At 71.1% G+C, this 115,343-nt stretch carries 91 protein-coding genes, 13 pseudogenes and 1 riboswitch (2 of these 105 running past the window's edge); of the genes and pseudogenes, 46 read left to right on the top strand and 58 right to left on the bottom strand.

From position 1 onward, the window contains the following. The 4 genes and pseudogenes from AQJ67_RS07245 to narH form a co-directional block, all read left to right on the top strand. On the top strand, positions 1–1,060 hold the 3' portion of the coding sequence (locus AQJ67_RS07245) for a SpoIIE family protein phosphatase (RefSeq protein WP_167366191.1). It extends 1,016 nt beyond the left edge of the window; only the last 1,060 of its 2,076 coding nucleotides appear in the window; its start codon lies beyond the left edge, outside the window; the stop codon is at positions 1,058–1,060. 132 nt (positions 1,061–1,192) lie between these two features. Then, the gene (locus AQJ67_RS07250; RefSeq protein WP_062717209.1) at positions 1,193–3,637 is read left to right on the top strand and encodes a SpoIIE family protein phosphatase; all 2,445 of its coding nucleotides are present in this window, start codon (positions 1,193–1,195) and stop codon (positions 3,635–3,637) included. 153 nt (positions 3,638–3,790) lie between these two features. After that, positions 3,791–4,240: pseudogene (locus AQJ67_RS44835) on the top strand (molybdopterin dinucleotide binding domain-containing protein); the annotation flags it as partial. Next, positions 4,149–5,349: pseudogene (narH, locus tag AQJ67_RS07260) on the top strand (nitrate reductase subunit beta); the annotation flags it as partial. The pseudogenes AQJ67_RS44835 and narH, both read left to right, overlap by 92 nt. Before the next feature lie 136 nt (positions 5,350–5,485). Here the strand turns inward: narH and AQJ67_RS07265 are convergent. Together AQJ67_RS07265 and AQJ67_RS07270 are read right to left on the bottom strand one after the other, a co-directional pair. Further along, positions 5,486–5,818: a hypothetical protein gene (locus AQJ67_RS07265; protein ID WP_062717211.1), complete on the bottom strand. Its 333-nt coding sequence runs from the start codon at positions 5,816–5,818 to the stop codon at positions 5,486–5,488. Continuing rightward, entirely contained in the window at positions 5,808–7,730 is a 1,923-nt protein-coding gene (locus AQJ67_RS07270; RefSeq protein WP_107122803.1) for a polymorphic toxin-type HINT domain-containing protein, read from the bottom strand. The genes AQJ67_RS07265 and AQJ67_RS07270 overlap by 11 nt, the downstream gene beginning before the upstream one ends. Before the next feature lie 416 nt (positions 7,731–8,146). Between AQJ67_RS07270 and AQJ67_RS07275 the strand changes: the two genes are divergently transcribed. Both AQJ67_RS07275 and AQJ67_RS07280 read left to right on the top strand, forming a co-directional pair. After that, positions 8,147–9,538 (top strand): family 2B encapsulin nanocompartment shell protein, encoded by a 1,392-nt coding sequence (locus tag AQJ67_RS07275; protein ID WP_062717213.1) that lies wholly within the window; start codon positions 8,147–8,149, stop codon positions 9,536–9,538. Next, positions 9,525–10,889, top strand: a complete 1,365-nt coding sequence (locus AQJ67_RS07280; RefSeq protein ID WP_062717214.1) for a cysteine desulfurase — start codon at positions 9,525–9,527, stop codon at positions 10,887–10,889. Before AQJ67_RS07275 ends, AQJ67_RS07280 begins: the two co-directional genes overlap by 14 nt. A gap of 139 nt (positions 10,890–11,028) precedes the next feature. On the opposite strand, the gene AQJ67_RS07285 is transcribed toward AQJ67_RS07280, so the two are convergent. Then, a complete protein-coding gene (locus tag AQJ67_RS07285; protein ID WP_062717215.1) occupies positions 11,029–12,669 on the bottom strand; it encodes a B12-binding domain-containing radical SAM protein in 1,641 nt (546 codons plus the stop codon). 294 nt (positions 12,670–12,963) lie between these two features. Between AQJ67_RS07285 and AQJ67_RS07290 the strand changes: the two genes are divergently transcribed. After that, entirely contained in the window at positions 12,964–13,146 is a 183-nt protein-coding gene (locus tag AQJ67_RS07290) for a hypothetical protein (RefSeq protein WP_062717216.1), read from the top strand. A gap of 40 nt (positions 13,147–13,186) precedes the next feature. On the opposite strand, the gene AQJ67_RS07295 is transcribed toward AQJ67_RS07290, so the two are convergent. From AQJ67_RS07295 to AQJ67_RS07305, 3 genes are all read right to left on the bottom strand, one after another. Then, positions 13,187–13,900: a VOC family protein gene (locus AQJ67_RS07295; RefSeq protein ID WP_062717217.1), complete on the bottom strand. Its 714-nt coding sequence runs from the start codon at positions 13,898–13,900 to the stop codon at positions 13,187–13,189. 348 nt (positions 13,901–14,248) lie between these two features. Further along, positions 14,249–15,187, bottom strand: coding sequence for a 3-carboxyethylcatechol 2,3-dioxygenase (locus AQJ67_RS07300; RefSeq protein ID WP_062717218.1), 939 nt, complete (start codon positions 15,185–15,187; stop codon positions 14,249–14,251). Between the two features lie 11 nt (positions 15,188–15,198). After that, positions 15,199–16,182, bottom strand: a complete 984-nt coding sequence (locus tag AQJ67_RS07305) for a zinc-binding dehydrogenase (RefSeq protein WP_062717219.1) — start codon at positions 16,180–16,182, stop codon at positions 15,199–15,201. 142 nt (positions 16,183–16,324) lie between these two features. On the opposite strand from AQJ67_RS07305, the gene AQJ67_RS07310 reads away from it, so the two are divergent. Continuing rightward, entirely contained in the window at positions 16,325–16,936 is a 612-nt protein-coding gene (locus AQJ67_RS07310) for a helix-turn-helix domain-containing protein (protein WP_063807290.1), read from the top strand. A 56-nt stretch (positions 16,937–16,992) separates the two neighbouring features. Here the strand turns inward: AQJ67_RS07310 and AQJ67_RS07315 are convergent, their stop codons facing one another. After that, positions 16,993–17,838, bottom strand: a complete 846-nt coding sequence (locus AQJ67_RS07315; protein WP_062717221.1) for an IclR family transcriptional regulator — start codon at positions 17,836–17,838, stop codon at positions 16,993–16,995. Positions 17,839–18,083: 245 nt separating this feature from the next. After that, a complete protein-coding gene (locus tag AQJ67_RS07320; RefSeq protein ID WP_062717506.1) occupies positions 18,084–19,445 on the bottom strand; it encodes an MFS transporter in 1,362 nt (453 codons plus the stop codon). A 273-nt stretch (positions 19,446–19,718) separates the two neighbouring features. Between AQJ67_RS07320 and AQJ67_RS07325 the strand changes: the two genes are divergently transcribed. The 8 genes from AQJ67_RS07325 (at position 19,719) to AQJ67_RS07360 (ending at position 27,215) form a co-directional block, all read left to right on the top strand. Then, positions 19,719–21,047, top strand: a complete 1,329-nt coding sequence (locus AQJ67_RS07325; protein WP_062717222.1) for an aromatic ring-hydroxylating dioxygenase subunit alpha — start codon at positions 19,719–19,721, stop codon at positions 21,045–21,047. Continuing rightward, positions 21,044–21,388, top strand: a complete 345-nt coding sequence (locus AQJ67_RS07330) for a bifunctional 3-phenylpropionate/cinnamic acid dioxygenase ferredoxin subunit (protein WP_062717223.1) — start codon at positions 21,044–21,046, stop codon at positions 21,386–21,388. Before AQJ67_RS07325 ends, AQJ67_RS07330 begins: the two co-directional genes overlap by 4 nt. Next, positions 21,385–22,599 carry an NAD(P)/FAD-dependent oxidoreductase gene (locus tag AQJ67_RS07335; protein ID WP_062717224.1) on the top strand — a complete coding sequence of 405 codons (1,215 nt, stop codon included), beginning with the start codon at positions 21,385–21,387 and terminating at the stop codon, positions 22,597–22,599. The genes AQJ67_RS07330 and AQJ67_RS07335 overlap by 4 nt, the downstream gene beginning before the upstream one ends. Before the next feature lie 216 nt (positions 22,600–22,815). Next, a complete protein-coding gene (locus AQJ67_RS07340; RefSeq protein WP_062717225.1) occupies positions 22,816–23,373 on the top strand; it encodes a 3-phenylpropionate/cinnamic acid dioxygenase subunit beta in 558 nt (185 codons plus the stop codon). A gap of 14 nt (positions 23,374–23,387) precedes the next feature. Beyond that, a complete protein-coding gene (locus tag AQJ67_RS07345) occupies positions 23,388–24,254 on the top strand; it encodes an alpha/beta fold hydrolase (RefSeq protein WP_062717226.1) in 867 nt (288 codons plus the stop codon). 3 nt (positions 24,255–24,257) lie between these two features. After that, positions 24,258–25,076 (top strand): 3-(cis-5,6-dihydroxycyclohexa-1,3-dien-1-yl)propanoate dehydrogenase, encoded by an 819-nt coding sequence (gene hcaB, locus AQJ67_RS07350; RefSeq protein ID WP_062717227.1) that lies wholly within the window; start codon positions 24,258–24,260, stop codon positions 25,074–25,076. Between the two features lie 45 nt (positions 25,077–25,121). Next, positions 25,122–26,696, top strand: a complete 1,575-nt coding sequence (locus AQJ67_RS07355) for an acyl-CoA synthetase (RefSeq protein ID WP_062717228.1) — start codon at positions 25,122–25,124, stop codon at positions 26,694–26,696. A gap of 33 nt (positions 26,697–26,729) precedes the next feature. After that, on the top strand, positions 26,730–27,215 hold the full coding sequence (locus tag AQJ67_RS07360) for a GNAT family protein (protein WP_062717229.1): 486 nt from the start codon (positions 26,730–26,732) through the stop codon (positions 27,213–27,215). Between the two features lie 63 nt (positions 27,216–27,278). On the opposite strand, the gene AQJ67_RS07365 is transcribed toward AQJ67_RS07360, so the two are convergent. From AQJ67_RS07365 to AQJ67_RS07385, 5 genes are all read right to left on the bottom strand, one after another. Continuing rightward, the gene (locus AQJ67_RS07365; RefSeq protein ID WP_062717230.1) at positions 27,279–28,664 is read right to left on the bottom strand and encodes an aldehyde dehydrogenase family protein; all 1,386 of its coding nucleotides are present in this window, start codon (positions 28,662–28,664) and stop codon (positions 27,279–27,281) included. Next, on the bottom strand, positions 28,661–29,098 hold the full coding sequence (locus AQJ67_RS07370) for a cupin domain-containing protein (protein WP_079055819.1): 438 nt from the start codon (positions 29,096–29,098) through the stop codon (positions 28,661–28,663). Before AQJ67_RS07370 ends, AQJ67_RS07365 begins: the two co-directional genes overlap by 4 nt. Before the next feature lie 14 nt (positions 29,099–29,112). Next, on the bottom strand, positions 29,113–29,415 hold the full coding sequence (locus AQJ67_RS07375) for a putative quinol monooxygenase (RefSeq protein ID WP_062717231.1): 303 nt from the start codon (positions 29,413–29,415) through the stop codon (positions 29,113–29,115). Continuing rightward, entirely contained in the window at positions 29,412–30,482 is a 1,071-nt protein-coding gene (locus AQJ67_RS07380; RefSeq protein WP_062717232.1) for an Ldh family oxidoreductase, read from the bottom strand. Before AQJ67_RS07380 ends, AQJ67_RS07375 begins: the two co-directional genes overlap by 4 nt. Positions 30,483–30,614: 132 nt before the next feature. Continuing rightward, positions 30,615–31,340 (bottom strand): GntR family transcriptional regulator, encoded by a 726-nt coding sequence (locus tag AQJ67_RS07385; RefSeq protein WP_062717233.1) that lies wholly within the window; start codon positions 31,338–31,340, stop codon positions 30,615–30,617. 178 nt (positions 31,341–31,518) lie between these two features. Here AQJ67_RS07385 and AQJ67_RS07390 point away from each other — a divergent pair, with 178 nt between their 5' ends. Further along, a complete protein-coding gene (locus tag AQJ67_RS07390) occupies positions 31,519–31,764 on the top strand; it encodes a hypothetical protein (RefSeq protein WP_062717234.1) in 246 nt (81 codons plus the stop codon). Positions 31,765–31,861: 97 nt separating this feature from the next. Here the strand turns inward: AQJ67_RS07390 and AQJ67_RS07395 are convergent, their stop codons facing one another. Together AQJ67_RS07395 and AQJ67_RS07400 are read right to left on the bottom strand one after the other, a co-directional pair. Then, entirely contained in the window at positions 31,862–32,224 is a 363-nt protein-coding gene (locus AQJ67_RS07395) for an ArsR/SmtB family transcription factor (RefSeq protein ID WP_062717235.1), read from the bottom strand. 136 nt (positions 32,225–32,360) lie between these two features. Next, positions 32,361–32,771 carry an ATP-binding protein gene (locus AQJ67_RS07400; RefSeq protein ID WP_062717236.1) on the bottom strand — a complete coding sequence of 137 codons (411 nt, stop codon included), beginning with the start codon at positions 32,769–32,771 and terminating at the stop codon, positions 32,361–32,363. Between the two features lie 332 nt (positions 32,772–33,103). On the opposite strand from AQJ67_RS07400, the pseudogene AQJ67_RS07405 reads away from it, so the two are divergent. Next, positions 33,104–33,914, top strand: a pseudogene (locus tag AQJ67_RS07405) (universal stress protein). Positions 33,915–33,946: 32 nt separating this feature from the next. Here the strand turns inward: AQJ67_RS07405 and AQJ67_RS07410 are convergent. From AQJ67_RS07410 to AQJ67_RS07480, 16 genes and pseudogenes are all read right to left on the bottom strand, one after another. After that, complete coding sequence (locus AQJ67_RS07410; protein ID WP_062717237.1) at positions 33,947–34,426, bottom strand: SpoIIE family protein phosphatase; 480 nt, start codon at positions 34,424–34,426, stop codon at positions 33,947–33,949. Positions 34,427–34,568: 142 nt separating this feature from the next. After that, positions 34,569–35,501 (bottom strand): SDR family oxidoreductase, encoded by a 933-nt coding sequence (locus AQJ67_RS07415; RefSeq protein ID WP_062717238.1) that lies wholly within the window; start codon positions 35,499–35,501, stop codon positions 34,569–34,571. Beyond that, positions 35,498–36,553: an ROK family protein gene (locus AQJ67_RS07420; RefSeq protein WP_062717239.1), complete on the bottom strand. Its 1,056-nt coding sequence runs from the start codon at positions 36,551–36,553 to the stop codon at positions 35,498–35,500. Before AQJ67_RS07420 ends, AQJ67_RS07415 begins: the two co-directional genes overlap by 4 nt. After that, complete coding sequence (locus tag AQJ67_RS07425; RefSeq protein WP_062717240.1) at positions 36,534–36,908, bottom strand: cupin domain-containing protein; 375 nt, start codon at positions 36,906–36,908, stop codon at positions 36,534–36,536. Before AQJ67_RS07425 ends, AQJ67_RS07420 begins: the two co-directional genes overlap by 20 nt. Further along, a complete protein-coding gene (locus tag AQJ67_RS07430) occupies positions 36,905–38,086 on the bottom strand; it encodes a sedoheptulose 7-phosphate cyclase (RefSeq protein ID WP_062717241.1) in 1,182 nt (393 codons plus the stop codon). Before AQJ67_RS07430 ends, AQJ67_RS07425 begins: the two co-directional genes overlap by 4 nt. Next, positions 38,058–40,172: a 4-alpha-glucanotransferase gene (malQ, locus tag AQJ67_RS07435; protein WP_062717242.1), complete on the bottom strand. Its 2,115-nt coding sequence runs from the start codon at positions 40,170–40,172 to the stop codon at positions 38,058–38,060. The genes AQJ67_RS07430 and malQ overlap by 29 nt, the downstream gene beginning before the upstream one ends. Then, entirely contained in the window at positions 40,169–41,032 is an 864-nt protein-coding gene (locus tag AQJ67_RS49060) for an HAD family hydrolase (protein WP_062717508.1), read from the bottom strand. Before AQJ67_RS49060 ends, malQ begins: the two co-directional genes overlap by 4 nt. Positions 41,033–41,824: 792 nt before the next feature. Next, positions 41,825–43,363: pseudogene (locus AQJ67_RS49065) on the bottom strand (glycosyltransferase); the annotation flags it as partial. Next, complete coding sequence (locus AQJ67_RS07445) at positions 43,281–44,201, bottom strand: carbohydrate kinase family protein (RefSeq protein WP_062717243.1); 921 nt, start codon at positions 44,199–44,201, stop codon at positions 43,281–43,283. The gene AQJ67_RS07445 and the pseudogene AQJ67_RS49065, both read right to left, overlap by 83 nt. Continuing rightward, positions 44,198–45,343, bottom strand: a complete 1,146-nt coding sequence (locus AQJ67_RS07450) for a sugar phosphate nucleotidyltransferase (RefSeq protein WP_062717244.1) — start codon at positions 45,341–45,343, stop codon at positions 44,198–44,200. The genes AQJ67_RS07445 and AQJ67_RS07450 overlap by 4 nt, the downstream gene beginning before the upstream one ends. Beyond that, positions 45,336–47,432, bottom strand: coding sequence for a glycosyltransferase (locus AQJ67_RS07455; RefSeq protein WP_244190378.1), 2,097 nt, complete (start codon positions 47,430–47,432; stop codon positions 45,336–45,338). The genes AQJ67_RS07450 and AQJ67_RS07455 overlap by 8 nt, the downstream gene beginning before the upstream one ends. Positions 47,433–47,434: 2 nt before the next feature. Beyond that, on the bottom strand, positions 47,435–48,904 hold the full coding sequence (locus tag AQJ67_RS07460; RefSeq protein ID WP_062717245.1) for a hypothetical protein: 1,470 nt from the start codon (positions 48,902–48,904) through the stop codon (positions 47,435–47,437). A gap of 7 nt (positions 48,905–48,911) precedes the next feature. Beyond that, a complete protein-coding gene (locus AQJ67_RS07465; RefSeq protein WP_062717246.1) occupies positions 48,912–49,712 on the bottom strand; it encodes an ABC transporter permease in 801 nt (266 codons plus the stop codon). Beyond that, positions 49,709–50,518: an ABC transporter permease gene (locus AQJ67_RS07470; protein WP_062717247.1), complete on the bottom strand. Its 810-nt coding sequence runs from the start codon at positions 50,516–50,518 to the stop codon at positions 49,709–49,711. The genes AQJ67_RS07465 and AQJ67_RS07470 overlap by 4 nt, the downstream gene beginning before the upstream one ends. Next, positions 50,515–51,540 (bottom strand): ABC transporter ATP-binding protein, encoded by a 1,026-nt coding sequence (locus tag AQJ67_RS07475; protein WP_062717248.1) that lies wholly within the window; start codon positions 51,538–51,540, stop codon positions 50,515–50,517. The genes AQJ67_RS07470 and AQJ67_RS07475 overlap by 4 nt, the downstream gene beginning before the upstream one ends. Then, a complete protein-coding gene (locus AQJ67_RS07480) occupies positions 51,537–52,904 on the bottom strand; it encodes an aspartate aminotransferase family protein (RefSeq protein ID WP_244190379.1) in 1,368 nt (455 codons plus the stop codon). The genes AQJ67_RS07475 and AQJ67_RS07480 overlap by 4 nt, the downstream gene beginning before the upstream one ends. A 273-nt stretch (positions 52,905–53,177) precedes the next feature. Here AQJ67_RS07480 and AQJ67_RS07485 point away from each other — a divergent pair, with 273 nt between their 5' ends. Next, the gene (locus AQJ67_RS07485; RefSeq protein ID WP_062717249.1) at positions 53,178–54,245 is read left to right on the top strand and encodes a glucose-1-phosphate thymidylyltransferase; all 1,068 of its coding nucleotides are present in this window, start codon (positions 53,178–53,180) and stop codon (positions 54,243–54,245) included. Continuing rightward, positions 54,242–55,219: a dTDP-glucose 4,6-dehydratase gene (rfbB, locus tag AQJ67_RS07490; protein WP_062717250.1), complete on the top strand. Its 978-nt coding sequence runs from the start codon at positions 54,242–54,244 to the stop codon at positions 55,217–55,219. The genes AQJ67_RS07485 and rfbB overlap by 4 nt, the downstream gene beginning before the upstream one ends. An 11-nt stretch (positions 55,220–55,230) precedes the next feature. Here the strand turns inward: rfbB and AQJ67_RS07495 are convergent, their stop codons facing one another. Further along, on the bottom strand, positions 55,231–56,274 hold the full coding sequence (locus AQJ67_RS07495; RefSeq protein ID WP_062717251.1) for a LacI family DNA-binding transcriptional regulator: 1,044 nt from the start codon (positions 56,272–56,274) through the stop codon (positions 55,231–55,233). A 389-nt stretch (positions 56,275–56,663) separates the two neighbouring features. Here AQJ67_RS07495 and AQJ67_RS07500 point away from each other — a divergent pair. From AQJ67_RS07500 to AQJ67_RS07515, 4 genes and pseudogenes are all read left to right on the top strand, one after another. Further along, a pseudogene (locus tag AQJ67_RS07500) lies at positions 56,664–58,043 on the top strand (alpha-amylase); the annotation flags it as partial. 233 nt (positions 58,044–58,276) lie between these two features. Further along, positions 58,277–61,387, top strand: a pseudogene (locus AQJ67_RS07505) (alpha-amylase family glycosyl hydrolase); the annotation flags it as partial. Positions 61,388–61,506: 119 nt separating this feature from the next. Next, a pseudogene (locus AQJ67_RS07510) lies at positions 61,507–64,572 on the top strand (alpha-amylase family glycosyl hydrolase); the annotation flags it as partial. A gap of 348 nt (positions 64,573–64,920) precedes the next feature. After that, complete coding sequence (locus AQJ67_RS07515) at positions 64,921–65,262, top strand: alpha-amylase (RefSeq protein ID WP_244190380.1); 342 nt, start codon at positions 64,921–64,923, stop codon at positions 65,260–65,262. Between the two features lie 110 nt (positions 65,263–65,372). Here the strand turns inward: AQJ67_RS07515 and AQJ67_RS07520 are convergent. After that, a pseudogene (locus AQJ67_RS07520) lies at positions 65,373–66,136 on the bottom strand (SDR family oxidoreductase). A 144-nt stretch (positions 66,137–66,280) separates the two neighbouring features. Here AQJ67_RS07520 and AQJ67_RS07525 point away from each other — a divergent pair. The 3 genes from AQJ67_RS07525 (at position 66,281) to AQJ67_RS07535 (ending at position 69,802) form a co-directional block, all read left to right on the top strand. Next, complete coding sequence (locus AQJ67_RS07525; RefSeq protein ID WP_062717254.1) at positions 66,281–66,943, top strand: TetR/AcrR family transcriptional regulator; 663 nt, start codon at positions 66,281–66,283, stop codon at positions 66,941–66,943. A 403-nt stretch (positions 66,944–67,346) separates the two neighbouring features. Beyond that, a complete protein-coding gene (locus AQJ67_RS07530) occupies positions 67,347–67,919 on the top strand; it encodes a PadR family transcriptional regulator (RefSeq protein ID WP_062717255.1) in 573 nt (190 codons plus the stop codon). A gap of 158 nt (positions 67,920–68,077) precedes the next feature. After that, the gene (locus tag AQJ67_RS07535; protein WP_062717256.1) at positions 68,078–69,802 is read left to right on the top strand and encodes an acyl-CoA dehydrogenase family protein; all 1,725 of its coding nucleotides are present in this window, start codon (positions 68,078–68,080) and stop codon (positions 69,800–69,802) included. Between the two features lie 62 nt (positions 69,803–69,864). On the opposite strand, the pseudogene AQJ67_RS07540 reads toward AQJ67_RS07535, so the two are convergent. The 12 genes and pseudogenes from AQJ67_RS07540 to AQJ67_RS50390 form a co-directional block, all read right to left on the bottom strand. Beyond that, positions 69,865–70,449: pseudogene (locus AQJ67_RS07540) on the bottom strand (RICIN domain-containing protein); the annotation flags it as partial. A gap of 33 nt (positions 70,450–70,482) precedes the next feature. Continuing rightward, on the bottom strand, positions 70,483–71,631 hold the full coding sequence (locus AQJ67_RS07545; RefSeq protein WP_062717257.1) for an LLM class flavin-dependent oxidoreductase: 1,149 nt from the start codon (positions 71,629–71,631) through the stop codon (positions 70,483–70,485). Then, a complete protein-coding gene (locus tag AQJ67_RS07550) occupies positions 71,624–72,715 on the bottom strand; it encodes an LLM class flavin-dependent oxidoreductase (protein ID WP_062717258.1) in 1,092 nt (363 codons plus the stop codon). The genes AQJ67_RS07545 and AQJ67_RS07550 overlap by 8 nt, the downstream gene beginning before the upstream one ends. Continuing rightward, complete coding sequence (locus AQJ67_RS07555; RefSeq protein ID WP_062717259.1) at positions 72,712–74,085, bottom strand: NtaA/DmoA family FMN-dependent monooxygenase; 1,374 nt, start codon at positions 74,083–74,085, stop codon at positions 72,712–72,714. The genes AQJ67_RS07550 and AQJ67_RS07555 overlap by 4 nt, the downstream gene beginning before the upstream one ends. 21 nt (positions 74,086–74,106) lie before the next feature. Continuing rightward, a complete protein-coding gene (locus AQJ67_RS07560; protein ID WP_062717260.1) occupies positions 74,107–75,327 on the bottom strand; it encodes an LLM class flavin-dependent oxidoreductase in 1,221 nt (406 codons plus the stop codon). Positions 75,328–75,403: 76 nt separating this feature from the next. Next, positions 75,404–75,547, bottom strand: a complete 144-nt coding sequence (locus AQJ67_RS50630; RefSeq protein ID WP_425264137.1) for a putative leader peptide — start codon at positions 75,545–75,547, stop codon at positions 75,404–75,406. A gap of 2 nt (positions 75,548–75,549) precedes the next feature. After that, positions 75,550–76,275, bottom strand: coding sequence for a GNAT family N-acetyltransferase (locus AQJ67_RS07565; RefSeq protein WP_062717261.1), 726 nt, complete (start codon positions 76,273–76,275; stop codon positions 75,550–75,552). Positions 76,276–76,365: 90 nt separating this feature from the next. Next, positions 76,366–77,388 carry a transporter substrate-binding domain-containing protein gene (locus tag AQJ67_RS07570; protein ID WP_062717262.1) on the bottom strand — a complete coding sequence of 341 codons (1,023 nt, stop codon included), beginning with the start codon at positions 77,386–77,388 and terminating at the stop codon, positions 76,366–76,368. A gap of 75 nt (positions 77,389–77,463) precedes the next feature. Beyond that, entirely contained in the window at positions 77,464–78,261 is a 798-nt protein-coding gene (locus AQJ67_RS07575; protein WP_062717263.1) for an amino acid ABC transporter ATP-binding protein, read from the bottom strand. After that, on the bottom strand, positions 78,258–79,238 hold the full coding sequence (locus tag AQJ67_RS07580; protein WP_062717264.1) for an amino acid ABC transporter permease: 981 nt from the start codon (positions 79,236–79,238) through the stop codon (positions 78,258–78,260). Before AQJ67_RS07580 ends, AQJ67_RS07575 begins: the two co-directional genes overlap by 4 nt. A 324-nt stretch (positions 79,239–79,562) precedes the next feature. Next, a riboswitch (SAM riboswitch) is annotated at positions 79,563–79,670 on the bottom strand. Positions 79,671–79,735: 65 nt separating this feature from the next. Beyond that, complete coding sequence (locus tag AQJ67_RS07585; protein ID WP_062717265.1) at positions 79,736–80,602, bottom strand: glutathione S-transferase C-terminal domain-containing protein; 867 nt, start codon at positions 80,600–80,602, stop codon at positions 79,736–79,738. Between the two features lie 168 nt (positions 80,603–80,770). Further along, on the bottom strand, positions 80,771–80,881 hold the full coding sequence (locus AQJ67_RS50390) for a putative leader peptide (RefSeq protein ID WP_341846142.1): 111 nt from the start codon (positions 80,879–80,881) through the stop codon (positions 80,771–80,773). Positions 80,882–81,224: 343 nt separating this feature from the next. On the opposite strand from AQJ67_RS50390, the gene AQJ67_RS07590 reads away from it, so the two are divergent. The 3 genes from AQJ67_RS07590 to AQJ67_RS07600 all read left to right on the top strand — a co-directional run bounded on the left by AQJ67_RS07590 (position 81,225) and on the right by AQJ67_RS07600 (position 84,299). Next, on the top strand, positions 81,225–82,820 hold the full coding sequence (locus AQJ67_RS07590; protein ID WP_062717512.1) for an ISL3 family transposase: 1,596 nt from the start codon (positions 81,225–81,227) through the stop codon (positions 82,818–82,820). 41 nt (positions 82,821–82,861) lie between these two features. Further along, positions 82,862–83,257, top strand: coding sequence for a GNAT family N-acetyltransferase (locus AQJ67_RS07595; protein WP_062717266.1), 396 nt, complete (start codon positions 82,862–82,864; stop codon positions 83,255–83,257). A 97-nt stretch (positions 83,258–83,354) separates the two neighbouring features. After that, complete coding sequence (locus AQJ67_RS07600) at positions 83,355–84,299, top strand: LLM class F420-dependent oxidoreductase (RefSeq protein ID WP_062717267.1); 945 nt, start codon at positions 83,355–83,357, stop codon at positions 84,297–84,299. A gap of 11 nt (positions 84,300–84,310) precedes the next feature. On the opposite strand, the gene AQJ67_RS07605 is transcribed toward AQJ67_RS07600, so the two are convergent. Both AQJ67_RS07605 and AQJ67_RS07610 read right to left on the bottom strand, forming a co-directional pair. Continuing rightward, entirely contained in the window at positions 84,311–85,429 is a 1,119-nt protein-coding gene (locus AQJ67_RS07605; protein ID WP_062717268.1) for a fatty acid desaturase family protein, read from the bottom strand. A gap of 7 nt (positions 85,430–85,436) precedes the next feature. After that, complete coding sequence (locus AQJ67_RS07610; protein ID WP_062717269.1) at positions 85,437–86,492, bottom strand: ferredoxin reductase; 1,056 nt, start codon at positions 86,490–86,492, stop codon at positions 85,437–85,439. Between the two features lie 87 nt (positions 86,493–86,579). Between AQJ67_RS07610 and AQJ67_RS07615 the strand changes: the two genes are divergently transcribed. After that, the gene (locus tag AQJ67_RS07615) at positions 86,580–87,719 is read left to right on the top strand and encodes a PucR family transcriptional regulator (RefSeq protein ID WP_062717270.1); all 1,140 of its coding nucleotides are present in this window, start codon (positions 86,580–86,582) and stop codon (positions 87,717–87,719) included. 253 nt (positions 87,720–87,972) lie between these two features. Further along, positions 87,973–89,244 (top strand): MFS transporter, encoded by a 1,272-nt coding sequence (locus AQJ67_RS07620; protein ID WP_208614914.1) that lies wholly within the window; start codon positions 87,973–87,975, stop codon positions 89,242–89,244. 15 nt (positions 89,245–89,259) lie between these two features. Here the strand turns inward: AQJ67_RS07620 and AQJ67_RS07625 are convergent, their stop codons facing one another. Then, positions 89,260–91,347 carry an ATP-binding SpoIIE family protein phosphatase gene (locus AQJ67_RS07625; protein ID WP_062717271.1) on the bottom strand — a complete coding sequence of 696 codons (2,088 nt, stop codon included), beginning with the start codon at positions 91,345–91,347 and terminating at the stop codon, positions 89,260–89,262. Positions 91,348–91,495: 148 nt separating this feature from the next. After that, a complete protein-coding gene (locus AQJ67_RS44840) occupies positions 91,496–91,714 on the bottom strand; it encodes a hypothetical protein (protein WP_208614915.1) in 219 nt (72 codons plus the stop codon). Here AQJ67_RS44840 and AQJ67_RS50635 point away from each other — a divergent pair. Then, positions 91,613–91,918 carry a hypothetical protein gene (locus AQJ67_RS50635; RefSeq protein WP_425264138.1) on the top strand — a complete coding sequence of 102 codons (306 nt, stop codon included), beginning with the start codon at positions 91,613–91,615 and terminating at the stop codon, positions 91,916–91,918. The genes AQJ67_RS44840 and AQJ67_RS50635 overlap by 102 nt on opposite strands. A 42-nt stretch (positions 91,919–91,960) precedes the next feature. Further along, a complete protein-coding gene (locus AQJ67_RS07635) occupies positions 91,961–92,551 on the top strand; it encodes an alpha/beta hydrolase (RefSeq protein WP_062717273.1) in 591 nt (196 codons plus the stop codon). Here the strand turns inward: AQJ67_RS07635 and AQJ67_RS50950 are convergent. Then, positions 92,529–92,895: pseudogene (locus AQJ67_RS50950) on the bottom strand (ATP-binding protein); the annotation flags it as partial. The gene AQJ67_RS07635 and the pseudogene AQJ67_RS50950 sit on opposite strands and share 23 nt — an antisense overlap. A 562-nt stretch (positions 92,896–93,457) precedes the next feature. Here AQJ67_RS50950 and AQJ67_RS07640 point away from each other — a divergent pair. Further along, positions 93,458–94,459: a LacI family DNA-binding transcriptional regulator gene (locus AQJ67_RS07640; protein WP_279616878.1), complete on the top strand. Its 1,002-nt coding sequence runs from the start codon at positions 93,458–93,460 to the stop codon at positions 94,457–94,459. A gap of 82 nt (positions 94,460–94,541) precedes the next feature. On the opposite strand, the gene AQJ67_RS07645 is transcribed toward AQJ67_RS07640, so the two are convergent. After that, complete coding sequence (locus tag AQJ67_RS07645) at positions 94,542–95,399, bottom strand: helix-turn-helix transcriptional regulator (protein ID WP_062717275.1); 858 nt, start codon at positions 95,397–95,399, stop codon at positions 94,542–94,544. Positions 95,400–95,527: 128 nt separating this feature from the next. Between AQJ67_RS07645 and AQJ67_RS07650 the strand changes: the two genes are divergently transcribed. From AQJ67_RS07650 to AQJ67_RS07680, 9 genes and pseudogenes are all read left to right on the top strand, one after another. Continuing rightward, positions 95,528–97,222, top strand: coding sequence for an AMP-binding protein (locus AQJ67_RS07650; RefSeq protein WP_208614917.1), 1,695 nt, complete (start codon positions 95,528–95,530; stop codon positions 97,220–97,222). A 65-nt stretch (positions 97,223–97,287) separates the two neighbouring features. After that, positions 97,288–98,484, top strand: a complete 1,197-nt coding sequence (locus tag AQJ67_RS07655) for an acyl-CoA dehydrogenase family protein (protein WP_062717276.1) — start codon at positions 97,288–97,290, stop codon at positions 98,482–98,484. Positions 98,485–98,486: 2 nt separating this feature from the next. Continuing rightward, a complete protein-coding gene (locus AQJ67_RS07660; RefSeq protein WP_062717277.1) occupies positions 98,487–99,257 on the top strand; it encodes an SDR family NAD(P)-dependent oxidoreductase in 771 nt (256 codons plus the stop codon). Between the two features lie 67 nt (positions 99,258–99,324). Continuing rightward, positions 99,325–99,696: pseudogene (locus tag AQJ67_RS50640) on the top strand (CocE/NonD family hydrolase C-terminal non-catalytic domain-containing protein); the annotation flags it as partial. A 28-nt stretch (positions 99,697–99,724) separates the two neighbouring features. Further along, the gene (locus AQJ67_RS49070; RefSeq protein WP_244190382.1) at positions 99,725–99,880 is read left to right on the top strand and encodes a hypothetical protein; all 156 of its coding nucleotides are present in this window, start codon (positions 99,725–99,727) and stop codon (positions 99,878–99,880) included. A gap of 969 nt (positions 99,881–100,849) precedes the next feature. Further along, positions 100,850–101,592, top strand: a pseudogene (locus AQJ67_RS07665) (AMP-binding protein); the annotation flags it as partial. Between the two features lie 371 nt (positions 101,593–101,963). After that, positions 101,964–102,544: pseudogene (locus tag AQJ67_RS07670) on the top strand (alpha/beta hydrolase); the annotation flags it as partial. Next, the gene (locus AQJ67_RS07675) at positions 102,537–103,583 is read left to right on the top strand and encodes a helix-turn-helix domain-containing protein (RefSeq protein WP_425264139.1); all 1,047 of its coding nucleotides are present in this window, start codon (positions 102,537–102,539) and stop codon (positions 103,581–103,583) included. The pseudogene AQJ67_RS07670 and the gene AQJ67_RS07675, both read left to right, overlap by 8 nt. Positions 103,584–104,018: 435 nt before the next feature. Then, entirely contained in the window at positions 104,019–105,404 is a 1,386-nt protein-coding gene (locus AQJ67_RS07680) for an MFS transporter (RefSeq protein WP_062717278.1), read from the top strand. 98 nt (positions 105,405–105,502) lie between these two features. On the opposite strand, the gene AQJ67_RS07685 is transcribed toward AQJ67_RS07680, so the two are convergent. From AQJ67_RS07685 to lnt, 4 genes are all read right to left on the bottom strand, one after another. Next, complete coding sequence (locus AQJ67_RS07685) at positions 105,503–107,449, bottom strand: helix-turn-helix domain-containing protein (protein WP_062717279.1); 1,947 nt, start codon at positions 107,447–107,449, stop codon at positions 105,503–105,505. Between the two features lie 76 nt (positions 107,450–107,525). Continuing rightward, entirely contained in the window at positions 107,526–108,335 is an 810-nt protein-coding gene (locus AQJ67_RS07690) for a 3-hydroxybutyrate dehydrogenase (protein ID WP_062717280.1), read from the bottom strand. Between the two features lie 54 nt (positions 108,336–108,389). Then, the gene (locus AQJ67_RS07695; RefSeq protein ID WP_062717281.1) at positions 108,390–108,869 is read right to left on the bottom strand and encodes an NUDIX hydrolase; all 480 of its coding nucleotides are present in this window, start codon (positions 108,867–108,869) and stop codon (positions 108,390–108,392) included. 68 nt (positions 108,870–108,937) lie between these two features. Next, positions 108,938–110,548 carry an apolipoprotein N-acyltransferase gene (lnt, locus tag AQJ67_RS07700; RefSeq protein ID WP_062717282.1) on the bottom strand — a complete coding sequence of 537 codons (1,611 nt, stop codon included), beginning with the start codon at positions 110,546–110,548 and terminating at the stop codon, positions 108,938–108,940. Positions 110,549–110,884: 336 nt separating this feature from the next. On the opposite strand from lnt, the gene AQJ67_RS07705 reads away from it, so the two are divergent. Next, on the top strand, positions 110,885–111,958 hold the full coding sequence (locus AQJ67_RS07705) for an O-antigen ligase family protein (protein WP_062717283.1): 1,074 nt from the start codon (positions 110,885–110,887) through the stop codon (positions 111,956–111,958). Between the two features lie 3 nt (positions 111,959–111,961). Here AQJ67_RS07705 and AQJ67_RS07710 read toward each other — a convergent pair whose 3' ends face one another. Both AQJ67_RS07710 and AQJ67_RS07715 read right to left on the bottom strand, forming a co-directional pair. Then, positions 111,962–112,507: a hypothetical protein gene (locus tag AQJ67_RS07710; RefSeq protein WP_062717284.1), complete on the bottom strand. Its 546-nt coding sequence runs from the start codon at positions 112,505–112,507 to the stop codon at positions 111,962–111,964. A gap of 105 nt (positions 112,508–112,612) precedes the next feature. Beyond that, positions 112,613–113,398: a glutamate racemase gene (locus AQJ67_RS07715; protein WP_107122805.1), complete on the bottom strand. Its 786-nt coding sequence runs from the start codon at positions 113,396–113,398 to the stop codon at positions 112,613–112,615. 39 nt (positions 113,399–113,437) lie between these two features. Between AQJ67_RS07715 and AQJ67_RS07720 the strand changes: the two genes are divergently transcribed. Then, positions 113,438–114,631 (top strand): glycosyltransferase, encoded by a 1,194-nt coding sequence (locus AQJ67_RS07720; RefSeq protein WP_062717285.1) that lies wholly within the window; start codon positions 113,438–113,440, stop codon positions 114,629–114,631. Here the strand turns inward: AQJ67_RS07720 and AQJ67_RS07725 are convergent, their stop codons facing one another. Next, on the bottom strand, positions 114,632–115,343 hold the 3' portion of the coding sequence (locus tag AQJ67_RS07725; RefSeq protein ID WP_062717286.1) for a TerD family protein. It continues 584 nt past the right edge of the window; only the last 712 of its 1,296 coding nucleotides appear in the window; the start codon falls outside the window, past its right edge; it ends in the stop codon at positions 114,632–114,634. It lies immediately after the preceding gene.

Below are 115,343 nucleotides of genomic sequence, written 5' to 3' on the forward strand. Positions count from 1 at the left end.
CTTCACGGATCCGGCAGCGCCGGCCGACCTCCTCGCGGTCGGCATGACCCTGCAGATCCCGCCCGGCTCGATGTACGAACGGCTCATCGGTGCCGGGCGCCCGATGAACCTCTACCTGAGAGACATCGGCCCGCTGGTCACCACCCCCGCCACCGGTCGGCTGCACGAGTACCTGCGGGCCCGCGTCGGGTCGGCGCGCCTGATCCCGCTGGTCGCGCGGGGCACCGTGCTCGGCGCGGTCACGGTCACCCGGACCCGCGATCGGGAGCCGTTCGACGACCAGGACACACTACTGATCGACGAGCTCGTCGCCCGGGCGGCGCTGAACATCGACAACGCGCGTATGTACAGCCGCGAGCGCGACGCCGCGCTCACCCTCCAGCGCAGCCTGATGAACCCCGCCCTGCCGACGGTCAGCGGACTGGAGCTCACCGGGCGCTATCTTCCGGCCGGCGATCACGAGGTCGGCGGCGACTGGTTCGACGCCGTCGCCCTGTCGGGCGGCCGGACCGCCCTGGTGATCGGGGATGTGATGGGGCACGGAATCCACGCGGCGGCGGTGATGGGCCAGCTGCGCACCGCCGTACGGACCCTGGCACGCCGGGACACGCCGCCGGACCAGCTGCTGCGTGCCCTGGACGCCGCGGTGGCGGACCTGGGCGACAACGAGATGGCCACCTGCCTGTACGCCGTTCACGATCCGGCCACCGGCCACTGCGTGATCGCGAGGGCCGGCCATCCGCCGCCCGTGATCGCCGACGCCCGGGGAGAGGTCGCCTTCCTGGACGGTGCCGCGGGGCCGCCGCTGGGCGTGGGCCGGCAGGACGGCGAGGTCCAGCGCGTGATCCTCGCGCCGGGCAGCCTCCTGGTGACCTACACCGACGGTCTGATCGAGACCCGGGGCACCGATCTCGACCAGGGCATGCGCCGTCTGGCGCAGGCGCTGCGGCACCCGGGCCGTCCGCTGGACCAGATCTGCGACGGCCTCCTCGCCCATGTCATGCCCGAGGTGGCGGACGACGACGTGGCGGTGCTCCTCGCCCGGACCCTGCCCCGGTGAAACTGGCGAAGCGCGCTGTGCCCACCCGACCGATACTGGGAGGGAGTCACCGCGAAGGCAGGCATGCGGGACGCGGGAGCGCCCCAGGGCGCCGCACGACGAGCCCCGCGCACGGCGCGAGATGGGTGGGCGATGCACGACACATCCCCTACGTCGCTCAGCGAGAGCCCGGAGGATCCGTTCTCGATCCTGCGCTCCGCGTCGGCCGTGCTGGACGGCCGCGGCCGGATCGTCGCATGGAGCGAACAGGCCACCGCACTGCTCGGGCACCGCGCCGAGGAGGTGCTGGGCCGGCCCGTGCGTGAGGTCCTGGTCGACAGCGAGGACGTGGACAGGATCGCCGAGGCGACCGCCACGTGTCTGCGGGAGGGCGGATGGTTCGGGCTGCTGCCGGTCCGGCACGGCGCGGGCCACCGCGTGTACGTGGGGTTCCGGGCCCGGCGGGTGCAGCGGCTGGACTCCACCGTCGAGTGGCTCCTCGTCGGCTCGCTCGCCGAGGACATCGCCCAGTGGGAGATCGACCGGGCCGTGCTCGACGGCCTGTTCCGGCGGTCCCCGGTCGGTGTCGTGGTGCTCGGCCCGGACCTGCGCATCCTGCGGGTGAACCAGGCCGTCGCGCGGTTCGGCGGACTGCCTCCCGAGGCGTACCGCGGGCGGCGTGCCCCCGAGTTCCTGTTCGGTCCCGACGCGGCTCTGGCGGAGGCGAAGCTCCGGTCGGTTCTTGAGACGGGCCGCCCCGTGATCTTCGCCGAGCAGCAGAGCCGGCTGCTGCACGACCCCCACCGGGAGCTGGCCATCTCCATCTCCGCGTTCCGTATGCAGGACCCGTCCGGCAGGGTGCTGGGCGTCACCGAGATCGTCGAGGACGTCACCGACCGCCATCGCGCCCGTCGCCGCCTCGCGCTGCTCAACGAGGTGGGCGCACGGATCGGCAGCACCCTGGACGTGGCCAGGACGGCGCGCGAACTGGCCGAGGCGGCGGTTCCCGCACTCGCCGACGCGCTCTCGGTGGACCTGCTGGAACCCGTGCCGCGCGGGGAGGAGCCGGCCCCCGACGCCAGGGGCCCGTTGCGCAGGATGGCGCTGCGCAGCGTCCTGCCCGACGCGCTGGAGGTGATGCATCCCGAGGGCCATCTGTTCTTCTTCCCCGACGAGACCGCGCCGGCCCGCTGTCTGGCCGAGCGGCGTCCGGTCCTCGACCCCCTTCTGGAGGACACCCACGGATGGTTCGTCGCCGAACCGCAACGGGCCGCGGCGGCGCGCGCCATAGGCGTCCACTCCCTGATGGTGGTGCCGCTGGCCGCGCGCGGTCTGGTCCTCGGCCTGGTCTGTCTGTGGCGTTCGCAGCGGCAGGAGCCGTTCGAGGAGGACGACCTCACGCTGGCGGAGGAGTTCGCCGCGAGGGCCGCGGTCTGCATCGACAACGCCCGGCGCTACACCCAGCAGCACAACGCCGCTGAGGCCCTGCAGCGCAGCCTGTTGCCGAGCGAGGTGCCCGAGCACCCGGCGGTGGAGACGGCGCACCGCTATCTGCCCGCGCATGCCTCCACCGGCGTCGGCGGCGACTGGTTCGACGTGATCCCGCTGTCGGGCCTGCGGGTCGCCCTGGTCGTCGGCGACGTGGTCGGCCACGGCATGCACGCATCGGCGACCATGGGCCGGCTGCGCGCCGCCGTACGCACCCTGGCCCATCTCGACCTGGCCCCGGACGAGGTCCTCGCCCGGCTCGACGACCTGGTGGACCAGCTGGCCACCGAGCAACGGCAGACCGACGCGAACACTCCCCAGATCGTGGGCGCCACCTGCCTGTACGCCATCTACGACCCGGTCTCCCGGCACTGCGCCATGGCACGCGCGGGCCATCCGCCGCCGACCGTGCTGGGCCCGGACGGCCAGGTCCGCCTCATCGACCTCCCGGCCGGACCGCCGCTCGGCGTGGGCGGGCTGCCGTTCGAGACGGCTGAGCTGGAACTGGCCGAGGGCAGCCTGATCGCCCTGTACAGCGACGGCCTCCTCGTGGCCGGCCACGGCGACATCGACGAGGGCCTGGCCCTGCTGCGCTCCACTCTGACCGGCCCCTTCCACTCGCTGGAGGACACCTGCAAGGCGGTGGAGGACGCGCTGATGCCGGACCGTCCCGCCGACGACGTCACGCTGCTGCTGGGCCGGACCCAGGTGCTGGCGGCACAGAACGTGGCCACCTGGCAGCTGCCGGCCGAACCGACCGCGGCCGGCCGGGCCCGCACGCTGGTCCGGGACCGGCTGGCCGAGTGGGGGCTGGAGGAGCTGTCCTTCACCACCGAACTGATCGTGAGCGAACTGGTCACGAACGCCTACCGGTACGCGGGCGGCCCGGTCCTGCTCCGTCTGATCCGCGACGGCCAACTCATCTGCGAGGTCGCCGACACCAGCAGCACCTCCCCGCACCTGCGCCAGGCCCGCGGCACCGACGAGGGCGGCCGCGGCCTGTTCCTGGTGGCCCAGCTCTCCGAACGCTGGGGCACCCGCTACGGCCGCAACCGGAAGACCATCTGGGCCGAGCAGTCACTGTCGGCTCAGGAGGAGCCGGGTATCTGATCCCTCGGGCCCCCATCTGGCTGAGATTGCCAGGCCCCATCGCAAAAGAAAAGAAAAACAAATTCTAGATACACCCAACTGGCCAGAATGAGATCTGCCCGAAAGACCCCGGAGGAGCACCCTGACCCTTGCCGGTCGACAGGAGCGTGCTCGATCGCCGAGTACGGCGAGCAACTCCCGGTCTACCGGCCGCCGTTGAACCTCACGACGGACGTGAAGGAGGAGGGCGGCCGCTCGGTCACCGTCCGCTATCTCACCCCGCACTCGAAGGTCATCTGGCTGGGCGTGGCCGACGCCGAGGCGATCGGGGTGGCCGACAACGACTGGGTCGAGGCGCGGAACGTCAACGGCGTCGTCGTGGCGCGCGCGGTCGTCTCGCACCGGATGCCGCAGGGCACGGTGTTCATGTACCACGTGCAGGAACGCCTGGTGAACGTCCCCAGGTCCGAGGCCACCAGCCGGCGCGGCGGTGTGCACAACGCCCTCACCCGGCTCCTGATCAAGCCGACCCATCTCATCGGCGGCTACGCCCAGTTGTCGTTCGCCCCCAACTACGTGGACCAACCGGTCGGGCACCGAGTACGTGTGGTTCAACAACGTCGAGACCCGCCCCGGCCAGGGCTATCCCCGCACCTACGAGGACCAGGACCGGTGGCGCGGCGGCTGGCAGCTCAGGCGCGGGCGGCTGGTGCCGCGCGGCGGCGGCCGGGCGCGTCGCCTGGCCCGGCTGTTCGCCAACCCCGACCTGCCCTCGCTCGACGACTACTACGAGCCGTGGACGTACGACTACGAGAACCTGATCGGCGCGCCGCTCGGCGACGACGTCCCCACGGCACCGCCGCGCTCCCTGGTGGACGGCCGGCCCACCCAGGTGACCTGGGGCCCCAACTGGGACGACGACCTGGGCGGCGGGCCCGGACACCTCGCGGGTGACCCGGTGTTGCGGCGGATGAGCGAGCGGGTGCGGCTGGAGTACGAGCAGGCGTTCATGTTCTACCTGCCGCGTATCTGCGAGCACTGCCTCAACCCGTCGTGCGTGGCGGTGTGTCCGTCCGGGGCGCTGTACAAGCGGATCGAGGACGGCATCGTCCTGGTCGACCAGGACCGCTGCCGCGGCTGGCGGATGTGCGTGAGCGGATGCCCGTACAAGAAGGTGTACTTCAACCACGCGTCCGGCAAGGCCGAGAAGTGCACGCTGTGCTATCCGCGGATCGAGGCCGGACAGCCCACGGTCTGCTCCGAGACCTGCGTGGGCCGGCTGCGCTATCTCGGTGTCGTCCTCTACGACGCCGACCAGGTGGGTGAGGCCGCCGCGACGGAAGACGAACAGGACCTGTACGAGGCACAGTTGGGCTGCTTCCTCGACCCCGAGGACCCCGGCGGTGCGGCGGGCCGCCGAGGACTTCGGCATCCCGCACGACTGGATCACCGCGGCCCGGCGCTCTCCCGTGCACGCGCTGATCAGCCGTTACAAGGTGGCCCTGCCGCTGCACCCGGAGTACCGGACGATGCCCATGGTCTGGTACGTGCCGCCGCTGTCGCCGGTCGTGGAGTCCCTGACGGCCTCCGGGCACGACGGGGAGGACCCCGCGAAGCTGTTCGCGGCGATCGACTCCCTGCGCATTCCGCTGGAGTACCTCGCCGGGCTGTTCACGGCGGGGGACGTGGCCCCGGTGGAGGCGGCGCTGTGCCGGCTGGCGGCGATGCGCTCGTCCACGCCTTCAACGCGCCGTTCGGCTATGACCCGGCCCTACGTCGTCTACCGCTCGCGCGGCGCCGCGCCGCCCGGGGTGTCCGGGGGCGCGGCGCGTGGTCGGTACCGGTAGTCGGTGCAGGCGGGAGCCCGGGTCACCGGGTTGCCGTGCGGTCCCCCTCGGGGGTGTTCGCGAGCCAGCAGACGCCGCCCGCAGGCCTCCAGTCGACCTGGTCGAGCGCGGCCACGATCCGGGCCAGGACGGTGTCGGTGTCACCGGTCCAGGGCTCGAAGCCGGTGTCGCCGAGCTCGCCGACGTCCATCAGGCCGTCCTTCACGAGGTCGCCGAGCAGCCGTACCGCCAGGGAGCGGAAGTCGGTGCCCGACCGCTCGCTCTCCTCGCGCGCGAGTCCGACCAGCCGGTCGACCGGCACCCAGTCGTCGAGCCCCTCCACGAGGAGCTCACGGACGATAGCCTCACTGTCCATCGGGCAGATGCACCTTCATTCCCTTGCCGGTGACGGGGAAGATGTCGATCGTCTCGCCGCCGGACCGGGACGACGTGCGCCACTGGATGACGGTGCCGTCCGCAAGCTTGTAGACCTCCGGGATCTTCGGCCCGCGGGCCGGCAGCCGCTCGGCGCCCGCGGTCCACTTCTCGAAGGCCCGGCGCATGTCCGCGATGCTGGACATCTCCCTGACGTGTGACTGCTTCCCCTTCGGAAGGCGGTCGAACTCGGACTTCCATACGCCGCACCCGTTCGCGTTGTGCACCAGGACGGGCGTGCCGCCGGCCAGCACGAAGAAGGTGTGGAGGTCGCCGACCGTGAGGTTGTGGACGGTCCGGTCCTGGGCCGTCCAAGCCTTGACGGCGCTGACCTGGACGCGCGTGCCCGCACTGGTGCGCAGCCAGGCACCCGGCTCCAGCTGCCCGGCCGTGGCCCACGCCCCCAGGTCGTCGATCCAGAACGGGTGTCCCTCGGTCGCGGTGACGGTGGCGGTGCCGTCGTCGGTGCGTACGGTGACGTCGACGAGGCTCTTCTGTCCCTGGCCGGTGATCAGGGCGGTGACGGGCTCGGCGCTGGTGCCACCGGACGCCGGATCGCCCGCCAGGACCCGGTCGCCGACCCGTACCTGCTCGATGGGCAGCGTCGAGCCGTCCGCCATCAGCACCGCGGTGCCGGTGGGGAAGCTGTTGCAGCTGACGGCCTGTTCGCCCTTGCGGGACTTCCTGACGTCGTCGGCGCTCAGCAGCCGGTCGCCGGCCCGCAGCCAGTGCAGGACCGACAGGCCGCCGAGGACCCGCTCCTTGGTGCCGAGCTTCTGCCCGGTCACCACGTCCTTGCCGACGATCGCCTCGACGACGCCCTTGCCGTCGCCTACACCCGGCAGCAGGTCCAGCAGCAGTGACATCCGGCGCTGCTGCGCGGCGTCGTCGAGCAGCGAGGAGCCGCTGCCCCACGTCTCCCCGATGCCGGAGAAGTCGAAGTCGAGACCCGACATGTCGCGGAGCTTCTCCGCGCCCTTCTTGATGCCGGGTACGTGCTTGTTGGCCTCCTTGACGCCCTTGTTGGCCTGGGCGATGCCGTCGTTCATCTCCTTCATGCCCTTGTTGGCCTTGGAGATGCCCTTGTTGGCCTGGGCCAGCCCCTTGTTGACCTCGGCGACGCCCGCGTTCATCTCCCGCAGACCGCGGTCCATCTCCGCGAAGCCCTCGTTCATCTGGTCGAACGCGGCGTTGAGCTCGGCGAGGTCCTTCTCGAAGTCGAAGATCGGCTTCGCGTCGGGGTACTTCGGGGGCGTGTAGTCCGGGAAGTAGTCGCCGAGTGCGACGGTCAGGATGGTGAGCGCGAGCAGCGAGTCGTTCTGGTCGCCGAGCAGGTCGTCCGCCCGGGCCAGGTTGGTCCCCAGCTTGTCGAGGTGGGGCCTGGCACTCTTGAACGTTTTCACTGCCTGCTCCAGCAGCTTCACCTGCTGGGCGGGATCAGGGGTGGAGTCGGGATCCACCAACTCCAGCGGCTTGAGGTCGTGCAGTGCCTTGAGGTTCTTGTCGAGCTCCTTGAAGCTCGCGCCGTGGTCCCTCATGGCGTCCTGCGAGATGAACAGGAAGACGCCGACCCCGGCCCCGAGTTTGACGGCCTTCCCGGCGAACTCCTTCAGACACCGGGGCCGCTGGAGCAACGGCAGACGGTCGCAGTTCGCGTACTGCGACACCTTCCGCACGACTTCCGCGAGCCGCTCCACCCTGCTCTGCTCCGTGGCCGTGGCCGTGGCTGTGGCCGTGGCTGTGGCCGTCGCCGTGACGGCGGCGGAGCGGTCGGCCGATCCCACACCCGTGGTGAAGAGGATGGCCAGTGCGACGACGAACGTCGCCATTCTTGCTGTGAACTTGTCGTACATGCATTCCTTGACCGGCCCGTGTCGGTGTCGGTGTCCTCCGACGGGTCCGGCCTTCGTTCCCCGTGACAGATCGACTGTCTTGTTACTGGCGCGTAGCCATTGGTCGGATGCACCTTAACTCATCCCATGTCAAGTAATTGCGGATTCATACAAGTGCGCCCCAAACAGGCGTTGCATAAGCGCTCCTTTAAGACCCTAAAAGGAGCGATACGGGGCCAGATCAAGTCGTCCATGGACGGCGAACGGAGCCACGGGGCTGCTGACCACCACCACGCGCTCCCCGGAGCAGAGTCTTTTCAGCCCGAGCCCTGCCGAGCGGTGGCCCACGCATCTTGTGAGGCCCTGTCGTCAGGCGCACGATCGGGCTCGCTCCCAGGCAAGTCCGCTCCCGGAGCAGTCCACTTGAGGAGGCCCCCGTGACGACCGACCGCATCAGCCTCAGCCCCGAGGCCGCCCGGCAGCTCGCGACGACCACGAAGACGACCCCGCAGATGCGCGGAATCACCCCGCGCTACCTGCTGCGTGCCCTGCCGTGGGTCGATGTCGCATCCGGCGTGTACCGCGTCAACCGGCGCCGCACCTACGTCCTGGGCGACGACCGCATCAGCAGCCACAGCGACGGCGGAAGTCCCCGCGTCGTGCAGGGCGAGTTACGCGAGATCCCGTATCTGCGCGAGTCCGATGACGCGCTGCTGGGCCAACTGGCCGACGCCTTCACCGAGATGAGCTTCGAGGCCGGGCAGGTGCTCGTCCAGGAGGGCGACCTCGCCGAGCACCTGTGGGTGATCGTCCGGGGCCGCGCCGAGAAGCGCGCAGCCGGGCGGTACGGCGACGAGGCGCTGATCCAGGTCGTCGGCGACGGCCAGTATTTCGACCTGGCGGCGTGGACCCGGGACGAGCCCATGCCGTACGCGGTCAAGGCCGTCACTCCCGGTGTCGCCCTGCGCGTCGAGCGTTCCGCGCTGGCCCGGCTCATGGAGCGCGACGAGGCGCTGCGCGGCTCGGTGCGGTCCTACACCGCGGGCGGCATGCCCGCACCCGGCACCGAGGCACCCATCGACCTGAGCGGCGGTCATGTGGGCGAGGTCGACCTGCCGAGCACCTACGTCGACTACGAGGACGCGCCGCGCGAGTACCACATGACGCTGGCCCAGACCCGGATGATGGTGCACTCCCGGGTCGCCGACCTCTACAACGGGCCGATGGACCAGACACGGACCCAGGCCAACCTGACCGTCCAGGCCCTGCGCGAGCGCCAGGAGAACCTGATGCTCAACCACCCCGACTCCGGTCTGCTCCACAACGTCCCGGCAGGCCAGCGCGTGCAGCCCCGGACCGGCGCCCCCACCCCGGACGACCTGGACGAGTTGCTCGCGAGGGTGTGGAAGCAGCCCGCCTACTTCATCGCGCACCCGCGGGCCATCGCCGCGTTCGGCCGGGAGTGTACGCGGCGCGGGGTGCCCCCGGTGACGGACAGCCGGTTCGGCAGCCCGCTGCTGACCTGGCGGGGCGTGCCGCTCCTGCCCTCCGACAAGGTGCCGTGCCCGAACGGCTCGGGCGAGGCCGCCGGTACGACGAAGATCCTGCTGATCCGGACCGGTGAGGCCGAGCAGGGGGTCGTGGGACTGCGGCCGGCCGCCGTGCCGGACGAGATCGAACCCGGTCTGTCCATGCGGAACATGGGCATGGACCGGAAGGGCATCACGTCCTACCTGATGACGGCCTACTTCAACACCGCCGTGCTGGTGGACGACGCCATCGCCGTACTCCAGAACGTCGAGGTGGCCAAGTACCATGACTACGCCTGACGTCGCGCGGCCCGTGCCGGGCATCGACCCCCCGGACGTACCCCGGACGCCGCCCGTCCCCGGTCTCACCCCGCCCGCACCACCGCCGGCCGCGCGCTCCACGGACACCGCCGCCGCGCTTCCCCGCCAACCGGGCGGCTTCACCGCCGAGTTCGTCCGCCACGACTTCCCGATCCTGCACCGGACCGTCAACGGACACCCCCTCGTCTGGCTCGACAACGCGGCCACCACCCAGAAGCCCCGCCAGGTCATCGAGGCGCTGACCGCGTACTACGGCGCGGCCAACTCCAACATCCACCGCGGGGCGCACACCATGGCCCGCGAGGCCACCGAGGCGTACGAGGCCGGGCGGGCGGCGGTCGCCGACTTCCTCGGCGCGCCGGGCCCGGACAGCATCGTCTTCGTGCGCGGCACCACGGAGGCCGTCAACCTCGTCGCACAGAGCTGGGGCCGGGCCGACCTCGGGCCCGGGGACGACATCCTCGTCCCCGTCCTCGAACACCACTCGGACATCGTCCCGTGGCAGATGCTCGCCAAGGAGACCCGGGCCCGGCTCGTGCCGGTCCCGCTCACACCCGACGGAGAGATCGACCAGCACGCATACGCCGGTCTGCTCTCCTCCCGCACCCGACTCGTCGCCATCAGCCACGCGTCGAACGTCCTCGGCACCGTCCCACCCGTCAAGGAGATGACGGCGCTCGCCCACCGCTACGGCGCCAAGGTCCTGGTGGACGGCGCCCAGGCCGTCGCCCACTTCCCCGTGGACGTACAGGACTTGGACGCCGACTTCTACGCGTTCTCCGGCCACAAACTGTTCGCGCCGACCGGCATCGGCGCCCTGTACGTGAGGCCGGACCTCGTCTCCGGTCTGGCGCCTTGGCAGGGCGGCGGCAACATGATCGAGTCCGTGGACTTCGGGCACACCACCTTCGCGCCCGCCCCGCACCGGTTGGAGGCCGGCACCGGTCACATCTCCGGAGTCATCGGCCTGCTCGCCGCCGTGAACTGGCTGACGTCCCTGGACCGGGAGTCCGTGGCCGCCTACGAGGAAGGCCTCATGACGTACGCGCTCCAGGCCCTCGCCACGGTCCCCGGCCTCGACCTGATCGGCTCGGCCCCCGACCGCATCGCCGTCCTCACCTTCACCCTCGCGGGACACGACCCCACCACCGTCGCCGACTGGCTCGACCACGACGGCATCGCCATCCGCGCCGGCCACCACTGCGCCCAGCCGGCCCTCGCCCACTACGGACTGACCTCGGCGGCCCGCGCCTCCCTGGCCCTCTACAACACCTCCGCCGAAGTCGACCAACTGGTCGCGTCCTTGCGCAGACTGCAGCAGAGCACCTGACGACGGGAGGACCTGTCCTAACGGGGTCCGCACGGCCGACGGCGGCCGGGCGGACCCCGCTCCCCGCGTTGGGCCTGGCACCGGGCAACCCGTGCGGCGAGCACCCCGCCCCCGCTGCCGACGTCGCCCCCCCCGGGCGTCACGCCCCCATCGACGTCACCCCGTGGGGTGCCAGTTGGCCGAGGAGGTCGGCTCGGTGGGTGGCCGCTGTGGTTTGGGTCGGGAAGTCGGCGGTTGCCATGCCGAGGCGGTCGACGAGTTTTTCGATGGCGGAGTTCTCGGCGGCGGAGCGGTCCGGCAGCAGGGGTAGTTCGTAGTCGCGCTGCCAGGTGCGCTGGATGGCGCGGTCGTTCTTCCAGCGGACCTCGCGCAGGGTCTCCAGCTGGAGCCGGCGGGCGGTGGCGCTGTCCATGCCCGTGTGCGACCAGTGCTCGGCGTCGCCGTCCGCGTCGTGGACCTTCAGGTCGAAGCGCTCGGCGTCCTGCCACACCGGCATCGTCTCGTCGTTGAGCATGAAGACGTAGAGGGCGAACGGGCCGGAGTACTCGTTGACCAGGAAGGACTTCGTGTCCTCGAAGAGGTCGGGGCTCTCGCCGGGGTAGCCGACGATGAAGGACACGAAGTAGTGGAGGGAACTGCGGGAGAGCAGTTCGAACGCGGTGCGGTTGGCGTGCGCCTTCACCTTCTTGTTCATGTACGTCAGCGTGGTGTCGTTCATCGACTCGAAGCCGAGGGCCAGCGCCCGGCAGTGGGCCTCCTCCAGTGCGTCGACGACCGCCTGGTCGCGGAGGGAGTTGGCGCGTGTGTACGCCTCCCAGGCGACGCCGGTGTTCCTCAGCAGGGGTAACAGGGCCCGCAGGCGGGTGGGCGGCACGGTGAAGGTGGAGTCCAGTGCCTTGATGTACTGCGCCCCGTGCTCGTCGCGGTAGCGGGCGAAGTCGCCGGCGATCTTCTCCGCCGACTTGTAGCGCCACTTCGGGGACGCGGCGGGGAACGAGCAGTACTTGCAGGTGAAGGGGCAGCCGCGCATCGACTCGTACGGGATGACGGGGAATCTTCCCGACGGGGCGGGCGAAGGCAGCGCTTCCAGGTCGGCGTAGTGGATGCCGGTCAGGCGGATCCGGCCGGTGTCCGCGTCGCGCCAGACCAGGTTGGGTATGCCGGCCACCGGCTCGCCCCGGCGCAGGGCGTCGAGGAGGGGTGTCAGGGCCGGCTCGGCGTCGCCGCGGACGACGTACCGGACGAAGGGGTGGGCGTCGAGGATCTGCTGGAACTTCAGGTTGCTGTACTGGCCGCCGAGGACGAGGATCGCCGTCGGGAACCGTTCCTCGATCCACGCGACGGCCTTGGCCATCGTGGCCCGGTCCCAGATGAACGTCGTCGACAGCAGGACGACGTCGTAGGAACCGGACGACGGGTCGGCGGGGGAACCGTTCCAGATGCCCTCGGCCGGGAAGTGGTCGTGGTCGACGCCCGCGGCCTCCAGGATGGCGCGGACGGTGAACGTCGTGAGATGCGGCGCGGTCGCCGTCTCGTCGTCCTTCTCGACGTGCTGGAGCCGGACCGAGGAGACCGCGCGGATCCCGCTGGCGCCCGTGCGCGGCCGCAACAGGGGCAGACGCACGCCGTTCACGTCGGCGTGGAGTGAGGTGAGGTCGGAGATCTCCCTGGCACGGTCGGGGAATCGGCCGGGGTCCGTCATGGCCTCGAAGGTGGAGCCTGCCAGGAGGGAGTGGTTGGGGTACTCGGGTCCGAGTCCTGAGATCAGGAGTACGTTCATGCGGCTTTCCTCGATGCGGTCGCGTGGGAAAGAGCAGGAGAGGAGAGGTGAACGGGCGCCCGTACTACCTTGCGCTCAGGGGGAGTTGGACTGAAGCGAGGGGTGGCAAAACAACGGCAACCGTCTCCCCAAGATATTTAACGCTCATCAAAAAGGAGGGGACCGGACGTTCGATTCCGGGGCCGCGGGTTTCTGAACGCGGCGGGCGGGGACTCGGCTGTCATCACTCATGTGGGCGAGAGCAGTCGCACGAACCGAACCATGGGTACCGGATCAGAAGGAAGATGAAACGCCATGACTACGCAGGTCAGGAAGGCGAGCGCGAACACCGTACGTCGGCCCGAGACGGGGTGGGCGAGGGCCCGCCGGCTGCGCGGACGCGAGATCCGGACCTGGGTACGGGCCATGGCGGCGGACGGGGACGGCGGTCAGCCGAGGGGCGCGACGCAGGACAACATCGTCAGGGGCGACGACTGAACGGCCGTCACCAGCACGGACGGCACAAGGCGCACGTGCCTCAACGGCGCCCGAGCACACGGAACTCGTTGCCGTCGGGGTCGGCCAGCAGCACCGCGCCGTCCCCTCCGTGAGCGGAGTCGAGGCGCTTGGCCCCGAGCGAGACGAGGCGCTCGACCTCCGCCTGCTGGTCGTCGTCCGGCACGAGGTCGAAGTGCAGGTCCTTGCCGGGATCCGGCATCAGCGGCGGACCGCCCCACGTGATCTTCGTACCGGCGTTCGGGGACTGGATCGCGGTCTCCTCGTCCTGGTCCCAGACCAGCGGCCAGCCCAGCGCCTCGCTCCAGAAGTACCCGACGGCCTGGGAGCCGTCGCAGGCGAGCGCTCCGATGAAGCCGCAGCCGGAGAGGAAGTTGTTCCCCGACTCGATGACGCAGAACTCGTTGCCCTCGGGGTCGGCGAGCACCACATGGGAGGCGTCCGGTCCCTGGCCGACGTCTGCGTGCCGCGCGCCGAGGCCGAGCGCCCTGGCCACGGTCTCCCGCTGGTCCTCCGCGGAGGAGCTGGTCAGGTCGAAGTGCAGCCGGTTCTGGGCGACTTTCCGCGCCGGGGAGGTGCGGAAGCCGAGGCGGTAGCCGGCGTCGTTCCCGGACAGCAGGGTGGCGCCGTCGTCGGACTTCTCGGCCTGCTCCAGGCCCAGGACACCTGACCAGAACCGCGCCAGGCGCTCGGGGTGGTGCGCGTCGAAGGAGATTGCGAAGAGTCGGCTGCTCATTGCGCCACGCGTCCTCGGTCGTCGAGTGCCGGCCATCGGCAGGGCGCCGGGTCAGCGCCTCGAACGAGAATCCTATGAGTGGGTCGCCCTCGATCGCAGCCGAGTATTTCCGCGGCCGGGCCATGCTGCACGCCAGCGCGCGCGTCGGCGTCGCCGTGGAGGTGCCACAGAGCGGCACGGCGCCGAAGCCCCGCTGTTAGACGCCGAGTTGGCGCCGCACGACCGGCCCGACCGGCGTCCGTGCCTACGCCCTGTAGTCAAATTCCCGCCTGCCGCACGACGCCATGCACGCACTCTCGGCGTGCCGGGCGCAGACCCACGTACAACCAGTACGAGGGTCCGCGCCGGTCACCTCTCCCGCGCCGTCGCCACGGCGAACCCGGCGATCCACGCGGGGATCGGCTCGTAGAAGCGGGACGTCATCGCGTACGGGCCGGTGGCGGCGAGGGAGGCGAACGCGGCGATCCAGCTGCGGACCTCGTGCGCGGAGCCGCCGCCCTCCCGCGCCATCCCGGCCACCGTCCAGGAGTCGAACTCGGCCAGCTCGCCGTTCTCCAGATGGTCGAGGAGACGGTTGTCCCAGGCGGGGTTGACGGGGATCATCGCGGTCGATCCTGCGGCGTAGTCGCGGCCCGCCTGGACGACCCGCTGCTCGCCCTTCGCGCGCTGCTCGGGGGTCGGGGGGCGGCCCTCGATGAGCGCGTCGGCGACCCGGGGCGGCGCGCCGTCCAGCACGGGTACGGGCGGGTCGTGCGAGAGCCCGCCGGAGGCGAGGAACAGCACGCGTCGATCGAGGGCGGCGGCGGCCTCCCCGACCGCCGTGCCGAGCGCCCGGATACGGCTGACCGGGCCCAGCGGGGTGGCGACGCCGTTGACGAAGACAGGCACGACGGGGACGCGGTCGATGCCGCCGAAGAGCACTTCGAGGGGCTGCGCGAAGCCGTGGTCGACGGTCATCCGGGCCGAGACGGTGAGGTCGACGCCACGGTCGAGGACACCCTGGGCCAGGGCTCTGGCGGCGTCGGTGTCGACCGAGAGCGGGCCGGCCTGCGAGCCGAAGTCGCCGACCGCGTGTGCCTCGGTGGCCAGGCAGAACGGTGGCATCTCCTTGTAGAAGAAGCCGTTGTAGTGGTCGGGCGCGTACAGCACCACCAGCTCAGGGTCGAAGTCGCGGACGAAGGCCTTCGCGCCGTCGACGGCCTTGCCGACCCGGGCCAGTACGTCGGCTTCCGGGTCGTTTTTGCCGATGAGCGGTGAGTGGGACAGCCCTACGGCGGCTGCGGTCATGGTGGTGGTCCTTAACTCCGGGGAGCCGGCGGGTGGATGACGAGCTTGCCGGTGAGGCCGCCGTCGATCATGAGCTGGAAGCCCTTGTGGATGTCCGTGAGGGGCAGCGTGCGGTCGATCACGGGGCGGGCGCCGGTCGCGTCGAGCATGCGGAGCATCGCGACCAGTTCGGCGCGGGTGCAGCCGGTGGAGCCGAGGATGCGCTGCTGGAGGTAGAAGATCCGGCCCAGGTCGGCGGGCGGGTTGGTGCCGCTGGTGGCGCCGGCGATCACGAGCGTGCCGCCGGGGCGCAGGGACTTCAGGGAGTGCGACCAGGTCGCCTCGCCGACGGTCTCGACGACGACGTCGACACGTTCCGGCAGCCGCTCCCCCGTGGGCAGCGCCGCTCGCGCGCCCCAGGAGAGGGCCTCGGCGCGCTTGGACTCGCTGCGGCTGGTGGCGTAGACGACGGCGCCCGCGGCCACCGCGAGCAGAATCGCGGCGGAGGCGACGCCGCCGCCGGCGCCCTGCACCAGTACCCGGTCGCCCGCGGTGATCCGGGCCTGCGTGAACAGCATGCGGTAGGCCGTCGTCCAGGCCACGGGCAGACAGGCGGCCTCCTCGAACGACAGCCACGACGGTTTGGGGACCAGGTTGCGGGTCGGAACGGTGAGGTACTCGGCGAAGGCACCGTCGTGCCGCTCGGACAGCAGCGCCCGGCCCGGGTCCAGCGTCTCGTCGCCCCGGCCGGCGTCCGGGTCACCGAGCACCGGGTGGACGATGACCTCGTTGCCGTCGTCGTCGTATCCGGCCGCGTCGCAGCCGAGGACGATCGGGAGGCGCTCCGGCGGATGGCCGACGCCCCGCAGCGTCCACAGGTCGTGCATGTTGAGCGAGGAGGCCACGACGCGGACCCGGGACCACCCGGGCTTCGGAAGGGGCTCCGGGACGTCGCGCAGCACCAGCCCCGACAGCGGGTCGGTGGCGCTCTGGGAGATGGCGGTTGCAGCTAGCACGTGTGCACGTTCGCCCCGACCGGGCACCGGGCCATAGCCCGTGTGCCGCTGTGCAGCACACCCGGTGCGGTGCACGGTGTCGCAGGGGTGCGAGGGACGGGCCGGGGCCGGGCCCGCGGCACGGCGTGCTTAAAGTGGTCCCGTGTCCTCAGGAAACGTCGTGGTGGCGCGCAACATCCGCCTTCTCAGAGAGCAGCGTGGCCTGTCCCTGGCCGAGTTGGCCCGCCAGGCGGGGCTGGCGAAGCAGACACTGTCGAAACTGGAGCAGGGTACGGGCAACCCCACGGTGGACACGCTGTTCTCCATCGCGGCGGCGCTCGGCGTGCCGGTCACCAGGCTGGTGGCCGAACGGGAGCAGGTCATGACCGTGCAGCGGGCCGACGACGTGGTCTGGGAGCAGAACGGCGGATACGAGTCACGCACGCTCGACCACGTGTACGGCTCCGGTGTCATCGAGAACTACCTGGTGCGCGTCGGCCGCGCTCCGCAAGGCGCGAGCCGGCCGTCCGAGCCGCATCCGGTGGGCACCCTGGAGCATCTGTACGTGATCAGCGGACGGGTGCGGGTCGGCCCCGCCGACAGTCCGGTGGAACTGTCGGCGGGTGACTTCGTGCGCTACCCGGGCGACCGGCCGCATGTGTACGAGTCACTGGAGGGGGAGAGCCTGGTGCACATCGTGGTGAGTGTGCCGCGCGTGCAACCCGGTACCGGCGGCACGAACGTCGCACGGACCCATGGCGGCGGACAGCACTGACGGCCGCACGGGCCGCCGAGCCGGTGCCCTTCCGGGCCACGGCCTCCCGCCCGGGGTCAGGCGGCGGGCAGTCCGTCGAGGCCGGACGGCGCCGAGTGCCGCGCCTTGGCGGCGGTGACGACCCGGGTCGCCGCGTAGGCCACGCGGCGCAGGGCCGGGGCGAAGCGTGCCGGGTCGAAGCGATGGTCGGCGCCCGCGACGGAGAGCGCGGCCACCGGCCGCCCCGCCGGTCCGAGGATCGGCACGGCGACACAGGTGAGACCGAGAACGGCCTCCTGACGGTCGTAGGCGATGCCGTCCTGGCGGATGCGTCCGAGGTCGGCGCGGAAGCTGCCGGGATCGGTGAGGGTGTACTCGGTGCGCGCCGACAGGCCCGCCGCGACGGCCGCCTCGGTGGCGTCGTGGTCGAAGGCGAGCAGGGCCTTGCCGACACCCGTGCAGTACGCGGGCAGCCGGGCGCCGATCCGGGACGGTGAGCGAGCCGCCCGGTGGCCGTGGATCTTGTTGACGTAGACGATCTCGGTGCCGCGCAGCACGGCCAGGTGCACCGTTTCATGCGTCAGTTCGTACAGATCCGCGAGGTAGGGCAGCAGTCGCTCCTGGAGCAGCATCGGCGTCGGGCCGCAGACGCGGTTGCCGATGTCGATGAGCTGGGTGCCCAGCCGGTAGTTGCTCCCCACCCGTTCCACCAGGTCGTTGCGCCGAAGGATGCCGAGCAGGCGGAAGGCGGTGGACTTGGTGAGCCCGGCCCGGCGGGCCAGTTCGCTGACGCCGATCTCGCGGTCCTCCTCGGCGAGCGACTTCAGCAGGACCAGCGCCTTGTCGACCGCGGTCTGCTGGTCGGGGGCGGCCGTCCCGCAGGGGGGTTCGGCAGGCTCGGACAGGGAGGCGGGAAGAGACATGAGGGCTCCGAGGAGTGAGGCACCTGGCGACCATTGAAGTGGACGCGTGTCCAACATAGGAGACAGGCAATGCAGTTGTAAACCGCCTCGTCAGCTCCACATCGGGGCTCGTTCGTGGGGCCCGGCACGGATGCCCGCCGCGCCCTGCCGGATCCCCTCCGCGCGGGACGACAGCGCCGCCCGTCATGCCGGCAGCGGCACGACGGGCGGCGAGGGGATTCGCGGGCGTTGCGGTGACCGCCGCCTCAGCGGTCGAACTCCCCGTCCCGGGTCTCCGGCAGGGCCAGGACACAGCCCAGGCTGACCAGGCACAGCCCGCCGGCGTAGATCCCGAGGACGTACGGCGACGGCCAGTGGGCGGTCAGCCAGGTGGCGACGAGCGGGGCGAAGCCGCCGCCGAGGGTGTTGGCGAGGATGAAGGTCGCCGAGGCTCCCGTGTAGCGCAGCCGGGCCGGGAACAGCTCCGGCAGGAAGGCCGCGACGGGCGCGAACATCAGGGTGAACAGCACCAGCCCCACGGTGAAGGCCCCGCTGATCAGCACCCCGCTCCCGGTCTTCAGGGAGCCGAACATGGGCAGGGCCCACAGCGCGCACCCGACGGCACCGGCCAGGATCACCGGTCGTCTGCCCACCCGGTCGGCCAGCCGCGCCACCGGCACGGTGGCCGCCGCTCCGGCAGCGGCGGCGATGCTCGCGGCGGTCAGCACGGTGTTCTGCGGGATGCCGAGGGCCTTCGGACCGTAGGAGAGGCTGTAGACGATCGTCAGGTAGTAGACCGCCGAGCCGCCGATCGCCGTGCCGATACCGAGCAGCAGCCGGCCGGGGTACTCCTTGACCAGGGCGCCGAGCGGGAAGCGCGGGGCCGGTGCGGCGGCGGCCCTGTCCTTGCCGCCTTCCGCGACCCGCTCGCGGAACACCGGGGACTCCGTGACCCGGCTGCGGACCCACAGGCCGATGACGACCAGGAAGGTGCTCAGCAGGAACGGCACGCGCCAGGCCCATTCGGCGAAGCCGTCCTTGCCCGCGACGGCCAGCGTCGGCAGGATCACGGCGCTGGACAGCAGGAAGCCGAGCGGCGGGCCGGCCTGCGGAATCGACGCGAACAGCGCCCTGCGCCCCGGCGGCGCGTGCTCGGCCGCCAGCAGCACCGCCCCGCCCCACTCGCCGCCCATGCTCACGCCCTGGAGCAACCGCAGGACGATCAGCAGCACGGGCGCGACGAAGCCCGCGGTCTCGTATGTCGGGAGGAGGCCCACGCCGACCGTGGCCACGCCCATCACCACCAGGGAGAGGACCAGGGCCCGCTTGCGGCCGACGCGGTCGCCGATGGTGCCGAAGAGCACCACGCCGACCGGGCGGGCCAGGAACGCGGCGGCGAAGGTGAGGAAGGCGGCCAGGGTGGAGAGCGTGGCGTTGCCGGAGGGGAAGAAGGCCGGGCCGAGCACCAGCGCGGCCGCGGTGCCGTACACGGCGAAGTCGTAGTACTCGATCATGGTGCCGACCAGGCTCGCCACGGCGACCCGGGACACATCGGATTTCCGCGCGGCGGGCGCGGCGGCGGGGCTGGCAGCGTCCGCTTGTGCGGCGCTGCTGGTGGTCTCGGACATGGAGCGGCTCTTTCCGATCAGGTCCTGATCCGGCGTGATCCAGGACACAACTGGGGACTGCGCCGGGACTGTAGGGACCCCCTGACCGGTTGGCGGAGGCATGTGCCGCTGTGCGGCACGAGGCAAACGGAGCCACCGACACCGTTGTGCCGCACCACGGAACAGTGGCTGGCCCGGCCGTCCCCGGGTGCCGTCTGCTGGGCTCATGCAGCGACAAGACACCACCGCTCCGGTGCGCGGCACCGCGGCCGGGGTGTCCGAGGAGATCCAGCGATGACATCCACCCCCGTCCGCCGACCGGTGGACCGCCTCGCCCGCGTCCCCGAGCCGGCCGTCGACGTCGGCCCGTACTTCGACCTCGACCACGGGCTCGTCGACCGCACGATCTTCGGTGACCCCGCCCTGTACCGGCAGGAGCTGCGCCGCGTCTTCGCACCGAGCTGGCTGTTCCTCGCGCACGAGAGCCAGTTCGTCAAGCCCGGTGACTTCTTCACCACGTACATGGGCGAGGACCCGGTCATCGTCACCATGGGCAAGGACCGCAGGCTGCGCGCGTTCCTCAACGCCTGCCGTCACCGGGGCATGCGGGTGTGCCGCGCCGACGCGGGGGCGACGAAGGCGTTCACGTGCAGCTACCACGGCTGGTCGTACGACACCTCGGGCAGGCTGGTCAACGTCCCCAACGGCGAGGACTATCCGGCCCACTTCGACCGGGACCAGTGGGGTCTGACCGAGGTCGCGCAGCTCGACACGTACAAGGGGCTGGTCTTCGCGACCTGGAACCCGCAGGCGCCCCCGCTGGTCGAGGCGCTGGGCGGGATGACCTGGTACATGGACGCGATGCTCGACCGCGACCCGGAGGGCACCGAGGTGGTCGGCGGGGTGCACAAGTGGGTGCTGGAGGGCAACTGGAAGCTCGCCGCCGAGCAGTTCGCCTCCGACTGGTACCACGTCAACATCTCGCACGCCTCCGCGCTGATGGTCATGTCGCCCACCGGCAAGGGGCCGAAGACGGAGATCGTGCAGACGCCGGGCCGCCAGTACACCGACCCGCTCGGCCACGGCCACGGCTTCCCGACCCACCCGAAGAGCCGCTTCGACGACCGCGTCGTCCACGGCCACTACGACTACGAGGCGTTGCGCGAACGGCTCGGCGACGCCCGGGTCGAGGGCCCGATGACCACCGGCCACGCCACCGTCTTCCCCAACTTCTCCTACCTCCCCGTCAACGGCTCCATCCGGGTCTGGCACCCCAAGGGCCCGGACCGGATGGAGGTCTGGGCGTGGACGCTCGTCGACAGGTCGATGCCGGACGAGGTGAAGGACGCCCAACGCGTCTACAACCTGCGGACGTTCGGGCCGACCGGCATCTTCGAGCAGGACGACGGCGAGAACTGGAGCGAGGTCCAGGCCACCGCGCACGGCTTCGTCTCCGGCTCGATGACCCTCAACTACCAGATGGGGCTGGGTCTTGAGGCCGAGGACGGCGTCCACCCCGGCACCACCGGCCGCCTCTACAGCGACGGCGCCGCCCGCGGCTTCTACGCCCGCTGGCGCGACCTGATGAACACGCCCGCCTGGCACGAGAAGGACACCCGATGACAACCAACAGCGCTGTTCGCGTCGCCGCCGTCGGCGACATCGAGGAGGGCGAGGCGCTGAAGGTGCCCGCCGAGACCACCGGCCGGGCCGACGCCATCGCCGTGTTCCACGACGGCGGCGCCTACTACGCCCTCGACGACACCTGCAGCCACGGCCAGGCCTCCCTCTCCGACGGCTGGATCGAGGGCGGCGAGGTCGAGTGCCCGCTGCACAGCGCCCGCTTCTGCCTGAAGTCAGGCGAACCGCAGTGCATGCCCGCCACCCTCGCCCAGCGCACCCACCGGGTCGAGGTACGGGACGGAGAGGTCTGGCTGCACCCCGGCGAGGAGTCCGCCGGATGAGCGCCCCCCGCGGTATCGCCGTCGTCGGCGCGGGCCTGGCCGCCGTCTCCACCTGCGACGCCCTGCGCGCCCGGGGCTACGACGGCGAACTCGTCCTGTACTCCGCCGAGCACGGGCTGCCGTACGACCGGCCGCCGCTCAGCAAGGACGTCCTGCTCGGCAAGTCCCGCCGCGAGGACGTCCTGCTGCGGCCCGCGCAGTGGTACGACGAGAAGGGCATCGAACTCCGCGACGGCACCCCGGTCCGGGCGATCCGTCCGCGCGAGGGCGGTCTGGAGCTGGCGGACGGGACACGTGCCACCGCCGACCGGATCGTGCTGGCAACGGGCGGGACTCCGCGCGCGCTGCCGGTGCCCGGCGGCGACGACCCCGGCGTCCATGCGCTGCGCACCTGGGAGGACGCCGAACGCCTCCGTGAACGGCTGCTGCCCGGGGCCCGGGTCGCGGTGGTCGGGGCGGGGCTGATCGGGGCGGAGACCGCGGCCGTCGCGCACGCTCTGGGCTGCCGCGTCACGCTGATCGACCCGGTACCGGTCCCGCTGGCCGCGGTGGTCGGGGACGAGATCGCGAGCGCGCTGCACTCCAGGCACTCGGCCGAGGGCATTGAGGTCCTGACAGCCGGCGTCGAACGCATCGAGCGCCGCCCCGGTGGCCTCCTGGTGCGCCTTTCTGGATACGGCGGTTCCGTGGCCGTCGACACGGTCGTGGCCGGCATCGGCATCCGGCCGGCCATCGAACTCGCCGAGTCCGCCGGGCTGATCGTGGACAACGGCATCGTCGTCCGCCCGGGGCAGCGGACCTCCCACCCGAACGTCTTCGCCGTCGGCGACGTGGCCCGTCGTGACGGGCACCGCGTACGCCACGAGCACTGGGAGGCCGCACAGCGGGACGGCGAGGCGGTCGCACACGGCGTTCTCGGGCTTGCGGTGCCCGAGGCGGGCGCTTCCTGGTTCTGGTCCGACCGGCATGGTTCACGGCTGGAGGCGGTCGGGAGCATGGCGGACGCCGAGCGCAGAGTGTTGCGCGGGGCTGTGGACACCGGTGCGTTCACCGTGTTCGGGCTGCGGGGTGACCGGGTGGTGGCCGCCGCTGCCGTGGACCGGCCTCGGGACATCAAGGCCGCGCGGCGAATCGTCGATCGAGGTGTCGTCGTGGACGAGGGCGTGCTGTCCGACGAGAGCGCGGATCTGCGCACGCTGTTGAAACGCTGACTCGTCTGCCGAGTGCGGTGTCTTCAGCGTCTGCGGACCGTCTGGGGCTGGTCGCGCCGCGCCCACGCGGCGGAAGCCGCAAGATCCAACACTGCCCCGCGCCCCTCAGGGCGTCACCGCCCCCCGCTGTGCCGTTCAGCGGCACATCCGCTCCCGCATTCACCCCCTTCCGCGCTGGACTGTCACCACCCGGCGCGGCCGCAGGAGGACCCACCGATGAGCATTCACCCGACCGACGAGGTCACCGACACGGTGACCGGAGCCGACATCCGGCTTCACTTCGAGGTGCAGCGGCTCTACGCCGTCGAGGCGCAGCTCCTCGACCAGCACCGCTACGCCGACTGGCTGGAGCTCTTCGCCGAGGACCTGCACTACTGGGCGCCGGTGCGTACCAACCGGCTGCGACGGCAGCAGGCCCTGGCCGACGGCGCGCCCGGCGAGGTCGCGATCTTCGACGAAACCAAGGCGAGCCTGGCCTGGCGGATCCGACGCTTCGACTCCGGCATGGCCTGGGCCGAGGACCCGCCGTCCCGCACCCGGCATCTGATCACCAACATCACCGTGCGAGCGGGCGAGGAAGCGGGCGAGTACGTCGCCGAGTCCGCCTTCCTCTGCTACCGCAACCGCCTGGAACGCGAGGTCGACCTCTACGCCGGCGGACGCACCGACGTCCTGCGCCGCGAGCCGGACGACGGCCGGCTGCTGATCGCCCGCCGCACGATCCTGCTCGACCAGAACGTCCTGCTCGCCAAGAACATCAGTACCTTCCTGTGAACCGGAGCTCGCTCGTGACCACTGAAGAGACCACAGAGGTGAAGCTCGTCGAGCACACCGTGCAGACCACGCTCGGAACCATCGCGGTCAGCGAGGCCGGCGAGGGACCGGTGCTGGTGATGCTGCACGGCGGCGGCCCCGGCGCCGGCGCGGTGGCCAACTACCACCAGAACCTCGCCGCGTTGACCCCGCACTTCCGGGTCGTGCTTCCCGACCAGCCCGGTTTCGGCGGCAGCTACCGACCCACCGAGGCCGACCTCGACGCCCGCAGCATCACCGAGATCACAGTCGACGCCCTCGTACAGACCCTCGACGCCCTCGGCATCGAACGCTGCCACCTGCTCGGCAACAGCCTCGGCGGCGCCGCCGCGATCGCCCTCGCGCTCGAAGTCCCGCAGCGCGTCGAGAAGTTGGTGCTCATGGCGCCCGGCGGCGGCTGGCTACCCTTCGGGCCGACCCCGACCGAGGGCCAGAAGGCCATGTTCCGCTACTACAACGGTGAGGGCCCGACCCTGAAGAAGATGCGGGACTTCATCGGGGTGATGACCGCCGAGCCCAAGCGCTGGGCGGACACCGCGCAGGCCCGCTACGAGGCGTCCCTCGACGAGTCCCACATCGCCTTCTACCACGCCTACAACGCCGCCTTCGCCAAGCGGCACGGCATGGACCCGCTCTGGCAGCGCGTCCACGAGATCAAGGCGCCCACCCTCCTGCTCTGGGGCCGCGACGACCGCACCATCACCCTCGACGGCGCCCAGCTCATGCTCAAGCAGATCCGTGACGTCCAGCTGCACGTCTTCGGCGGCTGCGGGCACTGGGTGCAGCTGGAGCGGCAGGCTGAGTTCGAGCGCCTGGTCACCGACTTCCTCAAGGAGCACTGACCCATGGGCTGGCTGACGGACGAGGTCGCCCTGATCACCGGCGGCGGTTCCGGCATCGGCCGCGCGGTCGCCCTGCGCTACCTCGCCGAGGGCGCACAGGTCGCCGTACTGGACCGGGACGCGGAACACCTGGGCGACCTCCCGAACGGCGTCCTCGCCATCCCCGGGGACGTGCGCTCCCCCGAGGATCTCCACGATGCCGTACACGCCACCGTCGAACGGTTCGGCAAGCTGGACGTCCTCGTCCCGAACGCCGGGATCTGGGACTACCACCGCAGCATCACCCGGCTCACCGGCAAGGAGCTCTCCGAGGCGTTCGACGAGATCTTCGCCGTCAACGTCAAGGGCTACGTCCTGGCCGTCGAGGCCGCCTGGCGGGAGCTGGTCGACACGCGCGGGAGCATCGTCATGACGCTGTCCAACGCCTCCTTCCACACCGACGGCGGCGGCTCGCTCTACACCGCCAGCAAGCACGCCTGTCTCGGCCTGCTCCGCCAGTTCGCCTACGAGCTGGCACCCAGGGTCCGCGTCAACGGCGTCGCCGTCGGCGGCATGCGCACGCAGCTGCGCGGACCGGAGAGCCTCGGCCTCCAGGACCGTACGCTGGCCGCGTCCTTCGCCAGAAACGAGGCGTCGGGCCGGCGGCAGCCACCGCTCATCCCCCTGTACGACTCCGGGGTGGAGCCGGAGGACTTCACCGGCCCGTACGTCCTGCTCGCCTCCCGCACCGACAGCGGCACCGTCACCGGAGCCGTCATCCCCGCCGACGGCGGCATCGCCGTCCGCGGTTTCCGTACGCCCGCCGGCGGCGCCGGCCTCTGACCCGCCCCTGTCCGTCCGCTCGACAGCCATCGAAGGAGCCGCCGTATGGCCGCCGTCGACATCAGTCCCGCCACGGCGCTGCACCGCAGAGCCCGGTCGCGTACCGCCAGCGCCCTGGTCTACGAGGGGCGGGAGATATCCGCCGCCCAGCTCGACGACACCGCGGCCGCCTTCGCCGCCGCACTCGCCGAGCAGGGGCTGCGCCGTGGTGACCGGATCGCCTACCTCGGCTTCAACAGCGTGACGTTCTTCGAGACGTTCCTCGCGGCGGCCCACCTCGGAGCGGTCTTCGTCCCGGTCAACTTCCGGCTCGCGGCCGACGAGGTGCAGCACATCCTGGTCGACAGCGGCGCCCACACGCTGGTGGTGGAGGAGGGCCATCGTGAACTCGTCGAGTCGGTCCTGGGCGAGGTGCCGGCCCGCCGGCACCTGCTGGTCGACACCGACCCGTCATGCCCGGCGACGCAGGCGCCCCCGGCCCCCTGGATCCCGCTGTCGGAGCTGCTGGGCGCGGGCCGGGCCGCGCGGGAGCGGGCCGCCCTGCACGACGCCGACCTCGCGATGCTCATGTACACCTCCGGCACCACCGGGCGGCCCAAGGGTGTGATGCTGACCCACGGCAACATCTGGTGGAACGCGGTCAACGTCGACAGCGTCGTCGACACCCGGGCCGACGACGTGAACCTGGCCGTCGCCCCGCTCTTCCACATCGGCGGCCTCAACGCCCTCACCCTGCGCACCCTGCTGCGCGGCGGCACGGTCGTGCTGCGCCGCGGCTTCAACCCCGAGCAGTGCCTCGACGACCTGGTCCGGTACCGCGCGACCAGCTTCTTCGCCGTCCCGGCCATGTACGCCGCCCTGGCCCGTGTGCCCGGCTTCGGCACGGCCGACCTCTCCGCCCTGCGGTCGGCCATCGTGGCGGGTGCCCCGGTGCCGCCGCAGCTGATCAGGGACTACGGCGAGCGGGGCGTCCTGCTCCAGCAGGCGTGGGGGCTGACCGAGACGGCGCCGTTCGCGACCTACCTGCCGGCCGGGCTCACCCTGGAGAAGACCGGCTCGGCCGGCACCGCCATGCCGTACACCGAGGTCTGTCTGACCCACCCGGGCACGGGCGCCAGGATCCATGACGTCGACGCCCGGGGCGAGATCTGTGTACGCGGTCCCAACGTCACCCCCGGCTACTGGAACAACCCGGACGCCACCCGCGCCGCCTTCGACGACGCCGGCTGGTTCCACACCGGCGACATCGCCCATCGGGACAAGGACGGTCTCTACTACATCGTCGACCGCCTCAAGGACATGATCATCAGCGGCGGGGAGAACGTCTATCCGGCCGAGGTGGAACGGGTCCTCGACGCCTACCCCGGCGTTCTGGAGGCGGCGGTCATCGGTGTCCCCGACCCCAAGTGGGGCGAAACGGTCCTCGCCGTCCTCACCTGCGAGCCCGGTACCGAGCCCACGGTGGACGACGTCCGCGACTTCGCGGGCCGGGAGCTGGCCCGTTACAAGCTCCCCACCAGGGTCCTGATCGCCGAGCGCCTGCCCCGCAACGCCAGCGGCAAGCTCGCCAAGGCCGAACTCCGACGCTGGGTCGAGCAGCAGACCGCCTCGACTCACTGACCCACCCCTCACACCATCGCGGAGCCCGATGCCATGGCCCTCGTCCTCGACGCCCCACCGGCGCCGTCCTTGCCGCCCCGCGCCGGCGGCTGGGCACTACGGCCGACCACTGACCCCGCCGAGGCCTCCCGTCGCGGCGCCCGCGCCTACACCGCCACCTGCGACGCCGGGCCGCCCGTCCGCCTGGAGATCCACCGCGTACCCCACCACCCACTGCGCGCCTGCTACCCCTTCGGCGCCCATGACCTCGTCCTCTCCGTCACCCCTGCGACAGAGGTGGCCCCGATCACCGACTTGCTGCGCGGCCTCCTGCCCGCCCTCTTCACCGCCGACCCCCGCTGCCGCCGCATCATCGCCGCACCGGCCGAGTGCGACTCCGCGACCCAGCTCACCCTGGAAGCCGCGGGATTCCGCCGAGTGACCGAGGCCGACCTGCCCGACGGCTCGGTCGTGCTGTACACGGCGGAGCCGCCGTCCGTGACGGGTGTGTCGACGGCTCTCGACGACATGCCTCACTGAACGCGGTTCCGACCTGGCCGAGCGCATCCTTGGGGGCGGAACATCCAGGCGCCGGTCGGGCGGTCAAGCGGTCACCCAATAGGTGCGCGTGTTGGTGAACTCGCGGATGCCCGCGGCGGCCAGTTCACGCCCGTAGCCGCTGCGCTTGGTGCCGCCGAAGGGCAGGCGGGGGTCGGAGGCGACGACGGCGTTGACGAAGGCGGCTCCGCTGGTGATACGGCGGGCGAGGGCGACGCCGCGGTCCGGGTCGGCCGTCCAGATGCTGAGGCCGAGTCCGTACGACGAGGCGTCGGCGAGCCGTACGGCGTGGTCGTCGTCCCGGGCGACGGTGAGGGCGGCGAGTGGGCCGAAGGTTTCCTCGTCGAAGGCGGGCATTCCGGGGCCGGTGTCGGCCAGGACGGTGGGCCGGTAGAAGAAGCCGTCGCCTGGCACCGGCTTGCCTCCAGTCAGAAGGCGGGCGCCGGCCGCGAGGGAGTCCTCGACCTGCCGCTGGATCGCCGCTCGCAGGTCGTCGCGGGCGAGCGGGCCGATCTGGGTGTGCCGTTCACGCGGGTCCCCGAGGCGCAGGGCTTCGACTCCGGCCACGAACGCGGCGGTGAACGCGTCCGCCACGGGGGCCGCGACGACGAACCGCTTGGCGCACACGCAGCTCTGTCCGGAGTTGGTGAAGCGTGCCTTCACCGCGGCGGCAGCGGCCGCTTCGACATCGGCGTCGTCCAGGACCACGAAGGCGTCCGAGCCGCCCAGTTCCAGCACGGACTTCTTCGCCGCGCGTCCGGCCGCCGCACCGACGGCCGCGCCCGCCCGGTTGCTCCCGGTGAGAGTGACGGCAGCGACGCGGTCGTCCTCGATGAGCCGGGCGGTCGTGTCCGGTACGTCGGTGTCGGCGAGCACGAGAGCGGTCACCAGGTGTTCGGGGAAACCGGCTTCGACGAAGAGGTCCTGGAGGGCGAGCGCGCTTCCGGTGACGTTGGAGGCGTGCTTGAGCAGGACGCCGTTGCCCGCGACCAGGGAGGGGACGGCGAAGCGCATGACCTGCCAGACGGGAAAGTTCCACGGCATCACGGCCAGGACGAGTCCGACGGGCTCGTAGGCCACCCAGGCCTTCGCTCCGTCGACCTCGACGCGCTCGTCGGCGAGGATCGCGGGGCCCTGCCGGGCGTAGTACTCGGCCGTGACCGCGGACTTCTCGACCTCGCCCTCGGCCTCCCGCACCGGCTTGCCCATCTCGGCGACGGCCAGTGAGGCGAGGTGGTCCTTGTGCTCGCGGAGGCTCCGGGCGAGGTCGGCGGCGCGGGCGGCCCGCTCGGCGACCGGCACCAGGGCCCAGGTGCGGCTCGCGGTGTGGGCCCGTGCCACGGCGGTCTCGACGCGGTCGGCGTCCCAGCCTTCGTAGGTGGCCGTCGGCTCGCCAGTGGTGGGGTCGAGGGTCCGGATGGTGCGGCTCATGCGGTGGGTGCCCCTCCCTTGTCGTGCGCGGAGAGGTGCTCGAAGGTCTCGCCGGTGGCGGTGATGGTGCGGGTGACGTCCCGGCCGCCGTAGACCCAGTAGATCCGCATGACGCCCTCGCCGCGGTTGAGGAACCGGTGCGGGATGCCGGCCGGGACCCAGGTGGCCTGGCCGACCTCCAGGTGGAAGAACTCGCCGTCGATCTCCGCGGTCGCCTCGCCTTCGAGGATGAGGACGGACTCCTCGACGTTGTGGCTGTGCAGGGGCAGGCCGGTGCCGGGCTGGAAGACGGTCTGGCCGGTCGTGACGACGGCGTTCTCCGAGTTCCATTTGCCGACGTAGGGGATGGTGGCCACGCCTCCGCCGCGGTCGAAGCGTTCGACCTCGTCGGGGTGGATGAGCAGGTTGGGCTCGGCGGGGTGGTGCGTGCACATGAAGGCGGCTCCGTTCAGGAGTGGTGGAAGAGGCGGCGGGAGAGGGTGTTGACCTGGCTGCCGGGCACGACGTACTTCGCCGCGGCCTCGCGCCAGATCTTGAAGTGGGGTGCGGCGCGGTGGGCGTCGACGGCGGCCTCGTCGTCGTAGATCTCGTGGAAGACGAAGTGGTGATCGTCCGCCATGTCGCAGACGACGTCGAAGGAGCGGCAGCCGGGTTCGTCGGTGAAGGAACGCTCGGCGTTGTCCTCGATGGCCTTGAGGAAATCCTCCCGGCAGCCGGGGACGACCTGGAGGGACACGGTCAGCGCGATCATGCGGGCGGCTCCTGGGGAGTGAGGGAACGGGGAAGAGGTACGGCGACGGTGGCGGCGATGGTGGCGAGGGCGGCCCAGGTGTCGTCGACGAGGGTGATGCCCTCGGTGCGCAGGCGCTCGGCGGTGCGGATCTCCGGCTCGCCGGGAACGAAGATCTCGGCGGTGCCGGGCGCGGCCGGGGTGGACTTGGTCTCCTCGATCAGGGTCTCCATCCGCTGCTCGAACTCCGCCGGGTCGGCCATGGAACGGATGTCGACGCAGATCAGCAGGTGGCCGACGCCGCTGCGGCCGGTGGAGCGGTAGGGGCCGACGACCGCCGAACCGAAGGCGCTGCCGGTCAGTACGCCCGCCAGGACGTCGAACATGAAGGAGATGGCGTACCCCTTGTGTCCGGCCATCGGCAGGATCAGGCCCTCGATCGCGCGCCGCGGATCGGTCGTGGGCACACCCTCGGCGTCGGCCGCCCAGCCCTCGGGGATCGGCTCGCCGCGCTCCTTGGCGTGGTAGATCTTGCCGCGTGCCGCGGCCGTGTTCGCGATGTCCATCACGACGGTGCCGTAGCGGCCGCCGGGGGCGGCGATCGACCACGGGTTGGTGCCGACGCGCTTCTCCCTGCCGCCCCAAGGGGCCATGGCCGGGCTGGCGTTGGTGGCCAGCAACGCCACGCAGCCCTGTTCGGCGGCCTTGCGGGTGAAGTAGGCGGCGGTCCCGAAGTGCCCGGAGTTGCGGACGGCGACCGCGCTGATGCCGTGCCGGCGGGCGCGCTCCACGCCCAGGGCCACCGCCTGGTCGGTGAGCACCTGGCCGAGTCCGTGACGGCCGTCGACCACGACCACGGCGCCGTTGTCGCTGACGACCCGCGGGTCCGCGACCGCCGTGGTGGCTCCGCTGGCGAGGCGGTCGAGATACCAGGGCAGACGCAGCATTCCGTGGGACGCGTGTCCCCACAGTTCCGCGGTCACCAGTGTGTCCGCGAGCAGACGGGCGTCCCGGGGCGGGACGGCGTGCGCCTCGGCGGTGGCGGCGGCGAAACCCGCCAGGTCGGCGGCGCCGACGGTGTGCGGCATGGGGCGGCCTCTCACATCGGGCGATCAATGTATCCACATGTATCCACTCCTGTATACAGGACTGTTTATGGAGAAACCAAGGTCGGGAGGCGCGGGTGTCCCGGCGCCCCCGTCGGACCTGACCGGGGTGCCTCAGCCTGCGATGTCCAGCGACACATCTGTGCCGGGGGCCAGATCCTGGCTGGTCAGGCCGTCGATGAGGGCTTGCAGGGTCTGCGCGAGGTGGTGCCGGCAGGCCGCCTCAGCCGCCTGGGCGTCCCCCTGTGTGACCGCCTTCAGCATCGCGCGGTGCTCCTCCAGCGAGGTCAGCATGCGACGCGGACCGCTGTGCGAGAGATGGCGCAGACGTACGGTCTGGCTGCGCAGATCACGGATGGTGCGGGCGAGGTAGGGGTTGCGGCAGGCCGCGATGACCGCCTGGTCGAAGGCCTCGGCGATGTCGTAGAACTCCTGGTACGAGGTCGCCTGCTCTACGGAGTCCAGCGCGCGGAAGGACGCGTCGAACGCCTCCAGCCGCTCCAGCAGCTCACGGAACGGCGCCGGCACCCGCTCGTCCGCCGGACCGGTCATGGCCACCGAGGCGGTGGCCCGGGGCTCCAGCAGCATCCGGAACTCGAACAACGCCCGCACCCCGCCGAGCGAGATCGCGGCCACCCGGGCCACCTCCCCCGGCACGAAGTCGACCAGCCCCTCCCTGGCCAGCCGCCGGATCGCCTCCCGCACAGGCGTCCGCGAAGCGCCCAGCTCCTCCGCCAACTGGACCTCGCCGAGCTTGGCGCCCGGCCGCAGCCGCAGCGACTCGATGTCGCCCTTCAGCCGCTCGTAGACCGCTTCGCTCTTGCCAGTCGCCCGGGCCATGAGACTCCCTGTCCATTCCTGCACATCCGTCTGTATACAGACTACGCCCGACGGAGCGACCCCCGCCGGTAGTGCCATGTGCGCCCCCTGTTCGGGTGTTTGTCAGCACGTCGGCGTCTGCCGTCCGCGGGCAGGCGGCAGACCTCTCGCGAGCACACACCTACCGAAGGAGACGCTTATGCGTACACGTACCGCGCTGGCCGCCCTCGCGTTCGCCGGGACTGTTCTGCTCGGAGGCGCGGGCCAGGCCCTCGCCGACGAGCACGACGAGACGGGCGGCTTCGGAGTCGAGGCCGGGACCAGCTCTCCGGCCGCCCCCGACTTCGGCCAGAGCAACTCCGACCAGGACGAGTCCGGTTTCGGGCAGGACGCCTCGGGCTTCGGCCAGTCCGGCTCGGTCTTCGACGAGGCCTCCGGCTTCTGAGGACACGGCCCACGTCTCATTCCCTCGCCCCGCACCACGATGCTCTCGGTGCGGGGCAGGGGAAGCCGTCGGTACGGGCCGGCCTGTACGGCGTCGGCTAGAGACCGGCGCCAGGGTGGGGTTTCGCCTCCCCCTGCCCGCCCCGCAGGTCGGCGAGCAGTTCCGCCTGACCGGCCAGCACCCCGGACAGGATCGTGCGCGCCACCCGCAGCAGTTCCGCCACGTGCGGGCTGGTCAGCGAGTAGTACACGGTCGAGCCCTCCTTGCGGGTCACGACCAGGTTCATCCGGCGCAGCACGGCGAGCTGCTGGGAGAGATGCGCGGGTTCGATGCCGATCTCGGGCAGCATTTCGGCGACGGCGTGCTCCCGCTCGCTCAGCAGCTCCAGAACGCGGATACGGGCCGGATGGCCGAGCGTCTTGAAGAACTCGGCCTTCAGTTGGTACAGCGGCGTGCTCATCGTGCCGTCGCCTCCCCGGCGCCACGGCACGGCCCCGTCGGCCGGGCCCCGGCCTCTCGCATCCACCCACTCGTCACGGACATGCGGTCCATCTTCGCCTGTCACTCGCCCGGCGCCGAAATGCTGCCCGCCGGGGTCAGAGGGGCAGGGTGATCCAGATGCTCTTGCCGTCGGCGTCACCCTGCACGGCCGCCGTGCCCCCGAGTTGCCGGGTGAGCTCCACGACCGTGCCGAGACCGGTGCTGGTGCCGGCTCGGTCCAGCAGCGGCTGGTGGGTGTGCCGGTCGTGCACGGCGAAGGCCAGATGGCTGCCGCTCGCCGCGTACACCACCATGATCTGCGGGGACTCCTCAGCGGCGTGCCGGACGCTGTTGGTCACCAGTTCGCTGAGGATCAGCAGCGCCGCGTCCACGACGGGCCGGTGCAGACCTATCCCCCACTCGACCAGCGCCTGCTCGGCGGTCTCGCGGGCGAGGCGGACAGCGGACGGCTCGTTGGGCAGCGTGAGCACATGCCGGTACGGAAGGGCTTCGAGAACGGAGCTCATCATCTCTCCATGCGGGCGGGTCGGAAGCCGGGTCATGGGGCGCGACCAGGACACGGATTCCGCGCCGCTCCAGCTTCTCCACCGCGCCCCTCCCCCACGAGCCCCACCCCGGGGCGGACACGAGAAGCTGTGTCCGCGGGCTACCGGATAGCGGACACAGCCACCACAGCATCTAACCAATTGCGAAATTATGCAATTCAGCAGGTCTTGGGTCCCGGTCGGCTCTGCCTCGGTTCCCGCGGGCGGCCGTCTTCTGGCCGGGTGGCAGCAACCTGGGGCCGGAGTGATCCTTGGACGGGCGAGGGGTCGCGCTCCGGTGCTGAGGAGGTCCCGTGGGGAAGCTCGTGGTCGTCGGAGTGGACGGCTCGGCGTCGTGTCGTACCGCGGTGGAAGCCGCCGCCCTGGAGGCCCGCCGGCGTGGCGCGAGACTGCATGCGGTGCATGCCTTCAGCTTGCCGGGCAGGCCGATGTACGCACAGCCGGATACGGCACGGCTCGACCGGCTGACCAGTGAGGCTGCGGATCACGCCCGTGAGGTGGCGCCCGGCCTGGAGGTCACCGACGCGGTCGTGACGGGGGGGTGCGGTGGAGGTGCTGGGAGCCGAGTCGCGGACCGCGGACCTGGTGGTCGTCGGCGCACGGGGTGCCGGCGGTTTCATCGGGATGTTGCTGGGCTCGACGGCGGTGTCCCTGGCCGCCCACACCGAGTGTCCGGTGATGGTGGTCCGCGAGGAGCCGACGGGCACCGGGCCGATCGTGCTGGCCGTCGACGGCTCCCCCATGGGCGGGACGGCTGTGGAGTTCGCCTTCGCCGAGGCGGCGTTGCGCACGGCGGAGATCCACGCCGTGCACGCCTGGCTGCCGGACTACGCACCGCCCGGCACCGGTGTGGAGAGCGCGGAGCGGCTGCTGGCCGAGGCGCTCACCGGCTTCACGGAGAGGTATCCGGACGTCGTGGTCAGGCAGGAAGTACTGAGCGGCGAACCCCGCGAGAAGCTGATCGAGGCGAGCGGGAACGCCCAGTTGATGGTCGTCGGAGCCCGAGGGCGCGGCGGCTTCGCCGGGCTGCTCCTGGGCTCGGTGAGCCAGGCGGTGCTGCATCACGCGCACTGCCCGGTGGCGGTCGTCCGCGGCAAGGAGTGACCGGCCCGGCGCCGGCACGCCCCTGGCCGGTCTCAGTCACGCGGGGTGCGCAGGGCCAGGAGGGCGATGTCGTCGTGGCCGTCGCCGGGATGGTGGTCGGCGAGGTGTCGTACGAAGTCGTCCAGCGGCAGGTGCGCGCGGTCGGCGGCGAGTCCGGCGAGCTCGGCCAGGCCCTGGTCGATGGAGCGGTCGGGGTGTTCGACGAGGCCGTCGGTGAAGAAGAGCACGGTGGCCCCGGCGGGCACGGAGCGGACGTGGTCGGGGCGGACGTGGTCGGGGCGGTCCTGGTCGATGTCGACCGCGAGCGGCAGGCCCGGCTCGGCGTCGAGGTACACCGTGTGCCGGTCGGGGCCGATCACCAGCACCGCGTCCAGCAGACCCTGCAGCCGGTCCTTGGCGGTGGCCAGTTCCCGCAGCTGCGCGGCGATCTCTTCCAGCCGGACATCCGGCCGCCGGGTCGCATCGGCAGCGGCATCGTCCGGCAGTTCGGGTTCGTCCTCCTTGCCCGCCATCCCTTCGTCGTCGTCTCGTGACCGGCCGAACGGGCATCGACCGGCCGCGGCCCTTTCCCCGCCACGTTTCCGAGGTTCGTGACGGATCGCGATCCGCTGACACTTTCCGGTGAAAACGGGGAGCCGCTCGGCCCCGACGGAGTCAGCCCGTGGACGCGAACGCCGTCGCGAGGCCGAGGGCGCCCTCGCGCACCCCGCGTACGGTGATCGCCTCCGTGGCCGGAAGCCGGCCGAGCAGGGAGCTGGACAGGCAGGTGTTCTCCGGGCGGGAGGCGTACCGGGTGCCGGCGCGGGGCGTCGGAACGACCAGGTGCGGCGGCGCGCCCAGAGTCTCCGCGACCACCGAGGCCCACGCGGCGCGGCTCACCCGGTCCGGGCCGCCCAGGTGCAGGACCGTCGGCACGGGTTGCCCGGCGTCCAGAACCGCCGCCGTCACCTCGGCCACGTCGTCCACGAGTACCGGTGTCGTCCACTGGTCGTGGGGCACCGTGACGGGTTCGCCGCGCAGGAGCCGGTGGGCGCACGCGGCGAAGAAGTTGAGCCACTTGCCGGCGTCCACCGGTTCGTGGCCGTAGACGAGGCTGACCCGCAGCACCACCGGGTCCGTGGCCGCGTCGAGCAGGGTCTCCTCCGCGCTCAGCTTGGCGCGGCCGTAGGCGTTGGCAGGCGCCACCGGGGTGTCCTCGGCGTTGTAGGGGCGGGATCCGTCGAAGACGTTGTCGGTGGAGATCATCAGCACGCGGGCGTCACCCGCCGCCGAGGCGACGTTGGCGGTCGCCACGGTGTGCGCCGCGACGGCCTGTTCCGGTTGCTCCTCGCACCAGGTGACATCGGACGGGCCGTGCACCAGGACCACGCGGCGCGGTCTCAGCCGGGCCAGGAGCCGGTGGCACGCCGCGGCGTCGGTGGCGTCCAGGGGCTGCCACCGGACGCCGGTGGGCAGCGGATGCCCGGGACGGCTCCGTGAGGTGACGGTGACGGCCTCGCCCGCCGCGGCCAGCCGTCGCGCGATGCCCGTGCCGACGAAACCGGCGCCTACGACGAGGGTTCCGTCTGCCGGACTCCCGGCGCTCATCGCGCGCCCGCCGGGGTGGGCACCGCCATGCGGTGGGCCAGCAGCCTGCCGGCGCCGATCAGGCCGTGGTCGTCGTCCGGGCTGCCCAGCGACACCAGGGCGTCGACCGCGTGCGCGTCGAGCCCGAAGCAGCCCAGGCGCACCAGTTCGGCGACCAGCAGCTCCCGGTAGCGTTCGCCGACCGCCAGGGCGAAACCTCCGATCAGGATGTACCGGCACACCCCGATCGACGTGAAGACCGCACCCACGGCCTGCGCGAGGTGGGTGAGAGTGCCTCGCAGCACCTCGGTGGTGAAGGCGTCGCCGTCCCGGACCGCGGCGGCGACCGCCGGGTTGTCGACGGCGTCGGCGCGGCCGTCGCACAGCGCGGCGAGCCGGGAGCGGGCGAAGCCGGCCGGGTCGGCGTCGGCCGCGCGGCGGACCGCGGCCAGCGCGCCCCGCCCGGAAGCGACGGCGCCGAGATGTCCGCGCCCGCCGCAGTCGCACAACGGGGCCGTCGGGGAGGGGTCGCACACCCAGTGGCCGAGTTCGCCGCCGTGTCCGTCCGCGTCCAGCAGCACTTCGCCGGCCCGGAAGACCTTGTTGCCGATGCCGGAACTGACCGTCAGCAGACAGAAGGGCTCGGTCTCGGTCGCCGCGTAGCGCCACGCGGCGGCGGTCAGGTCGTTGACGACGACGACCGGTGCGCCGATCCGTTCCGTCAGCAGCCGGCCGAGGGGCAGCGGGTCGCCGCGGCGCCCCCACACCGTGGGAGCGGCCAGGACGAGTCCTGCGGCCGAGATCGGCCCGGCGAAGGCCACTGCGACGGCCCGGGGAGCCGCGCCCTCGGCGTGCCGGGCCGTCTCCTGGACGATCTGGTCCACGACCCGCTCCTGCAGGGCGGCCACGGAGTCCCGCGGATGGCGGACCCTGCCCTCGACCGGCACCCGGCGCACCCGGGAGACGGTCGACGTCACCGGGTCGTAGCTCCCGGTGCGCAGTGTCGTACCTCCCACGTCGAGCACGGTGAACGCGCCGTCGAAGGCCGCGGATTCAGGCTGCGGGACGGTCATGGAGCTCCTCCTCGAAGACCAGAAGCCACAGTTCGGCGGCCGAGTCGTTGACGAGGCCGTGCTCTCCGTACGGGCGGTTGACGACGACGTCGCCGGCGCCGACACGGAACTCCGCTCCGTCCCGGTACATCAGGCCGCTACCGCTGAGCACCACGTACGTCTCACGGTCCCGGCCGTGCCGGTGGCGTCCGACGGAGGTGCCGGGCGGCAGCACGGCGATGTCGATGAACTCCGCTCCCGGGGCGCCCTCGGCGCGGGTGAACAGGCGGTGGGCGAGGATCGTGCCGAGTCCGCCGTGGTCGTGCTCCTTGCCCGTCAGGAGCTGGTCGAGGTTCCGTACGTCGTCGCTGCTCATCGAGTGCCTCCCGCCTGCGCCAGGGCGTCCAGCGCGCCCCGCAGCACGTCCGCCGGAACGTCCTCCAACTGCTCCACGAAGTCCGCCTTACCGATGCCGGTCGGCACCACCAGGTGCAGCTTGCGGCCGCGGCGCTGCCAGGACGCCCGCAGCGCCTGCGTCATCAGCTCGGGTGTGCAGGTGTCCGGGTCGAACACGGGCAGGCCGATACGGCGCAACAGGTTCACCACCCGCTCGCAGCTCTCCTCGTCGAGGAGCCCCAGCAGCCGGGCCAGGTGCGCCGACAGTGCCATGTCGACGGCGACCGCCTCGCCGTGTTCCAGGCGGTGGCCGCCCGCCGTCTCGATCACCGGGCTGAAGGTGTGCCCGAAGTCGACGAGCCGGGCCAGGTCGTGCTCCCTGAGGTTGGGGCAGAGCTCCTCCATCATCAGCCGCATGGAGGTGCGTACGACGTACGTCTCGAACGCGCCGTCGGTGGACCGCTGGAAGGCGTCCGGGTGTTCCTCCAGCGCCCGGAACAGGTCGGCGTCCAGGATCACGGCCATCTTCACGATCTCCGCCAGGCCGCAGCGGATCTCGCGGGCCGGCAGGGTGGCGAGCAGGGCCGGGTCGTTGAGCGAGGCGTGCGCCGGGTGGTAGGCGCCGAACATGTTCTTGGTGTTCAGCGCGTTGACGCCGGTCTTCACGCCGACGCCGACGTCCACCTGCCCCACCAGGGTGGTGTTGACCTTGATGTAGCGGATGCCGCGGGAGTACATCGAGGCCGCGAAGCCCACGACGTCGGCGACTATCCCGCCACCCACGGCGAGCATCACGCCGTGCCGGTCGAGCCCGGTCTCCTTGGCGATGGCGCACACCCGTTCCGCCGACTCCAGGGTCTTGCTCCGTTCGCCGCTGTCGATGGTGTGCACGCTCCAACTCCCGGGCTCCAGACGGGCGTTGAGATAGGCGCGCAGCCGGTCACCGTAGAGGCGGTCCACGGTGGGGCCGACGAAGGCGACCACCCGGCGGCCCTCCACGTACCCAGCGAGCAGCGGGTTGTGCGGGTCGAGCACTCCGTCGGTGACGTCCACGCGGTAGCGCGTGCCGTCCGGTGCCAGCAGGTCGAAGCCGCCGGGGTCCTCGTGGACCCCCTCACCATGGACTCCCTCAACCCGAGCAAGGGCCTGGCCTGACATCTCTCTCCTCGGTCTTCGTTGCGTTCGGTCCGCCGGCGGTGAACACGCGGGCGAGAGCCTGTACGTCGGGATGGCCGGCCAGGTCGTCGAGGGGCACCGGCCGGCCGTGCCGGTCGGCCACCGGCAGCCGCCAGTTGGGGTGCACGTCCGCGGTGCCGGGGAGGTTCTGGGGCCGGCGGTCACCGGTGGCGTCCGGCAGCCACACCCCGAGCAGCGTCGACGGCGTACGGGTCAGAAAACGGTGCAGGGCGACGACCTCGCCCTCGGCGTCGGGCAGCAGCCCCAGCCGGCGCAACTCCGCCAGCCATCCGTCCCGTTCGGCCGCCGCCTCCGCCTTCTCCTCGGATTCCGGGCGGGTCAGCAGACCCAGCCGGGCACGCAGGTCGACGTGCTCGCCGGTCAGCCAGGCCGCGGTGGTGGGCAGGTCGTGGGTGGTCAGGGTGGCCAGACAGTTGGTGCGCCACCGCTCCGGCGGCAGCGGGCCGTGCCGTCCTTCCGAGCCGCCCAGGTACTCGAACCGCTGCACGGAGGTGCCGAGTACGCCGCGCGCGGCCAGCTGCTCGCGGACCCCGCGCTCGACCGTGCCGAGGTCCTCGCCGATCACCGCCACTTTGGCCCGGTGCGCCTCCAGCAGCAGCACGCCGAGCATGGCCTCGGCGTCGTAGCGGACGTACGTCCCCTCGGCCGGCGGGCGGCCCTCGGGCACCCACCACAGCCGGAACAGGCCCATGACGTGGTCGACCCGCAGGGCACCGGCGTGCCGCATGCCGGCCCGCAGCAGCCCGGCGAGCGGCCGGTATCCCTCGGCGGCCAGCGCGTCGGGCCGCCACGGCGGCTGGCCCCAGTCCTGGCCGAGCGGATTGAAGTCGTCCGGCGGGGCCCCGACGCTCATCCGGTCGGCCAGACAGTGCTGCAGCGCCCAGGCGTCCGCCCCCTCGGGTGCGACGCCCACCGCGAGGTCGTGCACCAGGCCGATGTCCATGCCGACGTCCTTCGCCGCCTGTTGAGCCGCGGCGAGCTGCTCGTCGGTGATCCACGCCAGCCACTGGTGGAACGCGACTTCGTCGGCCAGTTCCGCCCGCGCCGCAGCCACCCGCGGCGAGCGCGGGTCGCGCAGCCCGTCGGGCCAGGACCGCCAGGAGCGGCCGTGGACGTCGGCCAGCGCGCACCAGGTCGCGAAGTGCGTCAGGTCCTCGCCCTCCCGGGCGACGAAGTCCTGCAGCGCCGCCCGGCGGCCCGGCGTCAACGGCACCTCGTACACGTGGCGCAGCGCCTGGTGCTTGAGCGCGCGTACGCTCTCCCGGTCGATCAGCGTCTCGCCGCGCAGTACGCGCCCGTTGAGCACCCTGGCTCGGGCGGCACAGGCGTCCACCGCCCAGCGGGCCTCCCCGGCGAGATACCGGTATTCCGGCACGTCCTCCACCCGCACGTGCATCGGGTCGGCGAAGCGCCGCGAACTCGGCCGGTACGGCGAGGGATCGGGCAGCGGCCCGGGCTCCACCGCGTGCAGGGGTCCCAACTGCACGAAGTCGGCGGCCAGTTCACGGCCTGACCAGGCGGCCAGCTCCGCGAGGTCGGCCAGATCGCCCATGCCCCAGGATCTGCGGGAGAGCACCGAGTACAGCTGGATCAGGAAGCCCCAGCCGCGCCGCTCGGGCACGGGTACGCGGTCGGGCACCGACAGCAGGGGGGCGGATGCCCGCCGTGCGCCGGCGCGCACGTGCAGGACGTGGGCGCCGGGTGGCAGCGGGGCGGTGAGCGCTGCTTCGCCGCCGCCTTCCAGGGCGACCCGGACCTCGGCGTCGGGGGGCAGCCGCAGCGACGGGAGCGACCCCGGCGACCCTGCGCGGACCACGGCGCAGGCCGGCAGCAGCCGGTGCGCGTCCGCCGTACGGCGGACGGCGAGAGCGTGTCGGGCGGCGTCCGGGGTGCTCGCGTCCACGCCGCACGCGGCCAGGACGCTGACCAGCGTGTCCGCGGCGACGGTGATCCTATGGCCCCGGTCGGTGGTGTACTCGGTGCTCACGCCGTGCGCGCGGGCCAGTTCCCGCAGGGAGGCGTCGGGTGTGGAGGTGGGCGGCTTCACGGGCCTTCCTCCAGCGGCGTGAAGAGGCGTTCGAGGACGGCGGCGACCCCGTCCTCGTCGTTGCCGGGAGCCACTTCGTCGGCCATCGCCCGCAGGTCCTGGTGGGCGCCCGCGACGGCCACGCCGTGCGCGGCCCACGCCAGCAGCGGGATGTCGTTGGGCATGTCGCCGAAGGCCACGGTGTCGGCGCCGGTGAAGCCGAGCAGTTCGGCGGCGCGGGCGACGCCGGTGCCCTTGTCGGTGCCCGCGGGCAGGACCTCCACCATGCCCTTGACGGAGTGCACGACGGTCACCTCGCCGCCCGTCAGCTCGCGGGTGACGGCCGCCAGGCGGTCCTCGTCGACGTCCGGGTGGTGCAGGATCAGCTTGTCGATGGGCGAGGTCCACAGCAGATCACGGTCGGTGGTCAGGTCCCAGCCGTGCCGAACCCGCTCCCCGAAGCCCGCGGTGACCTTGAACCGGCTCTCCGGAGGCGAGGTGACGATGCCCAGTTCCAGCCGGCCGAGTTCCGCCTCGACCCGGTCGACGACACTGCGGGCGAGGTCGCGGTCCAGGGCCAGCGAGGACAACAGACGGTCGGCGCCGGCGTCGTACAGTTGCGCGCCCTGGCCGCACACCGCGAGCCCCCGGTAGCCGAGGTTCTCCAGAAGGTGCTTGCAGGCCACCGCCGGGCGGCCGGTGACCACCAGGTGGTGGGCGCCGGACGCGGTGACCAGGTCCAGGGCGCGGCGGGTGCGCGCGGACACCGTCAGGTCGCTGCGCAACAGCGTGCCGTCCAGGTCGGTCGCCACGAGCCGGAACGCGGGCTCTGGGACCGGCACGGCGTCCCAGACGATCCGGCCGGAGCGGAGCGTGACCATGGCCAGGGCGTGGCCCGCGATGGGCGGCCCGTCCAGGGCTCCCGTGAACACGCCGTCGCCGTCGCCTTCGGCGGTGAGCGGTCGCAGGGCGGCGCCGGTGGCCGGAGGTGATGGTTCGTCGGAGGCGAGGGTCTCGGCGGCGGACTCCAGTGCGGGGGCCGGGGGGCTCTCACCGGCGGTGGTACCGGGTACTTCGTCCACGACCTCCACGCGGGCCGCTTCGGGGTGGCTGTAGCGCACCCGCCAGGTGCCGTCCGGATCGACGGCGAGACGGAACCGGCCCTTCAGCCGGGCGCTCAGGTCCGACCTGCCTGCCCGCCGGGCCAGTTCGCCGCAGCGGGCGAAGTCCGCCCGGCGGTGGGCCGCGTCGAACAGCCGCTCCCAGGTGGCAGCGTCCAGGTCGTCGATGTCGCGCCCGAGGGCACGGGCGAGGGCGTCGGCGTCACCGTGTTCCGTCGCCGCGCGGACGATCAGGTCCCGGTGTTCGGTGTGGGCGGTGGGGGGCAGCACGTCCAGCCAGCCCCGCTCGACCAGTTCACCGACGAGTTCGTCGCCCTGTTCGCCGACGGCGGGGCGCTTGCGCTCGCCGCGAATCAGTCGCTCGTAGGCCGTCAGACGCAGTTCGGCGCTGCGGGCCCAGGTGAACGAGCGGCCCAGGCGGCGGGCGTTGGCCGACAGACGGGCGTAGGTGTCGGGTGCCGTGCGGAAGACCGTCACGGCTTGGCGTATTCGCTCCGCGAGGGCACGGGCGAGGTCGTGGTCGTCGTCGCGGAAGGAACCGGGCACCGAGAAGCCGGTGGCGTCCGGGGCGTCGAGGGGCCGCTGGTGTCCGAAGTGGGAGGTCACCCGCTGGGCCGTGGCGATCGGCACCGCACCGCAGGCCATGGCCTCGGCCTGGGCGATGAGGAAGCCGTCGAGCTCGTATTTGGAGGGGAAGAGACAGAAGTCGGCGCTCGTGGCCTGCCTGAAGAGTGTCTCCTCGTCGGCGAGCCGCCAGTCCAGGTGGACCTGACCCGGATGCCGGTCGGCGAGCCGCTGGAACGCGGCGTTCGCGACGACCGCCGGGCCGTCGCCGCCTCCCCCGGTCGCGCAGCGGATCACGAACCCGACGTCCGGGTCGGCGGCCACCACCTCCTCGACCGCCCGCATCAGCTCCAACTGGCCTTTGTGGTGCACCGCGTAGCGGGCCACGTGGGAGAAGACCGGCCCGGAGACCGTCAGGCCCAGCTCACGGCGGACCGCGCTCCGGTCGACTGCCTCGGGGTCGCGGGCCAGCCAGCTGTCGGCGATACCGCATCCGCCGGCCAGCAGCCGGTCCGCGCGTTCACGCAGCCGGCGTGCCACGGGCAGCGAGGCGAACAGGGCCTCGACCGGTGTGTCCGCCCAGGTGACGTAATGCTCGCGCTGGCCCGGGGAGACGAAGTCGATCAGGTCCGCGTCGACGGCGATCAGCGGGAACACACCGACGTGGTCCGGGCCGTGCTCGACGTGCATCCGGGTACCGGCCAGGGCGCGGGCCACGGTCGCCGCCGGGGAGTCCTCGGCGGGCGGCGGCCCGTCGAGCGCGTCGAGATCCACTCCGTGCACGCCGAACAGGTCCAGGAGCCGCCGCACCTGCGGCCGGTAGACCTTCTGGGTGACGGGGGCGTTCGCGGCGACCGTGCTCACGGTCCGGTAGCGGTCGTCGGCGGCGAGGACCGTGGGCAGCAGGTAGTGGTAGGCGGGCTCGAAGCCGTGCACCACCGCCGGACCGTCCCCTGCCGACCCGTCTGCCGGCCCCTCCCCCAGATACCGCCGCAGGAACCGCAGGCCGTCCACCTGGAACACCAGTGGCTTGAAGAACGCCAGGTCCCGGCCCTCGGTGGCCGGAGGCGGGTAGAGCCGGTCCGGCAGCAGGTCCAGATGGGAGTCGGACAGCAGGTACACGTCGACGCCGTCCAGCCGCAGCAGATGCGCGCGGGTGTCCAGGTCGAGCAGGATCTCGGCGGGCTGGTCCGGCCACACCTTGGGGTCCGGCACCAGCGGGACCGTGTGGGTGTCGCGGTAGTCGAGTTCGCGTAGGTCGTACCGCTGCCGCAGCGCCTCCAGGTGGCCGTGCGCGGGCGTGACCAGGGAGACGCGGTGGCCGCGTGCGGCGTACTCGCGGGAGAGGTTCCACACGAGCGGGGACAGGCCGCCGCGCATCAGGCGGCCGTCGAAGCCCCCGCATTCGAAGGAGAAGGTGATGATGTGCACCTGGGGCGCTCCCTCACTCCGCCGTGCTCGCGCGGGCGCAGGCCGCGCGCAGGCCGGGCAGGTCGATGAACTCGGTGTGGGTGCCGGCACTGGCACAGGCGAACGCTCCCGACACGGACCCGGCCAGGACGCACTCGTCCATCGTCCGGCCCTCGAAGTGGGCGTGCAGGAAGGCGGTGACGAAGGCGTCGCCGGCGCCGTTGCTGTCGACCACCGGCCGCTCGGGCCGCACCGCGGGGAAGTGCCGCACCTTGGCCTCGCCGCGCACCAGCAGATGGCAGCCGTCCGCGCCGTCCGTGGCGACGACGAACCGGGCCCTGCCCTCGTCGAGGATGCCGTGCAGAACCTCGTCGAGGCGGTCGTGGACGGCCGCGGCGCTCAGGAAGACGTAGTCGGAGGAGAGGGCGTAGGTGCGGTGGTGCGGGTTGACGCCGTCCCAGTCGTGCAGGTCGGTGGAGCTGGTCAGGCCCAGCCGGTGGATGTCCTCGTAGAGGTCGCGGTTGTGCCCGATGATGGAGAGGTGGACGTGGCGTGTCCGCTCCAGGTGCGGCAGGTAGAAGTCGCGGGGCAGACGGAGGTCCACCGGGTGCCGGGAGTCGTAGAAGGAGAAGCGGCGGCCCTGCGCGTCGACCAGGTTGACGCCGCGCGGCGTGCCGTGCGGGGACACCACGTGGCTGAAGTCGAGCCCGTGCCGGGCGTACGCGGCGAGGACCGCGTGGCCCTGCGGGTCGTCGCCGAGGAAGTCGATGAACTTGGTGGTCAGGCCCAGGGCGTGCCAGCCGAGCGCGACTCCGTTGCCGGTGTGGGCCACGTAGTCGTACACCGGGGGCACGTGCAGCGAGTCGCCGGGCGGGATGCGCAGCGCGTCGACGCGTACGACGGTGTCGACACCGGCTCCGCCGACCACCAGGACGTCGTAGTGGGGCAGGCTCATGTTCGGGTTCCTTCCATGACGGCCGCGGAGTCCTCGACCCGCTGCACATGTCCGTTCTCCAGGACCACCGCCGAGTCGATGTCCTGGCCGGGGCGGATCACGGCGCCGGGCAGCACCACGCTGCGCCGGACCCGTGCGCCCGCCCCGACGCGTACGCCGGGGAACAGCACGCTGTGCTCCACGCGGCCTTCGTTGACGAGGTCCGCCGGGACCAACGACGCGACCACGCCGGAGGCGTCGGCCACCCAGCCGCGGTCCACCCCGGGCCGGATGGTGCGGGGCATCCGCTCGACCGGGAGCGCCGCCCGCGGTCCGGCGGCGGCGAGCGTGAGATGGGCCCGGTGGTAGCGCTCGACGGTGCCGATGTCCTCCCAGTGGCCGTACACCTCGTGACCGCGGATGTGCTCGCCGGCCGCGAGCATCGCCGGGATGACGTCCCGGCTGATGTCGTGCTGCCAGTCGGTGCCGTCCAATTTCTCCAGATAGCGGTGGAGTACCTCGGCGTCGAAGACGCAGAACGCGGCGAACACCAGGTCGCTGGTCGGTTCGGCGGGTTTCTCCACGAACTCGGTGAGCCGGCCGTCGCCGTCGAAGCGGACCATCCCGAACAGGTGGACCCAGCGGCGTTCGATGCGCTGGTAGGCGACGGTCAGGGCGGCCCCGGAGGCGCGGTGTTCGGCGATCAGCTGCCGGTAGTCGTACCGGTAGACGTGGTCGGCGTGCAGGACGAGCACCTGCTCACGGCCGCCGCCGAAGACGTGGGCGGCCTTGCGGATCAGGGCGTCGGCGGTGCCCCGCTCGGCCGGCCAGGTGCGTTCGGGCAACTCGTCGGGAAGCGCGCCGGGGAGTACGTCCGCCGCCGCCCGGTAGGCGTCGTCGTACGGTCCGAAGTGCACCCGGAATCCGGCCTCCCGGTTCCACAACCGGTGCAGGTCGTCCATGAGTTGACGCTCCTCGTACTGGGACAGCAGCAGCACCTCCCCCACCCCCGAGGCCCGCGCGTTGAAGAGGCTGAAGTCGATCAGCCGGCAGGTGCCGCCGTACGGGACGAGAGGCTTCAGGCGTCCGGCGCCCAGGGGGCCCATACGTCGACCCTCGCCGCCCGCGAGCAGGACGGCACGCACCCCTCCCCGCTCAGCCATGACGAACCTCGTCCCAGGCGACCCGGCCGGAGGCCAGCGTCAGCAGCAGCCTGGCCTCGGGGGCCGGTGGCGGTCCCTCGAACTCGCCGGGTGCGGTGCGCAGCAGCGCGCGGACCTCGGGCAGCGCTCGGGTCGCCGTGCCGCGCGGGGCGGGCGTCACCGCCTCTACCCGCTCGGCATGCGGCAGGCGGTAGACGAGGGTGCCGTCGGGGGCGGTCGAGGACCGCTCGCGCACGCCCCGTGCCTCCTCGTCTGTCACGGCAGCGGGGTGGCGGTCCACGATCTGCTCGCAGGTGGCGAAGTCGGCCCGCTCCCACGCGGTGCGGAAGAAGCGTCGGGCAGCCGCCTCGTCGAGCGGGGCCCGGCGTTCGTACGCCGCCAGGTCGCCGTGGGCCACTGCCGCCTCCGCGGTGATCTCCTCGTCCTTCAGCAGGTCGAACCAGCCGTGCCGCAGGGCCCGTTCGGCCGGCAGCACGTCCGGCTCGCCGCGCCACAGTCGGCCGAACGCGGCCAGGTGCAGGTCCGCGCACTGCTCCCAGGTGAACTGCCGGGCGACGGCTGCCGCGCGGGCCGACAGCTCCCGGTGGCGGGCCGGGTCCTCGGACCACAGCGTCACCGCCTCGCGGATGCGCGCGACGAGGGCGTCGGTGAGCAGGGGGTCGTCCTCGGTGAAGGAGCGGTTGACGGCGAAGCCGGTGGTCTGCGGCTCGGGCCGGGCGTGCAGGAAGTGCGCCATGCCTTCCTGGGCCGTGGCGATGGGCACCGCGCCGCAGACCATCGCCTCGCCCTGGGCGATGAGGAAGGTGTCCATCTCGAACTTGGACGGGAAGAGGCAGAAGTCGGCGGCCGCCGCGTACTCGAACACCGTCCGCTCGTCCACCCGCTCCCACTCCAGGTGGAGCCGTCCGCGATGGCGTTCGGCGACCTCCCGGAAGTACGGGTCGTCGAGGGGGGCGCCGGAGATGCAGCGCACCACGAAGTTGGCGGCGAGCCCGTCGCCGAGCACCCGGTCCACGGCGCGTATCAGCTCCAGCTGGCCCTTGTGGTTGAGGGCGTAGCGCGCGTTGTGGAAGAAGGTCGGCAGGGCCGGGTCCAGTCCGAGGTCACCCAACACCCGTGCCCGGTCCACCTCTTGGGGATCCCAGGCCAGCCACTGGTCGGAGATCGCGCAGCCTCCGACGAACATCTTGTGCGCGTTCTCGCGGACGGCGCGGGCGATGGGCAGGTGGGTGAAGAGGGCTTCGAAGGGGGTGTCGCGGAAGGAGGCGTAGAAGTCGAGCTGGCCGGGTGAGAGGAAGTCGATCAGGTCGGCGTTCTCCAGGACCAGTTGGTAGGGGGCCACGTGGTCGGGCGGGTACTCGTAGTGCAGATGGGTCAGTTGCTGGTACTGGCGGACCACTTCGAGTTCGGGAGCACCGGCCGCCGGATCCTCGGGCGGGAGATGGTGTTCGGCGCCCAGGAGGCGGAGGAGTCTGCGGACCTCGGGCGCGTAGACCTTCTTCGCGATCGGCATGTTGCTCTGCACCGTGCTGACGACGAGTTTCAGCGGGTCGTCGCGCAGCGCGGCCGGCACCAGGTAGTGGTAGTAGGGCTCGTGGGCGTGGACCAGCGCCTTCTCCTCGGCGAACCAGTGGCGCAGGAAGCGCACGCTGTCCACCTGGAAGACCAGCGGCTTGAAGAAGACCAGGTCGCGGCCCTTGGTGGAGTACGGCGGGTAGAAGGTGTCCGGGAGCCGGTCGAGGTGGTCGTTGGAGAGGAAGTACAGGTCCACGCCGTCGAGGCGGATACGGTGCGCGGTGGTGCGCAGGGCCAGGTGCTCCTCGGCGGGGAATCCGTGCCATACGTCCGGGTCGAGGACCAGCGGCAGTTCGTACTCGTCGGCGTAGTCGAGGTCCTCCACCGGGTATCTGCGACGCAGGTCGTCGAGCCTGCCGTGGGCGGGGGTGACGATGGAGACCCGGTGGCCGCGCGCGGCGAACTCCCGGGACAGGTTCCACAGGTACACCGAGGTGCCGCCCTGGAGGAAGGTGTGGTCGAAGCCGCAGCATTCGAAGTAGGTCTCGATGACGTGCATGCGGGGCTCGGTCACGTTCACGTCCTAGCTGGAAGGGTCGAGGCCGGGATGCGGGCCCCCGGTGGGAGGGCGTGGCGCAGGTCGATCGCGGCGTGGTACGGCCGGGCGTGGTCGATGTTGTAGGCGAGTTCGTGCAGTAGTCGGCCCAGGTAGAGCAGGCGGCGCAGGGGGTCGTTCGGCGAGGTGCCGAGGAGCAGGCGCAGTACCCGCGCCCGCCAGACGTCGGCGGCGTGGAAGACCTGCCGCAGCACGGCCCGGCGTTCGGGTGGCCAGTCGTCGGCGCCGTCGAGCGCGCCCCGCATCGTGTCGAAGGAGTCGATGCCCAGACGCCGCCCGCTCTCGAAGGCCGCCTCGTCGGCGGTGAAGTACTCCAGTGCGCGCTGGACGGCGACGAGGTCCTGCACCGGTGACTGCGCGGCCCATCCCGGGTCACCGGGACCGAGGGCCGGGGTGGACAGGTCGATCACGTGCATCGACCAGCTCCCGTCTTCCCGGGGCCGGCACAGCAGGTGCGACAGGTGCAGGTCGCCGTGGCAGGGGCCGGAGGCGAAACCGGCGGGTGCGGCGTCGAAGGCGGAGTGCAGTGCCGCCGTCTCCTGCGCCAGTGCCGTGAAGGCCGCGGCGTGGGCGGCCGGGGGCAGGCCGATGTCCGCGGCGGCGAGTTCGGCCGTGCGGGCTGTGGTCCGGGCGAGCACCTCCTGTACCGGGTACGGCGGTGCGGGACGGCCGCCGAGGCCGGCGGCCAGGTCGCGGTGGAACCCGGCGAGGAACCGTCCGGCCTCCCGCAGGTTCCGCTCCAGTGGGCGCACATGCGCTCGTACTGCGTCGTCGAGGGCTTCGGGGGCCTGGGCGTCGGTCACCTTCGGCCACAGCGACCGCATGCTCTGTCGCAGTGGCAGGTCGACGCCGTCGCCGGGCGCGTACCGGTAGAACACGCCCAGCGGGTGGTGGGCGCCGGTGGCGGGGTCGACGTAGGTGTAGTCGCCGGCCCAGTCGGGGGTGCGGCCGGTGCCGTTCAGCAGTCGTAGGAGTTCCGGTTCGCGGACGGTGTCGTCCAGGCGCCGGTAGGTCTTGTGGACGTACGCCGTGCCGTCGTTCTCCACGAGCGACAGGGCGTTGGAGGACCAGCCGCGTTCGAAGGGCAGCGGGCGCACCTTGTGCGGGGTGAGGCCCGTGCCGCGGAACAGCACGAGGCCGCCGCGGTCCGTGCGCAGCCGGTCCCCGGCGCAGACCGCGTCCAGGGCGGCGGTGTCGAACTCCTCGCCGCCGTGCGCCTCTTCGACACCCGTGCCGCCCGGTAGCGGCCTGACCGGCACGAACCAGCGCTGTCCGGATGCGGGTCCGCCGACCGCGGCCACGACCAGCAGGTGGGCGGCGGTGCCGAGTTCGGCGTGGTCGACCCGCTCGAAACGCGCGGCCCGCCTGGCGTCCTCCGGCAGCCACGGGGCCGTGCGCAGCAGGGCACCCAGGTCGTCGTTGCGTATCATGCGCGGCTCAACTCCCGGTCATCTCGTATCGGTTGACGCCGCGGCGCCAGACGGCCAGGGCGAGCGCCAGGGCGCCGACGGTCACGACCGGCAGCCAGCCGAGCAGGCCGGTCGTCCCGGTGAGCAGGTAGACGCTCGGCACGTAGGCGGTGAAGGCGAAGGGCAGGACCCAGGTGAGCAGGGCTTTCAGCGAGGGGTGGTAGATGTCCAGCGGGTAGGCGGAGAACTCCGAGACCTGGCTCGCGGCGTACATCGCCGGCAGGCTCGTCACGGTCCAGAAGGACAGCGAGGCGAAGAACAGCTTCACCGCCGTGTGCAGCAGGGCGCCGCACAGCACCAGCGCGGGTGCCAGGGCCCACTGGAGCGGGGTGAGGGAGAGGTCGAGTTCGGCTCCCGCGTAGCCCACCAGTACGGCGCCGACGACGAGTTCGCCGAGCCCGTCGGGGTGGAAGAAGCGCTCCGACAGCAGGGAGAACAAGGGATCGACCGGGCGGACGAGGTAGCGGTAGAACTCGCCGCGCTGGATGAGCTTGCGGCCCAGTTCCCACAGCTGGTCGGTGAAGAGGTGGTCCAGGCCGCGGGGCAGCAGGGAGAACCCCAGAAGGAACAGCACCTCGTGGTACGACCAGCCGCCCACGGCGGGGACCTGCCGGAAGACGAGGCCGACGACGGCCGTCTGGATGCCGACCCGGACCAGGAACGCGCCCGCGCCCAGGAAGAAATCGGTGCGGTACGCAGCCAGCCGGTGCAGGCCGACCCCGCCGAGGAAGAAGGAGAGCCACAGGTAGCGCGCCACGGTGCGGGTCATCCGCCGAGCACCTCCAGCCGTCCCAGGGCGGCCCGCCACAGCGCGGCGCACAGCAGCGAGAGACCTGCGGCCCAGGCCACCTGCTGCGCCAGCAGCCACGCCGCGTCGGCCCAGCCGTCGTAACGGCCCAGGAGCAGGGTCAGCGGGCCGTCGACCATGCCGCGGAAGGGCAGGGCCCGCGCGAGCGTCGCCAGCGGGTCCGGCATCAGCGCGAGGGGGACGAGCTGGCCGGCGAAGAAGGCGACGACGCTCTGCTTGACCATCCGCACCCCCCAGGTGTTGGTGGTGAGGAACCCGGTCATGCCGGTCAGCAGGTTCACGCAGAACGCCAGCAGCACCGACAGGGCGGTGGAGACGGTGAACAGCAGCAGGTCCGCGGGACGGGGCGCGGTGAGCGGGACGATCGCGGCGAACAGGCCGAGCACCGGCAGGCCGACCAGCACGGCGTTGGCCCCGACCACGGGCAGGCAGGCGAAGAACCGCATCACCGGGTAGCTCACGGGGCGTACGAGCATGACGGCGACGTCACCCCGGTACACCTCGGCCGCGACCTCGTCGTCCACCCGGTTGGTGTGCAGCACTTGAAGGATCTGGGCCACCAGGAGGTAGGTGGTGATGTCCTGCACGGTGAAGCCGCCGGGGCCACGGCCGGGGGTGCCCTCGTACACGGCGCGCCACAGGAAGACGGTGACCGCGGCGCCGGCGGCCGCGGTGACCGCCGTCATCGCGAACATGGAGCGGTACTGGAGCAGGGACTGCAGGCCGCTGGTGGCGAACGGCAGATAGCGGCGGAGGCGAGTGATCATGCGGCGCCCTCGTGCGCGGTTCCGGGCGTCCGGGAGCGGCCGTAGATCTTGCGCAGCACGTCCTCCAGGCCGGGTTCGGGGGCGTACCAGTCGGCGAGGTCGAAGCGGTCGAGGAGGAAGGCGAGGACCTCGCGGGAGGTGTAGCGGCCGGTGGGGTAGTCGACGCGGATACGGCCGCGGTCGTCCGGTGTGGCGCGCACTCCGGGAAGGCCGGCCTCGATGCGCTGCCGTGCCGTTTCGGGTGCGGTGCCGTCGCGGTGGTCGAAGACGACCGAGCGGTGGTCGGCGGTGCGCAGCAGGTCCGTCAGGGTGCCCTGGTGGACGACCCGTCCGTGGTCGACGACCAGGGCGTCGTCGCAGATCGCGGCGATGTCGGCGATGTCGTGGCTGGTCAGCACGACGGTGGTGCCCAGCTCGCGGTGGGCGCGGTTGACCAGCTGGCGCACCGCGTCCTTGAGCACCATGTCGAGGCCGATCGTCGGCTCGTCCCAGAACAGGACGGCGGGGTCGTGCAGCAGGCTCGCCGCGATCTCGGCGCGCATGCGCTGGCCGAGGCTCAGCTGCCGTACGGGCGTGGTGCCCAGGGCGTCGATGTCGAGGAGGTCCCGGAACAGGGTGAGGTTGCGCCGGTAGACGGGTTCGGGGATGTCGTAGATGCGGCGCAGGATGCGGAAGGAGTCGGGTACGGACAGGTCCCACCACAGCTGGCTGCGCTGGCCGAAGACGACGCCGATGGCGCGGGCGTTGCGCTGCCGGTGCCGGTAGGGCTCCAGCCCGGCGACCAGGCAGCGGCCGGAGGTGGGGGTCATGATGCCGGTCAGCATCTTGATGGTGGTCGACTTTCCGGCACCGTTGGCGCCGATGTAGGCGGTCTTGGTACCGGCCGGTATCTCGAAGGAGACGTCGTCGACGGCGCGTACGACGCGGTACTCGCGGGTGAAGAGGGTGCGGAGGCTGCCGAGCAGGCCGGGTTCGCGTTCGGCCAGCCGGAACTCCTTGACGAGGCGCTCCGCCACGATCACGCGATCACCTTCTCGACGGCCCTCTCGATGGCCTGTTCCAGCAGGCGCAAGCCCTCGTCGAGCAGGGCCGCGTCGAGGGTGAACGGCGGTGCCAGGCGCAGGATGTGGCCGCCGAGGGAAGTGCGCAGGCCCAGGTCGAGGGCGGTCGTGTAGACGGCGCGGGCGAGGTCGGGCGCGGGAGTGCGGTCGGCGGGGTCGGTGACGAACTCCAGGCCCCACAGCAGTCCGAGACCGCGGACCTGGCCGAGCTGCGGGAAGCGGGACTCCAGGGCGGTGAGGCGGTTCTCCATCACCTCGCCGAGGACGCGGACGCGTTCGATCAGCCGGTCGCGTTCGACGACTTCGAGGGTGGCGCGGGCGGCGGCGATCCCCAGCGGATTGCTCGCGTATGTCGAGGCGTACGCGCCCGTGGTGGCGGCCTCCGGTCTGCGCAGCAGCTCGCCGCGCCCGGCGAGGACGGCGAAGGGAAATCCGCTCGCGGTGCCCTTGGACAGCATCGCCAAGTCCGGTTCGACGCCGAACAGTTCACTGGCGAGGAAGGCACCTGTGCGGCCGCCGCCGGTCAGGACCTCGTCCGCGACGAGCAGGACGCCGCTCTCGTGGCAGGCCTGCGTGATGCGCTCCCAGTAGCCCGGGGGCGGCACGATCACGCCGGCCGCTCCGAGGACGGGTTCGAAGACCAGCGCGGAGACATTGGGCTTCTCCGCGATGTGCCGGCACACGAGCGTGGCGCACCGCACGTCGCACGACGGGTACTCCAGGCCCAGCGGGCAGCGGTAGCAGTACGGGCTGTACCCGAGCACGCTGTTGCCGCTGAACGCCTGGTGGCCGATGTCCCAGTGGACGAGCATCCGGGCGCCCATGGTCTTGCCGTGGAAGCCGTGCCGCAGTGCGCCGACGCGGTTGCGGCCCGGTGGCGCGGTCGCCTGTACGACGCGCAGGGCGGCCTCGACCACCTCCGCTCCGGTGGAGAAGAACGCGAAGGTGTCCAGGCGCTCGGGCAGCAGCCGGGCCAGCAGTTCGAGGAGTTCGGCGCGCTCGGGTGTGGCGCTGTCGTGGACGTTCCACAGGCGCTGGGCCTGCGCGGTGAGCGCCTCGACGACCTCCGGGTGACCGTGGCCGAGCGACTGGGTGAGGGTGCCGGCGGCGAAGTCGAGGTACTGGTTGCCGTCGAGATCGGTCAGGACGGCCCCGCGTCCCTCGGCGAAGACCCGGCGTCCGTGGACGGCCTCCTCGGAGGCGCCCGGCGCCAGATGCCGGGTCTCCCGGGCCAGTTGCGCTGTCTGCCGATCCAGTTGCCGGGTCTGCCGATCCGGTTGCCGGGTCTGCCGTGTCCGTTGCCGTGTCTGCCGGATGCCTGTCACTGCTGCCCCCGTTCGTCGGGCCGACTGCGTTCACCTGCGTCCACCTGTCGGCGAACTCCGGTGTGGCACACCCCCGTTGGCGGCTCGGCGCCGAGTCAAACACCGGACCCGATCAGTTCGCAAGCCTTTGCGGGATGTTTCAGAAAGAGCTTGCGGTGTTTTGCGGACCTCTGATTGAGTCGAGGTGCTTACGGCGGCACCCACGCCTCATCGCTTCGAGGAGGGACCTGTGAGAACACGCCCCCAGATCGGCCCGCCCCGCCGGAGGCCGAGGTGAAAGCACTGGTCCTGGCGGGTGGCACCGGCAGCAGACTCAGGCCGTTCACCCACACCGGCGCCAAACAACTGCTCCCCATCGCCAACAAACCCGTGCTGTTCTACGCCCTGGAGTCCCTGGCCTCGGCCGGCATCCGCGACGTCGGCATCGTGGTCGGCGCGCATGCCCGGGACATCCGCGAACTCACCGGCGACGGCACCGGGTTCGGGTTGCGCATCACGTATCTGCACCAGTCCCGCCCGCTCGGCCTCGCCCACGCGGTGCTCATCGCCCGGGACTTCCTGGGCGACGACGACTTCCTGCTGTACCTCGGGGACAACTACCTCCAGCAGGGCGTCACCGACTTCGCCCGGCTCGCGGCGGCGGCTCCAGCGGCGGCCCGGCTGCTGCTCACGCCGGTCGCCGACCCGTCCGCCTTCGGGGTCGCGGAGGTCGACCCCGAGGGGAACGTGCTGCGCCTGGAGGAGAAACCCGACAGCCCCCGCAGCGCCCTCGCGCTCATCGGCGTGTACGCCTTCAGCCCCGCCGTGCACGAGGCGGTACGCGCCATCACTCCCTCCGCGCGCGGCGAACTGGAGATCACCCACGCCGTGCAGTGGATGATCGACCGCGGGATGCGGGTGCGCGCCGAGACCACCACCCGGCCCTGGCGCGACACCGGCAGCGTCGAGGACCTGCTGGAGGTCAACCGCCATGTCCTGGACGGCCTCGAAGGCAACGTCGAGGGCAAGGTGGACCCCCACAGCACCCTGGTCGGCCGGGTGCGCGTGGCCGAGGGCGCGATCGTGCGCGGGTCGCGGGTGGTGGGGCCTGTGGTCATCGGCGCAGGTGCCGTCGTCAGCAACTCCAGCGTCGGCCCGTACACCTCCATCGGGGAGGACTGCCTGGTGGCGGACAGCGCCATCGAGTACTCGGTGCTGCTGCCCGGTGCCCAGGTGGAGGGGGCCGCACGCATCGAAGGCTCGCTCATCGGCCGCGGCGCCGTCGTGCGCCCCGCCCCCCGTCTCCCGCAGGCTCACCGGCTGGTGATCGGCGACCACAGCAAGGTGTATCTCCCTTCATGAACGCACGGATCCTCGTCACCGGCGGAGCGGGCTTCATCGGCTCCGCCTACGCCCGCCACCTCCTCTCCCCCACGGCGCCGGAGGGCACGGCGGTGACCGTCCTCGACAAACTCACCTACGCCGGCAGCCTCGCCCGGCTCCGCGCGGTGCGCGACCACCCGCGTTTCTCCTTTGTCCAGGGCGATGTGTGCGACGCGCGGCTGGTGGACGAACTGGCCGCACGGCACGACCAGATCGTGCACTTCGCGGCCGAGTCGCACGTCGACCGCTCCATAGCCGACAGCGGGTCCTTCACCCGTACCAACGTGCTGGGCACCCAGGTCCTCCTCGACGCCGCGCTCCGGCACGGGGTGCGCACCTTCGTGCACATCTCCACGGACGAGGTGTACGGGTCCCTGCCGCACGGGGCGGCGAAGGAGAGCGACCGGTTGTGTCCGACCTCGCCGTACGCGGCGTCGAAGGCGGCTTCGGACCTGATCGCGCTGGCCCACCACCACACGCACGGCCTGGACGTGCGGGTGACCCGCTGCTCGAACAACTTCGGCCCCCACCAGCACCCCGAGAAGCTCATCCCCCGCTTCCTGGCCGGCCTGCTGTCCGGGGCCGGTGTACCGCTCTACGGCGACGGACGGCACGTGCGTGACTGGCTGCACGTCGAGGACCACGTCCGGGCCGTCGAGCTCGTCCGGCTGGCGGGGCGGCCGGGAGAGATCTACAACATCGGCGGCGGCACCTCGCTGCCCAACCTGGAGCTGACGCACCGGCTGCTGGAACTGTGCGGCGCGGGCCGGGAGCGGATCGTGCACGTGCGGGACCGCAAGGGCCACGACCGGCGGTACGCGGTCGACCACAGCAAGATCACCGCCGAGCTCGGCTACCGGCCGGTCGTCGACTTCACGACGGCCCTGGCCGACACCGCGGAGTGGTACAGGCGGCACGCCGACTGGTGGCGCCCGTTGTTCGCGGCGCTGTGAGCGCGCCTCGGTCAGGCGCTCGCCGTTCCGCGCAGGGGCTCCCCGGCGCGCGGGCCGGCGGCGGTGGAGCCGCGTACCACCAGTTCCGGCATGAAGACGAACTCGGTGCGCGGCGGGGCCGTACCGGCCATCTCCTCCAGGAGCGCGTCCACGGCGACCTGCCCCATCGACCTGACGGGCTGTCTGATGGTGGTGAGGGGAGGGTCGGTGAAGGCGATGAGCGGGGAGTCGTCGTACCCGACGACCGAGATGTCGCCGGGCACCCGCAGACCCTGTTGCCGTGCGGCCCGCACGGCGCCGAGGGCCATCATGTCGCTGGCGCACACGACGGCCGTACACCCCCTGCCGATCAGGGCGGCCGCCGCGGCCTGACCACCCTCCAAGGAGAAGAGGGAGTGCTCGACCAGATCCTCCGACTCCCCTGCGGACAGCCCCAGTTGCTCCTGGACACCGCCCAGGAACCCCTCGATCTTGCGCCGCACCGGCACGAACCTCCCGGGACCCACCGCGAGGCCGATGCGCCGGTGCCCCAGCTCCGCCAGGTGCGCCACGGCCAGCCGCATCGCCGCCCGGTCGTCCGGAGAGACGAAGGGGGCGTCGATCCCGGGCGAGAATCCGTTGACCAGGACGAAGGGCACGTGCTGTTCGTGCAGTCGGTCGTAGCGCCCGGTGTCGGCGCTGGTGTCGGCGTGCAGTCCCGAGACGAAGATGATGCCGCAGACCCCTCGGCCGACGAGCATCTCCGTGAGTTCGTCCTCGGTCGACCCGCCGGGTGTCTGGGTCGCCAGTACGGGCGTGTACCCCTGGCGGGTCAGCGCTTGTGCCATCACCTGGGCCATCGCGGGAAAGATGGGGTTGTCCAGCTCCGGGGTGACCAGGCCGACGAGCTCCGCACGGCGTTGCCTCGACGGGTGCTCGTAGCCCAGGGCGTCGAGTGCCGCGAGCACGGAGTCGCGGGTGCCCGAGGCCACGCCGCCCACGCCGTTGAGTACGCGGCTGACGGTGGCCTTGCTGACACCCGCCTGGGCTGCGATGTCGGCAAGCCGCGCGGTCATGGCATCGCACTGTACCGGTCGGCCGTCGCCGCGCCCACTACGCCCTCGATCCGGGCTTCAGGTCCGATGCGGCGGACCGGGCGCGTGGACCCGGTCGGTTCTCCGGGTCTCCGGTCCGCCGAACCGGACGGTAATTGAACGTAACACGACTGCAACGGTTGCGCAAAGAGTTGCAGCGAATCAACTGGCCTGCAGATCAATGGCGTTGGGGTCTCGCGTAAACCATCGTGCGTCTCGGCGAAGAGGGTTGACCGAAGTGACAGCGACTCGTACGGTCTCGTCTGCAAAGAGTTTCTGCTGTGTTTCAGCAAGAATCTTCAAAGGCCTGTCGGGCACGGCGCGTTGCTGCGTGAGGCCTCTCGTCCGCATCTGGTGGATCAGGAGGAACGATGGCCCACAAGACCGTGGCCGCTGCGCTCGCCCTCGTGGCAGGAGCCGCCGTGGTCGTCACGGTGCCGGACGCCGCACCGGCGGCGCCCCCCGGCGACAAAGACGTGACGGCAGTGATGTTCGAATGGAAGTTCAGCTCGGTCGCCCAGGCGTGCACGGACACCCTCGGCCCCGCCGGGTACGGGTACGTCCAGGTGTCACCCCCTCAGGAGCGCGTCCAGGGCACCCCCTGGTGGACCGCGTACCAGCCCGTCAGCTACAAGATCGGCACCCGGCTCGGTGACCGGGCCGCTTTCAAGTCCATGGTGGACACCTGCCACGCGGCCGGGGTGAAGGTCGTCGCGGACACGGTGATCAACCACATGGCGAACAGCTCCGGAACCGGTTCCGCAGGCTCCAGCTTCTCCAAGTACGACTACCCCGGCACGTACTCCGCGGCCGACATGGACGACTGCACGGCGTCGATCACCAACTACCAGGACGGCTGGCACGTCCAGCACTGCGAACTCGGCGGGCTGCCTGACCTGGACACCGGCGAGGAGTACGTCCGCAAGACGATCGCCGGCTACATGAACGACCTGCTCTCGCTCGGCGTCGACGGCTTCCGCATCGACGCGGCCAAGCACATCGACCCGGCCGACCTGAGCAACATCAAGTCCAGACTGACCGACCCGGGCGTGTACTGGAAGCAGGAGACCATCGGCGTCGCCGGTGAGGCCGTGCAGCCCAGCCAGTACACGGGCACCGGGGACGCCCAGGAGTTCAGCTACGGCCGGGACCTGAAGCGGGTCCTCAACAGCGAGAAACTGGCCTACCTGGAGAACTTCGGTGAGGGCTGGGGGTACCTCCCCGGCGCCACCGCCTCCGTGTTCGTCGCCAACCACGACACCGAGCGCAGCGGCGCCACGCTCAGCTACAAGGACGGCGCGAACTACACCCTCGCCCACGTGTTCATGCTGGCCTGGCCCTACGGGTCACCGGACGTCCAGTCGGGCTACGAGTTCAGCGACCACGACGCCGGGCCGCCGAACGACGGTCAGGTGAACGCCTGTTACACCGAGGGCTGGAAGTGCCAGCACGCCTGGCCCGAGATCGCGAGCATGGTCGGGTTCCGCAACACCGCCGGTGACGCCGCCGTCACCAACTGGTGGGACAACGACAACAACGCCATCGCGTTCGGCCGTGGCGACAAGGCCTACGTGGCCGTCAACCACGAGCCGTCCGCCCTGACCCGCACCTTCCAGACGTCGCTGCCCGCGGGCACCTACTGCGACGTGCAGAGCAACCGGCCCGTCACCGTGGACGGCTCCGGCCAGTTCACCGCGACGCTCGGATCCAACACCGCCCTCGCCCTGCACACGGGCGCGACCGCCTGCGGCTGAGGACGACGACCCGTCACCCCGACGCCTCCGGCAAGGCCCTCCAGAAAGAGCGGGCAACCGCACCGCACACCGCAGAACTGTGGTGTGCGGTGCGGTCCGGCACCACCCAAGTCGCCCGCGAACCCCGGGCGTTGCTGTGCGAGACCGTTGAGGAGAAAGGCTTCGTGACCGTGTCCCCGCCCCGGCGAAGAACCGCCAGAGCTGTGGCCCTCGCCCTGCTCACCCCGTCGTTGACCGCCCTGCCCTCCGCCGTGTCCCCGGCGTCCGCCACCGGCTCCGTCCCCGCTTCCGTCCCCGCTTCCGTGTCCGCCTCCGCCTCCGCCTCCGCCTCCGCCGCCGATCCTCCGACCGACGTGGCGCTGGCAGGCGAACCGGCCCGCCCCGCGCCGTCCCGCGAGCAGTTCTACCTGTTACTCCCCGACCGGTTCGCGGGCGGCTCCGAGGCCAACGACCGGGGCGGCCTGAGCGGAGACCGCACACGGACCGGTTTCGACCCGACCGACAAGCACTACTTCCAAGGCGGCGACCTCAAGGGGGTGATCGACCGGCTGGACTACATCAAAGGCCTGGGCACCACCGCGATATGGATGACACCGGTCTTCAAGAACCGGCCGGTCCAGACCCTGGACGGCCACCAGTCGGCCAGTTACCACGGTTACGCGATCACCGACTTCACCCAGGTCGACCCGCACTTCGGCACCAACGCCGAACTGAGCGAGCTGATCGACAAGGCGCACGCCAAGGGCATGAAGGTCTTCTTCGACGTCATCACCAACCACACCGCCGACCTCATCGACTACGCGGAGCAGCAGTACGGTTACCGCTCCAAGGGCGCCCACCCCTACCTCGACACCGAGGGCCGCCCCTTCGACGACAGCGACGGCATCCGGCCGGTGGACGCCGACGGTCTCCCCTACACGCCGCGTCCCCGCACCGGGGTCGACCGTATGGTGCCGGACTGGCTCAACGACCCCACCATGTACCACAACCGCGGAAACTCCACCTTCGCCGGCGAGAGCGCCCTGTACGGCGACTTCCTGGGCATGGACGACCTGTGGACCGAGCGTCCCGAAGTGGTCGAGGGCATGACCCGGATCTACGAGACCTGGGTGAAGGACTTCGGCGTGGACGGGTTCCGCGTCGACACCGCCAAGAACGTGAACATGGAGTTCTGGACCCGGTGGGCCACCGCGCTCGACGCGTACGCGGCCCGGCAGGGCCGACCCGACTTCTTCGTGTTCGGCGAGGCGTACTCCGCCGACCCCGCCGTGATGGCCCCGTACCTGGTCCAGGGCCGGCTCGACGGCACGCTCGACTTCCCGCTCCAGGCCGCCTTCCGTGACTACGCCTCCCGGGGCGGCCCGGCGGCGGACCTCTCCCGCGTCCTCGCGCAGGACTACCGGTACACCACCGACAAGGCCAACGCCTACGGCGAGGTGACCTTCCTCGGCAGCCACGACATGGGCCGCATCGGCTCCTTCATCGCCCAGGACAACCCGGACGCCCCGGACGCCGAACTGCTCGAACGGTCCCGGTTCGCCCACGAGTTGCTGTTCCTGTCCCGCGGCAACCCGGTGGTCTACTCGGGCGACGAACAGGGCTTCACCGGAGCCGGCGGCGACGTCGAGGGCCGCCAGACCATGTTCGCCTCGCGGGCCGCCGACTATCTGGACGACGACCAGATCGGGACGGACCGTACGCACGCCTCGGACGCCTACGACGTGGAGCATCCCCTGTACCGGTCGATCGCGTCGCTGTCGCGACTGACGAAGAGCCGTCCGGCGCTGCGGGACGGGGTGCAGACGGAGCGGTACGCCGACGGCGGCCAGGGCGTGTACGCGTTCTCGCGTACGGATCCGAAGCAGCGGGTCGAGTACCTGGTGGCGGCGAACAACTCCCCCGCGGCGCGGACGGTGCGGCTGGCGACCGGCTCGGCGCGGACGGACTTCCAAGGGCTGTACGGCACTTCGGCGAGCCCGCGCAGTGACGCGTCGGGCCGAGTCGAGGTGACCGTCCCGGCGCTGTCGACGGTGGTGCTCGAGGCCGCGCGCCCGCTGCCGGCCCCGGAGGTGTCGCCGACGGTGGCGCTCAAGGCGCCGGAGGCGGGAGCCACCGGTGACGTGACGGTCTCCGCGGACGTGTCGGGCGGTCAGCTGAACCGCGTCGTGTTCGCCGCTCGGGTCGGCGACGGTCCCTGGACGACCCTGGGTTCGGCAGATCACGCGCCCCACCGGGTCACCCAGCACCTCCCCGACACGATCGCCGCAGGAACCCCCTTGCGCTACAAGGCCGTTGTGGTCGACAGCCTCGGCCGCACCGCCGCTGACGTCGCCGGCACGACCGCCGGACAGCCTCCCTCGCCGAGCAAGCCCACGGTGCGGCGGACGTACGGCGTCGTCCACCATCGGCGGGCCGACGGCGACTACGACGGGTTGCTGCTGAGGACCTCCGACGGCAGGACCGCGCCGTTCGCCGGGCGCGACTCCCACGGCGCCTTCGCCTGGATCCCGCCCGGCACGGGCCCGGTCCGGTTCACGGTCGAGAAGGACGGTGCCGCCGACGTCCCGGCGCGCTCCGTCGACTTCGCCGTGGCCGGTGAGGTGTGGACCGAGGAAGGCAACGAACGGGTCCGCACGGACCGACCGCACGACACCGGCCCGCCCCAGGACGCCACCAAGGCCGTCCTGCACTACCACCGCCCCAACGGCGACTACGACGGCTGGGGCCTGCACACCTGGACCGGCTCGGCCCACCCCCCGGAGTGGAACGACCCCGTCCAGCCGGTCCGCCGTGACGCCTTCGGGCTCGTCTTCGAGGTCCCGCTGAAGGACGGCGCGCCCACGCTCAGCTACGTCCTCCACAAGAAGGAGGAGAAGGACACCGCCACCGACGAGGCCCTCGACTTCTCCCTGTACGGGCACGAGGTCTGGCGCGTGTCCGGCGACCCCGCCTATCTGGCCCCCTCGCTGGGCGGGGCCTTCGGCATCGACCTCACGCGCTCGGAGGCCACCTGGATCGGCGACGACACCGTCGTGTGGGCGGGACAGGGCACGGGCGTCGCCAGCCAGCAGTTGATCTACGCCCCTGAGGGCGCCCCCGAGGACAGCCTGACGATCGAGAACGGCGCCCTGTCGGACGAGGGCCGCTGGCTGCGGCTCGACGCGACCGAGCTGACCGCGGCGCAGAAGGCCCGGTACCCCGAGTTCACGGACGCTGCGGCGTTCCGCGTCGCCCCCCGGGACCGCGACCGCGTCGACCAGGCCCTGGCCGGGGCGCAACTCATCGCCACCCAGCGGACGGACAGCGGTGCCCTGTTGGGCGCCACCAGCGTGCGCGTCGCAGACCGACCGGAAGGAACCACCGAGTGAACGCCCCGTCCACCCACATCACGGACCGCCCAGGCCGAAGAAGGCGAAGCGCCCGCGCGACCGGCGGCACCGCCTCGGCCCTCGTCACCACCCTGCTGGCGACGACGCTCGGCGCCGCGTCACCCGCGAACGCGGTCCAGCGGCCGCCCGCGCCGCCGTCCGACGCCAGGCTGGCCGCCCAGCCGGCTCGCCACGACCTCACCCGGGAGCAGGCCTACTTCCTGCTGCCCGACCGGTTCGCGAACGGCTCGACGGCCAACGACCGCGGAGGCCTCGCCGGCGACCGGGCCACGACCGGCTTCGACCCCACGGACAAGGGCTTCTACCAGGGCGGCGACCTCAAGGGCCTGATCAGGAAGCTCGACTACATCAAGGGGCTCGGCACCACCGCGATCTGGATGGCGCCGATCTTCAAGAACAAACCGGTACAGGGCGGCGGGGAGTCCGCCGGGTACCACGGCTACTGGATCACCGACTTCACCCAGGTCGACCCGCACTTCGGCACCAACGCCGAACTGGCCGAGCTGATCGACAAGGCCCACGCCAAGGGCATGAAGGTCTTCTTCGACGTCATCACCAACCACACCGCCGACACCGTCACCAACACGGAGAAGCAGACCGGCTACCGCTCCAAGGGCGCCTACCCGTACCTCGACGCCGAGGGCCGCCCCTTCGACGACAGCTCCGGCATGAGCGGGGTCGAGGTCGACCGGGACGCCTTCCCGTACACCCCCGTCGTGCCGGAGACGGAGAAGAACAGCAAGGTCCCGGCGTGGCTCAACGACCCCACCATGTACCACAACCGGGGTGACTCCACCTTCGTCGGCGAGAGCGGGCTCCACGGCGACCACACCGGCCTGGACGACCTCTGGACGGAGCGTCCGGAGGTCGTCAAGGGCCTGGAGCGGATCTACCAGCGGTGGGTGAAGGACTTCGACGTGGACGGCTTCCGCGTCGACACCGTCCGTAATGTCGACATGCCGTTCTGGACCCGGTGGGCCACGGCGATCGACGCCTACGCCGCCGAGCGGGGCCGCGAGGACTTCTTCGTCTTCGGCGAGACCCTGTCGTCCGACCCGTCCGTCACGGCGCCGTATGTGACGCAGGGCCGGCTGGACGCGACGCTCGACTTCCCGTTGCAGAACGCCATCCGCGGCTACGCCTCCCAGGGCAAGCCGGCGAGTGCCCTCTCCGCCGTCCTCGCGCAGGACTACCGCTACACCACCGACAAGGCCAACGCCTACGAGCAGGTGACGTTCCTCGGCAACCACGACATGGGCCGGATCGGCAGCTTCCTCCGTCAGGACAACCCCGGGGCGGACGACGCCGAGCTGCTGCGCCGCGACCGGTTCGCGCACGAGCTGATGTTCCTGTCCCGGGGCAACCCGGTGATCTACTCCGGTGACGAGCAGGGCTTCACCGGCCCGGGCGGCGACAAGGGCGCCCGGCAGACGATGTTCGCGTCGCGGGTGGCGGACTACCTGGACGACGACCTGATCGGCACCGGGCGCACCCACGCGTCGGACGCGTACGACACGATGCATCCGCTGTACCGGTCGATCGCGTCGCTGTCGCGGCTGACCGAGCGGCATCCGGCGTTGCGCGACGGTGTGCAGCAGGAGCGGTACGCGGCCGACGGCCAGGGCGTGTACGCGTTCTCACGCACCGGGGCCAGGGAGCAGGTCGAGTACGTGGTCGCGGTGAACAACGCCGAGGGGACGCGCACGGTCGAGGTCGCGACGGACTCGGCGGGGATGGACTTCCGCGGGGTGTACGGGTCGTCGGCGCGGGTCACCAGCGGCGCGGACAAGAAGATCACGGTGGTGGTGCCGGGGCTGTCGGCGGTGGTGCTGAAGGCCGCGAAACGGCTGGGTTCCCCCGCGGCCGTACCGTCGGTGTCGCTGAAGGTTCCGGCGGCAGGAGCCACCGGTGACGTGGAGATCGGCGCGGACGTGGACGGCGGTCAGCTGAACCGCGTCGTGTTCGCCGCGCAGGTGGGCAACGGGCCGTGGCGCACGCTGGGTTCGGCCGACCACGCGCCGTACCGGGTGACACAGCATCTGGCGGACACCGTGCCGGCCGGGACGGCTCTGCGCTACAAGGCCGTGGTGGTCGACAGCGCCGGACGCACCGCGGGCACCACCGGCACGACCACGGCCGGACAGCCGCCGGCGAAGCCGAGGCCGGGCGCCGTGGACCGCGAGTACGTTGTGGTGCACTACCGGCGCGCGAACGGCGACTACGACGGCTGGCAGCTCAAGTCGTCCGTGGGCACGGCCGGTTTCACGGGCCGTGACGCCTACGGGGCCTTCGCCTGGGTCAGGCTGGACGACGGTGCCGTCGACGTGACCTACACCGTCGAGAAGGACGGCACCGCCGACGGCCCGCGGCGCACGGTCGAGGTCGCCCGGACCGGTGAGGTGTGGATCGAGCAGGGTGAGGCCGGGCAGGCGGTGACGGCGCCCGAGGGTGCGTATCCGCCGCAGGACGAGAAGAAGGCTGTCCTCCACTACCATCGCGCCGACGGTGACTACGACGGCTGGGGTCTGCACACCTGGAGCGGCGCCGCGCACCCTACGGACTGGGCCGAGCCGCTGCGACCGGTGAGCGAGGACGCCTTCGGAGTGACCTTCGAGGTGCCCTTGGCCGACGGCGCGAAGTCCCTGAGCTACATCGTCCACAAGGGCGACGAGAAGGACCTCCCGAGCGACCGTTCCCTGGACTTCGCCTCCCACGGCAGGAACGTCTGGCTCATCGGCGGCGAGAGCACCTGTCTGCTGCCGACCGTGGGCGCCGCCCCGGACCTGGACCTCGGTACGTCGAAGGCCCAGTGGATCGACGCGGACACCGTGGTGTGGCAGGTGAAGGCCACCGACGCCACCAGCCAGCAGCTCGTCTACGCGCCCGACGGCGACCTCACCGTCGTGGACGGCGCCCTGTCCCACGAGGGGCACTGGCTCCGGCTGACGCCGACGGCCCTCACCGACCGGCAGAAGAGCAAGTACCCGCACCTCGAGGACCATCCGGCCTTCACGGTCGATCCCCGGGACCGCGACCGGATCCGTACCGCACTGCACGGCCAGGTCATCGCCACCCAACGTTCGTCCGACGGCGCCCTGCTCGCCGCGACGGGCGTACAGCTCCCCGGCGTGCTGGAGCGCTGAACCGACCGTTCACGGCGTTCAGTTTCGGCCGCATCGCCGTCTTCGCCGGTCGACGGCGACGGCGTTCTGATGGCAGGTGTCAGTCCTGCTCCGTCGCGGTGCGCGCGGCCACGCCGGCCGCGCGCACCAGCTCTTCCGGCCGGGACCGAGGGATGCAGTCAGTCCTGGGACCACCGACCTGACCTGGCTGTTTCACGACATCGGGGACCGAACACCGCACAGTGAAAACACTTCCATGATTTTGCGAAATTTGCCGCAAAACTTTTCACACTCCCTTCGCCACCTCCTACGCTGATCCCACATGTTCATGAAGTGAAGGGAATGAGCACGATGGTGCGGATCATGCGTTCAACTTTCATAGCCCTGGCAATGGCTCTGTGTGCGACCACGACCGGCGCGGCGGCATCCGCCGCTCCCCAGGCGGCCTCGCCCCGGGCATCGGCGAGCTCGACGCAGAGCCCGACCACGGCACCCGACTGCGTGCACCTCACCGTGGACTGGCGCTACACCTTCGCCAGCAACGACTGCTCCAGTACGTACACCTTCAGAGTCGTCTACCTGGACGGAACCGACGTGCCCTGCCGGACGGCGGCTCCCGGCGCCCTGATCACCTTCCCGGGACGGGGAACGCAGGGCAATGAAGTCCTGGGCGCCGTCCTGTGCGACGGCGAGGGCGACACCTGACCGCACCGCGAAAGGTTCTGCCCTCCCGGCGCCGTCCAGCTCCCTGGGCGGCGCCCTCTACGCCCCCGACGGGAGCCGCGATGCTGTGCCGCCTCGACAGGCCCCGGGCCTCAGACCGCCTTGGTCGTGCCGCCGTCGATGACGTAGTTGACGCCGGTGATGTTGCCGGCCAGGTCGGACAGGAGGAACGCGATCAGGGCCGCGACCTCCTCGGGCTCGGTCATGCGTCCGGTCGTGACGTTCTGGCCCTTCACCATCTGCTGGGTGAACTCGGCAAGCGTCACGCCGGACGCGGCAGCCCACTGAGCGACCGTGCCGTCGGGGTCCTGGTAGACGGGGGCGAAACGGTGTTCACGCGGACGCCCCGGGGACCGAACTCCTCGGCCAGGGACTTGCCGAGCGCGGTGAGCGCCGCCTTGGCCGAGCTGATGGCGACCGGGAAGCCCCCGGGCATCAGGGCCAGGATGCTCGAGATGTTGACGATCGCTCCCCGGCGCTCGATCAGGCTGGGCAGGGCCGCACGCGTGGTACGGACGGTGCTGAGCAGGTTGATGTCGAGCGCGCCGACCCACTCGCTGTCATCGGTCTCCAGGAAGCCGACGGTCGCCCCGTCCCCGCCTCCCACGTTGTTCACCAGCAGGTCTATGCCGCCCAACTCGGCGAGAGCGGTGTCGACGAGGGCGGATACCCCTTGCGCGGTACTCAGGTCGGCGGACACCGCATGCGCGCCGGTCTCCTTCAACTCGGGCGTGATGGTGCGGGCGGCGCCCACGACACGGACGCCCTCGTCGACCAGGGTCCGCACGGTGGCCAGCCCGATGCCCCGGCCGGCTCCGGTGACGACGGCCGTCTTGTCGGTGAGGTTGAGGTTCATGGCACTCCGATTCCTGAACTGTGGATGCGATCTGTGGATGCGAACTCCGAGTTCCACGTTAATCCACACCTGTCGGTTTTCCAACAGACGTATGAAAACCAACACGTGTTGCCTATGTGGAACGCGCAAATGTAGGCTCAGGAGATGACCACGACGAACAACAGCGGCAACGCCCCGCCGGGCGATCGACGCGTGCGCCGCACCCGGGCGGCCCTGCAGCGGGCCCTGATCGACCTCGTCGAGGAGCGGGACCTCTCACAGATCAGCGTTGCCGACGTCGTGGAGCGCGCCGAGGTGAACCGCTCGACGTTCTACGCCCACTACCAGGACGTTCACGAACTGGCCGAGGCCGCCTGCACCTCGATGATCGACGACCTGATCGGGGTCGTCCTCGCCCTCGACCCCGCCCGCGCGAACTCACCCGGTTCCCCGGAGGACCCCGACCCCGCGCTGACGGCGTTCTTCGCGCACTTCGCCGAGCACGCCGGCCTGTACCGCGGCCTGCTGGGACCGACGGGAAGCGCGCGCGTCATCGAACACGTACGGCTGCGCACCGCGGCGGCCGCCCACTCATCCGGGCAGCTCCCCGCCACGGACGAGACCCCGGCACCGGACAGCGCGGACCCGTCCGGCATCCCGCACGACGTGCCCGCGGCCTTCGTCGCCGGGGCGCTCATCGGTGTGGCCACCGACTGGCTTCAGCGCGGATGCCCGCGCACGCCGGCCGAGATGACCGTCCTGACCAAGCCACTCCTGCGGAACGTGGCGGCCGGCGCCGGAACAGCACCCAAGCCCAAGCCGACGTGATCTCGTCAGCCGACCGCCCGTTACCCGCGCGCGACGACCTGGCACACGCGACACCCCGAGCTCTGACGGGACGGCAGCGACCGCCCCTTCACCGGCTCGGGCTGAGGCCCGCTCTCCCTGGCGGCCGTCTACCGGGGGGTCTTCACGGACTCCAGCAGCAGCCGGGCGACGGCCGGCGGTCTGCGGGGCCGGCGCCGTCCCTCGGTCCATCCGCGATCACCCCGGCGAGGTCGAGCAGACGCGTCCCGGCAACTCGGCGGAGCATCCGCCGTAGGGGACCAACCAGTCGTCACCGGGCAGGGCTCTGGCACGGGGGCGAGGGAGCACACCTGCGGCGTGAGCCACGTCGCATCGGAGCGGGTCAGGGTTGCTATGCAACGAGTTGCATAGCACGATCGTCGTCATGGCGCTCGAACACGCGATCCTGGTGTCGCTCCTGGAGAAACCGGGATCCGGCTATGAGTTGGCCCGGCGTTTCGATCGGTCCATCGGCTACTTCTGGACCGCGACCCACCAGCAGATCTATCGCGTGCTCAAGCGCATGGAGAACGACGGCTGGGTCGAAGCCCGGGACGTCCCGCAACAAGGCCGGCCGGACAAGAAGGAGTACTCCGTCGCGGACCTCGGCCGGGCTGCGCTGTCCTCGTGGCTGCACGATCCGATCGAGCCGGAGAGCGTCCGCCACGACCTGGCAGTGAAGATCCGGGGAGCCGCCTTCGATGACCCGGCCGCCCTGATCCGCGAGGTGCAGCGGCACCGGCAGGCGCACCGGGACCGGCTGTCGCACTATCTCGCGGGCGAGGAGCGGGACTTCACGGGGCCCGAGGCGACCGCGGCCGCTGCGGAAGCTCCACCCGACGCGGAGCGAGAGCTCCAGCACGTCGTACTGCGCGGCGGCATCGCGTACGAGCGGATGATGATCGACTGGCTGGACGACGTGCTCGCCACGCTGGCCCGGTTCGGCCCGGGCCGCTGACGGCCACCGCAGCGCCTGCAACCGCGCCCGCCCGCGCCCACACCCGCACCCGCACCCGCCGATCTCCCCGCTCCCCCGGGCTCTCCGACTCTCCCGGCTCCTCCAAGCGCCAGATCTCCCGACTCCCATCCATCCACCAGCCGAAAGGGGTCCTCACCATGGCTGACCAACTGCTCTTCAACCCCCGCACTTACGACCCCGCGCACTTCGACCCCGAGACGCGCCGCTTGCTGCGTGCCACCGTCGACTGGTTCGAGGAGCGCGGGAAGCGGCAGCTGAACGAGGACTACCGGACCCGCGCGTGGCTCGGTGACTTCCTCTCCTTCGCCGCGAAGGAGAACCTGTTCGCCACCTTCCTGACGCCGTCGTCCGCCGCAGGGGACGGGGAGCCGGACAAGCGGTGGGACACGGCCCGGATCGCCGCGCTCAACGAGATCCTCGGTTTCTACGGCCTGGACTACTGGTACGCCTGGCAGGTCACCATCCTCGGCCTCGGTCCGGTCTGGCAGAGCGACAACGCCGCCGCCCGCACCCGCGCCGCCGAACTCCTCTCCCAGGGCGAGGTGTTCGCGTTCGGCCTGTCCGAAAAGGCCCACGGCGCCGACATCTACTCCACGGACATGCTGCTCGAACCCGACGGCAACGGCGGATTCAGCGCCACCGGCTCCAAGTACTACATCGGCAACGGCAACGCGGCCGGACTCGTCTCCGTCTTCGGCCGCCGCACCGACGTCGAGGGCCCGGACGGCTACGTGTTCTTCGCCGCCGACAGCCGTCATCCGGCCTACCACCTGGTCAAGAAAGTCGTCGACTCGTCCAAGTTCGTCAGCGAGTTCCGCCTGGAGGACTATCCCGTCACGGCCGAGGACGTCCTGCACACCGGCCGCGCCGCCTTCGACGCGGCTCTCAACACGGTCAACGTCGGCAAGTTCAACCTGTGCACCGCCTCGATCGGCATCTGCGAACACGCGATGTACGAGGCCGTCACCCACGCCCACAACCGCGTCCTGTACGGCCGCCCCGTCACCGCCTTCCCGCACGTGCGGCGCGAGTTGACCGACGCCTACGTCAGGCTCGTCGGCATGAAGCTGTTCAGCGACCGCGCCGTCGACTACTTCCGCTCCGCCGGCCCCGACGACCGCCGCTACCTGCTCTTCAACCCGATGACGAAGATGAAGGTGACCACGGAGGGCGAGAAGGTCATCGACCTGATGTGGGACGTCATCGCCGCCAAGGGCTTCGAGAAGGACAACTACTTCAGCCAGGCGGCCGTGGAGATCCGGAGCCTGCCCAAGCTGGAGGGCACGGTCCACGTCAACCTGGCGCTGATCCTGAAGTTCATGCGCAACCACCTCCTCGACCCGGCCGAGTACCCGAGTGTGCCGACCCGCCTCGACGCGGCCGACGACGACTTCCTGTTCCGGCAGGGGCCGGCCCGCGGCCTCGGCTCGGTGCGCTTCCACGACTGGCGCCCGGCCTTCGATGCGTACGCGCATCTCCCCAACGTCGCCCGCCTGCGCGAACAGGCCGACGCGCTCTGCGAGTTCGTCGCCACGGCCGCCCCGGACGCGGAGCAGAGCCGCGACCTCGACCTCGTCCTCTCGATCGGCCAGCTCTTCGCGCTCGTCGTACACGGGCAGCTCGTCCTGGAGCAGGCCGGCCTGACCGGACTCGACGAGGACGTGCTCGACGAACTCTTCGCCGTCCTCGTACGGGACTTCTCCGGGCACGCCGTCGAACTGCACGGCAAGGACTCGGCGACCGGGCAGCAGCAGGAGTGGGCGCTGGCTTCGGTCCGGCGGCCCGTCGTCGACGCGGCGCGCACGGAGCGAGTCTGGCAGCGGGTCGAGGCGCTGTCCGGCGCGTACGAGACGGCCCAGTAGGCGCGCGTCCCTCACCGGTGGCCGGCCCGGCGTGGACCGGCCACCGGTCGACGAGGCGGAACCTACTGAACGAGCTCCCAGTCCTGTGAACCGTCGGTGGCCGCGTTCTGCAGGGTCAGCGGCGCGCCGGCGGTCCCGCCTGTCAGGTAGAGGCTCGTGTTCTTGACCGACTGCAACTTGTAGAAGCCGTCGGCGGTCTCGATCAGGTTCCAGCTGCCCGTGGCGCTGTCGTCGACCCACTGGCCGATCCGCTGGCCGACCGTCGCGTTACCGGTCCAGATGGCCGCCGCACGGCCGCCCGCCTTGTTGAGAAGGCTCACGCCGCCGTTCGGTTCGGTGACCACGTGCCAGTACTGGGTGTCCCCGTTCGCCGCCGAACCGGGGGCCTCCAGACGGACGTCGGGAACGTCTCCGTTGCCGATGTTCGCGTCGTTGGTCTTGTTTCCGGTGCCGATCACCTGGTCGGTCCTGCGGTTCACGAGCTGGTGGTAGGCGCCGTCCGAGTGGCCGAGGTCGACCTCGGCGAAGCGGAGCGTCGAGGTGCCCTGGTTGTTGAGAACGGAGATGCGGCCGGTGCCCTCGACGTACTGCAGGTTGCGGCTGTAGGCGCCGGGCGACGTCGTCTGGTACTCCTTCCAGGTGCCGTCGGTGATCCAGTCCGCCTCGGATCCGACGGAGCGTCAGTCCGGCTGGAAGGAGTGCCCCCGTCGGTGCCATTCCTCCGCGAGCAGTTCGTAGGAGCGGACCCGGTCCGTGTGGTCATGGGTGATCGTCGTGATGAGCAACTCGTCGGCGCCCGTGGCCTCCTGGAGTTGTTCCAGCTGGTCGGCGACCCGGCCAGGCGATCCGACGAGCTGGGTGTCGAGGCGGTCCTGGACGAGGGTCCGGTCGGCGTCGGTCCATGGGTGGGAACGCGCTTCCTGCGGCGTCGGGAACTCGATGGCGCCCTCGGCGCTGCGGATGCCGCGCACCCACAGGCCGTAGCCGGTGGCGAGTTCGCGGGCGGTGGCGTCGTCCTCGGCGACGACGACGTCCGCCGAGACGCTGACGTACGGCTTGTCGAGGAACTCGGAGGGCTGGAAGAAGGACCGGTAGCCCTCCACAGCCTCCAGGACCGTGGCCGGGCTGACGTGGTAGTTCGCCGCGAACCGCAGCCCACTCGCCCCCGCCACCGCGGCGCTCTCACCACCGCTGCTGCCGAGGATCCACACGTCGAGGTCGGCGCCCTCCCCCGGCACGACGTGTGCCTCGACGCCCTCCGGTGAGCGGTAGGTGCCGGCCAGCAGGGCGAGGATGTCGCCGATCTGCTCGGCGTAGTCCGGTGACTCGGCGCCCGGCAGCAGGAGCAGCTTGCGCTGCAGCGCGATGCGGGGTGAGCCGAGGAGATGCTCGAAGGAGAAGCGGGGCGGGATCAGCAGGCCGTTCGGGGTACGGCCGTCGACGACGGGGGTCGCCGTGGGCAACGGCGCGGCCCGTTGTCCCGGCGGGCGGCCGCCCGAGCGGCCCAGGCCCAGGTCGAAGCGTCCCGGGTGCAGGGTGTCGAGCAGGCCGAACTCCTCCACGGTGGACAGCGCCGTGCGGTGCCCGAGCTGCACGGCCCCGGAGCCGAGCCGGATGGCGGAGGTGGCGGATGCGGTCAGAGCCAGCACGACGGCGGGTGACGTGCCGGCCACGCCGGGATTGAGGTGATGCTCCGCGAACCAGTAGCGGGCGTATCCGAGGCGTTCGGCCTGCTGTGCGAGGTCGATGGAGTTGCGCAGGGCATCGGCTGCCGTCGATCCGGAGGAGATCGGGACCAGGTCGAGGACGCCGAGGGGGATGTCAGACACGGACGGACTCCTGGGTGAGCGGTGATGCCGGAAGCACGGGGCCCCAGGCGAACGGCGGGTCCGGGATCCCGCGGCGCAGCACGGGGGCGACCTCGGACTGGAACAACTCGAGGGAGGCACGGTGCTGCACGTCCGTCAGCCCTCCGGCGTCGGCGTGCAGATGGAGCGCGGTGTGCCCGAACCGCTCGTGATAGCGGTGCACCTTCTCCACGACCTGCTCCGGGCTGCCGATCAGGGCGGAGCTGCGTTCGACGAAGTCCTCCAGGGTCTCGAAGACCACGGGGAGGCCCGCCTGCTTGAAGAAGGCCAGGTTGGCCTCGAAGACCGGCCGATAGGTGGCCAGGGCCTGCTGGGAGGTCGGCGCCACACAGATGCCGGCCGTGCCTGCTCCGACGGCGATCCGCGCCGGATCGTGGCCGTAGTGCTCCCAGCGCTCGCGGTAGTGGCGGATCAACTCGGCGTACGGCTCGACGGGGTGGGTGACGTTCGCCGAGAACAGCGGGTCGCCGTAGCGGGCGGCCAGGTCGACCGACTCCTTGCTGGTGGCGCTGCCGTGCCAGACCCGGATCGGCCGCTGGTAGGGCCGCGGCCACACCTCCGCGTCCGTGAGCGCGGGGCGGAAGCGGGTCGCCGCGGTGACCTTGTCCTGCCGCCAGATCTGCCGGAAGACCTCGTAGCTCTCGGCGTTGCGGTCCCACTGGTCCTCGGGCGTGACGTGGAAAAGGTCGCGTTGGGCGGCGCCGTTGCCCTTGCCGATGATCAGGTCGAGGCGTCCGTCGGACAGGTGGTCGAGGGTGGCGTAGTCCTCGTAGGCGCGCACCGGGTCCAGCAGGCTGAGCGTCGTCACGGCCGTGAACAGGCGGATCCGCTTCGTCAGGGCGGCCACATGGCTGAGCACGACGGTCGGGGACGAGGAGATGAACGGCCGCTCGTGCCGCTCCCCCACGCCGAAGCCGTCGAAGCCCAGTTCCTCGGCCAGCAGGGCGTTGCCGAGCACCTCGCGGAAGCGGTCGTGGGTGGTCTTGCGCGCCCCGGTGAGCGGGTCCGGCCGGTGGAGGATCAGGGTGATGGCGATGAACTTCACGAGGCCGCCCGCTCGCGCCGGACGTCGTCCGGGTGGGCGAGGCCGAGGTGGTCGCGCAGGGTCGTGCCCTCGTACTCGGTGCGGAAGACGCCCTGCTCCTGCAGCAGCGGCACGACCTGGTCGGCGAAGGGGTCGAGTCCGGCGGGGGTGAGGTGCGGTACGAGGATGAAGCCGTCGGACGCATCGGCCTGGACGAAGTCGTTTATGGTGCGGGCGACGGTGGCCGGGGAGCCGACGAAGGTCTGCCGGTTGCCGGTGTTGATGACCAGGTCCCGGATGGACCAGTTGTTCGCCGCGGCCAGCTCCCGCCATTCGCGCGCGGTGGCCAGCGGGTCGCGGTACATGCGCACCTGGGCGCGGCCCTTGGAGATGTGGTCGGCGCTGACGTCGGGGTCGATGTCGGGCAGCGGTCCTTCCGGGTCGTACGCCGACAGGTCGCGGTTCCAGACGAATTCCAGGTGCTTGATGGCGGTGGCCCCGCTGACCTGCTGCCTACGAACCTCCTTGGCCAGTTCCTCCGCCTCGGCGTCGGTGTCGCCGAGCACGAAGGTGGCGGCGGGCAGGATCAGCAGATCGCGGTGGGAGCGGCCGTACTTGGCGAGGCGGTTCTTGACGTCCGTGTAGAACGCCTGGCCCTCCTTGAGGGAGGCGTACCGGCTGAAGACGGCGTCGGCGCTCGACGCGGCGAACTCGCGGCCCTCCTCGGAGTCGCCGGCCTGGAAGATGACCGGGCGGCCTTGCGGGGAGCGGGGCACGTCGAACTGCCCGTGGATGTCGAAGTGTTGACCCGTGTGGACGAAGGAGCCGGCCTTGGCGTCCCGCAGGAAGGCACCTGTCGCCTGGTCGGCGACGATCTCGTCGCCGTGCCAGGAGTCGAACAGCTCGTTCGCGGTGGCCAGGAACTCCTTGGCGCGGGAGTAGCGCTCCTCCTGCGGCAGAAAGCCGCCGCGGCGGAAGTTCTCGCCGGTGAAGGCGTCCCAGGAGGTGACGACGTTCCAGGCGGAGCGGCCGTCGGAGAGGTGGTCGAGGCTGGCGAACTGGCGGGCCACCTCGTAGGGCTCGTTGAAGGTGGAGCTGATGGTGCCGGTCAGTCCGAGACGCTCGGTGACGGCCGCGAGCGCGGCGAGGACGGTGAAGGTGTCGGGGCGGCCGACGACGTCCAGGTCGTAGATCTGCCCGCCCTGTTCACGCAACCTCAGGCCCTCGGCGAGGAACAGGAAGTCGAACTTGGCGCGTTCGGCGGTGCGGGCGAAGTGGGCGAAGGAGCTGAACTCGATGTGGCTGCCGGCCCGCGGGTCGCTCCACACGGTGGTGTTGTTGACGCCGGGGAAGTGCGCGGCCAGATGGATCTGCTTCAGCGGCTTGCTCATGGTGGGTGCGGTCCCTCCGGCTCAGGCGGTGGCAGTGGTGGCGGCGTAGCGGTTGGCGGGGCGGGGCAGGCCCAGCAGTCCGCGCAGGGTGTCGGCCTCGTAGGCGGTGCGGAAGGCGCCCCGGCGCTGGAGCTCGGGGACCAGGCCGCGGGTGATGGCCGGCAGGTCGTGTCCGGCGACGGCGGGCCGCAGCCGGAAGCCGCTCAACCCTTGCGCCGCCAACTCCTGGAGGAGGTCGGCGAGTTGGGCGGGCGTACCGGCGAAGATGCGGGCGTCGCTGGTGTACGGCTCCCCCGCGAGGGCGTCGAGGCGTGCGCGGCGGTCCTCCGCGGCGGCCTGGTCGTCGTCGAGGAAGACCACCAAGTCACCGAAGACATGCAGGAGTTCACCGGCCCGGCCGGCCGCCTCCTGCTCGGCGCGGATCTCGGCGACGATCGCGCGCGCCTGCTCGGCGTCGTGCGGGGTGACGTAGCCGACGTCGGTCTGCCGGGCGATCAGCCGATACGGGACGGTCTGATGGCCGAGCGCGGTGACGAGGGGCTGGCCCTGCGGCGGGCGTGGGGTGATGGAGGGGCCCTTGACGCTGAAGTGCCTGCCCTCGAAGTCGATGTAGTGCAGTTTGTCGCGGTCGATGAAGCGGCCACTGGCGGCGTCCCGGATCTCCGCGTCGTCCTCCCAGCTGTCCCAGAGCCGTCGCACGACCTCGACGTGGTCGGCGGCTTCGTCGAAGAGGTCGGTGAGCCGTTCCTGTCCGGCCGGGGTCCGAAGCTCCTCCAGGCTGATCGGCGGGAGGGTGCGGCGGCCGAAGTGGTCGGCCTCGTGCGGCCGGGCACTGATCTGCACCCGTAGGCCCGCGCGGCCGGTGCTCACATAGTCGAGGGTGGCTGTCGCCTTGGAGATGTGGAACGGCTCGGTGTGCGTGGCGATCACGGTCGGCACCAGGCCGATGTGCCGGGTCAGGGGTGCGATCCGGGACGCGGTCAGTACGGCGTCCAGACGGCCGCGGACCTGGTCGGTGCGGCCGTCCAGCTCGCTGTAGTGCGGGGACTGCAGACCCAGTCCGTCCTCGAAGGTGACGAAGTCGAGCAATCCGCGCTCGGCCTCGGCTACGAGGTCCGCCCAGTATCCGGCGGTGAACAGGTCCCGGGGGCGGGCCACTTGCTCGCGCCAGGAGGCGGGGTGCCAGCCGGTGCCGTCGAGGGCGACGGCAAGGTGCAGAGGGGAAAGGGGAGTTGAGGACACGGGGGTGCCTTCCTGGAGGTCCGTACGAGGTCGCCGGCCCGTGGGAAAGGGGGGGCACGGCAGGTGAAGGAACGGGTCAGGAGCGACAGAGGGCGCCGGCCACGCGCTGGAGGTCGATGTGGGGCCGGGAGTGGAGGCGGACGGCACGCAGTACACGTGTCACGTGTCGCACCTCCGTCCGCACGGTCCGGGCAGTCGCCTTCGGCAAGGACAACGGCACGGCTATGCCGTTTCTTCCAGAGCTGCGGCGCCGGTGTGCCGGACGAGCGAGAAGACCGTACGGCGGCGCAGGGTGAAGCCGATCGACTCGTACAGCCGGATCGCGTTCGCGTTGGCGGCGGCGGCGTGCAGGAAAGGGCGTTCGCCGCGTTCCTTGATGCCTGCGGCGACCGCGCGGACCAGGCGGGTGGCCAGGCCCCGGCCCCGGTGGTCGGGGTCGGTGCACACGGCGCTGATCTCCGTCCAGCCGGGCGGGTGCAGCCGCTCGCCGGCCAGGGCGATCAGCCGGCCGTGGTGGCGGATGCCGAGGTAGGTGCCCATCTCGACGGTGCGGGGCAGATAGGGGCCCGGCTCGGTGCGGGCGACCAGGTCGAGGATCTCGGGCACGTCGCCGGGCCCGAGCCGTACGGCGTCGGGGTCGGGTGCGGCGCGCAGGGATGTGTCCACGAGCTGGACTCCGTGTCCGGTGCGTACGACCTCCCAGCCCTCCGGCGCCTCGGTGACGCCCCGCACCGAGGCGGTGCCGCCGGGACCGACGAGCGCGGCGAGGTCGGTCCAGGCGCGTGGGTCGTCCTCGTCGGAGACGGCGTGGAAGGGGGCGACGTCCCGGTGGTAGCGGGCGGCGTGGCCGACGCGCTCGGCGAAGTGGGCGTGCGGGCCGGTGAGTGAGGCCCAGGCGGGGTTGTCCAGGATGTGCGAGGGGCCGGCGTCGAGGGTGGTGACGGACATGGTGCGGTGGTCTCCGGGGTGCGGCTCGGGGTGTCCGGCGTGCCGGGGAGTCCACCTCGGGGCGGTGGTGGACTCCCCGGCACGCGATGGTCAGGAGTTGTCGAGCGGCAGTCCCGGCGGGTTGACCTCGGACTTCGCGAGGGCGTCGTGGGAGAGGTTCCAGGCGGCGAGCCACTTGGCGTACTGCCCGTTCTCGATCAGGTGGTTGATGGCGTCGGCGAGCGGCTTGGCCAGGCCGCTGTCCTTCTTCGCGGTGGCCGCGATCAGCCCCTGGAGGCTCGCGCCGGCGCCGGAGTACTGGCCCGCGATCCTGGTCGCGTTGGGGGTGCTCGCGGTCTGGGTGGCGTGGTAGGCGAGGTTGGGGCTGGGGCCGAGATAGGCGTCTATCTTGCCGCTGTTCAGGGCCAGGTAGAGGCTGTTGTTGTCCTGGAAGTACTTGATGGTGAGCTTCTTGCCCTCGCTCTGGAGCTTCTTCTGCCAGTCCAGCAGGATCCGCTCCTGGTTGGTGCCCGCGCCGACCGAGACGGTCCGGCCGGCGAGGGTCTTGTAGTCGCCGTCGAAGGCGAACTTCGAGGACTTGAGCGTCTCGAAGGCGAGGTCGTCCTTGCGGTAGGAGGCGAACTCGTACTTCTGCTTGCGCTCCTCGGTGTCGGTGATGTTCGAGAAGCCGACGTTCACCTTGCCGCTGTCGATGCCGACGAAGAGGTTCTCCCAGGTGAACCGCTTGACCTCGGGTTCCAGGCCGAGGACGGCGGCGACCAGTCTGCCCAGGTCGATCTCGGAGCCGGTGAGTGTCTTCTGGTCGCTGCCCACGAAGCCCAGCGGCGGGGAGCCGGAGGGCAGGGTGCCGGAGCCGATCACCAGCTTGCCGCTCTTCCTGATCGCGTCGGGCAGTTCGGCGCTGATGGACTTCACCTCGGAGACCTTGACGGTGGTCTCCTTGGCGGCGCCGTTGGACAGCCGGCCGACGGTGACCGTGCCGGCGCTGTCGCTCGTCGTGGTGGCCGCGTCGCTGTCGCCACCGCAGGCGGCGAGCCCGGTGGCGAGGGTGGCGACGACGGTCGCCGCGGTGATGCCGCGTATCAGGCTGCGTCGGGTGAAGTGGGCAGACATGGCCGTTCCTTGTCGCTGGAAGTGATGCTGGAGGTGATGAGGCTGGCGTGGGGGGGGAGGCGAGGGGGCGGCGGGTCAGAGGACCTTGCTGAGGAAGTCCCTGGTCCGCTCGTGCCGGGGCTTGTCGAGGACCTCGGAGGGCGGGCCCTGCTCGACGATCCTGCCGCCGTCGAGGAACACGACCCGGTCGGCGATCTCGCGGGCGAAGCCGATCTCGTGGGTGACGATGAGGAGGGTGGTGCCGCTGGTCGCCAGGTCCTTGATGACGGCGAGTACTTCGCCGACCAGTTCCGGGTCGAGGGCGGAGGTCGGCTCGTCGAAGAGGATGACGCCGGGGCGCAGGGCGAGGGCGCGGGCGATGGCGACGCGCTGCTGCTGGCCACCGGACAGCTGGCGCGGATAGGCGCCGGTTTTGTCGGCCAGACCGACCCGGCCGAGGAGTTCGCGGGCGAGTTCCTGGGCCTCGGGCTTGCCGAGCTTCCCGGTGGCGACAGGAGCGGCGGCCACGTTGTCCAGGACGGTCAGGTGCGGGAAGAGGTTGAAGTTCTGGAAGACGAACCCGATCCGGCTGCGCTGGGTGAGGATGGCCCGCTCGCTCAGTTCCCTCAGTCGGTCGCCCTGCCTGCGTACGCCGATCAGCTCGCCGTTGATGCTGACGTGGCCGATCTCGGGCTTCTCCAGGTGGTTGACGACCCGCAGCAGGGTGGACTTGCCCGAGCCGGACGGGCCGAGGATGACGGTGACCTCGCCGGGGCGCACGGTCAGGTCGACACCGTCCAGGACCCGGTGGGTGCCGTACCACTTGTGCACGTCGTGGACCTCGACGGTGGCGGCTTCGACGTCCGCCAGGGCTTCGAGCGTCTTGCCGGTCATACGGCGGCCTCCTTGCGGATGCGGGCCCGCACGTCGGTGAGTGCGGTGCGGAGCTTCTGCAGCGGCGTCGGCGGCAGGCTGCGGGTGGCACCGCGGGCGTAGTACCGCTCGACGTAGAACTGGATGACGGAGACGACGCTGGTGAGGATCAGGTACCAGACGGTGACGACCAGCAGCAGCGGCACGATGTCGCCGGGGTAGGTGGAGCCCATGGTCTGCGCGGCGCCGAACAGGTCGAGCAGCGAGACGTAGAAGACCAGCGAGGTGCCCTTGATCAGGCCGATGAGCTGGTTGACGTAGTTCGGGATGATCGAGCGCAGCGCCTGCGGAAAGACGATCTTCCGGAATTGGTATCCCCTGGGCAGGCCGAGCGCCGCGGACGCCTCGTGCTGGCCCTGGTCGACGGAGAGGATGCCGCCCCGGACGACCTCGGCGGCGTACGCGGACTCGTGGAGGCTGAGGCCGATGACCGCGATCACCATGTCGGTGGCGAGTTTCGACTCGTCGAAGGAGAAGAAGGCCGGCCCGAAGGGGACACCGAGGCTCAACGTCTTGTACAGGGCACTGAAGTTGTAGAGGAAGATCAGCACCACGATGAGCGGGATGGAGCGCAGCGCCCAGACGTAGGTCCAGCTGACCGCGCGCAGCACCGGGCTCTTCGACAGCCGGGCCAGCGCGAGGAGAATGCCGCCGACGAGGCCCAACACCGCGCTGTAGGCGGTGACTTCGAGGGTGATCAGCAGGCCGTCGAGGATGGCCGGCCGCAGGAACCAGTAGCCGAAGCGGTCCCACTGGTAGAAGGGGTTGGAGACCAGGCCGTGCCCGAACTGGGCCGCCAGGACCAGGACGACCGCGGTGGCGATCCAGCGCCCTGGCCGCCGTAGCGGCAGAACCCGCTGGGCAGTGAGGGCTTTCGACGGTTCGGCGGCGGCCGGCGCCTCGGGGAGGGTGACGGTGGCGCCAGGGGGTTCACTCATGGTGGGCTCCGGCTGGGTGGGGACACCCCGGAAGCGCGGCGGCATGCGCGGGCGCACACGACGGCGAGGTACCGGGGCTGGGGAGGGCAACGGCACACCGCACAGGCGGTGTTCGTCAGGGAAGGCGGGGGCTGCGGGGAGGTGTCAGCCCCGACAGCGGGCACAGCCCGGTGCGGTACACAGTGCGCTGTTCACGCGGAGCAGATCGACGGCACGATCGGCGACGAGCAGGTTCGGGCACGGCCGTACGCAGCCCTGGGAGCGGCGTGCGGCCGTCCTGGGAGCTGCGTACATGGCGTCACCGTCACTGTTCCGGCCCTGTGGGCCTCGCGCTTACCGAACATCATCGGCCCGGTCGTCACCTGGGGCACCCCACCGCGGAGCGAGGGTTGCCGGTCAGCCAGCCAGGGCTTGTCGCTGACACTCATGACCGTTCTGGGCGGTAGTTAAGACAGTCGCCCGAACGGATGTCAACGCCGGTCCATCAGATGGAACGGCTAACGGGCGGCGTGTGCGGCCCAGTCCAGGATCCGGACGGCTGCTCCGGCGGCCTCCAGGCCATGGCAGCGGGCGTGGTGCCGGCGTTCGATGCCGTCGAGGTCAAGGTGGGTCCCGAAGGCCGGGTGGGCGGCCAGGCGGCGGGCGTAGGCCCACAGGGTGGGGTGGTCGGCGATGCGCTGGACGGCGGAGGCGTCGAGGTGATGCCGGTGCACGGTGTCGAGCTGGACCAGGGCGACCCACAACTCGACGTCGGCGGCCGTGACTTCGTCGCGGATCATGTACGTACGCCCGACCAGCCAGCGCTCCAGCGCGCCCAGCGTGTCCAGCAGCGCGTCGAGCGCCACCTCGCGCTCGGCCGGCCCGGCGTCGGCGGATCCGGCGCGCTGCGCCGCCTGTTCGATGCCCTGTGCGCACATCCGCTCGACGGCGTCGATCTCCGACTCGGCGCCGCACGGGTAGGGCGAGGGGCCGCCGCCGGCGCCGAAGCGGCGGGCGAGGTCGCGCATGATGTCCGGGGCATGGGTACTGACGATCCGTCCGGACCAGTCGTCGCTGAGCACCGGAGCGACGGCCGGACCGGTGTACCGGTGGGCGCTCGCCTCGTACAGCGGACGCAGAGCCGAGTGACCGCCCTCGGGGCCGTCGGGCACGGCGGACAGGAAGGTCGCCGGACAGACGGTGCCCAGGCCGAGCAGGCTGTGGGTGACGGCGATGCGCAGTCCGTCGGGACAGGCGGTCGACAGATGCAGCCGGTAGCGGCCCGGAACGGCGTAGTGGCCACTACGCGCGTCCCTGCCGATCCGGCCCCGGAAGGCCGGCGCGGGCCGGTCGGCCGCGTGTGCGGCAAGCGGTGTGACGGTCATGACTCTCCCCGGAAGCGGGCGCGGACGTACGCGCGGCGGAAGCGACGTCAGGCTGGTCCTGCGAACAGGGCTCATCCGTACGCGCCGGACGGCCCGGCGTTCCAGGGGACGGCGTCGGCGCGGGATGGACACGGGACAGGCGCGGGATGGGCGCGGGATGGGCGCAGGTCAGTCCTCGGGGCTGATCGCGCTGCAGACGCGGAGCAGATCGATGTGACGTCGGGAGGTCAGAAGAGGCGAACGGCTCACTCGGACGGTGACCGGCTCAAGGCGCCTCATGTTTCCCTACCTGTTCACTAGGATTCCCCCAGTGAGTGTCGATCCGACCGGCATCGGCGTCAAGAGGGCTGTCCCGTATCGCGGACGCCCCGGTGGACGCACGCGTCGGCGTGGCCGACCGACGGCGGCGGGCTGAACCGCCGCACCGGGCCCGGTACACATGACTGACAAGAAGCTGTCACACATGGACCGGAATGCGGGTTCGACCGGCACCCGTTCTGAGGCTCTGGCTCAACTTGTGTGGTGCAGTCACTTACCGTGATGGCGGAGCCTCGGCGAATCGAACGTGAAGTTGCCCGAAAACAGTGGGACTTGATGCCCTTCAGGGTGAAGGTACGTGGCCGTGAACGAGGTGCCGCCCTGCTTGCTGGAGATGCTGTTCAAGTCGCTCGCCGACGTGTTGGTCACGTCGGTCGATACGAGCGGCGAGGTGATACGCGTCGAGGCCCGTAGCGCGGCCGACAGTGCCGCGTGTCCTGGCTGTGGTTCATGGTCGCACCGTGTTCATGGCTCCTACCTGCGGTTTCCCGGTGATCTGACGGTGGTCGGCAGGCCCGTGGCTGTGGCGTTGCGGGTGCGGCGGTTCACCTGCGCGACCGCGGAGTGCCCGCGGCGGACGTTCGTGGAACAGGTGCCGGGGCTGACGCGGCGACACGGCCGCTGGACCGAGCGGCTGCGCTCGCTTCTCGGCTCGCTCGGCCTCGCCCTTGCCGGGCGAGCGGGCAGGCGGCTGGCGGAGCTGATCGGCATCCCCGTCAGCCGCAGCACCCTGCTGAGAATGGTCCATGCGCTGCCCGAGCCAACGCCGCCGCCTCCGACGGCGGTCGGCGTCGACGAGTACGCCATGCGCAAGGGCCGCGTCTACGGAACCGTGCTGGTGGACGTGGAGACCCGTCGCCCGGTGGAGCTGCTGCCCGATCGGGAGCCGGAGACACTCGCCGCCTGGCTCGCCCAGCACCCGCAGATCAAGGTCGTCTGCCGCGACCGCGCCCCCTTCTACGCTGAAGGCGCCGCACTCGGCGCCCCGCAGGCCCTCCAGGTCGCCGATCGCTGGCACCTGTGGCACAACCTCGGCCAAGCAGCCGAACGGTGTGTCTCCCAGCACCGCACCTGCCTGCGCGCGGCCCCGCCGACGGCAGAACCTGAGGAGGAGCCGCCAACCGAGGATCGCCCTGCCTCACCATGGCCCACCGGCCATCGCTTCGCCGACCGTATCCGTGCCCGCCATGCCCAGGTCCACGCACTCCTGGAAGCCGGCCACAGCCGCCGCTCGATCCAACGTCAGCTCCGTATGACCTACCGCACCGTCAAACAACTCGCAGACGCGAACGCGCCGGAGGAACTGTTCCGCGGTCAGTGGCAGAACCGGCCGACCAAGCTCGATGCGTTCAAGCCGTACCTCCACCAGAGGCGGGAGGAAGGCTGCACCAACGCCTGGCAGCTGTGGGAGGAGATCACAGAGCGCGGCTACCGCGGCGGCTACGGCGCCGTCCGCGACTACCTGCGCCCCCTGCGAACGACACCACGTCCCCCGGAGGTCCGGCCGCCCTCGGTCAGGACGGTCTCCGGCTGGCTGCTCACCCACCCCGACGTTCTCCGGGAGGACAACCGGCTGCGGCTCAAGGCTGCGCTCACCAACTGCCCCGAACTAGAAGCCCTCGCCGCTCACATCCGCTCCTTCGCCCGGATGCTCACCCAGCGCGAAGGCGAGCAGATCACCGAATGGATCGCGGCCGTCCGCGCCGATGACCTTCCCAGCCTCCACACCTTCGCCAACGGCCTCGAACGCGACCTGGACGCGGTCACCGCAGGTCTCTCCACCGCCTGGAACTCCGGCGTCGTCGAAGGCCACGTCAACCGCATCAAGATGCTCAAGCGCCAGATGTTCGGCCGCGCCGGATTTCAACTGCTCCGCAAGCGGGTCCTCCTCGCTCCGTAATCCGGTCAGCACTGGGCTGGGCACGGACATACGATCGGGACGTGACGATCAAGTACGAGTGGCGGGGCGACTTCGACAACGCCTCCCTCAACGCGCTGCACGCCGACGGCTTCGGCCCTCCAGTCGCTGAGACCGACTGGCGAGCACGACTTGAGCGCCACAGCCTCGGCTGGGTCTGCGCATGGGAAGACGGCTCCCTGATCGGCTTCGTCAACGTTGCCTGGGACGGCGGCGTTCACGCCTTCATCCTGGACACGGTGGTCACTCAGCATTTCCGGTCGAGAGGCGTCGGAGCCGCGCTCGTCGCAACTGCGGCCAAAGAAGCCCGCGCCGCGAAGTGCGAGTGGCTTCACGTCGACTTCGAAGAGCACCTGCGCTCGTTCTATTTCGATGCCTGTGGCTTCAAGGAGACGACAGCCGGACTGATCGCCCTATAACGCCGTGGCCCAAGTCCTTGGCCTGGTACACGGAGTCTCAGCCGTCACGCACAGTGGCGGCACCACACAAGTTGAGCCAGAGCCCGTTCTGACTGACATGACTGTTGGAGTAGCACTCAACGCGTCCGACGCGCCGAACCAGGTCGACGCGACCGTACAACTCGCCCGGGAGGCAGCCGAGTTGGGTCTCACGTCGGCCTGGTTCGGGCAGACCTTCGGAGCGGACTCACCCCAGCTCGCGGCGATCGTCGGGCGCGAAGTGCCCGGACTGCAGGTCGGCACCTCCGCGATCCCCGTCTTCGGCCGCCACCCGCTGCTGGTCTCCAGCCAGGCCCAGACCGCCCAGGCCGCGACCCACGGCCGCTACCACCTCGGGCTGGCCCTGGGCACCAAACTCCTGACCGAGGCCGGCTTCGGCCTGCCCTTCGAGCGGCCCATCGCCCGGCTGCGTGAGTTCCTCACCGCTCTGCGGCAGTTGACCGAGACCGGCACGGCCGACTTCCAGGGCGAGCTGCTCACCGCGACCACCCCGGTCCCCGCGCGGGTACCGGGCGCCGAGAGCGGCGTCCCCCTGCTGGTCGCCGCGATGGGACCGCAGGCGCTGCGGGTCAGCGGCGAGCAGGCGGACGGGATCCTGCCCTACCTGGCGGGACCGCGCGCCCTCGCGGACCACATCGTGCCCGCCCTGACCGCCGCGGCCGACGCCGCCGGCCGCCCCGCGCCCAGGGTCGTGGCCCTGGTCCCGGGCGTCGTCACCGACGACGTCGACGCGGTGCGGGCCAAGGCCACCGAGAACCTGGCGTTCTACGAGCAGATCCCGTCCTACGCGCGGGTCATCGAGCTCTCCGGCGGCCGGCGGGCCGCCGACCTGGCCGTGATCGGCGACGAGAAGACCGTCGAGGCCGAGATACGGCGTTACCGCGACGCCGGTGCCACCGAGGTCGTGTTCTCAAGCACCGAGATCGCCGGAGAAGCCGACCGCCGACGCACCTGGCAACTCCTGGGCGGACTGGTCCCCGGTGCAGGCGAGACAGAGATCTGAACCGGCGGGAATCAGGCGGCGACGAGCTCCTGTTCGCGGGCCGGCGTTTCGACCTTGGGCTTCTTGTTCGGCAGCGAGAGCCGGAAGACCTTGCGCCACGCGGAGAACACCTGCTTGGGCAGCGGCCCGGTGACGTACTCCAGCTCGTACTTCTCGAACAGCGCGCGCACCTTCACCGCAACCTCGGCGTACCGGTTGCTCGGCAGGTCCGGGAACAGGTGGTGCTCGATCTGGTGCGAGAGGTTGCCGGTCATGAAGTGCATGGCCTTGCTGCCGCTGATGTTCGCCGAGCCCATCATCTGGCGCAGGTACCACTCGCCGCGCGTCTCGCCCTTGATCGACCGGCGCTCGAAGACCTGCACGCCCTCGGGGAAGTGCCCGCACATGATCACCGAGTGGGACCAGAGGTTGCGGACCAGGTTCGCGGTGAACGTGGCGGCGAGCGTGGGGAGGAACGACGGGCCGGACAGCAGCGGGTGGATCACGTAGTCCTTGAGCACCTGCTTGCGGATCTTGCGGCCCACGGCCTTGGCCCGCGTGCGGAACTCCGGGTTCTTGCGGCGGCGCTTGTGCAGGTTCTTGCCGAGCTCCAGGTCGTACGCCGCGATGCCGTACTCGAAGAAGCAGGCGTTGATGAAGTTCCACAGCGGCTGGCCGAGGTGGAAGGGGTGCCACTTCTGGTCCTCGTCGACGCGCATGATGCCGTAGCCGAGGTCGTTGTCCTTGCCGATCACGTTGGTGTACGTGTGGTGCAGCTCGTTGTGCGAGTGCTTCCACTGGTCGGCCGGCGAGACGTGATCCCACTCCCAGGTGGTGGAGTGGATCTTCGGGTCCCGCATCCAGTCCCACTGGCCGTGCAGGATGTTGTGGCCGATCTCCATGTTGTCCATGATCTTCGCCACGGACAGACCGGCGGTGCCGATCAGCCACGCGGGCGGGAAGATCGAGAACAGCAGTACGCCCCTGCTGACCAGCTCGAGCTTGCGCTGCGCCGAGATGACCTTACGGATGTATGCGGCGTCTTTTTCCCCGCGGCCGGCGATCACCTCGTCGCGGATCGCGTCCAGCTCGCGGCCGAGCTCCTCGATCTGCTCCGCGGACAGGTGGGCGGTGGGGTCGATGGCGGTCAAGGTGCTCCTACCGTTCGATGTCGCAGGGGCCCGCCGCGGCGGACACGCAGGTCTGGATGAGGACGCCCGGCTCGGCCTCGGTGATCTCGCCGGTGCGCAGGTCGCGGACGGCGCCCGCCTTGAGCGGCGAGACACAGCCGAAGCAGATGCCCATGCGGCACCCGGAGGGCATGAGCACGCCGGCCTCCTCGCCGACGTCCAGCAACGGCGTGGCGCCGTCCGCGTCGACGGTCTTGCCGGTGGCGCTGAACGTGACCTCGCCGCCGTCGCCGGTGGCGACGACGCCGGGGCGGAAGCGTTCGGTGTGCAGGCGCTCCGGTACGCCGTGCTCGCTCCAGTGCTTTTCGGCGGCGTCGAGCAGGCCCGCGGGCCCGCAGGCCCAGGTCTCGCGCTCGGCCCAGTCGGGCACGAGTTCGTCGAGACGGGCGATGTCGAGCATGCCGTCGATGTCGGTGTGCACCTCGGTGAGCTGCAGCTTCTTGTCCGCGACCAGGTCGTGCAGTTCGTTGCGGAAGATCACGTCGTGCGGCTGGGGCGCGCAGTGGACCATGACGACGTCGTCGAACTCGGTGTCGCGCAGCATGCCCATCACGGGCGTGATGCCGCTGCCGGCCGTCAGGTAGAGCACCTTGGCGGGCTTGGCCTTGGGCAGCACGAAGTCACCGGTCGCCTGGTCGAGCTGGACCAGCGTGCCCGGTTTCGCCCTGCGGACCAGGTGGTTGCTGACCTTGCCGTCCGGGATCGCCTTCACGGTGATCGTGACGCGGCCGTCCCGGCGGTTTGTCGGCGAGGTGACGGAGTAGGCACGCCACAGGCGCACCCCGTCGACGTCGACGCCGATCCGTACGTACTGGCCGGCGGTGTGGCCGCGCCAGCCCCGTCCCGGCCTGATCACGACGGTCGCGGCGTCCGGTGTCTCGGGGTGGACGGCCTCGATCCGCCCACGCAGGTCGGCGCCCGCACGCAGCGGGCTGACCAGGTCGAGGTAGTCCGACGGCAGCAGCGGTGTCGTGACCATCTCCAACAGTTTCCACGCCCTACTGCGGAGGGCTGCACTCCTCATGGCTCCAGCTTGCTGCGCCTCAGGGCGTAAAGTCCTGACCGCAGGATGTGAATCTGGTGGGCCGCATTGTTCGCAGGGAACAAAAACATGAGTCACGCAATCCAGAGGGCCAGCGAACTGGCCTTGGATGAGACGACGGTCACCGCGCTGCGGGCCGCGCTGAAGACCACCGCCGACGAAATCGTCCAGGCGATCATCGACGAGGTCCCTCCCTACGCAGGCGCCCTTCAGGGCCGCATGGGCGGCACCATCCGCCGAGCCGTCCGCACCGCCCTCGGGCACTACCTGGACCTCGCGAGCGGGAACGCCACAGGCGGCGACGCCGGTGACGCGGCCTACGAGCTGGGCCGCGGCGAGGTCCGGGACGGCCGTTCGATGGACGCCCTGCTCAGCGCCTACCGCGTCGGCGCCCGCGTGGCCTGGCGGTGCCTGGCAGCGGGTGCCGTACCCGCAGGTCTGCCCGCCGCCGAGGTCGCCAAGTTCGCCGAGCTGACCTTCGCCTACATCGACGAGCTCTCCGCCGCGAGCGCCGCGGGCCACGCCGACGAACTGGCCGCCCGGGGCCGGGCCCACGAGCTCCACCTGGAACACCTGGCCCGCGACCTCCTCGCCGGCCAGGGCCCGGACGCGCTGCTGGCCTCTGCTCAACGGGCCGGGTGGCAGCCTCCGGTTTCGCTGACCGCGGTCCTGCTGCCCGCCGCCCAGGCCCGCCCTGCCTACCGCGCGCTCGACCCGAGCACCCTCGTCCTCGACGATCTGCCGGACGCCACCGGCGTGCTGCTCGTCCCCGACGCCGACCGACCACATCTGTTGCGGCAGCTGACCGACCGCACCGCCGTGGTCGGCCCGGCCCGGCCATGGACGCGTGCCTCCGCCTCGTACCAACGAGCCGTACGCGCGCGCTCCCTCTCCTCTGACATCCGCGACACCGAGGACCACCTGCCCGAGCTGGTGCTGAGCGCCGACGCGGACGCTTTCGCAGACCTGCGTGCCCGAGCCCTCGCACCCTTGCGGACCTTGCCTGTCGCGACCGCACGGCGGCTGCAGGAGACGCTGCGGGCGTGGCTGCTGCACCAGGGCAGGCGGGACGAGGTGGCGGCGGCGTTGTTCGTCCACCCCCAGACGGTCCGGTACCGGATGTCGCAGCTGCGGGAGCTGTTTCCGGATCTCGCATCACCGCACCGGGTCCTGGAGCTGACGCTGGCGGTCGGCCTTCGGGACAGCTGACGCGTACCCGCGGCCAGGCTGGTCCGACATGAACGGCTGGAATGTCAGGGCCGGGTGGGCCCCACAGCCGCGCCGCGGTCACCGCGGCTCGCGAATGCGTGGATCGCGCGGAGAACACCGAGGGCGCGGAGGTCTCTGACCAGGGCAGGCGTGCAGCCGGGCGGCGGTGACGTCCGGAGTGGAGCCCGGCTCGACATCGGAGGCCCAGCACCAATGATCACCGGACCGGAGTCACCGGGGGGGAGCACGCAGCATGACCGGCACCACGAAGGCACTTGGCGGGTCGGCCGCAGTCGACGACGCAGCACGAAGCGTCGCGCGCCCGTTCTACGTATACGCCGTGCTCGCCAACTCGCTGTTCCAGCGTGGCGTATTCGTCCTCTTCCTTCAGCAGCGCGGCTTCTCCGCCGGGCAAGTGGCCCTGCTCCAGACACTGATCTACCTGGTCAGCGGAGTGGCGGAGTTGCCGACGGGAGTCATCGCCGACCGAATCGGCAGGCGTGCCGCCATCGTGATCGGCCAGGTGCTGACAGCTGGTTGCCTGCTCGGTCAAGCGACGTCCGCCAACTACTGGGTGTTTGTGACGCTGTTCATCGGCCAGGGCGTGGGCATGGCCTGTGTATCCGGTTCGGACACCGCCCTGCTGTACGACCTGCTCGTGCGCCGTGGTGCAACGGCCGGCTACGTCACGATCAAGTCCCGGTTCACCATGCTCGGGACGGTCACCTCGGGATTCGCCATCGTCCTCGGCGGCCAACTGCAGCAGTTTTCCTGGGGAATCGTCTACGTCGGTTCGGCGTCGTGCCTCGTTCTGGCCGTGGTGGTGCTGATGTCCCGGGTGCCCGAGATCCGCGGCGCGGACGCGGTGGACGAGCAGGACGGAGCCGAGAAGGAGCACGGCGACGCCTCGGCATGGCGGGCGATGCTTCGGGTCGCGACGCCGGCGCTCGTGACGCTGGTCGTGGTGTCCGGACTGATGCATGCGACTTTGACGCCGTACATCATTTTCACGCAGAAGACCCTCTCCGATCAGGGAGCGGGCACCGCCTTGGTCAGCGTGGTCATATCGGCGGGATTCTTCGTCAGCGGACTCGCCCCCTTGCTGTCGGACCGCGCGGACCGGCGCATCGGGTATCGGGGCGTCGTCCCGGTGTCTCTCCTGACGCTCGTCCTGGCGCTCGGCCTGAGCGGCCTCGGCCTTGTCTGGGTCACCATCGCCGCGTTCCTGGTCCTGGTCGGGATTCCCGAGATCACCGCCGTAATCGTGGACAACGTGTTCAACGAGGCGGTGCCGTCGCGTCACCGGGCGAGCCTGCTGTCGATGATCGCATTCGTGGAGTCGGCGCTCATCGGCATCGGCTACCTCGTCCTCGGCGCGCTCATGGACGGGCTGGGCTCCGGTGCGGGCATGGCCACCTACGCCGCAGTCCCCCTGCTGGCATGTCTCCTGTGGCTCCCGGTGCTCTTCCGAGGGGCACGCGTGACCACCGAGACCAAGAAGCCCGCCGGCCAAAAGGCATCCTGAAACACCGGCCGGTGGTCAGACCAGTTCCTGTTCCGCCCAGATGGTCTTCCCGGTCGCCGTCTGCCGCGTACCCCAGCTGGTGGTGAGCTGGGCGACCAGCAGCAGCCCCCGGCCGCCCTCGTCGAACATGCGGGCCCGACGCAGGTGCGGTGAGGTGGAGTTGCCGTCGGAGACCTCGCAGATCAGCGTGCGGTCATGGATCAGCCGCAGTTGGATCGGATCAGCGCCGTAGCGGATGGCGTTGGTGACCAGTTCGCTCACCACGAGTTCGGTGACGAACGCGGCTTCTTCGAGGCCCCACGCCTGAAGTTGAGCCAGGGCGAGCCGACGGGCCTCGGCGACCAGCTCGACGTCGGCCGCCAGGTCCCACACCCGGACCTGCCCGGCGTGCAACGCCCTGGTGCGCGCGAGGACAAGGGCGACATCGTCACGGGGGTGCGCGGGAAGCAGCTCGGTGAGCAGGGCGTCGCAACGGCTCTCCAGCGAGGTGCCCGAGCGGGCCAGCACCTCGCACAGCCGGCCGACCCCTGCGTCCGGGTCGTGATCGGCGGCTTCCACCAGGCCGTCCGTGAACAGCGCGACGAGGCTGCCCTCCGGCAGTTCGACCTCTGTCGCCTCGAACGGCAGACCGCCCACGCCGAGCACCGGTCCGGCGCTGACGTCGAGGACGCGCGTGGTGCCGCCGGGCTCAAGGATGACGGGCGGCGGGTGCCCGGCGCTGGCGGTGGTGAGCCTGCGGGAGACGGGGTCGTAGACGGCGTACAGACAGGTGGCGCCGGTCTCGCCGGTCCCGTCGGCCCCGGGGCCGGCTTCCTCGTCGTGCGCGGTCACCCGGAGCACCAGGTCGTCGAGGTGCGCGAGCAGTTCGTCGGGCGGGAGGTCGACGTCGGCGAGGGTCTGGACGGCCGTACGGAGCCGGCCCATGGTCGCCGACGCCTGGATGCCGTGGCCGACCACGTCACCTACCACGAGACCGACGCGCGCGCCGGAGAGCGGAATGATGTCGAACCAGTCGCCGCCGACGCCTGCCCTTGCGTCGGTGGGCAGATAGCGGCAGGCGACGTCCACGGCGGACTGCCGGACGAAGCCGCGCGGCAGGAGGCTGCGCTGGAGCGTCAGGGCGGCGGTGCGCTCGCGGGTGTAGCGGCGGGCGTTGTCCACGCACAGAGCCGCCCGGCCGGCGAGTTCCCTGGCCAGCGTCGAGTCGTCCTGGTTGAACGGATCCGGCCGCGCGCGCACGAGCGTCGCGACGCCCAGCGTGGTGCCGCGCGCGATGAGCGGGACCGCGAGCACCGACGTGACCGTGAAACCACGGGCCCTGCCTTCGCGCACCTTCGCGGCCCGCGCGGGCATGCCCTGCAGCCAGCGCTCGAGACCCGGGTCGTCGCTGGTGCTGAGCACGGCCTGCCCGGTACGCAGGGCCCGCACCAGCGGCGAGTACGGCGGGTGGACGTCCGTGCCGCCCAGTTCGATCGCCGCCTCCGGGGTGCCGGGCTCAAGGGAAAGGTGGGCTACGCGGCGCAGTGCGACGAGGTCGGACCAGCCCTCGGACGTGGGCTCGTCGCCCTCCATCACCGCCTGGAACAGGTCCACACTGGCGAAGTCCGCGAAGCGGGGCACCACGAGGTCGACGAGTTCCTCCGCGGTGCGGGTGAGGTCCAGATTCCTGCCCAGCCGGAGCGCCGCCTCGTCGAGCACCGCGAGGCGCTGCCGCGCCCAGTGCTGCTCGCTGCTGTCGAAGGCGGCCATGCCCACCGCGCACACGTCACCCGCGTCGTCACGGATGGGCCAGAGCTTCACGTTCCAGGCATGCTCTCGGATGCTGGACGGGGCCCGGGTGAAGCTCTCGTAGTGCGTGGGCTTCCCCGTCGTGGTCACGTCCCGCAACGCCTGCAGCATCCCCTGCTGGTCCACGTCCGCCGGAACGCCGTAGGGGTAGAGGTAACCGCGCAGCTCGTCTTCCCCGACCCCCATGACCAGGCATGCCTCCTCGTTGAGCCGGAGGTACCGCTGGTCCGTGCCGAAGATCGACATCGAGAAGGTCGCCTGGCGGAAAGCCTGCTCCACCAGCGCACGGTCGTCGTCCTCACGCGCGGGCTCCATGTGCTCAGTGTGCTCCGGCACTCACAGCGCGACAACCGAGGCCCGAGGCGACCCTCCAGGCCAGTCGACCGCTACGGCATCGGCACCCGCCACCGCAGCGGTGCCCCTCCTTCCGGTCCTGATTGCCGCCCGTGATGGCGGTGGTCGATTACTTGATGCGAGTCTCGGCGAGTTGCGGCCTGTAGCGGGTGGACTCGTCGGAAGCCGGTCCGCCGAGCCGGGTGACCCACAGCCGCAGATACCGGCCGGTGGTGGAGGCGAGGGTGTGGCTCCGGGCGGCTCCGTTCGGGTTCGACGCCTGCACAACGGTGGATCCGTCCTCGTCGTCGCCAACAACATCCGCCAGGCCCAGCAGCTCTACGGCCACCTCGGCCCCATCGCACGCCAGCTGTTCGGACCGCAGGCCGCGGCCATGCTGCACTCCCGTTTCGAGCGCCGCGACCGCAGGCGCCTGGAACAGCACATCACCGAACTGATCAGCCCATCCCGCAAGGAGCCAGTCGTCATCTGCCCAGGAGGGGTATGTCGACGGTCACGCAATTCCCCAGGTGGTGGTTGTGGCGGCGTCTGAGTACCGGGAGTCCCGTGATCAGCTGACCAGTAGTCTGCGGCCATGTCTGATCCCGTCCCCTTCGCCATGCCCACCCGTTTCGACAGGGCCCGAGATCGTGTCGCAGTCGTCGTTCCAGGTGTCGGCTACTCGCCTGCCAGGCCGCTACTGCACTTCGCCCGGAGTGTCCTGCTCCAGCACGGCTGGACGGTCCAGGAGCTGTGGTGGCAGATCCCCGATGGGTTCGCGCAGTTCACGGTGGACGACCGGATCGCATGGGTGGAGCGGCAGGTCACCGAGGCCATCGAAGTCGAGGCGGGGGCTTGTCGGCTCGTCGTCGGCAAGTCCCTGGGCTCCCTCGCCTGCGGCATCGCAGCTGACAGGAACATCCCGGCAGCCTGGCTCACCCCGCTCCTGAAAATCGACCACGTTGCCGCGGCTCTCCGGCGAGCCATGGAGCCGACCCTCCTCATCGGCGGAAGCGCCGACACGCTCTGGGATTCACGAACTGCTGCGTCCCTGCGACACGATGTCCTGGAAGTGCCCTCGGCGGACCATGGCCTGGAGCTCGCGGACGATGCCGCAGGATCGGTTGAGGTCCTGCGGCAAGTCGTCACTCGGCTGGACCGCTTCATCGGCTCCCTCGGCCGCTGAGGGCATATGGCAAGACCAACTCGGGCGGGTTCCAGCCGCTGACGGAGGTGTCCGGCTTGCCGGTGGGGCCCTTTGGCCGCTTGTTGGGCCGGTAGCTGGGGCCGTTCATGATGACCTGGTGGCTGGAGTTGATCAGCCGGATCGTCGGCCTGAGATGCGGACAGCTCGCGCATGGCGAAGTCGTCGAGGATGAGCAGGTCGGGGCGGATGAGTTCGCGCATGCGCCTGTCCCAGGTGCGGTCCGCATGACCACCGGCGAGCTCCGCGAGGATGCGGCTGGTCTTGGTGAAGCGGACGTTGGCGCCCTGGCGGACGGCTTGGTGGCCAGGGACCGCACGCGCTACCTCGGGTCCGCGCGGCGGGCCGGATCGGGTGACCGTGTAAGGCCGCCCGGCCGACTCGGCTATCGGCTACGGCTATCGGCTTCGGCTATCGGCTTCGGCTATCGGCTTCGGCTATCGGCTTCGGCTATCGGCTTCGGCTATCGGCTATCGGCTATCGGCTATCGGCTATCGGCTATCGGCTATCGGCTATCGGCTATCGGCTATTGCATGGTCGAGGAGCCACCCGTACTGATGGGCTACTCCCCGATCGCGCCCGCAGGTGGTCAGGCCGTCGTCGCGGGTTGTGTGGTCGGCCGGTACGAAGCCGGGCGGGATGCCGCGTGCTGTGAGGGCCTCGGCGATGGGCTCCACACATGGCCAGTGCGGCAGCCGCGCCGGCCGGGGGCAAGGAGCACGGGTCTCCCCTCCGCGAGTGGCGGGCACGATGCTGCGGGGACCGAACTTGTCGCGGACGCATCCGACGGCTGCCTCGGCGATCAGGCGGGAGATTGTCAACCCGACGACGACGTGGAACTGACTGGCCCCGATCACGGAGGATAGAGCGATAAGCCCACGAGTCACCCTGACCGACGTCGCCGCACACGCGGGTCTGTCGACCACGGCCGTGTCGTTGATCCTGAACGGCAAAACCGGGACCGGACTGAGCGAGGACGCTCACCGGCGTGTGTTCGCCTCCGCGCTCGAGCTGGGCTACCGGCCCAACTTGATGGCCCGCGGGCTCCGGACGGAGAAGTCGGCCACCCTGGGCTTCGTCTCCGACCACATCGCCTCGACCCGCTACGCCGGTCCCATGATCCGCGGCGCCCTGCATGCGGCACGAGAGCGCTCGCACACGATGTTCATCACGGAGACCGAAGGCGAACGGGCCGAGCAGGAACGCGCGATCCAGGCACTGCTGGACCGCGGAGTGGACGCCCTCGTGATCGCCACCGTCACCGGCCGGGCCGTGCTTCCCGAGCGGCGGCCCGCCGTGCCCGTGGTCCTGCTCAACGGGACAAGTCCGGACGAGCCTTATGCGTCGGTCCTGCCCGACGAGGCGGAGGGCGCCCGGCAGGCGGCGGAGCACCTGATCACTCTGGGGCACCGCAGGGTGCACCTTCTGGGCATGCCGCCGCAACTCTACGATCACCCCCTGATCACCCCGCAGGTTAAGCGGCGAATCGAGGGCCTTCTGAGTGCCTTCCGCGCGGCCGGCGTCGACGTCGTCCCCATCCCGTACAAGCGTGAGGCCTGGGACGCCGAGACCGGGTTCGAGACCGCCTCGCGCGCGTTGCGGGACGCCGCGCCAGTCGGGGCCGTCGTCGCGCTCAACGACGCCATCGCTGCCGGCGCCTACGAGGCGTTCCGGTCGGCGGGTCTGGAAATCCCGCAGGACGTGTCCGTCGTGTCCTTCGATGACGACGGCATCGTGTCGTTCCTCCGTCCGCGCCTCAGCACCGTGGCCCTCCCGTACGAGGCGATGGGGCGGCGCTCGGTCGAGCTGGCGCTCGAAGGTGCCGCACCGGGTGAATACCTCGAAGCGATGGAGCTCCGCGTGCGGGAGTCGGCGCGACCGGTGGCGTGAGCGGCGTCATCCCCCTGCCCCCCGAGGACATCAACCCCGCCACAACTGATCCCACCGGACATCCGTCTCGCCATCGACGTCGCTACGGCAGCAGGCCCCGGCGTCGCGCGGTGACCACTGCCGCGAAGCGTGTTCCGACGTCGAGCTTGCGCATCGCGCTGCGCAGATACGCCTTGACGGTCTCGGTGCTGAGGCCGAGGCGGTCTCCTGCTTCGGGGTTGGTGCAGCCGAGGGCGATCTGGGCGAGCACGTCGAGTTCCCTCGGGGACAGTGGCGAGACAGGCTCGGGCTTCGGTGCGGCGCCGAGGGCGGCCAGGCGGCGGGACGCGGCGCCCAGCCGGGCGCGAAGTTCGTCGTCCTGGACCGCCTGAGCGAGCAACCGCAGCTCCGCGTGGAGTTCGCGGATCTCCTCGACCATGAATCGTTCCCCGGCGGGCTCGCTCTGAGCGACGCGCATGAGTTGCAGACGCCGGTCGACCTCGTCCCGTACGGCGACCTCCCCGCACAAACGCCGCGAGGCGTCCACGACCTCGTCCGTCGCCCGGTCCCCGAGAGGAGTGGCGCCCCGGGTGGCGCCGTACAGCACACCGCGCACCGCGCCGGCCACGACGACGGGAACGGCGACGACGGAACGGATGCCCTCCGCCAGCACCGGACCGTCGTAGTCGTGCGTGATCGACCGGTCTGCCCCGTAGTCGGACACTGCGGCCGGCCGGGCACTCGCCAGGACCCGGCCGCCCAGGCCGGTCTCGGTGCGGACGTCGAGGCCGCGCAGCCCGGCCGTACGGGCACCGATGAACTGCGACAGGTTCAGCACGTGTTCGCGCACCTGGCCGCCGAAGACGACCGGGATGCGCGAGCGCTGGTGGAGCGATCGGAGGGCCTGCCGGAAGGCGTCCCCGTCGTCGGGCCGCAGAGCGGTGTCCGTACTGGAGTGCATTGCCCCTGCCCCTTTCCGGGGGTAGTCGGCGCCGGGCGTGAGGCGCAGCATATGACTGCGACGCGCAGCATAAGACGCGGTAACGCCCCTGTAAAAGTCCCTGTCCACGAGAAAGGAAGTGGATTGTCGTGACTTCCCACGGTCATTCCGCCGATGTGCGGGAGAACTCCCCCGGCCCGGCCTCGCCGGAACAGCGGGTACGCGAATTGCTCGCGCTCTTCGATTCTCCGGACGCCAGCGCCGCGGAATTGCTGTGCGACCGCCATCCCGAGGATGCGGTGGCCTTCACGATCGTGGACGCGGACCTGTCCGCCGAAGACCTCACGTACGGACAGCTGCGCCGTGAGTCGGCCCGTTTCGCCGCCGCACTGGCGGATCTGGGTGTCGAGCCCGGGGACGCGGTCGCCACGCTGATGGGCAAGTCCGCCGACCTGGTCGTGGCGCTGCTGGGCATCTGGCGGCGGGGCGCGGTGCATCTTCCGCTGTTCACAGCGTTCGCCCCGCCCGCGATCGCGCTCCGGCTCCGTGCCGGCCGTGCGAAGGTCGTCGTGGTCGACGCGGATCAGCACACCAAACTCGCGCCCGGCGAGGACATGCCGGCTGATCCACCCTGGCTGACCGTGGTCGCCGGTGACACGCCGGACGAAGGCGGCCTCTCCTTCGCCGGGCTGCTGGCCCACTACGCCGACGACGAGCCGCAGGGCCGCCCCGTCGCCATCGGCGGGGACGGTCCGCTGGTCCAGCTGTTCACCTCGGGCACGACGGGCGCGCCGAAGGGTGTCCCCGTACCGGTCAAGGCACTGGCGTCCTTCCAGGCGTACCTGGAGTTCGGCCTCGACGTACGCCCCGACGACGTGTTCTGGAACGCCGCCGATCCCGGGTGGGCGTACGGCCTGTACTACGCCATCCTCGGCCCGCTGGCCACCGGCACCCGCAGTCTGCTGCTGCACGCCGGTTTCAGCCCGGCTCTCACCTGGCAGGTGCTGCGCACCTTCGGCGTCACCAACTTCGCGGCCGCGCCCACCGTCTACCGCAGTCTCAAGGCCGCGCCCGACCCCGCTCCGGACGGCGTACGGCTGCGGCGTGCTTCCTCGGCCGGTGAGCCGCTCACCCCCGAGGTCGTCTCCTGGTCGCAGGAGGCTCTCGGCGTGGCGGTACGTGACCACTACGGGCAGACCGAGCACGGCATGGTGATCGTGGGCGGCTGGGCGGACGGCGTGCGGGTCCCGGTTCCGCCCGGTTCGATGGGCAGGCCGCTGCCCGGCTGGTCGGCCGAGGTGCTGTACGACGACCGGGACGAACCCGCGCCGCAGGGCACCCTCGGGCGCGTCGCGATCGACGTCACCGGCAGCCCGCTGCTGTGGTTCTCCGGGTACGTGGACGCGCCGGAGAAAACCGCCGAGCGCTTCAGGGCCGACGGCCGCTGGTACCTCACCGGCGACGCGGGCGCCCGGGACGCCGACGGCAACTTCTTCTTCTCCGCGCGCGACGACGACGTGATCATCATGGCCGGGTACCGCATCGGCCCGTTCGACGTGGAGAGCGTGCTGGTGCAGCACGAAAGCGTCGTCGAGGCGGCCGTCGTCGGCGTGCCGGACACGCTGCGCGGCGAGGTGCTTGAGGCATACGTCGTGCTGCGTGACCCGGCGGTGGGCGACGCCGCCCTCGCCGAGGAGCTGCGGCACCTGGTCAAGCGCAAGTTCGCCGCGCACGCCTATCCCCGAACCGTGCACTTCACCGACCGACTGCCCAAGACGCCCAGCGGCAAGATTCAACGCTTCCTGCTCCGCGAGCAGCGCGCCCGGGAGATCCGGCAGTCCTGAACCGTCGTCCGACGGCACCCCCCACACACACTCCTCGCTCCGTCCGCTCACTGGAGGTTCGTCCCATGTCCCGCGTACCCGTGTCCCGACTGCTGCCGACCGAGGAGGCGGCGGAGTTGCTGGAGTTGACGCGCGAGATCGCCGACGGAGCGCTGGCTCCGCGTGCCGCCGAGGACGAGGCCGCCGAGCGGTTCCCGCGCGACGTCTTCCGCACCCTGGGCCGCGCCGGGCTGCTCGGACTGCCGTTCCCGGAGGAGTGGGGTGGCGCCGGACTGTCGTACGAGGTCTACCTGCAGGTACTCGAGGAGATCTCGGCGCGCTGGGCGAGCGTCGGCATCGGCGTGAGCGTGCACGCGCTGTCCTGCTTCGCGCTGGCGAACCACGGCACGGACGACCAGCGGGAGCAGTGGCTGCCGGACATGCTCGGCGGGGAATTGCTGGGCGCGTACTGCCTGTCGGAGTCCCACGCGGGCTCCGACCCGGCCGCGATGCGCACCCGCGCCGACCGCGACGGGGACGACTATGTCCTGCACGGCGAGAAGGCATGGACCACGCACGGCGGGCACGCCGACTTCTACACCGTCATGGCGCGCACCGGCGAGCACCGCAGCCAGGGAGTCTCCTGCTTCCTCGTGCCGGCTGACACGCCGAACCTGTCGGCCGATCCGCCGGAACGCAAGATGGGTCTGACCGCGCAGGCCACCGCGACCATGCGCTTCGACGGCGTCCGGGTCCCCGCCGAGCGCAGGATCGGCGCGGAGGGCCAGGGCCTGCCCATCGCGCTCGCCGGCCTCGACGCCGGGCGCCTGGGCATCGCCGCCGTCGCCGTCGGGCTGGCCCAGGGAGCGCTGGACGACGCCGTTGCCTATGCGAAGGAGCGGGAGGCGTTCGGGCGGCCGATCATCGACCATCAAGGGCTGGCGTTCCTGCTCGCCGACATGGAGGCGGCCGTGGAATCCGCCCGGGCGACGCTGCTGTCGGCGGCGCGACGCAAGGACGCCGGACTGCCGTACGGCCGCCAGGCCAGCATCGCCAAGCTGGTCGCCACCGAGGCCACGATGCGGGTGACCACCGACGCCGTCCAGGTGTTCGGCGGCGCGGGCTACACCAGGGACTTCCCCGTGGAGCGGTACATGCGGGAGGCGAAGGTCATGCAGATCTTCGAAGGCACCAACCAGATCCAGCGCATGGTCATCAGCCGGGAACTGGCCCGCGGCCGCCGCGGGCCCGCCGCCCACATCCTCGTCTCCGAAGGGAACTGAACGTGAAGCTCACCGGAACCGCCGCCCTCGTCACCGGCGGCGCCAGCGGTCTCGGCCGCGCCACCGCCACCGAACTGCTGCGCGCCGGGGCTCACGTGGTGATCGCCGACCTGCCCTCCTCCCCCGGCAAGGCTGTCGCAGAGGAACTCGCCGCCATCGGGCCCACGGTGCGCTTCGTCCCCTGCGATGTGACCGACCCCGACGACGTACAGGCCGCGGTGGACGCCGCCGCCGAGCCCGCCCCGCTCCGTACGGCCGTGAGCTGCGCGGGCGTAGCGACACCCGGGCGCATGCTGTCGCGGGGCGGACCGCTCGCCCTGGACGACTTCGCCCGCGTGGTCCACATCAACCTGACCGGCACCTTCAACGTCTTCCGGCTCGCCGCCCACCGCATCTCCGAAACCGAGATCGTCGACGGCGAACGCGGGGTGCTCGTCGCCACGGCCTCGGTCGCCGCGTACGACGGACAGATCGGCCAGGCCGCTTACGCCGCCTCGAAGGCCGGCGTCGCCGGCCTCACCCTCCCCGCCGCCCGCGAACTGGCCCGGCACCAGATCCGGGTGGTCGCGATCGCGCCGGGCCTCTTCAACACGCCCCTGATGGCGGGACTCCCCCAGGATGCCCGTGACTCGCTCGGCCAACAGGTCCCCCACCCGGCCCGCCTCGGCGACCCGTCCGAGTTCGCGGCACTGGTCCGCCACATCACCGAGAACCCGATGCTGAACGGCGAGGTCATCCGCCTCGACGGCGCGATCCGTATGGCGCCGCGGTAGCAGGACGGCGGAGATTTCCGCGTTCCCTGCTTGCGGGAGAGATCTGGTTCGGCGGCTCTTCCTCCCCATGGCTGACCGGCCCGTCGCACGATGGAGGCCGGAGGGTGACCCGCGCCGTGGCCGGTCGGTGCACTGGCCACGGCGTGTGCGCCAACCATGTCTTCCCGGGCGCGATGCCGTAGATGGGGCGGCAGGTCGCCCTTCACCCGAGGACCGTTCTGTACTTCGCATCCGACGAACCACCTACGCCACTGGAGCGACCGGTGGGTGGGCCACCCTCACGAGAAGTCGATCACTCCGGTCCACCGAGGCAGCCGACACCGACTTCACCGCACGGTTGATCGACGTCCATCCTGATCGACGGGCGATCAGCCTCTGCGACGGCATCGTCCGTATGCGTTACCGGGAGAGCCTTGCCCTGCCCGAGCCAGTGGTACCGGGGCGACGTATACGACGTGAGAACCGGCATGGCCGCCCCCGCGAATGTCTTCCTGCCAGATATCCGCATCAGAGTCGACATCTCCAGCAGCATTTACCCGCGCTACGAGCGCAACACCAATACAGGCGAAGACATCGCGACCGAGTCGCTCGACGACGCTGTGGTTGCCACTAAACGCTGCTGACCGGGCCTCGACACCCCAGCCGCATAATCCTGCCGATCGTCGCTTCGACGCGACGGTGCCGCTCACGAAGAACGCCAATAGAAACGGAGGGGACATACGGCGAACCACGACTGACTACCTCACCCAATTTCCCGATGTCGAAGGAGTGGAGATCGACTATCGGTTCGCGCCCGAGCACCCTCTCCGGCACACGAGGCTCACCCTTTGTCCATGCCTCGCGTGCCCTGAATTTGCCCAGAGGGGCGTAGACGAGCCCACCCCTCGTCGTCAGCCGCATCTCTCGAGCACAAGCACTGCGGGGCGGAGGTGCGATCCACGCGCAGGTCGACGCGCAGGTCGACGCGCAGGTCCACGCGCAGGTCGACGCAGGTGCGCCTGAGATCCGGTTCTTCGAGGATCTCGACCCTTGGCGGTCATGGGTGCCCTCCGGTGCCAAATCGAGTTTCCACCCGTTCACGATGGTGGACCCGAGGACGAATCGGTTCAAGCTAGACGTGCTGCCACCTGCTGGACGGCGCCGTGCTCCCCCGGATGACGACCTGGTCGGTACGACGACATCGCGCTCTCGGGGCTTGCGCGGGTCGGCGCGCCCACGGTGCATCCCACAGGGCTGGTGCACGCAGACTCTCCGGCGATGCCGCCCCAGCACCCGAGGCGTGCACCTGATGATCGTATGGACCAGGGCCCGCCCGATCGGCGGGGGGAGAGGCACCGGACGGGCCCTGGGGTTTGGGGTGGCTCGGGGCGGGCCTCAGGGGTGGACCACCTCGAACCCGACAGTCACGCGGCGGCCAGGCAGCAGCGTCTGGGGGGGTGAGCCGGAGGTCAGCTGTGATCGGCTCGCGAGCTCCCGCGAACTGTCCTGCGCCCTGGCCCGTCGCGAAGGCCAGGAGGACCGCTCGACCATGCTCGTCGTGGGCCATCCGCCCGCTGTAGAGCTCCTCGGATGTCGCGGGTGCGGCCTGGGCGATGTACGCAACTCTGCTCCAGTATCCGGAGGCCGCCGATGCGGACGTGTCCTGCCTGCGCATGTGCATATCGGGCGGCGCCTCTCTGCCGGTCGAGGTTCTGCACGGCTTCGAACGACGCTTCGGCTGCGTGGTGCTGGAGGGATTCGGCATGTCCGAGACCAGTCCGGTGGTCACCTTCAACCACCCTCACCGGCCGCGCAAGGCCGGCTCCATCGGCACTCCCATCCGCGACGTCGAGGTGCGACTGCTCGACGATGACGGCCAGGACGTGGCACCGGGCGGGGTCGGCGAACTGGCCGTCCGCGGACCGAACCTGATGAAGGGTTACTGGAACCGTCCCGGGGACACCGCCGCGGCCATCCCCGACGGCTGGCTGCGGAGCGGCGATCTGGCCCGACAGGACGAGGAGGGCTACCTCTACATCGTCGACCGCAAGAGGACCTCGTCATCCGCGGCGGCTACAACGTCTACCCGCGCGAGATCGAGGAGGTCCTGCACGAGCATCCCGCCGTGGCCCTCGCTGCCGTCCTCGGCGTGCCCGACGAACGGCTGGGCGAGGAAGTGGCAGCGGCAATCGTCCTGCGCCCGGGATCCTCAGCCACAACCGATGAACTTCAGCGGTTCGTCAAGGAACGCGTGGCCTCCTACAAGTACCCGCGCCATGTGTGGCTGGTGGATACGCTGCCGATGGGACCGAGCGGCAAGATCCTCAAGCGGAACATCTCGGCACCGGTCGCCTGACGGCCGTTCTTGGCGCTCGCGGTTGGAAGCCCAACCAGCAGAAGTACGCGACCGCCACGAGCATCGCGGGTCCCTGGACCGCCACGACCGACGTCGGTGACGACACCGCCTACGGTTCCCAGACCACGTTTGTGCTGCCCGTCCACGGCACTCAGGGCACCCCGTACTTGTACATGGGCGACCGCTGGGGCAACTCCATGGGCGGCACGGTCAACGACTCGCCGTACGTCTGGCTCCCGCTGACCTTCCCCACCAAGACCACGATGGACCTGCCGTGGTACCCGCATGTGGCCATCGACACCGTCGCAGGCACGATCAGCGGGGTGGGCGGCGGCCCCTACTACAAGCTGGTGGCCCGGCACAGTGGCAGGCACCCGTACCCCGCTCCGGTGGAGGACGTGTACGACGGCCTGTCCTGGGTGGCGGAGAACGCCAAGGAGATCGGCGGGGATCCGGAGCGGATCATCATTGCCGGCACCAGCGCGGGCGGCGGCCTGACAGCGGCGCTGGCCCTGCTGAGCCGCGACCGTAAGGGTCCCAGCCCGATCGGACAGATGCTGATGTGCCCCATGCTCGACGACCGCAACGACACGTTCTCCGCCCTCCAGATGGATGGGGTCAGCGTATGGGACCGCACCTCCAACAAGGCCGGCTGGACGGCACTGCTCGGTGAGCGGCGCGGTCGTGACGACGTCCCCGGGGTCGCGGCGCCTGCCCGGGCAGAGGACCTGTCCGGGCTGCCCCGGCCTTCATCGACGTCGGTTCCGCGGAAACCTTCCGCGACGAGGCCGTCGCCTACGCTTCCCGCATCTGGCAGGTCGGTGGAGTCGCCGAACTGCACGTATGGCCCGGCGGCTTCCACAAATTCGACGCCATGGCCCCCCAGGCCGCCATCTCACAGGCCACGGCGGCCGCACGCGTGACGTGGCTGCGCCGGCTGCTGGGTGAATGACCACCCCGACCCACCTGAGCGCCTGGACGCACTCGCCGGACGCCTGGCCGCCCTGGACCCGGACGCCGGGGCCGCCGTCCGGGCCATCGCCTACTTCGACCGACTGGCCGAAGCGAGGGCCGGCCTGGAGGCGCTGGTCCGCGGCGCCGCCGTACTAACCGGATACCCGGCCCGGCTGATCGACACGGCCCGGCGCGTCCACGTCCGCGTGGAGTCCGACGGGAAACGTCACGACACCGACTCCCCGCCGGACTCCTCCTGGCTGTGCCGGGAACTCGCACCGGACACCTCGGCGGCCCTGTGGCTGGAGCGCCCCGGCCCGCCGAGCGTGGTCGACGCGGTGATCCTGGAGCGGGCATCCGGCATCCTCCGCCAGATTCTGGACCGCACGCGCGGTCGCGCACCGCTCTCCGCCTCCGACGATCGGCACTGCTGGAGACGGTGCTCGACCCCACGGCCTGGGCAGAGGCTCGTATGCATGCGGCACGCGGTCTCGCTCTCGGTCTCGGTCTCGGTCTCGGTCTCACCGATGGCGACCCGACCGTACGCGTACGCGCCCTGGCCGTGCTGGGCGACGCCCCCGAATCCTGCCCGTGCACCGCGGCGAGCGGCCGAAACAGGCGGATCTACCTGCCGGACGGGGCGGAATCGGGCCGGCTGTCCCTGTGCTCGACCTGTCGCAGTCCTGGGCCGCAGTCCTGGGCCGCAGTCCTGGGCCGCTGCCCGGACCGCGCTGCGGTTCACCGCCGAGGGAACGGCCGACGACCCGGGTGAACGCGTGATGTACGCCAACGATCTGGGCGACATCGTCCTCCTCGCGGACCTCGTCAGATCGGGCACCGGGCCTCCGCCCGACGCACGTGCGCTCGCCGCCGCCGCCAAGCTCAACATCCACCACTCCACACTGGAGACCCGACTCGCGCACGCCGAGGGACTCCTCGGCTGGCCGGTCCACACCCTCACAGGCCATCTGCGGCTACAACTGGCCCTCCTCACAAGACGATTGGCTCGTGGAGAGGACCGCCCCCTCCAGCCGTGAACCGCCGACCCCGCGCAAGCACTACCGGCTCATCCACGGGACAAAACACTTCCCATGACCAACGAGAGCCCGAAGAACCTGCCGGGACGAGCCGGCTCCGCTGAGTTCCCGGCACCGTGCTAACCCGAACAGAGACTCAGCCATATATCAGCACGGGAGCGACGAAGACGGGCGATGACGTGGGCTTTTAGTCAGCACCAAACCAGCACGGGAGTCAGCACGACCTCGTCAAATCATCCCTAACTACGCGTCCCGGACGACACGACTTTCGCTCCTCTGCGGGCCCCTCAGCCACTGCTCAACGGGCAGGCATGGTGGGCACATGCATAGCCGCACCCCGAACTATGTTGTCCCGACACATGTGCGCCTGACCTGCGGGTTTCTACGGTATCCCGACACGTAACCGTCCCCACCGCACACGAGGAAGTGGCGCACATGGCCTCCGGAACGACCGCTCCCCCACCCCCCGGCAACCTCAAGCGCATCGTCGCCGCCAGCCTCATCGGCACCACCATCGAGTGGTACGACTTCTTCCTCTACGGCTCCGCCGCCGCCCTCGTCTTCAACAAACTGTTCTTCCCCGACTCCGACCCGCTCGTCGGCACGCTCCTGTCGTTCTTGACGTACGCCGTCGGATTCGCCGCCCGTCCGCTGGGCGCGCTGGTCTTCGGGCACTACGGTGACCGGCTCGGTCGCAAGAAGCTGCTGGTGTTGAGCCTGCTGCTGATGGGCAGGGCGACCTTCGCGATCGGGCTGCTGCCGACGCACGCGACCATCGGGTCCGCGGCGCCCGTGCTGCTGACCGTGCTGCGGCTGGTGCAGGGCTTCGCGCTCGGTGGCGAGTGGGGCGGGGCCGTGCTGCTGGTGTCCGAGCACGGGGACGCGCGACGGCGTGGTTTCTGGGCCTCGTGGCCGCAGACCGGCGCACCCGCGGGGCAGTTGCTGGCAACCGGAGTGCTGTCCCTGCTGACGGCCTTGCTGTCGGACAGCGCCTTCGGCAGCTGGGGCTGGCGCATCCCCTTCCTGCTCTCCGGCGTGCTCGTGATCGTCGGTCTGTGGATTCGCCTTTCTGTCGACGAATCGCCCGTCTTCAAGCAGGCGTTGGCGCAGGCCGAGGCACGCAAGGTCACGCGGACGGCCGAGGCCGAGAAGCTGCCGCTGGTCTCCGTACTGCGGCACCACTGGCGTGATGTGCTGGTGGCGATGGGCGCGCGGATGGCGGAGAACATCAGCTACTACGTCATCACCGCGTTCATCCTCGTCTACGCCACCACATCGGCCGGCGTCTCCAAGCAGACCGCTCTCAACGCCGTGCTCATCGCCTCCGCCGTGCACTTCGCGGTCATTCCGGCCTGGGGCGCGCTGTCGGACCGGATCGGCCGTCGCCCCGTCTATCTGCTGGGCGCCGCCGGCGTCGGACTGTGGATGTTCCCGTTCTTCTCACTCATCGACACCGGCGGCTTCGGCAACCTGCTCCTCGCCGTGACGGTGGGCCTGGTCCTGCACGGCGCCATGTACGCACCCCAGGCCGCCTTCTTCTCCGAGATGTTCGCGACCCGGATGCGCTACTCCGGTGCCTCGATCGGTGCCCAGTTCGCCTCGGTCGCGGCGGGTGCGCCGGCGCCGTTGATCGCGACCGCGCTGCTGGCCGACTACGACAGCTCCACCCCGATCGCCCTGTACGTCATCGCCGCGTCGGTCCTGACGTTGATCGCGGTCGGCGTGGCCAAGGAGACCCGTCACCGGGACCTGGCCGACATCGACTCCCCGGCCGACGTGGAGCCCGCGGCGGCCCGGGCTGCGGACGCACGCACCGTCTGACCCCCAGCAGTCCCCCAACGGTCCCCCAGCGGTCCCCAGCGGTCCCGAGCGTCCACCGAGCTCCGGCAGCGGCCCCCGTACGCCAGCGCGTACGGGGGTCAGCGCTGTCCCGGTGCCGTCAACCTGTGCAGCCGCAGGGCCAGTTGGATCTCCAGGGCGCGGGCGGGGCTCTGCCAGTCGTCGCCGAGGAGGCGGCCGACGCGCTCCAAACGCTGGGCGACGGTGTTCACATGGACGTGCAGTTCGTCCTTGGTGCGGGCCGGGCTCATCCCGCTGGCGAAGTACGCGTCGACGGTGCGCAGCAGGTCGGTGCCGCGACGTTCGTCGTACGCGACGACCTGGCCGATCGTGCGGTCGACGAAGCCCGTGATGTCCCGGTCTCCGGCCAGCAGCAGTCCCACGAACCCGAAGTCCTCGGCGGCGGCGCCGTCGCCGGAGCGGCCGAGCAGGCGCAGGGCGTCGAGGCAGCGCCGGCCTTCCTCGTAGGCGGCGGCCACGGCGTCCGGCTGGGCGGCCAGGGCCGCGACCGGGGCGGAGGCGCCGACGGTGACCGCCTCGTGGACGGCCGTGCCGAGGTGCCGGGCGGTGCTGCGGGCCAGGGTGGTGGCCGTGTCTCCGGCGGCGAGGGGCAGGAGCAGGACCGTGCCGCCGTCGCGGGCGGCCGCCAGGCCGTGGCGGGTCGCGGCGAGGTGGGACGCTGCGGACCACAGGCGTCTGCGGGCGGCCGCCTCCTGGTCGGCGTCGGCCGACGTGGCGTCGAGGCGGGCGGCGAGGACGACATGGGTGGCGTCCAGGTCGGCGCCCAGTCGCGCAGCGCGCTCGCGCAGCAGACGCGGGTCGCGGTCGCGGGCGTCGAGCAGGTCGTCCAGCAGCTCGCCCCGGACCCGCTGTTCGGCCTCGGCGGCGGAACGGCGGGCGAGCAGCAGCAGGGAGGTGACCATCGCGGCCCGTTCCAGGGTGCGCTGGTCGACGGGGTCGAGGCCGGGGTGGCCGCGCAGGACCAGCGCACCGAGCAGTTCGCCGCCCGCGGCCACGGCGGCGATCCAGTCGGCGTCGTGCCGTACCGCGTGGCCCTCGACACGGGAGATCTCCAGGGCGCCGGCCGGTGCGGCGGTGGCCTCCGCGAACTCGACCGTGCCGTCGAGGACTTCGGAGACCGCGGCGGCCACGTCGTGCACGCCTCCACCGCGCAGCACGAGTTCGGCGAGCCGGTCGTGCACGTCGGAGGCCCGTTCGATGACTCCGCTGCGGTCCTGGATGATCTCGTTGGCCCGCTCCAGGTCGGCGAGGGCCGAGCGGGTCTCGGTGAGCAGGTTCGCGGTGTCGATGGCGGCCGCGGCGAGGGCGGCGAAGGAGCCGAGCAGCGCGATCTGCTCCCGCTCGAAGACCCGGGCCCGCCGGTCCGCGGCGAACAGGACCCCGATGACATGGTGTCCCAGCATCAACGGCACCCCGAGGATGGCGACCAGCCCCTCGTCGCGCACGCCGGAATCGATGGTGAGGGTGTGCTGGAAGCGGTCGTCCTTGAAGTAGTCGTCGGTGACATAGGGGCGGGCGGTCTGCGCGACGAGGCCGCCCAGGCCCTCCCCCATGCCGAGCCGCAGCTGCTGGAAGCGGGCGGCGACGGATCCCTCGGTCACCCGCATATAGGTGTCGCCTCTGGCCGGGTCGTTCAGGCTGAGATAGGCGACGTCCGTGCCGAGCAGCGACCGGGCACGCTGCACGATCGCCTGGAGCACGGCGTCGAGGTCGCGCAGGCCGGCCAGGTCGTGGGCCGTCTCGAAGAGAGCCGACAGTTCGGCCTCGCGCCTGCGCCGTCCCTCCAGCTCGGAGCGCACGCGCAGCGCGAGCAGCTTGGCCTGTTCGAGGGCGACGATCCGCTCGGTGGATCTGCCCTCGGCGCGGGCGAGCAGCACCGGCTGTTCATAGGCGTCGGCGGACGCGCCCCGGGCCAGCAGCTCGAGGAACGGCGTCTCCGCGCTGCTCAGGGGCGCTCCGGCAGGGGCTGCTGAGCGCTCGGCGGGGTGCACGTGATCGCGGGACATGCCGACAGGATTGCTCATCGCACCGCCACTCCGTCAGCCCTGTGGACAACTCGAACCTCCACCGGCCCCAGGCCGGTCAGTGCGCGGTCCAGCCACCGTCGAGCACGAGCGACGTGCCGGTCACGAAGGACGCCTGCGGGCCGCACAGATACGCCACGGCCTCGGCGACCTCCTCCGGTTCGATGAGCCGCTTGACCGCGCTGTCCTGGAGCAGCACCTCGGACAGCACGCGTTTCTCGGGAATACCGTGGGCCCGCGCCTGGTCGGTGAGCTGTTTCTCGACCAGTGGTGTGCGCACATAGGCGGGGTTCACACAGTTCGAGGTGACGCCATGGGGTGCGCCCTCCAGGGCGGCGGTCTTGGAGAGTCCTTCCAGACCGTGTTTGGCGGCCACATAGGCCGACTTGAAGGCAGAGGCGCGCAGCCCATGTACGGAGGACACATTCACGATCCGTCCCCAGCCCTGCCCGTACATGTGGGGCAGGGCCCCGCGGATGAGCCGGAACGGCGCCTCCAGCATCACGGTGACCACCGTGTGGAAGACGTCGGGCGGGAACTCCTCGAGGGGACGCACCAGCTGGAGCCCGGCGTTGTTCACGAGGACATCGGTGCCTGCGGCGGCGAGTTCGGCGGCGTCCAGGTCGGTGAGGTCGAGGACGTGCGGTTCGACGGCCCCCGCGAGACCTCGGGCCGCTTCGGCGAGCTCCTCCAGGCCTGCGGCGTCCCGGTCGACCGCTCTCACCTTGGCCCCTGCCGCCGCGAGCCGTAGCGCGCAGGCACGGCCGATACCGCTGGCGGCGCCGGTGACGAGGGCGGTGCGGCCGCCGAGGTCGAGCGGGACGGGCACGGACGAGCCCTGGGCCGGGAGGATGCTGGGCGGGGTCATGGTTCGACCCTAGGCAGCACCCTCGCCAGGCCACATATGGTCACAGCCCATACTTCAGTCCGAGCTCATGGGCTCGAACCACGTGGGTTCATCGCACTGGGCCTGCTTGATCCGGAACAGCTGACGCTCGTCCATCGCGGGCAGCGCGTCGACCTCGAACCAGCCCACCTGAAGGGATTCGTCGTCGTTCACGCGGGCCTCGCCGCCCACGGCACGGCAGCGGAAGGTGATGTCCATGAACTGGCACGTGTCGCCGTTGGGGTAGGTGACCTCACCACCCGACCTGACCAGGACGATCCGCTCGGCGACACAGCGGACGCCCGTCTCCTCGTACACCTCCCGCACGGCGGCGACCGCGGGCTGCTCGCCCGGGTCCGGGATGCCGTTGACCACCGTCCACTTGCCGTTGTCCGCGCGCTGGCCCAGCAGGACCCGTCCCTCGTCGTCGAAGACGACGGCGCTGACACCGGGGAGCCACAGCAGTTGGTGACCGGCCGCGGCCCGGATCGTACGAATGAAGTCAGGAGTAGCCATGTCCCCGACCCTAACGGGCCGATGACAGCGCTTTCGGTGACTTCCGGGGGCGTGCGCCCGGCGTACGGTTACACGTCACCGGCACGCCGTGCCCGCAGCCCGGCGCCGACCGCCCAGCCGAGACCGCCCGCGGCGACCAGCAGCAGGGCGATCTCCGGCAGGGTGCCGAGACGTGTCGCGGGCGTCTCGGAGGAGCGCAGCGGCACCTTCTGGACGAGTGAGTCGGCGACGAACATGCCTGTCCTCTGCGTGATCGTCCCGTCCGGCATGATGATCGCGCTGACGCCGCTGGTCACCGGGACGGTGACGGTGCGGCTGTGCTCGACGGCGCGGACGCGGGACATCGCGAGCTGCTGGTAGGTCATCTCGCTGCGGTCGAAGGTCGCGTTGTTGCTCGGCACGGAGATCATCTGGGCGCCGTCGGTGACCTCGGAGCGCACGGTCCAGTCGAAGGCGGCCTCGTAGCAGGTGACGAGTCCGACCTTGGCGCCGGCCATGGTGAACACGCCCGGTTCGGTGCCCCGGCTGAAGTCCTGGCGGACCATCGAGGTCCAGTTCTCGTTGATCGCCCCGACGATCGAGCGCAACGGCAGGTACTCGCCGAACGGCTGGATCTGCCGCTTGTCGTAGGTGTCGACGGGGCCCTTGGCAGGATCCCAGAGGATCTGCTCGTTGAGCAGCTTGCCGTCGCGTTCCACCACGCCGCCGACGGAGATCGGCACGCCGATCGCCTTGGCGGCGGTGTCGATGACCGCTCGGGCGTCGGGGTTGGCGAACGGGTCGATGTCGGAGGAGTTCTCGGGCCACAGCACGAAGTCGGGCTGTTCGACCTTGCCCGCCTTGACCTGGGCGGCCAGGCGCTCGGTCTCCCGCGCGTGGTAGTCCAGTACGGCTCGCCGCTGGGCGTTGAAGTCCAGTCCGGCGCGCGGCACGTTGCCCTGGATCACGGCGACGGTCGCGGTGCCGTTCTCCGCCTTGTCGCTGACCAGCGGCCGTGCGGCCAGGGCGCCCGCCACCGGTACGGCCACGCTCAGCAGGGCCACGGCAGCGGCGGACCGCTGTACGGTCCGGGTGCGGCGCCGCTCCAGGAGCAGCCGGACCACGTCGTACAGGCCGAAGCCGCACAGGACGACCGCGAAGCCCAGCACGGGTGTGCCGCCCACCGCGGCGAGCGGCAGGAAGACGCCGTCGGCCTGGCCGAAGGCGATCTTGCCCCAGGGGAATCCGTTGAAGGGCGCACGCGCGCGTGCCGCCTCTCCGGCGATCCACAGCGCCGCCGCCCACAGGGGCGAGCCCGGCAGCTTCGACACCGCGGCGACTCCCGCGCCCACCAGCGCGACGAAGACCGCCTCGATCGCGGCCAGCGCTAGCCAGGGGCCGGGGCCGACCTCCACTCCGGTCCATACCAGCAGGGGCAGCAGGAAGCCGAGGCCGAAGAGATAGCCGAGGCCCAGGCCCGCCTTCCAGCTGCGGCCGCGCAGCACCCAGCCGAAGACGGCGAAGGCGGGCAGGGCCAGCCACCACAGGGTGCGCGGCGGGAAGCTGACGTAGAACAGCACTCCGGAGAGCGCTGCGGCGAGGGCGGGAACCAGGCGCACGAGCCGTGCCGCGCGCGAGGCGGGCGCTGTCCGCGACGGCAGCTGGTCCGACTCGCCCACGGAAGTTGCGGTGACGGTCACTCCGGGAGTGTACGGCGGCTGACCTCGGCACCGACAGCGCGGTCCGTGGCGGCAGGGGGCTGGTCCTGCCGTGGCCGCAGGGGGCCCGGTCCTGCCGTGACAGCAGGGGGCCCTGTCCTGCCGTGGCCGCAGGGGACCTTGTCCTGCCGTGCCGACGGCGCGGTCCTGCCCTGTAGGCCGCGTCGGCTGTCGTTCCTGCACGACACGTCCACAAATCGACCATCAGCCGTTACGGTAAGCCGGAGCCTCAGTCGTACCGGCCGGTCAGGTCCGGGCGGCCGGGGGCCGTCACAGGTCGGGGGACCGGGTTCGGGGGGCGGGGTGGATGTCACGGGGATGACGTCTGCGGCAGGTCCGGATGAGGACAGCGACAGACGAAACGTTTCTGATGCGGCCGGCGTAGTGGTGCTGGGGGCCTGCGCCGCCTGGTCGCTGATCTCGGCCGCCGTGCACGACGGACGGCCGGAAGGGGTCCTGCTCGCGATCCTCGCGGTGGCCGCCGGCTATGCCGCGGGGCGGATCAGCGGGGCGCTGCTGCCGGTCGCCGCGCCCTGCGCCGGAGCACTGGCCGGAGTGGGCCTGACCCTGGGCGTTCCGCACCTGTCCCCCGGCCCGCAGATCGTCGCCCCGCTGGGACACGCCGGGGCCACCGCGGCCGTACTGACCCTCTCGGCGGGCGCAGCGTGCTGTGCCGCCTGGGTCACGGCGGTGCCGGCCCTGCGCCTGGGGCTGCGCCTGCTGGCCGCCGGGATCGCGGTGACCGCGGCGGCGCTGGGCTCGACCACCGGCTTCGTGGCCTGTTCCGCCGTCCTGCTGTGCTCGCTCGCCGCCGGCCACCTCCGCCGTCGTGGCGTGGGCATCGCGGGGCTAGCCCTGGCCGCTGCTTCGGTCACCGGGCTGACCTGGACGGTCGCCGCGAACGCGGTACCGGACGGACTCGCCGCCTGGCTGGAGGCTCAGCTCACGCGCCATCGGGTCGAGCTCTGGCACGACGCCCTGGACATGGCCGGCGGGGAGCCCGCCCTGGGTGTGGGCCCGGGGCGATTCGGAGAGTTCAGTGCGACGGCGGGCGCGACGCTGCCGTCCGACGGCAAGCCCCATTCGGCGCCGCTGCAGCAGGCGGCGGAACAGGGTGTCGTCGGCGTACTGCTGCTGGCGGCGGCGTTCGGCTGGATGTTGTTCGCGCTGTGGCGCACGGCGCGCCCCACGCCGGTCGCGCTCACCGCGGGCGCGGCCCTGACGGCGCTGGCGGCCATCGCCGCGGTCGGCAACGCGCTCAGCTTCACCATGGTCTCGGTGGGCGCCGGCCTGCTGGCGGGCCTGGCCACGGCACGTCCGATCGCCGACGAGTCGGCACAGCGTGAGAGCGACGTACGCGCGCGTGGCGATCGACCGGCCCCTGACGCGTAGCGCTCAGAGCGCCGTGTCGGCCGTCCGTGTCCGCAGCCGGTCCCTGATGACCGTCACGGCGGCCTCCGCGTCGTCCACGGTGACCGTGAACGTGTGGCCGTCCCAGAGCCTCAGGACCAGGCCCTCACCACGTCGTACGACGACCGCGGTCCCCTTCTCGGGCCGCCACCGGTAGCCCCAGCCACCCCAGTGGCGCGGAGTGACGTGCGGGACGAAGTCGGCTCCCACGACCTCGGACAGGGGGATTCGGCGGCGCGGCACACCGAGGTGGCCGCAGCGCACCTCGAGGCACTCGTGGTCGACCCTCAGCGCGACATGCACGAACGCCAGCGTGCCGAAGATGACCAGCAGTCCGGCGGCGATGCAGCCGACGACGGCCATCACGAGCGCGGCGACGCCGCCGGTCCACGGGGAGTCGACGGCCAGCTCGACGCCGAGCGCCATGCAGGCCGCACCGACGAGCGCCAGCAACCACTGGACCCGGTTGGTCGCCCGCCCGGTCCAGACATCGGGGTGCGGCTTCCTGCCGTGGGGGTGGTGGTCCCTCATGCCTATGAGGTTACTCAGGTTTCGCTGCGCTGGTACCGCGCTGCACAGGGTGACTGCGCCGACCGGGCCATGGCGGACCAGGGGCGTCCGGTCTGTGCCCGCCGGTCAGCGTGCGGGGCTGATCGCCTGGAGGAGACGGCCCTCTTCATAGGAGAGGGCGGGCTCGGGGAGCGTGCCCTCGCGGCCGCTCAGGAGCACGGTCAGGGTTCCGGTCGCCGCGGCGCCGGGGGCGGGCTGCTCGCCCAGTCGGCGCAGGGCCTGCGCGGCGACCGCTCCGGCGGAGCCGTGCAGGACGAGCGGGGGGAAGCCGGGGCGCTGGACGGCGGCGCGGATGCGTTCGGCCACGAGTTCGTAGTGCGTGCAGCCCAGGACTACGGTCGTCACGTCGTCGGGGGTCAGCGCGGCGGCCGCGGCGACGGCCGCCTCGATCGCCGTCTCGTCCGCGTGTTCCACGGCCTCGGCCAGCCCGAAGCACGGCACTTCGGTGACGGTGACACCGTCGGCGAAATCGTCGATGAGTCCGCGCTGGTAGGGGCTGCCGGTGGTGGCGGGGGTGGCCCAGATGGCGAACGGGCCGCCGCCTGCCGCGGCCGGCTTGATCGCCGGCACCGTACCGATGACCGGTATGCCGGGTTCGAGGCGGGCCCGCACGGTGGGCAGTGCGTGCACGGTCGCGGTGTTGCAGCCGATGATCAGTGCGTCGGGCCGGTGCGCGGCGGCGGCATCGGCGACGGCCACGGCGCGCCGCGTGAGGTCTTCGGTGGTCCTGGGGCCCCAGGGCATGCCGTCGGGGTCGAGTGAGAGCACGAGATCCGCGTCGGGTCGCAGCCGACGTACGGCGGCGGTGGCCGCGAGCAAGCCGATTCCGGAGTCCATCAGCGCGATCTTCACCCGGCCACGATAGACGATGGGCCCTTGCGAGCCCTCCGCGTGGGGCAGACTGCGCGCGTGAGCGCCTTCGCGTGGACCGCCGCCGGATCACTCGCCGCCTGGCTGTGGCTGCTGCTCTGCCAGGGCTTCTTCTGGCGTACGGACGTCAGACTTCCACGACGGGCGGAACCGGACGACTGGCCGGCGGTCTGCGTCGTGGTCCCGGCACGCGACGAGGCCGCGGTGCTCCCGGCCAGCCTGCCGTCGCTGCTTGCGCAGGACTATCCGGGGCGGGCGGAGGTCTTCCTGGTCGACGACGGCAGTTCGGACGGCACCGGAGAGGTGGCGCGCGAGCTGGCGCGGCGGCACGGCGGGCTGCCGATGACCGTGGACTCACCCGGTGAACCGCCGGCCGGCTGGACCGGCAAGCTGTGGGCGGTACGCCACGGCATCGGGCTGGCACGCGCGCGTGGGCCCGAGTACCTGCTGCTGACAGACGCCGACATCGCGCACGCGCCCGGCAGCCTGCGGGAGCTGGTCGCGGCGGCGCGCACCGGGGGCTTCGACGCGGTCTCGCAGATGGCCCGGCTGCGGGTGGAGAGCGGATGGGAACGGCTGGTGGTGCCGGCCTTCGTCTACTTCTTCGCGCAGCTGTACCCGTTCCGCCGGATCGGCAAGAAGGCGGCGCGTACGGCGGCCGCGGCGGGCGGCTGCGTCCTGCTGCGCACCGAGGCCGCGGAGCAGGCGCGGATTCCGGACGCCATCCGGCACGCCGTCATCGACGACGTGGCGCTCGCGCGGGCCGTCAAGCGCGGCGGCGGCCACATCTGGCTCGGGCTGGCCGAGCGGGTGGACAGCGTACGCCCCTATCCCCGGCTGCGCGACCTGTGGAGCATGGTGTCGCGCAGCGCGTACGCGCAGTTGCGGCACAACCCCGCGCTGCTGGCCGGGACGGTCGCCGGGCTCGCTCTGGTCTATCTGGTGCCGCCCGTGGCCTTGATCGCCGGTGCGGCCGTCGGGGACAGGGCGGCCGCGGTCGCCGGCGGGCTCGCGTGGCTGGTGATGACGGGGACGTACGTTCCGATGCTCCGCTACTACCGGCAGCCGCTGTGGCTCGCTCCTCTGCTGCCGTTCACCGCGTTCCTCTATCTCCTGATGACGGTCGATTCCGCGGTGCAGCACTACCGGGGGCGCGGCGCGGCCTGGAAGGGCCGCACCTACACGCGTCCGGACGCGGTGCCCGACGAGGGCTGACTACTTGCGGCCGGGCGTCCAGTTCATGCCCCACGCGTACGCGTAGTCGACCGTCCGCTGCGGGCTCACCCCCCGCTCGGGCACCAGGTAGCGGACCTCGCGCTGGACGACCAGATCGCTGCCGGTGTTGGTGATCAGGGCGAGGGCGCAGACCGTCGAGGGGACCGTGCACTCGTCGAGCGAGAAGTCGACCGGTGCGCCGTGCTGCGGTGTGAGCGTGACCGTGGCGTGCAGGTCGGCGAAGGAACGTGCTCCTTCGTAGATGGTCACGAAGATCAGGATGCGCCGGAAGTCCCGCTGGTGGTCGAGGTTGACGGTGAGATTCTCGCCGCTCGCCATGGCACCGGTGCGGTCGTCGCCGTCGAGGTGGATGTACGGAGGTTGGCGCAGGGCGCCGTAGGCGTTGCCGAGGGACTGGATGACGCCCTTGCGGCCGTCGGTGAGCTCGTACAGGGCGCACAGGTCGAGGTCGAGGTCGTTGTGCATGGCGACCGGGCGGCCCAGCTTGGCGGCCCAGCCCGAGAACTGCTTGCGGACCTGCCAGTTGAGGTTCACGCGCATGGCGCCCGAGGTGCCGCCCTGCTTGGTCAGCGAGACCGAGGGGGCCGCCTTGGTGAGCGTCACCTTGCTGAGGCTGACGGGTGGCGCCTGGGGTGCGGACGGCGGGACCGGTGGCATGGCGGGCGGCTGCACGGGGGCCGGAGGCGCCATC

This window comes from Streptomyces caeruleatus (assembly GCF_001514235.1).
Taxonomy (GTDB): Bacteria; Actinomycetota; Actinomycetes; order Streptomycetales; family Streptomycetaceae; genus Streptomyces; species Streptomyces caeruleatus.

Coding starts and splice junctions, on each gene's coding strand:
- AQJ67_RS07250 (WP_062717209.1), top strand. CDS start 1,193: ATGCACGACACATCCCCTACGTCGCTCAGCGAGAGCCCGGAGGATCCG.
- AQJ67_RS07265 (WP_062717211.1), bottom strand. CDS start 5,818: ATGGACAGTGAGGCTATCGTCCGTGAGCTCCTCGTGGAGGGGCTCGAC.
- AQJ67_RS07270 (WP_107122803.1), bottom strand. CDS start 7,730: ATGTACGACAAGTTCACAGCAAGAATGGCGACGTTCGTCGTCGCACTG.
- AQJ67_RS07280 (WP_062717214.1), top strand. CDS start 9,525: ATGACTACGCCTGACGTCGCGCGGCCCGTGCCGGGCATCGACCCCCCG.
- AQJ67_RS07285 (WP_062717215.1), bottom strand. CDS start 12,669: ATGAACGTACTCCTGATCTCAGGACTCGGACCCGAGTACCCCAACCAC.
- AQJ67_RS07290 (WP_062717216.1), top strand. CDS start 12,964: ATGACTACGCAGGTCAGGAAGGCGAGCGCGAACACCGTACGTCGGCCC.
- AQJ67_RS07295 (WP_062717217.1), bottom strand. CDS start 13,900: ATGAGCAGCCGACTCTTCGCAATCTCCTTCGACGCGCACCACCCCGAG.
- AQJ67_RS07300 (WP_062717218.1), bottom strand. CDS start 15,187: ATGACCGCAGCCGCCGTAGGGCTGTCCCACTCACCGCTCATCGGCAAA.
- AQJ67_RS07315 (WP_062717221.1), bottom strand. CDS start 17,838: ATGTCTCTTCCCGCCTCCCTGTCCGAGCCTGCCGAACCCCCCTGCGGG.
- AQJ67_RS07320 (WP_062717506.1), bottom strand. CDS start 19,445: ATGTCCGAGACCACCAGCAGCGCCGCACAAGCGGACGCTGCCAGCCCC.
- AQJ67_RS07325 (WP_062717222.1), top strand. CDS start 19,719: ATGACATCCACCCCCGTCCGCCGACCGGTGGACCGCCTCGCCCGCGTC.
- AQJ67_RS07330 (WP_062717223.1), top strand. CDS start 21,044: ATGACAACCAACAGCGCTGTTCGCGTCGCCGCCGTCGGCGACATCGAG.
- AQJ67_RS07335 (WP_062717224.1), top strand. CDS start 21,385: ATGAGCGCCCCCCGCGGTATCGCCGTCGTCGGCGCGGGCCTGGCCGCC.
- AQJ67_RS07340 (WP_062717225.1), top strand. CDS start 22,816: ATGAGCATTCACCCGACCGACGAGGTCACCGACACGGTGACCGGAGCC.
- hcaB (WP_062717227.1), top strand. CDS start 24,258: ATGGGCTGGCTGACGGACGAGGTCGCCCTGATCACCGGCGGCGGTTCC.
- AQJ67_RS07355 (WP_062717228.1), top strand. CDS start 25,122: ATGGCCGCCGTCGACATCAGTCCCGCCACGGCGCTGCACCGCAGAGCC.
- AQJ67_RS07360 (WP_062717229.1), top strand. CDS start 26,730: ATGGCCCTCGTCCTCGACGCCCCACCGGCGCCGTCCTTGCCGCCCCGC.
- AQJ67_RS07365 (WP_062717230.1), bottom strand. CDS start 28,664: ATGAGCCGCACCATCCGGACCCTCGACCCCACCACTGGCGAGCCGACG.
- AQJ67_RS07370 (WP_079055819.1), bottom strand. CDS start 29,098: ATGTGCACGCACCACCCCGCCGAGCCCAACCTGCTCATCCACCCCGAC.
- AQJ67_RS07375 (WP_062717231.1), bottom strand. CDS start 29,415: ATGATCGCGCTGACCGTGTCCCTCCAGGTCGTCCCCGGCTGCCGGGAG.
- AQJ67_RS07380 (WP_062717232.1), bottom strand. CDS start 30,482: ATGCCGCACACCGTCGGCGCCGCCGACCTGGCGGGTTTCGCCGCCGCC.
- AQJ67_RS07385 (WP_062717233.1), bottom strand. CDS start 31,340: ATGGCCCGGGCGACTGGCAAGAGCGAAGCGGTCTACGAGCGGCTGAAG.
- AQJ67_RS07390 (WP_062717234.1), top strand. CDS start 31,519: ATGCGTACACGTACCGCGCTGGCCGCCCTCGCGTTCGCCGGGACTGTT.
- AQJ67_RS07395 (WP_062717235.1), bottom strand. CDS start 32,224: ATGAGCACGCCGCTGTACCAACTGAAGGCCGAGTTCTTCAAGACGCTC.
- AQJ67_RS07400 (WP_062717236.1), bottom strand. CDS start 32,771: ATGAGCTCCGTTCTCGAAGCCCTTCCGTACCGGCATGTGCTCACGCTG.
- AQJ67_RS07410 (WP_062717237.1), bottom strand. CDS start 34,426: ATGGCGGGCAAGGAGGACGAACCCGAACTGCCGGACGATGCCGCTGCC.
- AQJ67_RS07415 (WP_062717238.1), bottom strand. CDS start 35,501: ATGAGCGCCGGGAGTCCGGCAGACGGAACCCTCGTCGTAGGCGCCGGT.
- AQJ67_RS07420 (WP_062717239.1), bottom strand. CDS start 36,553: ATGACCGTCCCGCAGCCTGAATCCGCGGCCTTCGACGGCGCGTTCACC.
- AQJ67_RS07425 (WP_062717240.1), bottom strand. CDS start 36,908: ATGAGCAGCGACGACGTACGGAACCTCGACCAGCTCCTGACGGGCAAG.
- AQJ67_RS07430 (WP_062717241.1), bottom strand. CDS start 38,086: ATGTCAGGCCAGGCCCTTGCTCGGGTTGAGGGAGTCCATGGTGAGGGG.
- AQJ67_RS49060 (WP_062717508.1), bottom strand. CDS start 41,032: ATGGTCACGCTCCGCTCCGGCCGGATCGTCTGGGACGCCGTGCCGGTC.
- AQJ67_RS07445 (WP_062717243.1), bottom strand. CDS start 44,201: ATGAGCCTGCCCCACTACGACGTCCTGGTGGTCGGCGGAGCCGGTGTC.
- AQJ67_RS07450 (WP_062717244.1), bottom strand. CDS start 45,343: ATGGCTGAGCGGGGAGGGGTGCGTGCCGTCCTGCTCGCGGGCGGCGAG.
- AQJ67_RS07460 (WP_062717245.1), bottom strand. CDS start 48,904: ATGATACGCAACGACGACCTGGGTGCCCTGCTGCGCACGGCCCCGTGG.
- AQJ67_RS07465 (WP_062717246.1), bottom strand. CDS start 49,712: ATGACCCGCACCGTGGCGCGCTACCTGTGGCTCTCCTTCTTCCTCGGC.
- AQJ67_RS07470 (WP_062717247.1), bottom strand. CDS start 50,518: ATGATCACTCGCCTCCGCCGCTATCTGCCGTTCGCCACCAGCGGCCTG.
- rfbB (WP_062717250.1), top strand. CDS start 54,242: ATGAACGCACGGATCCTCGTCACCGGCGGAGCGGGCTTCATCGGCTCC.
- AQJ67_RS07495 (WP_062717251.1), bottom strand. CDS start 56,274: ATGACCGCGCGGCTTGCCGACATCGCAGCCCAGGCGGGTGTCAGCAAG.
- AQJ67_RS07515 (WP_244190380.1), top strand. CDS start 64,921: ATGCGTTCAACTTTCATAGCCCTGGCAATGGCTCTGTGTGCGACCACG.
- AQJ67_RS07525 (WP_062717254.1), top strand. CDS start 66,281: ATGACCACGACGAACAACAGCGGCAACGCCCCGCCGGGCGATCGACGC.
- AQJ67_RS07530 (WP_062717255.1), top strand. CDS start 67,347: ATGGCGCTCGAACACGCGATCCTGGTGTCGCTCCTGGAGAAACCGGGA.
- AQJ67_RS07535 (WP_062717256.1), top strand. CDS start 68,078: ATGGCTGACCAACTGCTCTTCAACCCCCGCACTTACGACCCCGCGCAC.
- AQJ67_RS07555 (WP_062717259.1), bottom strand. CDS start 74,085: ATGAGCAAGCCGCTGAAGCAGATCCATCTGGCCGCGCACTTCCCCGGC.
- AQJ67_RS07565 (WP_062717261.1), bottom strand. CDS start 76,275: ATGTCCGTCACCACCCTCGACGCCGGCCCCTCGCACATCCTGGACAAC.
- AQJ67_RS07570 (WP_062717262.1), bottom strand. CDS start 77,388: ATGTCTGCCCACTTCACCCGACGCAGCCTGATACGCGGCATCACCGCG.
- AQJ67_RS07575 (WP_062717263.1), bottom strand. CDS start 78,261: ATGACCGGCAAGACGCTCGAAGCCCTGGCGGACGTCGAAGCCGCCACC.
- AQJ67_RS07580 (WP_062717264.1), bottom strand. CDS start 79,238: ATGAGTGAACCCCCTGGCGCCACCGTCACCCTCCCCGAGGCGCCGGCC.
- AQJ67_RS07585 (WP_062717265.1), bottom strand. CDS start 80,602: ATGACCGTCACACCGCTTGCCGCACACGCGGCCGACCGGCCCGCGCCG.
- AQJ67_RS50390 (WP_341846142.1), bottom strand. CDS start 80,881: ATGAGGCGCCTTGAGCCGGTCACCGTCCGAGTGAGCCGTTCGCCTCTT.
- AQJ67_RS07600 (WP_062717267.1), top strand. CDS start 83,355: ATGACTGTTGGAGTAGCACTCAACGCGTCCGACGCGCCGAACCAGGTC.
- AQJ67_RS07610 (WP_062717269.1), bottom strand. CDS start 86,492: ATGAGGAGTGCAGCCCTCCGCAGTAGGGCGTGGAAACTGTTGGAGATG.
- AQJ67_RS07615 (WP_062717270.1), top strand. CDS start 86,580: ATGAGTCACGCAATCCAGAGGGCCAGCGAACTGGCCTTGGATGAGACG.
- AQJ67_RS07620 (WP_208614914.1), top strand. CDS start 87,973: ATGACCGGCACCACGAAGGCACTTGGCGGGTCGGCCGCAGTCGACGAC.
- AQJ67_RS07625 (WP_062717271.1), bottom strand. CDS start 91,347: ATGGAGCCCGCGCGTGAGGACGACGACCGTGCGCTGGTGGAGCAGGCT.
- AQJ67_RS07635 (WP_062717273.1), top strand. CDS start 91,961: ATGTCTGATCCCGTCCCCTTCGCCATGCCCACCCGTTTCGACAGGGCC.
- AQJ67_RS07645 (WP_062717275.1), bottom strand. CDS start 95,399: ATGCACTCCAGTACGGACACCGCTCTGCGGCCCGACGACGGGGACGCC.
- AQJ67_RS07655 (WP_062717276.1), top strand. CDS start 97,288: ATGTCCCGCGTACCCGTGTCCCGACTGCTGCCGACCGAGGAGGCGGCG.
- AQJ67_RS49070 (WP_244190382.1), top strand. CDS start 99,725: ATGGCCGCCCCCGCGAATGTCTTCCTGCCAGATATCCGCATCAGAGTC.
- AQJ67_RS07680 (WP_062717278.1), top strand. CDS start 104,019: ATGGCCTCCGGAACGACCGCTCCCCCACCCCCCGGCAACCTCAAGCGC.
- AQJ67_RS07685 (WP_062717279.1), bottom strand. CDS start 107,449: ATGTCCCGCGATCACGTGCACCCCGCCGAGCGCTCAGCAGCCCCTGCC.
- AQJ67_RS07690 (WP_062717280.1), bottom strand. CDS start 108,335: ATGACCCCGCCCAGCATCCTCCCGGCCCAGGGCTCGTCCGTGCCCGTC.
- AQJ67_RS07695 (WP_062717281.1), bottom strand. CDS start 108,869: ATGGCTACTCCTGACTTCATTCGTACGATCCGGGCCGCGGCCGGTCAC.
- AQJ67_RS07705 (WP_062717283.1), top strand. CDS start 110,885: ATGACGTCTGCGGCAGGTCCGGATGAGGACAGCGACAGACGAAACGTT.
- AQJ67_RS07710 (WP_062717284.1), bottom strand. CDS start 112,507: ATGAGGGACCACCACCCCCACGGCAGGAAGCCGCACCCCGATGTCTGG.